Below are 115,343 nucleotides of genomic sequence, written 5' to 3' on the forward strand. Positions count from 1 at the left end.
GGCCAACGCCCGCTGTGATGGGTAGGGGAGCGTCGTGTGCCGGGTGAAGCAGCAGCGGAAGCTAGTTGTGGACGGTTCACGAGTGAGAATGCAGGCATGAGTAGCGATACACACGTGAGAAACGTGTGCGCCGATTGACTAAGGGTTCCTGGGTCAAGCTGATCTGCCCAGGGTAAGTCGGGACCTAAGGCGAGGCCGACAGGCGTAGTCGATGGACAACCGGTTGATATTCCGGTACCCGCTTTGAAACGCCCAATATCGAATCAGGCGATGCTAAGTCCGTGAAGCCGTTCCGGACCCTTCGGGGAAAGGAAAGTGGTGGAGCCGACGAACCAGACTTGTAGTAGGTAAGCGATGGGGTGACGCAGGAAGGTAGTCCAGCCCGGGCGGTGGTTGTCCCGGGGTAAGGGTGTAGGCCGAGGGGTAGGCAAATCCGTCCCTCATATAAGGCTGAGACCTGATGCCGAGCCGATTGTGGTGAAGTGGATGATCCTATGCTGTCGAGAAAAGCCTCTAGCGAGTTTCATGGCGGCCCGTACCCTAAACCGACTCAGGTGGTCAGGTAGAGAATACCGAGGCGTTCGGGTGAACTATGGTTAAGGAACTCGGCAAAATGCCCCCGTAACTTCGGGAGAAGGGGGGCCATCACTGGTGAAGGAACTTGCTTCCTGAGCTGGGGATGGCCGCAGAGACCAGCGAGAAGCGACTGTTTACTAAAAACACAGGTCCGTGCGAAGCCGTAAGGCGATGTATACGGACTGACGCCTGCCCGGTGCTGGAACGTTAAGGGGACCGGTTAGTGCGCTTTCGGGCGTGCGAAGCTGAGAACTTAAGCGCCAGTAAACGGCGGTGGTAACTATAACCATCCTAAGGTAGCGAAATTCCTTGTCGGGTAAGTTCCGACCTGCACGAATGGCGTAACGACTTCTCGACTGTCTCAACCATAGGCCCGGTGAAATTGCACTACGAGTAAAGATGCTCGTTTCGCGCAGCAGGACGGAAAGACCCCGGGACCTTTACTACAGTTTGATATTGGTGTTCGGTTCGGCTTGTGTAGGATAGGTGGGAGACTGTGAAACCCCAACGCCAGTTGGGGTGGAGTCATCGTTGAAATACCACTCTGGTCGTGCTGGATGTCTAACCTCGGTCCGTGATCCGGATCAGGGACAGTGTCTGATGGGTAGTTTAACTGGGGCGGTTGCCTCCCAAAGGGTAACGGAGGCGCCCAAAGGTTCCCTCAGCCTGGTTGGCAATCAGGTGTTGAGTGTAAGTGCACAAGGGAGCTTGACTGTGAGACCGACGGGTCGAGCAGGGACGAAAGTCGGGACTAGTGATCCGGCGGTGGCTTGTGGAAGCGCCGTCGCTCAACGGATAAAAGGTACCCCGGGGATAACAGGCTGATCTTCCCCAAGAGTCCATATCGACGGGATGGTTTGGCACCTCGATGTCGGCTCGTCGCATCCTGGGGCTGGAGTCGGTCCCAAGGGTTGGGCTGTTCGCCCATTAAAGCGGTACGCGAGCTGGGTTTAGAACGTCGTGAGACAGTTCGGTCCCTATCCGCTGTGCGCGTAGGAATATTGAGAAGGGCTGTCCCTAGTACGAGAGGACCGGGACGGACGAACCTCTGGTGTGCCAGTTGTCCTGCCAAGGGCATGGCTGGTTGGCTACGTTCGGGAGGGATAACCGCTGAAAGCATCTAAGCGGGAAGCCTGCTTCAAGATGAGTATTCCCACCTCCTTGAGAGGGTAAGGCTCCCAGTAGACGACTGGGTTGATAGGCCAGATGTGGAAGCCCGGTAACGGGTGAAGCTGACTGGTACTAATAGGCCGAGGGCTTGTCCTCAGTTGCTCGCGTCCACTGTGTTAGTTCTGAAATAACGAACAGCTGTGTTCATGCCAGCGTTCAAATTTCATAGTGTTTCGGTGGTCATAGCGTTAGGGAAACGCCCGGTTACATTCCGAACCCGGAAGCTAAGCCTTTCAGCGCCGATGGTACTGCAGGGGGGACCCTGTGGGAGAGTAGGACGCCGCCGAACAACCCGCCCTTTTAGCTCAGTCGGTAGAGCGTCTCCATGGTAAGGAGAAGGTCAACGGTTCGATTCCGTTAAAGGGCTCCAAGAAGAAAGGCCCCCGCCTTGTGGCGGGGGCCTTTTTTGTTTTTCAGGGCAACCGTGAGGCGGCCGCGTCCAGGAAGGCGCCGACCGCTTCTTCGAACTGCCTCTCGATGGCTATGAGCCCCTGGCGGTCGTCCGCACGGTTGATCTCTCCCAGCTTGGCGGATATCGCCTCCATGAGAGGGCGCAGGCTCGGATCGTCCGCGACGAGCCTGAGGCGGAAGGCGGCGGTTTCGGCGGCGGCGCCGTGACGGTCGCTCTCCAGCTGGGCCTCGAGCAGCCTTTCCTCGTCACGGGGGTCGAGGCGGCGGCGGAACCACAGGGTGATCTTGGCGCGTTTGAGGTCCGTGACGGCGCCCGCGTAACCGCTGTACGCGGCCAGGCGTTCCTGGCGGATGCGTTCCTCCCGGGCCCGGGCTTCCGTGCGCTCGGTGGTGCGTCGCTGGAACAGGTACGTGCTGAATGAGCCGATCAAGGTGCCGGCGACGGCCACCAGGCTGGCGAAGACTGTGTCCACGGCCGCGAGTTGACCACACGCCGAGGCCCTCTCGCCATGGGCGGGCGGCTACTCGCCTTCGCGCTGTTCCGGGACGCGGAAGGCCAGGATGGCCATGTCGTCCGAGGCCGGCTCGGCCGCGAAGCGTTCCACCGCGCGCAGCACGCGGGAGGCGACCGCGCCCGCGGTGAGGCCCGTACAGGTGGTGAGGACCTCTGCGAGGCCGTCGTCGCCGAGCATGCGGGTTCCCTCGCGGCGCTCGGTCACGCCGTCGGTGACGCAGAGCAGGACATCGCCGGGATCGAGGGTGAGGGTCTGCTCGTACAGGTCCAGGTCCTCGATCACGCCCAGCAGGGGCTGCGGGTCCGCGGCCGCGTCGACCTGGCCGTTCGGGCGCAGGCGGAGGGGGAGCGGGTGGCCCGCGCAGACGACCTTCATGAGGGCGCCGCCGTCGGGCTGGGGGTGGAGCTCTCCGTAGAGGAGGGTGAGGAAGCGGCTGCGGGCGCCCTCGTCGAGGATGGCCGCGTTGAGACGTTCCAGGACGGCCGGGCCGCCGAGGCCCTCGCGGGCCAGCAGGCGCAGTGCGTGCCGGGCGAGGCCGGTGACGGCGGCCGCCTCGGGACCCGTACCGCAGACGTCGCCGATGGCGAAGCCGTACGCGCCGTCGCGGATCGGGAAGACGTCGTAGAAGTCGCCGCCCACCTCGTTGCCCTCGCCGGCGGCGCGGTAGATGACCTCGACCTCCATGCCGGGGATGGCGGGCGAGCCGGGCGGCAGCAGGCTGCGCTGGAGGGAGCGGCTGATCGCGGTGCGCTCGGAGTAGAGGCGGGCGTTGTCGAGGGCGAGGGCGGCCCGGCGGGAGAGGTCCTCGGCGAGTTCGAGGATCTCCTGGCGGAAGTGCTCCTCGCGCGGCTTGCCGAGCGTGAGCATGCCGATCACTCGGTTGCGGGCGAGGAGGGGCAGGACCACCGTCTCCCCGCCGACCGCGAGGGTCGCCTCGGACCACGGGCGGGCGCCGGCCTCGCGGACCGGCTCGGGCGGGCTGACCCGGGAGAGCAGGGCCTTGAGGCCGTCGATGCGCTCCTCGTCCTCGTGGAGGACATAGGAGAGGTATGGATCGGAGGACTGGTCGGCGATGGTGTAGACGGCGCACCAGGTGGCGAGGGTCGGGACGGTCATCTGGGCCATGAGCGCCAGGGTCTGGTCCCGGTCGAGGGTGCCGGCCAGCAGGTCGGAGGCCTCGACGAGGAAGGAGAGGGAGCCGCGGCGCAGCCGTTCCAGTTCGCCCAGGCGGGCCGATTCCACGGCGAGGGCGATGCGGTCGGCCGCGAACTGGAGGTGGAGCGCCTCTTCGTTGGAGTAGCGGCCGGGGGTTTCGGCGGCGACGCCGAGGGAGCCGGTGAGCCGGCCCTCCACCTTGAGGGGGACGGTGACCGCGGAGCGCATGCCGGTGGCCTCCAGCAGCGGGACGGCTCCGGGGACCGCGGTGAGGTCGTCGTGGACGGCGGGCATGCGGGCGGAGCCGTAGCGGTTGGTGCCGGCCTCCACGGGGACGCGGGCGAAGCGCTGGCGGGTGGAGGGCAGGCCCGTGGTGGCGCGGACCTCCAGCTCGGTCTCGTCGTCGGTGGCGAGCAGCAGGAAGGCGGCGTCGGCGTCGAGGAGGTCCCGGGCCCGTTCGACGGTGCGCTGGAGGAGCCCGTCGAGGTCGTCGGGGGCGGGGGAGCCGATGAAGACCTCGAAGGGGTCCGCGGGGCGCGGCTCGGTGAAGTGGCCGCTGTCGGTGGCCGGGACCCTTACGGGGGTCTGGAGCAGGGCGCGCTCGTCGTCGTGGACGAGGAGGCAGACGGTGGACGGCTCGCCGTGGGCGTCGCGGACGCGCAGGTGGGAGGCGTAGACGGGGATGACGCGGCCGTCCGAGCCGCGGACTCCGTAGCTGCCCTCCCAGCGGGACAGGCGCAGGGCCTCGGCGATGCCGGTTCCGGTGCCGGGGGTCTGCGGCCAGGCGGCGAGTTCGGCGAGGGGGCGCCCGAGGGCCTTCCCGGCGGGGTAGCCGAAGATGTGCTCGGCGTCCTCGTTCCAGGCGGAAATGGCGTCGGAGGCGTCGATCTGGAGGACGGCGACGCGGACCCGGCTGTCGGCGAGGGGGAGCATGCGGTCGGGGACGACCGGGCCGGCGGAGCGGGTACCGACCGGCCGGTCTGGCAGGTCGAGGCGGAACCACACGTGCTTGTGCGTGGCCGTGTACTCGACGCCCCAGCGGGTGGCGAGGGCGGCGCAGAGCATGAGGCCGCGGCCGTTCTCGCGGTCGGGGTCGGCGTACGGGCGCTCGTCGGGGTGCCGGAGCGGGAGCTCGCGCTCCGGGTACCGGTCGGCGACCTCGACGCGTACGCCGCCCTCGGCGCGCAGGCACAGGACCTCGGCCCGGGTTCCGGCGTGGACCACGGCATTGGTGACGAGCTCGCTGGTGAGCACCACCGCGTCGTCGACGATGTCCGCGAAACCCCAGCCCTGCAGGGTGTCGCGGACGAACGCGCGAGCGGCGGCGACCGAGCGCCCGAGGGGGTCGAAGCTGGCAGCCGCCCGTGCCGTGATCACGAATCTCCTTCGACGCGGTTGGACATCGGTTGCCAGGTTACTTACCTTCACGGTCGGCATGGTGCCGTCGTCCGGGAATCCACCCGCAGGGTACGGCGGGTGTGCGATGGTGCCGAAGTGTTATGGCCGGGTTCGGCCAGGGTGAAACACTGGGCAGGCTTGAAGAGCCGGGCAGCAGCACTCGTAGCCCGGCGGAACAGCGGTCGACCCTTTCGGGAGGGACACGGTGGAGTCTGGCGCAGCGGTGCGGCGTACGGGAACGCGGCCGAAGGGCGGACGTCCCCGGCGCAGTGGCACGACGGAGGTCGATACCGCCGCTCTGAACAGGCTGCTCACGGCCCTGGTGTCGATGCGGGACGGGAACTTCCGCAAGCGGCTGACCGTGTCCGGCGAGGGCGTGATGGCGGAGATCGCCGCCGTCTACAACGAGGTCGCCGACCGCAACCTCCACCTGACCGGTGAGCTGTCCCGGGTGCGGCGGATGGTGGGCCGCGAGGGCAAGCTGAGCGAACGGCTGGAAACGGGTGCCTGCGAGGGTTCCTGGGCGGCCGCGATCGACGCCTCGAACCAGTTGGTGGACGACCTGGCCCGGCCGGTGTCCGAGGTGGGCCGGGTGCTGTCGGCGGTGGCCGAGGGTGATCTGGACCAGCGGATGGACCTGCGGACGCAGGCCGCCGACGGGGTGGGGCATCCGCTGCGCGGCGAGTTCCTGAAGGTCGGGCGCACGGTGAACAACCTGGTCGACCAGCTGTCCGCGTTCACCGACGAGGTGACGCGCGTGGCGCTGGAGGTGGGCACCGAGGGCAAGCTCGGAGGCCAGGCCCAGGTGCGCGGAATGTCCGGGTCCTGGAAGGACCTGACCGACTCCGTCAACACCATGGCGTACCGGCTCACCGCTCAGGTGCGTGATATCGCTCTCGTCACGACGGCCGTCGCGAAGGGCGATCTGTCGCGCAAGGTCACGGTGCACGTGGCCGGCGAGATGCTCCAGCTGAAGAACACCGTGAACACGATGGTGGACCAGCTGTCGTCCTTCTCCTCCGAGGTGACCCGCGTCGCCCGCGAGGTGGGTACGGAGGGCGAGCTGGGCGGCCAGGCGAAGGTGCCCGGGGTCGCGGGTGTGTGGAAGGACCTGACGGACTCCGTCAACACCATGGCCGGGAACCTGACGGCCCAGGTGCGCGGGATCGCGCAGGTGACGACGGCGGTCGCGAACGGCGACCTGTCGCAGAAGGTGCGGGTCAGCGCGCGCGGCGAGGTGGCGCAGCTGGCCGAAACGATCAATCAGATGACGGAGACCCTGCGGACCTTCGCGGACGAGGTCACGCGCGTGGCCAGCGAGGTCGGCGCCAAGGGTCTGCTGGGCGGCCAGGCGCAGGTGCCGGGTGCCGCGGGGACGTGGAAGGACCTCACCGATTCGGTGAACACGGTCTTCCGCAACCTCACCACGCAGGTGCGGGACATCGCGCAGGTGACCACCGCGGTGGCCAACGGCGATCTGTCGCAGAAGGTCACCGTCGACGTGGCCGGCGAGATGCTGGAGTTGAAGAACACCGTCAACACGATGGTGGACCAGCTCCAGTCCTTCGGTGCCGAAGTGACGCGTGTGGCCCGTGAGGTCGGTGTCGAGGGCGAGCTGGGCGGTCAGGCGCAGGTGCCGGGTGCCGCGGGGACCTGGAAGGACCTCACCGATTCGGTGAACACCGCCTTCCGCAACCTCACCGGGCAGGTGCGCAACATCGCGCAGGTGACGACGGCGGTGGCCAACGGCGATCTGTCGCAGAAGGTCACGGTCGACGTCTCCGGCGAGATGCTCCAGCTGAAGAACACCGTGAACACCATGGTGGACCAGCTGTCCTCCTTCGCCGACCAGGTGACGCGGATGGCGCGGGACGTGGGTACGGAGGGCAGGCTCGGCGGCCAGGCCCGGGTGGAGGGGGTGTCCGGCACCTGGAAGGAGCTCACCGACTCCGTCAACTTCATGGCCGGGAACCTGACCTCGCAGGTGCGCCAGATCGCGCAGGTGACGACGGCGGTGGCGCGGGGCGACCTGTCGCAGAAGATCGACGTGGACGCCCGGGGCGAGATCCTGGAGCTGAAGAACACCATCAACACGATGGTCGACCAGCTCTCCGCCTTCGCGGAGCAGGTGACCCGGGTGGCCCGGGACGTGGGCACGGAGGGCCGGCTCGGCGGCCAGGCGCAGGTGCCCGGGGTGGCCGGCGTATGGCGTGACCTGACGGACTCGGTGAACGGCATGGCCGGGAACCTGACCTCGCAGGTGCGCAACATCGCGCAGGTGGCCACGGCGGTGGCGCGGGGCGACCTGTCGCAGAAGATCGACGTGGACGCCCGGGGCGAGATCCTGGAGCTGAAGAACACCCTCAACACGATGGTCGACCAGCTCTCGAACTTCGCCGAGCAGGTGACGCGGGTGGCCCGTGAGGTGGGCACCGAGGGCATCCTCGGCGGTCAGGCGGAGGTCAAGGGTGTCTCCGGCACCTGGAAGGACCTCACGCAGTCCGTCAACTTCATGGCGAACAACCTGACGTCGCAGGTGCGCAACATCGCCGAGGTGACCACGGCCGTGGCCATGGGCGACCTCTCCAAGAAGATCACCGTCGACGCGAAGGGCGAGATCCTCGAACTCGTCACCACCGTCAACACGATGGTGGACCAGCTGTCCTCGTTCGCGGAGCAGGTGACGCGGGTGGCCCGCGAGGTGGGCTCCGAGGGCATCCTGGGCGGTCAGGCCCGGGTGCGCGGGGTCACGGGCATCTGGAAGGACCTGACCGACAACGTCAACCTGATGGCCAACAACCTGACCTCGCAGGTGCGCAACATCTCCCAGGTCTCGGCGGCGGTCGCCAACGGCGACCTGACGAAGAAGGTCACGGTCGAGGCGCGCGGCGAGGTCGCGCAGCTCGCCGACACGGTCAACACGATGGTGAAGACCCTGTCCTCCTTCGCCGACGAGGTCACGCGCGTGGCCCGCGAGGTCGGTACGGAGGGACGCCTGGGCGGCCAGGCACACGTGCCCGGGGTCTCGGGGACGTGGAAGGACCTCACCGATTCGGTGAACTTCATGGCCTCCAACCTCACCGGCCAGGTGCGGCAGATCGCCATGGTCACGACCGCCATCGCCAAGGGCGACATGACCAAGAAGATCGACATCGATGCCCGGGGCGAGATCCTGGAGCTCAAGACCACCATCAACACGATGGTCGACCAGCTGTCCTCCTTCGCGGACCAGGTGACGCGGGTGGCCCGCGAGGTGGGCACCGAGGGCATCCTGGGCGGTCAGGCCCGGGTCCGGGACGTCGACGGCACCTGGCGGGACCTGACGGAGTCCGTGAACGAGATGGCCGGGAACCTCACCCGGCAGGTGCGCGCGATCGCGGCCGTGGCCACGGCGGTGACCCGGGGCGACCTGAGCCTGAAGGTCGACGTGGACGCGGCGGGCGAGATCCAGGTCCTCCAGGACAACATCAACACGATGATCGTCAACCTGCGCGACACCACCTTGGCCAACAAGGAGCAGGACTGGCTCAAGGGCAACCTCGCCCGGATCTCCGCCCTGATGCAGGGCCGCCGGGAGCTCGACGACGTGGCCTCGCTGATCATGAGCGAGCTCACGCCGGTGGTCTCCGCGCAGCACGGCGCCTTCTTCCTGGCGCTGCCGACCGGCGGTACCACCGAGATCGGGACGGACGGGGGCGCGGACGGCTCGTACGAGCTGCGGATGCGCGGGAGTTACGCCTACGCGGGCGGCCAGATGCCCACCGCCTTCCGGCCGGGGGAGGGGCTGATCGGGACCGTCGCGGAGGAGAAGCGGACGATCCTCGTCGAGAACACCCCGCCCGGCTACCTGAAGATCTCCTCGGGACTGGGCGAGGCGCCGCCGGCGCATGTGATCGTGCTGCCGGTGCTCTTCGAGGGGAAGGTGCTCGGCGTCATCGAGCTGGCCTCGTTCACGCCGTTCACGCAGATCCAGAAGGATTTCCTCAGCCAGATCGCCGAGATGATCGGTACGAGCGTCAACACCATCAGCGTCAACTCCAAGACGGAGATGCTGCTGAAGCAGTCGCAGGAGATGACCGAGCAGCTGCGCGAGCGCTCGGACGAGCTGGAGAACCGGCAGAAGGCCCTGCAGGCCGCCAACGCGGAGCTGGAGGAGAAGGCCGAGCTGCTGGCCCAGCAGAACCGGGACATCGAGGTGAAGAACACCGAGATCGAGGAGGCCCGGCAGGTCCTGGAGGAGCGCGCCGAGCAGCTCGCGGTGTCGATGCGCTACAAGTCGGAGTTCCTGGCGAACATGTCGCACGAGCTGCGCACGCCGCTCAACTCGCTGCTGATCCTGGCCAAGCTGCTCGCCGACAACGCGGACGAGAACCTGTCGCCGAAGCAGGTGGAGTTCGCCGAGACCATCCACGGCGCGGGCTCGGACCTGCTGCAGCTGATCAACGACATCCTCGACCTGTCGAAGGTCGAGGCCGGGAAGATGGACGTCTCACCGACCCGGATCGCGCTGGTCCAGCTCGTCGACTACGTGGAGGCCACCTTCCGGCCGCTGACGGCGGAGAAGGGCCTGGACTTCTCGGTACGGGTCTCGCCGGAGCTGCCCGCCACGCTGCACACCGACGAGCAGCGGCTCCTCCAGGTGCTGCGCAACCTGCTGTCGAACGCGGTGAAGTTCACCGACACCGGGGCGGTGGAGCTGGTGATCCGGCCGGCCGGGGCCGATGTGCCGACGGCGATCCGCGAGCAGCTGCTGGAGGCCGGTTCGCTGCGGGAGGCGGACGCGGATCTGATCGCGTTCTCCGTGACGGACACGGGCATCGGGATCGCGGCGAGCAAGATGCTGGTGATCTTCGAGGCGTTCAAACAGGCCGACGGGACGACGAGCCGCAAGTACGGCGGCACCGGACTGGGCCTGTCCATCAGCCGGGAGATCGCCCGGCTGCTGGGCGGGGAGATCCACGCGGCGAGCGAGCCCGGCCGCGGATCCACCTTCACGCTGTACCTGCCGCTGCACCCGAGCGAGCTGCCTCCGCAGGGGTACGCGCCGCCCACGCCCGGCGGCGGCCGCGGCGAGCTGTACCGCAGGTCCCTGGACGGGGCGCGGCCGGTGCTGCCGGCGGCCCCGGCCGGGCCCGCTTCCGTACCGTCGGGTCCGCCCCAGCCGGCGCGGCCGGCGCTCTCGGCCGCCGAGCAGGGCGGGCCGGGGCAGGGCGGCGGGGCCGCGCTGTTCCGGCGGCGGCGCAAGGCGCTGAGCGACCTGGAGCCGCGTACTGCGGTGCCGGGGCAGCCGAACGCGGTGGCGGCCGAGGACGGCTGGGGCAGCGCGGAGGACGAACTTCCGGTGGTGCCCCGGACGTACGACTTCCACGGCGAGAAGGTGCTCATCGTGGACGACGACGTACGCAACGTCTTCGCGCTCACCAGCGTGCTGGAGCAGCACGGGCTGGCCGTGCTGTACGCGGAGAACGGGCGGGAGGGCATCGAAGTCCTCGAACAGCACGACGATGTGACGGTCGTACTGATGGACATCATGATGCCCGAGATGGACGGATACGCCACGACCTCGGCGATCCGGCGGATGCCGCAGTTCGCGGGGCTGCCGATCATCGCGCTGACGGCAAAGGCGATGAAGGGCGACCGGGAGAAGGCGATCGACTCCGGTGCTTCCGACTATGTCACCAAGCCGGTCGACCCCGACTACCTTCTGTCGGTGATGGAGCAGTGGATGCGGGGAAAGTGATCGCAGGGAGAGCGCTGCGTACCAATTGCTGACTCACTGTGGCCGGAGCGGTGTGGGACCCCGGTATACGGGGAACCTTCTGCTCTCCCACCACGTTTCTGCTTCGTGCACAGTGACATCTTGGTGACAGGGTGTGGCGATCTCGGGACTGGGGCTACGATGACCGGCACAAGGACGGACGGCGCAAGGATGCCGTCCTCTGGGGCGGGGCCCGGCGCACAGGCCGGAGCCAGGAGCCGGGGAGGCCCCATGCCGGGGCGAGGAGGACAGGGCATGGTGCAGAAGGCCAAGATCCTCCTGGTCGACGACCGGCCGGAGAATCTGCTGGCGCTGGAGGCCATCCTCTCCGCGCTCGATCAGACACTGGTCCGGGCGTCGTCTGGAGAGGAAGCGCTCAAGGCGCTGCTGACGGACGATTTCGCGGTCATCCTGCTGGATGTCCAGATGCCGGGGATGGACGGATTCGAGACGGCCGCGCACATCAAGCGGCGCGAGCGGACCCGGGACATCCCGATCATCTTCCTCACAGCGATCAACCACGGTCCGCACCACACGTTCCGCGGTTACGCGGCGGGTGCGGTCGACTACATCTCGAAGCCCTTCGACCCGTGGGTGCTGCGGGCCAAGGTGTCGGTCTTCGTGGAGCTGTACACGAAGAACTGCCAACTGCGTGAGCAGGCGGCCCTGCTGCGGCTCCAGCTGGAGGGCGGCAGCTCGAACGGCGTGGACGCCAGCAAGGAGACGGCCGGACTGCTGGCCGAGCTCTCCGCGCGGCTCGCGGCGGTCGAGGAGCAGGCGGAGGCGCTGACCAAGCAGCTCGGCGAGGACTCGGCCGACGCCGGCGTGGTGGCGACCGCGGCCCACCTGGAGCGCAAGCTCACGGGGCTGCGGCGGGCGCTCGACGCGCTGGAACCCGGCACCGCCGGAGGGGCTCCGGTCCTGCCCTCGCAGAACTGACCACTCGGACGTCGGCTCTGGCGGTGCGTCAAAGCACCTGTGGAGCCGACGACACGAACGGGTGAAGGGGTGGGCACGCGTGTCCACCGGCGCGCGCACCGGTAACCTCGGGCCCATGGCCTCAAGTACGTCCGGCAAGGGTTCCCAGAGCACTGCGGGCACCGCGAAGGGCCGCACCGGCCGTACGACGGCGCCGGCCAAGAAGGCGGCTCCCGCGCGCAAGCCCCCCGCCAAGAAGGCCGCGGCCGCCAAGCGTGCCCCGGCCAAGAAGGCCGCGGCCAAGCCCGCGCCGTCCCCGACGGGGGGCGTGGTGCGGCTGGTGCGCGCCGTGTGGCTCGGCTGCGCGCACGCCGTCGGCGCCGTCTTCCGCGGGATCGGCCAGGGCGCCAAGAACCTCGACCCCGCCCACCGCAAGGACGGCATCGCGCTGCTGCTGCTCGCCCTCGCGCTGATCGTGGCCGCCGGCACCTGGTCGAATCTGAGCGGTCCGGTCGGGGACCTGGTGACCATGCTGGTCACCGGTGCCTTCGGACGGCTGGACCTGCTCGTGCCGATCCTGCTCGGCGTCATGGCGGTACGTTTCATCCGCCATCCCGAACAGACCGACGCCAACGGCCGCATCGGCATCGGGCTCTCCGCCCTCGTCATCGGGGTCCTGGGCCTGGTCCACATCGCCTGCGGGGCGCCCGGCCGGGACGAGGGCACCACCGCGATGCAGAACGCGGGCGGGCTCGTCGGCTGGGGCGCCTCCAAGCCGCTGATCTTCACCATGGGCGCGCCGCTGGCCGTGCCCATGCTGGTGCTGCTCACGATCTTCGGGCTGCTGGTGGTCACCGCGACCCCGGTCAACGCGATCCCGCAGCGGCTGCGCCGGCTCGGCATCCGGCTCGGGATCATCGCCCCGAACGAGTACGACGAGGGGTACGGGGAGACCGAGGGCGGCGCCGCCGACCGGCGGGACCGTCACGACGCGGAGCAGTGGCGGGCCCGTACGGGCCCGTCCGCCGGCTCCGGCGACCCGGCGGACGCCGCCGAGGAGGAGGCGCTCGCCCGGCGGCGCCGGCCGCGCAGGAGCTCCGCCCGGCCGGCCATGGACCGGGAGATGGACGCCGTCGACGTGGCGGCGGCGGCCGCCGCCGCGCTGGACGGGGTGGTGTACGGCGGTCTGCCGCCCTCCCCGCTCGTCGCCGACCTCACCCACGGCATCACCGTCGGGCGGGAGGGCGCGGAGACCACCGCGCCCGTGCCGACCGCCCGCGGGGAGCGCACCGCGGCACCCGCCGCTCCCGCGACCGCTCCCGCGCCCCCCGCCGTTCCCGAAACCCCTGCCGAGCAGCCGCACGCCACCACGGCCGCGGCCTCCGGGACGCTGTCGGTGCCCGACCTGACCAAGGCCCCGCCGCAGACCCAGGCGCTGCCGCCGCGCGCCGAGCAGCTCCAGCTGCGCGGGGACATCACGTACGCCCTGCCCTCGCTGGACCTGCTGGAGAAGGGCGGGCCCGGCAAGACCCGCAGCGCCGCCAACGACGCGGTGGTCGCCTCGCTGCGCAACGTGTTCACCGAGTTCAAGGTCGACGCGGACGTCACCGGCTTCACCCGGGGGCCGACGGTCACCCGGTACGAGGTCACGCTGGGCGCCGCGGTCAAGGTCGAGCGGATCACCGCGCTGACCAAGAACATCGCGTACGCCGTGGCCTCGCCGGACGTGCGGATCATCAGCCCGATCCCGGGCAAGTCGGCGGTCGGCATCGAGATCCCGAACACCGACCGCGAGATGGTCAACCTGGGTGACGTACTGCGCCTGGCGGACGCGGCCGAGGACGACCACCCGATGCTCGTCGCGCTCGGCAAGGATGTCGAGGGCGGCTACGTCATGGCCAATCTGGCCAAGATGCCGCACGTGCTCGTGGCCGGCGCCACCGGTTCCGGAAAGTCCTCCTGTATCAACTGCCTGATCACCTCCGTCATGGTCCGGGCGACCCCGGACGACGTCCGGATGGTGCTCGTCGACCCCAAGCGGGTGGAACTGACGGCGTACGAGGGCATCCCGCACCTGATCACGCCGATCATCACCAACCCCAAGCGGGCCGCCGAGGCCCTGCAGTGGGTCGTGCGCGAGATGGACCTGCGCTACGACGACCTGGCCGCCTTCGGCTACCGGCACATCGACGACTTCAACCAGGCCATCCGGGACGGCAAGATCAAACTGCCGCCGGGCAGCGAGCGGGAGCTCAGCCCCTACCCGTACCTGCTCGTGATCGTCGACGAGCTGGCCGACCTGATGATGGTGGCCCCGCGCGACGTCGAGGACTCGATCGTCCGGATCACCCAGCTGGCCCGCGCGGCCGGCATCCACCTGGTGCTCGCCACCCAGCGGCCCTCGGTGGACGTGGTCACCGGCCTGATCAAGGCGAACGTGCCCTCGCGCCTCGCCTTCGCCACCTCCTCCCTCGCCGACAGTCGGGTCATCCTCGACCAGCCGGGCGCCGAGAAGCTCATCGGCAAGGGCGACGGGCTGTTCCTGCCGATGGGGGCGAACAAGCCGGTCCGCCTCCAGGGGGCCTTCGTCACCGAGGACGAGATCGCCGGGATCGTCCAGCACTGCAAGGACCAGATGGCGCCCGTCTTCCGGGACGACGTCACCGTCGGGCAGAAGCAGAAGAAGGAGATCGACGAGGACATCGGCGACGACCTGGACCTGCTGTGCCAGGCGGCGGAGCTGGTGGTCACCACGCAGTTCGGCTCCACCTCGATGCTCCAGCGCAAGCTGCGGGTGGGCTTCGCCAAGGCCGGGCGGCTGATGGACCTCATGGAGTCGCGGGGGATCGTGGGCCCGAGCGAGGGTTCGAAGGCGCGCGACGTCCTGCTGAAGGCCGACGAGCTGGACGACCAGCTCGCCGTCATCCGCGGCGAGGCCCATCCGTAACCAAATCCCGAGCAACCGTTTCCCTTGGGCCCACGTCCAGTTGAAGGGAGGTAGTGGCACCCCGCACGACCTCGCGTACGGCGTCGGTCCGCCACGCCGGAGCGGGCCTCCCTTCGCCATTCATATGGCGTATGAAGTGCACCCTCCGGTTGCTCCACCCTTTCGTCACCCCCCTAGACTGGACTTCCAGCAGGTGGCTACACGCTCGAAAGGCGCCCACGTGTCCATCGGCAACGCCAACTCCCCCGAAGAAGAGCGGCCTTCGACCGACGACCGGTCCGAGGACCGCATCGTCGAACGACCCGTCGAGACCCCGTCCATCGGGACCGCCCTCAAGAAGGCCCGCATCGCCGCCGGGCTCACCGTCGACGAGGTCAGTTCCATCACCCGCGTGCGCATTCCGATCGTGCACGCGATCGAAGAGGACGACTTCACGCGGTGCGGCGGCGACGTGTACGCCCGCGGTCACATCCGTACGCTCGCCCGCGCCGTCCACCTCGACCCGGTACCCCTGGTCGAGAGCTACGACGCGGCCCACGGAGGCCGGCCGGCACCCACGCCCGCCGCGCCGATGTTCGATGCCGAGCGCATCCGTCCCGAACGGCAGCGGCCCAACTGGACCGCGGCCATGGTCGCCGCCATCGTCGCCGTGATCGGCTTCGTGGGCTTCACCGCCTTCAGCGGCGGCGACGAGAAGGACAAGCGGCCGGTGGCGGAAGGTTCCGCCGCCCCGAAGCCCGCGGCTCCCCAGCAGACCGGGGGCAAGCCGGCCGCGCAGCCCCAGCAGACCCCTGCCGCGCCCAAGCCGGAACCCTCGGACAGCGCGATCGCCGCCGCGCCCAAGGACCTCGTCACCGTCGTCCTGACGGCCGACACGGGCGAGAGCTGGATCTCCGCCAAGGACTCCACCGGGCGGCTGCTCTTCGACGGCACCCTCACGCAGGGTGAGTCCAAGACCTTCACGGACAAGGAGTCCGTCGACCTCGTGCTCGGCGACGCCGGGGCCGTGAAGCTCTTCGTGAACGGCAAGGAGATCAAGGACGACTTCCAGCCGGGTCAGGTGGAACGTCTCACATACACCAAGGCGGACCCTCTTCAGGATCAGCCCCAGGCGGGCTGAGCAGAGGCCGCCCATGGGCGGAACAGGGAAATCCGGATCCCCGGGGTGCTGCGCCGCACCCCGGGGATCTTGCTGTACGGGGACTTGCGGCTGGGGCCGACGCCGGGACGAAGTAGTCTTGAGTCCATGCCCGAACGCCGTACCGTCGCCCTTGTCACTCTTGGCTGCGCCCGTAACGAGGTGGACTCGGAGGAGCTCGCAGGCCGCTTGGCGGCGGATGGCTGGGAGCTCGTCGAGGACGCCGCCGATGCGGACGTAGCCGTCGTCAACACCTGTGGCTTCGTCGAAGCCGCCAAGAAGGACTCCGTAGACGCCCTCCTGGAAGCCAACGATCTCAAGGATCACGGCAAGACCCAGGCCGTCGTCGCCGTCGGCTGCATGGCCGAGCGCTACGGCAAGGAGCTCGCCGAAGCCCTGCCGGAAGCCGACGGAGTCCTCGGTTTCGACGACTACGCCGACATCTCCAACCGCCTCCAGACCATCCTGAACGGTGGCAGCGTGGAGGCCCACACCCCGCGCGACCGGCGCAAGCTGCTGCCGATCAGCCCCGCGGAGCGCCAGAGCGCCGAGGTCGCCCTCCCCGGCCACGCCCAGGAACCGGCCGAGGCCCCCGCCGACCTGCCCACCGGAATCGCACCCGCCTCCGGGCCCCGCGCGCCCCTGCGCCGCCGCCTGGACAAGAGCCCCGTGGCCTCGGTCAAGCTGGCCTCCGGCTGCGACCGGCGCTGCTCGTTCTGCGCCATCCCCTCCTTCCGCGGCTCCTTCATCTCCCGCCGCCCCAGCGACGTGCTGGGCGAGACCCGCTGGCTCGCCGAGCAGGGCGTCAAGGAGGTCATGCTGGTCTCCGAGAACAACACCTCGTACGGCAAGGACCTCGGCGACATCCGGCTGCTGGAGAGCCTGCTGCCGGAGCTGGCCGCGGTGGACGGCATCGAGCGCGTGCGCGTGAGCTACCTGCAGCCCGCCGAGATGCGGCCGGGCCTGATCGACGTACTCACCTCGACCCCCAAGGTCGTGCCGTACTTCGACCTGTCCTTCCAGCACTCGGCCCCCGACGTGCTGCGCGCCATGCGCCGCTTCGGTGACACCGACCGCTTCCTGGAGCTGCTGGACACCATCCGCAGCAAGGCCCCGCAGGCCGGTGTGCGGTCCAACTTCATCGTCGGCTTCCCCGGCGAGAAGGAGTCGGACTTCGCCGAGCTGGAGCGTTTCCTCACCCACGCGCGCCTCGACGCCATCGGCGTCTTCGGCTACTCGGACGAGGACGGCACCGAGGCGGTCACCTACGACCACAAGCTGGACGAGGACACCATCGCCGAGCGGCTCGCGCACATGCAGCGGCTCGCCGAGGAGCTCACCTCGCAGCGCGCGGAAGAGCGGATCGGAGAGACCCTGGAGGTGCTCGTCGAGTCCGTGGAGGCGGTCGACGAGGACAGCGACGGTGCCTACGGGCGCGCCGCCCACCAGGCCCCCGAGACCGACGGCCAGGTCGTCTTCACGGACAGCACGGGACTGGTCCCCGGGCGTATCGTCACGGCCAAGGTGGTCGGCACCCTGGGTGTGGACCTGGTGGCGGAGCCCCTGGGCATTGATCTTGAGGAGGCGGCCGGATGACCGGAGTCCCGGCATCTGCGGCGGGCGGGACCGATCGCCGGCCCGTACCCGGCGCGAAGCTGGGGGCCGCGGCGGTCAATCAGGCCAGCCTGTGGAACATCGCCAACATCCTGACGATGATCCGGCTCGTCCTGGTGCCGGGATTCGTCTTCCTGCTGCTCGCCGAGGGCGGCTACGACCCGGCCTGGCGCGCCTGGGCCTGGGCGGCGTTCGCCGTCGCCATGATCACGGACATCTTCGACGGGCACCTGGCCCGGACGTACAACCTGGTCACGGACTTCGGCAAGATCGCCGACCCCATCGCCGACAAGGCGATCATGGGGTCGGCGCTGATCTGTCTCTCCTGGCTCGGTGACCTCCCCTGGTGGGTGACCGGGGTGATCCTCGGGCGGGAGCTCGGGATCACGCTCCTGCGCTTCTGGGTCATCCGCTACGGAGTGATTCCGGCCAGCCGCGGCGGCAAGCTGAAGACCCTGGCCCAGGGGACGGCCGTGGGCATGTACGTACTCGCGCTGACCGGGGCGCTGGCGACCATGCGCTTCTGGGTGATGGCGATCGCCGTCGTGCTGACCGTCGTCACCGGTTTGGACTACATCCGGCAGGCGGTCGTGCTGCGCCGGCAGGGGATCGCGGCGGAACGGGCCGCGCAGTGACCGGCGGCGTGGGGGAATCCTTCCGGTGACCGGAGGCGGGGCGGGGGCTTCCGGCGGGGTCGGAGCGGGCGAAGTGGTCGATCATGTGTTCGATGCGGCTGCGGAGGTGCTGCGGCTGCTCACGGAAAGTGACCAGTCGCTCGCCGTGGCCGAATCGCTCACCGGCGGCATGGTGGCCGCCGGGCTCACGGCGGTTCCCGGCGCCTCGGTGTCCTTCCGCGGATCGGTCACGGCCTACGCCACGGAGATCAAGCACCGGGTCCTCGGGGTGGACGCGGGACTGCTCGCGGCCGAAGGCGCGGTGAACGCGCAGGTCGCGGCGGAGATGGCGGCCGGGGTGCGGCGGGTCATGGGCGCTTCATGGGGAATTGCGACCACCGGGGTGGCCGGTCCGCAGCCGCAGGACGGGCAGCCCGTGGGCACCGTTTTCGTCGCGGTGGACGGTCCGGGGAGCAGGAAAACGGTCCGGCTGAGGTTGAACGGCTCCCGTGCGGAAATTCGTAGGGAGAGTGCACGCACAGTGCTCGAGCTTCTCTCAGGCCAACTCCGTGAGAATGCGCGGAGGCAGGATACGGAACAGAACGGGGGGATTTGATGTTTGCAGCCCTGAGTGAACACGACATCGCTCCCCGCACGGCCGCGGCGCGAGGCGGTACGGTGGGGCGTGAAGGATGCGGCTACACGGTCAGAGGAGGGAGCCACCGATGATTCTGCTCCGTCGCCTGCTGGGTGACGTGCTGCGTCGGCAGCGCCAGCGCCAGGGCCGTACTCTGCGCGAAGTCTCCTCGTCGGCCCGAGTTTCGCTCGGCTATCTCTCCGAGGTGGAGCGGGGGCAGAAGGAGGCATCCTCCGAGCTGCTCTCCGCGATCTGCGACGCGTTGGACGTACGGATGTCCGAGCTGATGCGCGAAGTCAGTGACGAACTGTCGCTGGCCGAGCTGGCACAGTCGGCCGCGGCAAGCGAACCGGTGAGTGTGCCGGTCCGCCCGATGCTCAATTCGGTCTCCATGGCTTCGGTCACGGGTGGACCGGAGCGGGTGACCATCAAGGCGCCTGCGGAAGCGGTGAATGTCGTAGCCGCGTGAGCGAGCACGTGAGCGTTTGAGCGTGGCCGGAGCCCCGGCCGGTGCGTGAAGCACCGGCCGGGGCTCCGGGCCGTTCTGGGTGCGGTGCCGGGGGTGGTGCGGGAGGATGGGGCCGTCCGGGTCCCGGCCCCACCCCCGGGCTCCGTCCGGGGACCCCCAGGGAGGTAGCCGTGCGGCGGTTACTGCACATACCTGCGGCGTCGGCCCTCGCGCTGACGGTGGGGGTCCTGTGGTGGTGGGCCGTGCTGCGGCTCGTGCTGGCGCCCGAGGAGTCCGGGGCCGTGGAGGGCGCGGTGGCGGTGGGCGGCTGGGGGCTGGGGCTGCTGCCGGTGCACTGTGTACCGGGCCCGGTGCGGAAGGCGCGGCGATCGGCGGGTGCCGGCGTCGGCGGCGGCGGTGCTGAGGGTCCCGGAGGCGCCGGGACCGCCGCAGGTTCCGGGGTCACCAGGGCATCGACACTCCGCCGTTCGGGCGAAGGATCTGACCCGTCATGAAGGACGAGGCGTCCGAGGCCAGGTAGAGCACCGCCTGGGCGATGTCCTCGGGCTCGCCCACCCGGCGCAGGGGCGACATGCGGACCATCGCCGCCTCGGTCTGTTCCTGGACCTCGGGGCTGTGGCGGCCGGTCATCGGGGTGCGGATCCAGCCGGGGGCGACGGCGTTGACCCGTATGCCGTGCGGGCCGGCCTCGGTGGCGAGGGTCTTGGTCAGCTGCACCACGGCGGCCTTGGCGGCGCTGTAGCAGAGCAGACCGGGCTGGGCGGCGTCCACGGCTCCTGAGGCCATGGTGACGATGGAGCCGGGACGGCCCGCCGCGATCATGCTGCGGGCGGCTTCCTGGCAGGTGCGCAGCACCCCCTTGAAATTGACGTCCAGGACCCGGTCGAGGTCCTCGTCGGTCGTCTCCAGGACGCTGCTGGTGTGCATGACCCCGGCGATGGCGGCCGTGATGTCGAGCGGGCCCGCCGCGGTGACGGCCGCCCGGAGCGCCGCCCGGTCGGTGACGTCGAGGGGATGGACGGTGGCGCAGCCGCCGGCCTTGGTGACGAGGGCGGCCGTCTCGGCGAGGCCCTGCTCGTCGCGGTCCGCGCAGTGGACGTGCGCGCCCGCCTCGGCGAGGAGGACGGCGGTGGCGCGGCCGATGCCGCTGGCCGCGCCGGTGACCAGGGCGGTGCGGCCGGTGAGGTCGTACGAGGCTGTGGGTGTGGGCATGCCGGGACGGTACGACCGGATCTGACGGAGCGTCAACCGGTGTGTCAGTCAGCGGGTCGACCAGTGCGTCGGCCAGTGGGACGGCCGGTGAGACAGCCGGTGCGTCCCGTCGCCTGGACATCGCCCGGACGGGGCCTACGGCGTCGGGCCCGGCTGGCAGCGGGGGCACCAGTACGTGGGGCGGTCGTCCTGGGGGGCTTCGCGTACGGGGGTGCCGCAGCGCAGGCACGGCCGGTGGGAGCGGCCGTAGACGAAGAGGTTCTGGCCCGGGAGGCGGCTGCCGGTGGTGTTGCGGGGACCCGGCCGTTCGCCGGTGTTCGCGGACAGCAGCCGGTGGGCGGCGGCGGCCAGGCGGGGCAGGGTCGCCTCGGGGAGCGCGCCGACCCGTGTCCACGGGGTGACCCCGGCCAGGAAGCAGAGCTCGGCCTTGTAGATGTTGCCGATGCCGGCGAGGTTGCGCTGGTCGAGCAGGGCCTCGCCGAGGGGGCGCTCGGGGGCGGCGAGCAGGTTGGCGGCGGCTCGCGCGGGATCCCAGTCCGGGCCGAGGAGATCGGGGCCGAGATGACCCACGGCCCGGTCTTCGTCGGCGGTGCGGAGCAGCTCCAGGACGGGGAGGCGGTAGCCGACGGCGGTGTGCTCGGCGGTGCCGAGGACGGCCCGGATCTCGTGGGCGGGGCCGCCGCGCCACTTCTCGCCGGCGGCGAAGACGTGCCAGGCGCCGTCCATGCGGAGGTGGCTGTGCAGGGTGAGGCCGCCCTCGAAGCGGGTGAGGAGGTGCTTGCCGCGGGGGGTCACGTCGAGGGTGAGGCGGCCGGTGAGGTCGGCGGTGGCGAAGCGGGGGACGCGCAGGTCGCTGCGAGTGATTTCGCGGCCTGCCAGGGCGGCGTGGAGACGGGTCGCCGCGCGCCGGATGCTGTCGCCTTCGGGCATGGGGCCATTGTCGCCCCCGGCGGCCTGCGGGGCCCGGGTGCCGGGAGGTGGGGGCCCGTGGGCCGGGCGAACGGCGAGAGCCCCTGCGGCGAGGTGCAGTCGCACGCAGGGGCTCTGTGGGTCAGGAGGGGTCCGAGGGGACGGACGGACCGGATGGACCGGACAGACCAGACGGGCCGCTCATCACTTCCAGACGAGACCCTTGTTCGGGTAGCCGTAGGGGTTGCCCCAGTACTCGGCCGCGGAGACCTTCGTCTGGGCCGACGGGGCGAGGGCCACCGCGCAGCTGGTCTGCGTCTGGCCGTTGACGAAGCCCTTCGGCAGCGACTCGTTCGGGCACTTCTCGAACTTGCCTATGATCGACACGCGCTGTGCCTCGGTGCCGTCCCCGAGCAGGCCCTTGACCTGGGTCACGGACGAGTGCGACAGGTCCGTGGTGCCGGTGTTCTTGACCGAGTAGCGGATGTAGTACGGGATCATCCCCTTCACTTTGTCGCCGAGCTTGAGCGCGTCCAGGTCGGCGGGGTTGCCCTGCTCGATCGCGGTGACCGTGAGGGCGATCCGGCCGTCCTTGATGCTTCCGTAGGTGAACGGGATCTCCGCGGCCTCGCCGATCTTGAAGGTCTGGCCGGACTTCGCCGTGCCGTTCGCCCCGGGGGCCTCGCTGCCGCCCGTGGTGGGGCCGTCGGCGCTGGGGCTGGCCGATCCGGACGGGGCGGCGGGCGAGGCGGGCGAGGCGCCGGCCGAGGCGGAACCGCTCGGCTGCGCGGGGGCCAGCTCCTCGTTGCCGTTCTTGCAGCCGGTCAGGGCCAGGGTGCCGGCGACCGCCAGGACGACCGCGCCGAGGGTGGTCTTGCGCATGCTGATGCTCACTCTTCTACTCCCCCATGACTGTGCATCGCCAATGCAATGCCTGTGATCATCTTGATAAGGGATGAGTAAGCGGCTGTGCCAGCCCAGAGGGCTGGCCACAACGGTTCTGTGACATGTCCAGGACGTGAGCGGAACACTCGGCGCCGATTTGCAGTCGTCAGGACCGCAAGCGCAAACCCCTCGGGGTGGCGTGGAATCCGGCCGCCTCCAGGGCCCGGCCCAGGGGGGAGGTCAGGGCGGCGGCCGCGTTGATGCGTTCCACCGTGAGGGCCGGGAGGGTGCCCGCGCGCGAGGCCGCGGCCAGGGCGGCCGTGGCGGCCGCGAGGCGGGGATCCTCCGGCGGGGGCCAGGCCAGCAGGGTCTTTCCGCCGCGCTCCAGGTACAGGGTGAGCTCGCCGTCCACCAGGACCACCAGGGAGCCCGCCTTGCGGCCCGGTTTGTGGGTGGCCCCGGCCGGAGGCTCGGGCCAGGGCAGGGCCGCGCCGTACGCGTTCGCCGGGTCGGCGGCCGCCAGGACCACCGCAGCCAGCGGCGGCGGGGTCCGCTCCGCGGCCCTGAGCCGGTCCACCGCGCCGTCCATCGCGAACTGGGCCGCGCCCAGCCCCTCGACCACATAGCCCCGACGGGCCTGGCCGCTGTCCTCGAAGGCCGACAGGACGCGGTACACCGCGCTGAAGCCCCCTTCGACGCCCTCCGCCGCCACCGCGCCCCTGGTGACCACGCCGTGCCGGTCCAGCAGGGTGCGGGCCAGGGCGTGGGCCCGGTGGGTGGGGTCGGGTGCCTGGGACGGCAGCAGCGACCAGCGCCCGGAGACCGTGGGTGGGCCGGTCCGGGACACGGTCGCACTCAGCGTGCCGTACCGGCCGCGGGGGACCGTGCGCCGGGCCCGGTGGGCCGTCGAGCCCGCGGTGCGGCCCGACCCCAGCAGCGAGCGCAGCGGGGCCAGGGTGTCGTTGGTGAGCCGGCCCGACCAGGCGAGGTCCCACACCGCCTCGGAGAGGGCGACGTCGGAGACCTCGGGGAACTCGGCGCGGATCGACTGGGCGATCTGGCGGAAGAACAGGCCGTACCCACCGGTCAGGGCGGCCAGGACCGCCTGGTGGAGCGGGCTGGGATCCAGCGGGTGTGGCGGCGGCAGGAGCAGCGGGGCCGCGTCCGCCAGGTACAGGGAGATCCAGCCGTCCTTGCCCGGGAGGGCTCCCGCGCCCGCCCAGACCACCTCTCCGGCAGTGGTCAGCTCGTCCAGGAGGCCGGGGGAGTAGCCCGCCACCCGCGACGGGAGGATCAGCCGTTCCAGCGCCGAGGCCGGGACCGGGGCGCCCTGGAGCTGCTCGACCGCCCGGGCCAGTCCGTCGAGGCCGCGCAGGGCTCCGCTCAGGTGCTGCCACTGGGGCAGGAACGTGGCCAGCGAGGTCGGCGGCACGGGCTCCAGCTCATGGCGGAGCGCGGCGAGGGAGCGGCGGCGCAGCCGGCGCAGCACCGTCGCGTCGCACCATTCCTGGCCGATGCCCGCCGGGTGGAACTCGCCCTGGACGACCCGGCCGGCCGCCGCGAGCCGGTGCAGCGCGCCCTCGGTCACCGCGGTGCCCAGGCCGAAGCGGGCGGCGACGGCGGCCGTGGTGAACGGCCCGTGGGTGCGGGCGTACCGGGCCAGCAGGTCCCCGAGCGGGTCCTTGACCGGCTCGGTGAAGGCCTCCGGAACGCCGACGGGAAGGGCCGTGCCCAGCGCGTCCCGCAGCCGGCCCGCGTCCTCGATCGCCGCCCAGTGGTCCGCGCCGCCGATCCGGACCCGGATGGCGCGGCGGGCCGCCTCGAGCTCCTGTGCCCAGGCCGGCTCCGCTCCGCGCTCGGTCAGCTGGTCCTGCGTCAGCGGGCCGAGCATGCGCAGCAGGTCGGCCACCGACTCGGGATCCTTGGCCCGCCGGTCCTCGGTGAGCCACTGGAGCTCCCGCTCCAGCTCCTCCAGCACCTGCGCGTCGAGGAGCTCGCGCAGCTCCGCCTGGCCGAGCAGCTCGGCCAGCAGCCGGGAGTCCAGCGACAGCGCGGCCGCCCTGCGCTCGGCGAGCGGGGAGTCGCCCTCGTAGAGGAACTGGGCGACGTACCCGAAGAGGAGGGAACGGGCGAAGGGGGAGGGCTCCGGGGTGGTGACCTCGACCAGCCGCACGCGGCGCGCCTCGATGTCCCCCATCAGCTCGGTCAGGCCGGGCACGTCGAAGACGTCCTGGAGGCATTCGCGTACGGCCTCCAGCACGATCGGGAAGGAACCGAACTCCGAGGCCACCTGGAGCAGTTGTGAGGCGCGCTGGCGCTGCTGCCACAGCGGGGTGCGCTTGCCCGGACTGCGCCGCGGCAGCAGCAGGGCGCGGGCGGCGCACTCGCGGAAGCGGGAGGCGAAGAGCGCGGAGCCGCCGACCTGGTCGGTGACGATCTGGTTGACGTCGCCGTGGTCGAAGGCGACGTCGGCGGCGCCCAGCGGGGCCTGTTCGTCGTCGAACTCGAACGGCTGCGGAGCCGCGGGGTCGTGGTCCAGCAGGTCCATGGACAGCAGGTCCGCGTCGGGGAGGCGGAGCACGATGCCGTCGTCGGCGTGCATCACCTGCGCGTCCATGCCGTACTTCTCGGCGAGGCGGGCGCTCAGCGCGAGCGCCCAAGGGGCGTGCACCTGGGCGCCGAAGGGGGAATGGACCACGACCCGCCAGTCGCCCAGCTCGTCGCGGAAGCGCTCCACCACGATGGTCCGGTCGTCCGGGACGTGACCGCAGGCCTCCCGCTGTTCCGCGAGGTAGGCCAGCACGTTCTCCGCGGCCCAGGCGTCCAGGCCGGCGGCCAGCAGCCGCAGCCGGGCGTCCTCGTCGGTGAGGCCGCCGAGCTCGCGGAGGAACGCGCCGACCGCACGGCCCAGTTCGAGCGGGCGGCCGAGCTGGTCGCCCTTCCAGAACGGCAGCCGGCCCGGCACCCCGGGGGCCGGGGTGACCAGAACGCGGTCGCGGGTGATGTCCTCGATCCGCCAGGAGGTCGTGCCCAGCGTGAAGACGTCTCCGATGCGGGACTCGTAGACCATCTCCTCGTCGAGCTCGCCGACCCGGCCGCCGCCCTTCTTCGGGTCCGAACCGGCCAGGAAGACGCCGAAGAGACCGCGGTCCGGGATGGTGCCGCCGGAGGTCACCGCGAGGCGCTGGGCCCCCGGCCGCCCGGTGACCGTCCCCGCCACCCGGTCCCAGACCACGCGCGGCCTCAGCTCGGCGAACGCGTCCGATGGATAGCGGCCCGCCAGCATGTCCAGCACCGCCGTGAACGCCGACTCCGGCAGCGCGGCGAAGGGCGCCGCCCGCCGCACCAGGGCGAGCAGGTCGTCCAGCTGCCAGGTGTCCATCGCGGCCATCGCGACCAGCTGCTGCGCCAGTACGTCCAGGGGGTTGGAGGGGACGCGGAGGGACTCGATCGCCCCCGTGCGCATCCGCTCGGTGACCACGGCCGCCTGCACCAGGTCGCCGCGGTACTTGGGGAAGACCACCCCGGTGGAGACCGCGCCCACCTGGTGGCCGGCCCGGCCCACCCGCTGCAGCCCGGACGCCACCGACGGCGGGGACTCCACCTGCACCACCAGGTCCACCGCGCCCATGTCGATGCCCAGCTCCAGGCTGGAGGTGGCGACGACGGCCGGCAGCCGGCCCGCCTTCAGGTCCTCCTCCACGATCGCCCGCTGCTCCTTGGAGACCGAGCCGTGGTGTGCGCGGGCCAGCAGGGGCGGGGCGCCCAGAGCGGCGCCGGACTGGGCCATGATCTCGGCCGGGGGCGAACCCTCCGGCAGCCGCTCGCCCATGGCGCGCTCGTACGCGATCTCGTTGAGCCGGTTGCAGAGACGCTCGGCGAGACGGCGGGAGTTGGCGAAGACGATCGTCGAGCGGTGGGCCTGCACCAGGTCCGCGATCCGCTCCTCCACGTGGGGCCAGATCGACGGCTTGTCCCCGCCCTCCCTGCCCTCGGTCGCCGGAGAGCCCCCCAACTCGCCCATGTCCTGCACCGGGACGACCACCGACAGGTCGAACTCCTTGGTGGAGGGCGGCTGGACGATCTCCACCTTGCCGCGCGGCGCGAGGTACCGGGCCACCTCGTCCACCGGCCGGACCGTCGCCGACAGCCCGATCCGGCGCGCCGGGCGCGGCAGCAGCTCGTCCAGCCGCTCCAGCGAGAGGGCGAGGTGGGCGCCGCGCTTGGTCCCGGCGACCGCGTGCACCTCGTCCAGGATCACGGTCTCGATCCCGGCGAGGGCGTCCCGGGCGGCCGAGGTCAGCATCAGGAACAGCGACTCGGGGGTGGTGATCAGGATGTCCGGCGGGCGGGTGGCCAGCGCCCGCCGCTCGGCGGGCGGGGTGTCGCCCGAGCGGATCCCGACCCGGATGTCCGGCTCGGGCAGGCCGAGGCGGACGGACTCCTGGCGGATCCCGGTCAGCGGGCTGCGGAGATTGCGCTCCACGTCGACGGCCAGGGCCTTCAGGGGCGACACGTACAGGACGCGGCAGCGCTTCTTCGACTCGGCGGGCGGCGGGGTCGAGGCGAGCCGGTCGAGGGCGGCGAGGAACGCGGCCAGCGTCTTGCCGGAGCCGGTCGGCGCCACGACCAGCACGTCCGAACCCTCCCCGATAGCCCGCCAGGCACCCTCCTGAGCGGTGGTGGGCGTACGGAAGGCCCCCGTGAACCACGAGCGGGTCGCGGGGGAGAACGAGTCGAGCGCAGCGCCTGCCATGCCCCCATCGTGCACCCGACCACTGACAACGTCCCGGACCTGGGGAAACGTCCGTCGCGGGCGCAGCGCAGAATGGGGGGATGGGGACGCAAGAGGGCAGCCGGGAGTGGGCACGGCACTGGCAGTACGCGGAACTGCCCGGGCTGGACCTGCTGCGCGCCCACTACGTACGCCACACCTTCCCGCGCCACGCGCACGACGGGTACGTCATCGCGGCCGTCACCGGCGGCATCGAGGAGGTCGGCCTGCCCGGCCACGTCGTGCGCGCCGGACCGGGCAGTGTGGTGCTGATCAACCCCGAGGTGCCGCACACCGCGCGCGCCGGGGTCCCCGAGGGCTGGGCGTACGCCACCCTCTACCCCTCCCGCGAGCTGATCACCGAGGTCGCCGACGAGATCGGCACCCTGCGCGGCACCCTCGCCTTCACGGCCGACATGGTCACCGACCCGCACGGATCGCGGACCATCACCGAGGTGCACCGGGCCGCCGAGGCCGGGAACGCGCTGGCCGCCGACACGCTGCTGCGGGGAGTCGTGGCACGGATGCTGACCCGGCACGCGGGCCCGATGCCGGCCCGCACGGTACGGCGGGCCGGCGCCGCCGACGCCGAACGGGCCCGGGCGGTGCTGGCGGAGCGGATGGCAGACCCGCCGTCGCTGGAGCAGCTGGCGGCGGACCTCGGAACCAGCCCCTTCGCGCTGCTGCGGGCCTTCCGCGAGCAATACGGGATGCCGCCGCACACCTGGCTGACCGACGCCCGGGTCCGGCAGGCCCGCCGGCTGCTCGACGCGGGCACCGCGCCGGCGGAGGCGGCCGTCACCGTCGGCTTCACCGACCAGCCGCACCTGAACCGGCACTTCACCCGCATCGTGGGGGTCCCCCCGGGCGCGTACCGGCGCGGACGGGCCGTCTAGCCTTCCGATCCTGTCGCGCCGGGGCCGGCCAGGGCCGACGGGTGCGCGCAAGAACGTACAAGACCATCCGCCCGGGCTCCGCGTAGTTTCGGGGCGTGGGAGAGAAGCAGCTGGTCACAGAGCCAGAGATACGAGAGACAACACGGCCCGAGGGGCGGCCGCGGGCCGCCGTCATCCGCGACGCTCTCGGGGTCGGTGTGGCCGTCGGGCTGTCCGGGTTCGCCTTCGGGGTGACCGCCGCCGGTGCCGGCATCAGCACCCTGCAGGCCTGTGTGCTGAGCCTGCTCGTCTTCACCGGGGCTTCGCAGTTCGCCCTGGTCGGAGCGCTCGCGGCAGGCGGCAATCCGTTCACCGCCGCCGCCGGGGCCTTCTTCCTCGGGACCCGCAACGCCTTCTACGGGCTGCGGCTGTCCCAGCTGCTCAAGCTGCCCCGCGCGGTACGCCCGCTCGCCGCGCACTGGGTGATCGACGAGACCACCGCCGTGGCGCTGGCCCAGCCCGACCGGAAGTCGGCCCGGCTCGGCTTCACCGTCACCGGGCTCACCCTCTACGCGCTGTGGAACCTGACCACCCTGCTCGGCGCCCTCGGCGCCGAGGCCATCGGGGACACCCGGGCGTGGGGGCTGGACGCCGCCGGGCCCGCCGTGTTCCTGGCCCTGCTCGCGCCGATGCTGAAGACCGGCACCGAGCGGGCCGTGGCCGCCCTCGCGCTCGTCCTCGGGCTCGGATTCCTGCCCGTGCTGCCCGCCGGGGTGCCCGTGCTGATCGCGGCCCTGGCCGCCCCCGTCGTGCTGTGGATGAAGGGACGCCGTCCGTGAACGTCTGGATCGCCATCGGACTGACCGTCGTCGGCTGCTACGCCGTCAAGCTCGCCGGGCTGCTCGTCCCCGCCGGGGCCCTGGAGCGGCCGCTGGTACGCCGGCTGGCCGCCCTGCTGCCCGTCGCGCTGCTCGCCGCGCTCACCGCGCAGCAGACCTTCAGCACCGGCTCCGCCCTCGTCGTCGACGCCCGCGCCGCCGGGCTCGCCGCCGCCGGACTGGCGCTGCTGCTGCGGGCCCCGTTCCTCGTCGTGGTCGCGGCCGCCGTCGTCGTCACCGCGGGGGTACGGGCCCTGGGCGGCTGATCCCGGCCGGCAGGCGCCCGTACGCCCGCAGGGTCAGCAGGGCCTCCAGCGTCGCGATCGGCCGCCGCTCCAGCGAGCTCCCCGGCGCCCAGGCCTCGCGGCGGACCGGCCAGCCGCCGTCCCCCTGCTGCGCGGCGGCCAGGTGGTCCAGCGAGCGGCGCATCTCGTCGTCCGTGAACCAGCCGCGGGCCAGCGATGCGGGCCGCCGCGCGAAGTCGTGCGGGAAGAGGAGCTCGCCCGGGGCGTACCCCGGGGCGGGCTGGTACTCCCCGCGCCGCCCCGGATCGAGCACCGCGAGCTTCTGCGCGCGCACCAGGCGGCCCAGCCGGTCCGCGGCCGCCGCCGCGCGCCCCCGGTCCGGGACGCCGTCGAGGAAGGCCACCGCGCTCTGGACCTCGTACGGATGCGTGTGGCGCAGGTTCTCGACCCGGTCCCAGCAGAAGTCGGTGGCCCGGAACAGCCAGGCGTGCCAGACCCGGTTGCGGTGCAGCAGGCCGACGACCGGGCCCGTGGTCAGCAGCTCGCCGGGCGGGGCGTCGTACATCGGGTGGTACGGGGCCGCCGGGTAGGCCCGGGGGGCCGGGGAGAGCACCGGAAGCGCACCGTCCGCGGTGGAGACCGAGGTCAGGTGGCGGCAGAGCCGCTCGATGCGCTGCCCGGCGCAGCGGCCCAGGCTGTCCAGCACGCGCAGCGCGTGAGCGGTGTGCAGGGGCTGGCTCAGCGGACCGCGCAGATCCGGATCGAGGGCGTGACCGTAGCCGCCGTCGCCGTTGAGGTACGAACCGAGGGCGGTGTCCACCGGGTCGGCGTCCCCGCCGAGGAAGTGGAACGCGAACCGCCGCTGCTCCAGCACGCGGGCCGTGAGCCAGATGAACTGCTCCGCGCGGGCCAGCGGGGCCGGCGAGGGCCGCGGGGGCGGCACGGCATGCGGGGCGTGCGGGGCGTGCGGGGGCTGCGACGTCTGCGGGGAAGCTTCGTCTCCGGGCATGCGTGCAACCTAGGACGCGGCGGTGCGGCCAGGAGGGGCGAACGCGGCCGGTGCACTCTCCCGGGGCGGGATACTGGAGGCATGCGGTTGACGATTTTCTGGGAGCGGATGGCCGAGCACTTCGGCGCGGGCTACGCCGACTCCTTCGCGCGGGACCACGTCATGACGGAGCTGGGCGGCCGGACCGTCCACCAGGCGCTGGACGCGGGCTGGGAGGCCAAGGACGTGTGGCGCGCCGTGTGTTCGGCGATGGACGTGCCGACCTCGCTGCGCTGACGCCGCCGGGCACCGCTTCGTCGTTCGGGCGGCCGGTGGGACAGACTTGGCGGCGTGGCAGCCAGTGATGAGACGACGACCGACGACCAGACCGCCGACGTCCGGGGCGAGCGGCCGGACAGCCGGTCGACGGCCCCCGGTCCGGACTCCGATCCGGCCTCCGGCCCGGGCGCCGAAGAGCCCGTAGGCCCGCGCCGCCCGGTGGCACCCGGCGGCCCCGTCCCGCAGGCCGGCTCCGGCGGCGCAGGGAACCCACCGGCCGGTGCGGCCCCCGTGGGCCCCGGCGGGGCGGAGGCGCGGATGCCGCGCTGGCTGCCGCGAGCCGTGATCCTCGTACTGGCGCTCGTCGCCTGCTTCCAGCTCGGCAGCTGGGCCTTCCACCAGCTCATCGGGCTGCTCGTCAACATCCTGATCGCGTTCTTCCTCGCGCTCGCGATCGAGCCGGCGGTGTCCGGGATGGCGGCCCGCGGGGTGCGCCGCGGGCTCGCCACCTTCGTGGTGTTCCTCGCGGTGCTCATCGTGACCGCGGGATTCCTCGCGCTGCTCGGCTCGCTGCTCGCCGGGCAGATCGTCGCCATGGTCGAGGGCTTCCCGGGCTATCTCGACTCGGTGATCAAAGCGATCAACTCCACCTTCCACACCGAACTGTCGCGGCTGGAGATCCAGCAGAGCGTGCTGCGCTCCGACTGGCTGCGCAAGTACGTGCAGAACAGCGCGTCCGGCGTGCTCGACGTGTCCGCCACCGTGCTCGGGGGACTCTTCAAGCTGCTGACGATCGGGCTGTTCTCCTTCTACTTCGCCGCCGACGGACCGCGGCTGCGGCGCGCGCTGTGCTCCGTACTGCCGCCCGCCAAGCAGGCCGAGGTGCTGCGCGCCTGGGAGATCGCCGTCAGCAAGACGGGCGGCTACCTCTACTCGCGCGGGCTGATGGCGCTGATCTCCGGGATCGCCACCTACATCCTGCTGGCGGTCCTCGGCGTGCCGTACGCGCCGGCCCTCGCGATGTGGGTGGGGCTCGTCTCGCAGTTCGTCCCCACCATCGGCACCTACCTCGCGGGCGCGCTGCCGGTTCTGATCGCCTTCACCGTCGACCCCTGGTACGCGTTGTACGTCCTCGGTTTCGTGGTGGTCTACCAGCAGTTCGAGAACTACGTCCTGCAGCCCAAGCTGACCTCGAAGACCGTGGACATCCATCCGGCGGTCGCCTTCGGATCGGTCATCGCGGGCACCGCCCTGCTCGGCGCGGTCGGGGCGCTCATCGCGATCCCGGCCGTCGCCACGCTGCAGGCCTTCCTCGGCGCGTACGTGAAGCGCTACGCGCTGACGCAGGAGGCGGATTCCTCTACGGCGCGTCCCCTGCGCCGCCGAGTACGTTTGCCATGGCTTCGGTGACGGTCGCCTCGGCGGCGGCCTTGGTCACGCCGAGGCCGCTCAGCGGGCCCTCGCCGTTCTCCAGCTCCAGGAGCGCGAGCAGGACGTGCTCGGTGCCGACGTAGTCGTGCCCCAGGCGCAGGGCCTCGCGGAAGGTGAGCTCCAGGGCCTTCTTCGCGGACGCGTCGAAGGGGATGAGGTCGGGGACCTCCGCATGGGGCGGGGGCAGTACGGCGGCCACGGCGGCGCGCACGTCGTCCGCCGTGACCCCCTGCGCGCCCAGGGCGAGTCCCGCGAAGCTCTCGGGCTCGGCCAGCAGGCCCAGGACCAGGTGGTCCGTGCGGATCTCGGTGCCGCCGGCGGCGCGGGCCTCGTTCTGCGCGGTCACGACGACGTTGCGGGCGCGGGGGGTGAACCGGCCGAAGCCCGCGTTCGGGTCGAGCGCGGCGGCACCCTCCTTGTCCGCCTTGGGGACGAAGCGCTTCTGGGCCGCCTGGCGGGTGACGCCCATGCTGCGGCCGATGTCGGTCCAGGAGGCGCCGGAGCGGCGGGCCTGGTCGACGAAGTGGCCGATGAGGTGGTCCGCGACGTCCCCGAGGGCCTCGGCGGCGACGACGGCGCCGCTGAGCTGCTCCAGGGGGTCGGTGTGAACCTTGTTGATGGCCTCGATCAGGTCGTCGAGGCGTACCGGATTGGTCATGCGAACGGGTTCCACGGACGGGTTCGTCATGAGTGCAACCGTAGGTTGACAGTCACGCGAGTGTCAACCTTGGGTTGTCAGTCAATGGGGGGGCCGGTCGCGACCCGTCACGTGTCCGTTGCGTGGGCACGTCCTCGCGCCGGCCGCCGGCTGCCGCAACTGGGCCTTGGGTGAACGCCGTTGTGTGATCCCTGCTTGTGGCGCCTAGGCAGGGGCCGTGTCGGCGGGGCGGGGTTAAGGTCCCTCTCAAGGCGCGCGCATCGAGAACCTCACGGAGGAGATCCGGCATGAGCAGGAACGGCGGCGGCACGCACGAGGGATTCACGGCCGAAGAGCGGGCCGCGATGAAGGATCACGCCCAGGAGCTGAAGACGGCCGCGCGCCGCAGCTCGCGCGCGGACAAGGCGGCGGAGGCGGAGCGGGAGGTCCTCGCGAAGATCGCCGAGATGCAGGACTCGGACCGGACCATGGCCGAGCGCGTGCACGCCGTCATCACGGCCACCGCACCGGTCCTCGCGCCGAAGCTCTGGTACGGGATGCCCTCCTACGCCCTGGACGGCAAGGTCGTCTGTTTCTTCCAGAGCGCCGAGAAGTTCAAGGCGCGCTACGCGACCCTCGGCTTCAGCGACCTGGCCAGGCTGGACGAGGGCACGATGTGGGCGGCCGGCTTCGCCCTGACCGAGGTGACGGCCGAGGTGGAGGAGCGGATCGCCGCGCTCGTGAAGCAGGCCGTGAGCTGACATCCGCCCCGATGGATCTCGGGCTCCCGAAGCCCCCGCCCGGCGACCGGGCGGGGGCTTCGGTCCGCCCGCGGGTCCGGTGGGCGTGGCGCGCTTGACAGGAAAATCGAACATCCATTCTGATGAGTTATCCACAGCCGAACCGGTCGTGGAGGCGCATTGTCAGTGGCAGGCATTAGCGTCAATGGCGTGAAGCGATCGACTCAAGCAAACCGGGTGGAACCCATGGCAGGCACCGACCGCGAGAAGGCTCTCGACGCCGCTCTCGCACAGATTGAACGGCAATTCGGCAAGGGTGCGGTCATGCGCCTCGGCGACAAGCCGAACGACCCCATCGAGGTCATCCCCACCGGGTCGACCGCGCTGGACATCGCGCTCGGCGTCGGCGGGCTGCCCCGCGGCCGCGTGATCGAGGTGTACGGGCCGGAGTCCTCCGGTAAGACGACCCTGACCCTGCACGCCGTGGCCAATGCGCAGAAGGCCGGCGGCACCGTCGCCTTCGTGGACGCCGAGCACGCGCTCGACCCCGAGTACGCGAAGGCCCTCGGCGTGGACACCGACAACCTCATCCTGTCGCAGCCGGACACCGGCGAGCAGGCGCTGGAGATCGTGGACATGCTCGTCCGCTCCGGTGCCCTCGACCTGATCGTCATCGACTCCGTGGCGGCGCTCGTGCCGCGCGCGGAGATCGAGGGTGAGATGGGCGACTCGCACGTGGGTCTCCAGGCCCGCCTGATGAGCCAGGCGCTCCGGAAGATCACCGGTGCGCTCAACCAGTCCAAGACCACCGCGATCTTCATCAACCAGCTCCGCGAGAAGATCGGTGTGATGTTCGGCTCGCCGGAGACCACCACCGGTGGCCGCGCGCTGAAGTTCTACGCCTCCGTACGCCTCGACATCCGCCGCATCGAGACCCTGAAGGACGGCACGGACGCGGTCGGCAACCGCACCCGCGTCAAGGTGGTCAAGAACAAGGTCGCGCCCCCGTTCAAGCAGGCCGAGTTCGACATCCTCTACGGCCAGGGCATCAGCCGCGAGGGCGGACTGATCGACATGGGCGTGGAGCACGGCTTCGTGCGCAAGGCCGGTGCCTGGTACACGTACGAGGGTGACCAGCTCGGCCAGGGCAAGGAGAACGCCCGCAACTTCCTGAAGGACAACCCGGATCTCGCCAACGAGATCGAGCGGAAGATCAAGGAGAAGCTGGGCGTGGGTGTCCGCAAGGACGCCGCCGCCGATGGCGCCGCCGCTGCCACGCCTGCGGAGGCCACGGCCGTGCCCGCGCCCGCGCCCGCGTCGAAGGCCAAGACGACGGCCAAGGCCGCCGTGGCCAAGAGCTGACCCGTGCGGGAGCAGGAAGGGGGCGGCAGGAGCAGGCGCGGTCGTGAGGACCGCCAGGAACTGCCGCCCCAGAGCCCCGAGGAGCAGGCGCGGGCGATCTGCCTGCGCCTGCTCACGGGGAGCCCGCGCACCCGGCGCCAGCTCGCGGACGCCCTGCACAAGCGGGGCATCCCCGAGGAGGTGTCGCAGCAGGTCCTCTCCCGGTACGAGGAGGTGGGCCTGATCGACGACGCCGCCTTCGCCGGAGCCTGGGTCGAGTCCCGGCACCGCGGCCGGGGCCTGGCCCGCCGGGCGCTCGCCCAAGAGCTCCGGACCAAGGGGGTGCACGCGACCCTCGTGGAGGAGGCCCTGGAGCGGCTCGACTCCGAGCAGGAGGAGCAGACCGCCCGGGAGCTCGTGGAGCGCAAGCTCCGCGCCACCCGGGGTCTGGAGCGCGACAAGCGGATCCGGCGCCTCGCCGGGATGCTCGCGCGCAAGGGATACCCGGAGGGCATGGCCCTGCGGGTGGTCCGCCGTGCGCTGGAGGCGGAGGGCGAGGACGCCGACGAGCTCGGGTACCCGGGGGAGTGAGCCGCCGGGCCCGGGGTGGGGGTAGCCCCCGGGTACGGATGCCGGGGCACGCCAGTGTCAGGAGGCGCGCCCGCCAGCAGATTTGACCGCATGATGCTGCGCTACGCCCTTCAGACCCTCCGGGACCGCAAAGCCGGTTTCCTCGGCGCCTTCGTCGCACTGCTGTGCGCGGCCGCCCTCGTCACCGCCTGCGGAACCCTCCTGGAAACGGGACTCCGCGGAAAGATCGGCACCGAGCGCTACGCATCCGCGCCGGTCCTCGTCTCCGCCGACCAGAACGTCCACGAGACCACGGTCAAGAAGAAGGGCGACGGGGAGAAGGCCAAGACCAAGACCAAACACAAGGCCAAGCCCGTCGCCGAGCGGGCCTGGCTCCCCGCCGCCACCCTGGACGCGGTCCGCGCCGTGCCCGGCGTCGAGCGGGCCGTGCCCGAGCTCACGTTCCAGGCGGTCCCGCTGGTCAAGGCCTCCGGCGAGCCCAAGCCCTCGTACGGACACGCCTGGGCCTCCGCCGCGCTGACCCCCTTCGCGATCGCCGAGGGCCGTGAGCCCCGGAGCGGCGGCGAGATCGTCCTCGACCGGGCGCTGGCCGCCCGCGCGGGGCTGAAGCCCGGCTCCGAGCTCACCGTCCAGTCCACCGGCGAGCCCAGGACGTACCAGGTCAGCGGGATCGCGACCACGCCCCGCGGCGACCTCGCCCAGCAGAGCGCGCTGTTCTTCAGCGACGACGAGGCGCGGCGCCTCGCAGCCCGCGACGGGCAGGTCAGCGCCATCGGGGTGCTGCCCGCGCCGGGTGTCGACGCCGGTGAGCTCGCCGACCGGGTCGCGCAGGCGCTGAAGGGCACCACGGCGCAGGTCGGCACGGGGGACGAGCGCGGGCCGGTGGAGTTCCTCGACGCCGCCGGCGCCCGGATCAAGCTGGTCTCCATGGGCGGCGCGATGGGCGGCACCTCGCTCCTCGTCGCGATCCTCGTGGTCGTCGGCACCTTCGCGCTCTCCGTCCAGCAGCGCCACCGCGAACTCGCCCTGCTGCGGGCCATCGCCGCCACCCCCGGGCAACTGCGGCGGATGATCGGGCGGGAAGCGCTGCTCGTCGGCCTGGCCGCCGGCATCACCGGGGCGCTCGCCGGGCTGCCGCTCGCCGCCTGGCTGCACGGCCGGTTCGTCGACGCCGGCGTCGTCCCCGTCACCCTGGAACGCACCGCCGGCATCTTCCCGATGTGCGCGGCCGTCGGGGCCAGCCTGCTCGGGGCCTGGGCCGCCGCACGGATCACCGGGCGGCGGATCGCCCGGATCCGCCCGGCCGAGGCGCTCGCCGAAGCCGCCGTCGAGCGGCGCCGGCCCGGCTGGATCCGCAGCGTGCTCGGGGTGCTGCTGCTGGCCGGCGGGGCGGTGCTGGTCGTCGTACTCGGCTCGCTGCGCACCGAGCCGGCGTCGACCCCCGTCACCTTCCTGGCCGTGGTGGTACTGGCCGCAGCGGTCTCGCTGCTCGGACCGCTCCTCGTACGGGGCGCCACCGCGCTGCTCGCCGGACCGCTGCGGCTGGCCGGTCCGGGCGGCCACCTGGCCACCGCCAACCTGCGCGGGAACGCCACCCGGATGGCCTCCGCCGTCACCCCGCTCGCCCTGCTGGTCGGCATGACCTGCACCGTCCTCTTCGTCACCCCGACCCTCGGCAACGCCGCCCGGGCGCAGGCCCGTGACGGGATCCGGGCCGACTGGGTGCTGGCCGCGCAGGGCCCCGGCATCACGCGGGAGGCCGCCGAGCGGATCCGGCGGACGCCGGGGGTCACGGCGGCCACCGAGATCGTGCACACCTCGGTACGGGTGGGGCTGGCGAAGTACGCCGCGCAGGGCGTGACCCCGGCCGGCCTGACCCGGACCTGGGACCCCGACGTCACCGGCGGGAGCCTGGAAGGGTTCGGGGAAGGCGCCGTGGCGGTGAGCGAACTCGCCGCGGACCAGCTGGGGTTGAAGCCGGGGAGCCCGCTGAGCCTGACGCTGGGGGACGGGACCCCGGTCACGCTGACGGTCTCGGCCGTGTACGCGCGGGGGCTGGGCTTCGGGGATCTGACGCTGCCGCACGGGCTGGTGGCCGCCCACGCGGACAATCCGCTGGCGAGCAGTGTGCTGGTGGCGGCGGAGCCGGGGGCGCCGGTCGGGCGGGAGCTCCTGGCCGCGGCGGTGAAGGGCTTCCCCGGGGTGGCGGTGCTGTCCGCGGCGCAGGCCGACGCGGCATGGGAACAGCACCAGGATGCCGGGGCGGAGATCAACCTGCTGGCCATGGGACTGGTCCTGGCCTTCACCGCGATCGCCGTGGTGAACACGCTCGCGATGTCGACCGCCGAGCGGTTCCGGGAGTTCGCGATGCTGCGGCTGGCCGGGGCGAAGCGGCGGCAGGTGCTGCGGATGCTGCGGGCGGAGGCGCTGGCGGTGGTCCTGATCGGGGTGGTGCTCGGGTCGGGGATCGCGCTGGCCGTACTGACCGCGTTCAGCGTGGGCATGACGGGGATGGCGGCGCCGGCGGTCCTGCCGGTGGCGTACGCGGTGGTGGTGGGGGTGGCCGGGCTGTTGGCCCTGACGGCCACTGCCCTCCCGGGCCGGGTGGCGTTGAGGGTGGCTCCGGTGGAGGTGGCCACGGCCAAGGCCTAGTACTGCAACGGTGTTTGCCGTGACGGTTGGGCAGGTCCGTCGTTGTTCAGGTCATGGGTGGGGAACTTGCAGATGCCCGGTTGTGGGCTGGTGAACTGAAGGCTTTGCATGAGCGGTTCCTGCATCGTTTCTCCAGGTCGGAGCCACGTGAGTCGGCTCTTGCCTATATGCGGGGGCTGATAGCTCCGCTGGAGCGGAAGAACGGCTGGACGCTTGCCGAGGAAGCCGGCCATGGCGGTCCGGACCGGATCCATCGGTTGCTGAACCGGATCGACTGGGACGCCGATGAGGTCTTGGACGACGTGCGGGACTACGTCATCGAGCATCTCGGCGACCCGGAAGCGGTGCTGATCGTGGACGACACCGGGTTCCTGAAGAAGGGCGTCCGTTCGGCCGGGGTCCAGCGCCAGTACTCCGGAACCGCCGGCCGGACAGAAAACTCCCAGATCGGAGTGTTCCTCGCCTATGCCGGCGGCCGGGGCCGCACATTGATCGACCGCCGCCTGTATCTGCCCACCTCATGGACGGATGACCGGGAACGGTGCCGGGCTGCCGGCATTGAGGACACGGTCGCCTTCGAGACGAAGGTGGTGATGGCCAAGGCCATGGTCCGCCGGGCGATCACAGGCCGGATCCCGTTCCGCTGGGTGACCGCGGACGCCGCTTACGGCTTCTCCAAGGGCTGGCGCACGGAGCTCGAGCGGGCCGACGTCTTCCATGTCATGGCCACCACCCGGCACGACACCGTCGTCACCCGCTAGGCGATCGACCACCCCGTCCACGACCTCTTCCCCGGGCTGCCAAGGCAGAAATGGAAACGCCGTTCCTGCGGCAACGGCGCCCACGGCCCGAGAGTCTACGACTGGGCCAGGGTCGAGGTCCGGCCCTGGCACCGCGAGGACCGCCGGCACTGGGTCATCGCCCGCCGCAGCGTCCGCCGGCCCGAAGAGATCTCCTACTACATCGCCTACTGCCCTGCCGAGACCACACTGGACGAGCTGATCCGCATCGCCGGCAGCCGGTGGGCGGTCGAGGAATGCTTCCAGACCGCGAAGCAGGAGTGCGGCCTGGACGACTACCAGGTCCGCCGCTACGACGGCTGGCACCGCCACATGACCCTGGCTATGGCCGCACACGCCTGCCTCACCGTCCTGCGGGCCCGCGAACTCGACACCGGGAAAGCAGAAACGGATCCTCCCAGCTCATACCCCTCACCCTGCCCGAAGTCCGACGCCTGATCGGCCGACTCACCCGACCCCGCCCGAGCATCGACCACATCCTGCACTGGTCACACTGGCGCCGGCGACGACAGTTCCAGGCCCGCGTCAGCCACTACAAACGACGCGGCCACACCCCGCCAGAAACTACCCAACCGTCACGGCAAACACCGTTGCAGTACTAGCCCTTGGCCCGGCCCTTCCCGGGGCCCGGGGCTGCGCCGGTCGAGCGGTGCGGTCCCGGGGCGTTCGGCCGTGCGGCGCCGTTGCGGGGGCTCCGCCCCCGGGCCCCCGCGCCTCAAACGCCGGCGGGGCTGAAAGATCGGGGCGGAGCCCGGAGAACGGCGGGTCAGGCGGGCGTGACCGGGAGGCCGGCCGATTTCCAGGCCTGGAAGCCGCCGGTCAGGTCCGTCGCGCGGTGGAGGCCCAGGGCGTGGAGGGAGGCCGCGGCGAGGCTGGAGGCGTAGCCCTCGTTGCAGATCACCACCACCTGGAGGTCGTGGCTCGTGGCCTCGGGGGCGCGGTGGCTGCCGCGGGGGTCCAGGCGCCATTCCAGTTCGTTGCGCTCGACCACCAGCGCCCCCGGGATCAGGCCGTCGCGCTCGCGCAGGGCCTGGTAGCGGATGTCCACCAGCAATGCGTCGCCGGCGCGGGAGGCCGCGTGCGCCTCTTCCGGGCCGACGCGGGTGTAGCCCGCGCGGACCTGCTCCAGCAGCTCGTCGATGCCGACCGGGGCGCTCACTGCCAGTCCGCCGGGCGCTCGACGTGCTCGAGGTGGAGCACCGGGCCGCTGCGGCTGTAGCGGCGGATCAGCGGGAGCGGCGGGTAGTACGCGTGCACCGAGACCGCGTGCTCGGTCGGGGACTCGTTGAGGACCTCGTGGACGTGGTGCTCCAGGAAGGCCCGTCCGGTGCCCGCGTCCAGCGTGCGGCTGCGGTCGACGTCGGGGGCCAGCTCCAGCGACCGCCAGCCCTCGGAGGGCAGTCGTACGGTCAGCGAGTGTTCGGTGAGCCGACCACGCGCGGTGGCGAACGCGCCCCGCGATTCGGCGTGGTCGTGCCAGCCGGTGCCGGTGCCCGGCGGCCAGCCGATCAGCCAGGCCTCGCTGCCGCCGGGCCCGTCCAGCCGGATCCAGGTGCGGCCCTCGGGATCGAGCGGCAGCGAAGCCACCACGGCGGGGTCGGCGGCGGTGCGCAGGGCGAAGGCGAGGAGTTCGGCGGCCGGGGGGCCCCCGGCCGTCACGGGCTCAGGGGCGTACGGGCGTGCGGTGGACGCAGGTGCAGACATGAAGGGGGACCGTTCCTGGGTTCGCGGAGGTGCGCGCAGGCCGGTGGACGGCACGGGGCGCGCGGAGGTTAGGGGCGAATCAACAGGAAGGGCGACACACGCAGCCCGCGTAGCGGAGCAGGTCCATATGGACCCTCCGCCACAGGCGTACGTCGTTGCCGGTCATTCGGCGAGTGAACCACGAGTCCGGGAGGACGGTCAATCGATCACCACGATCGGTGTGGCCGAGGGCGCGGTCCGCCGGGTCGCGGGCGCGCCCGCCCTGACCGTGTCCGCCGCCTCGTACAGTTCGGCCGGGCGGACCCCCGCGAAGGTCGCCGCCAGATGCCCGTCCGGCCGTACGAGCAGCACGGTGTGGGCGGGCGCCCCCGGGTAGGAGTCCGCGACCAGCAGGTCGGTGCGGACCGGCAGGGCGCTGACCGCCGCGGCGAGCCGGGGCATCAGCCCGGCGCCGAGCCAGTGGCGCCGGTCCCATACCCCGGTGCCCGGGGCGACCAGGACCACCAGCAGCCGGCCCTGCCCCAGCAGGTCCCGCAGCGGCACGGTCGACCCGTCGGGCGCGGTCACCGGCACGTTCGCCACCGGACCGCCCGGTTCGGTGGCCGTCGGCACCTCGCGTACGGCGACCGGCGGGGCGTACGTCGGCTCCGCGCCCAGCGGCCCGCGCCCCAGGTGGCCGTCGGTGAGGAGGGATTCGGCGGAGCGCGAGGCTCCGGGCAGGTAGGTGCGCAGGCCGCCGCCGGCCCGCAGCGTCGGCATCGACTGGTCGGCCACGCGCAGCCGGGAGGCGACCGCGGTGCGCCGCTCGCCCTCGTAACTGTCGAGCAGGGCCTCGGACGCTCCCTGGTGCCAGGCCAGGGACAGCTTCCATGCGAGGTTCTCCGCGTCCCGGAGCCCCTCCTCGACCCCCTGGGTGCCGAGGGCGCCCAGCAGGTGCGCGGCGTCCCCGGCGAGGAAGGCGCGGCCGTCGCGCCAGCGCCGGGCGAGGCGGTGGTGCAGGGTGTGGACCCCGGTGTCGATGAGGTCGTACGGGGGAGTGCTGCCCCCGCACCACACCGCGAGGGTGTCCCGGATCAGGGTCACCAGCAGGTCGGGGGTCACCAGCTCCCCGCGGGCCGGGAGCAGCCAGTCCAGCCGCCACACCCCGTCGGGCAGCGGCCGGGAGGTGACCTCCTGCGGCGGGCTGCGGTGCAGCAAGGCCTCGCCCGGCCAGGGGAGTTCGGTGCGCAGCGCGGCCACGGCGTGCCGTTCGACGGCGGTGCGGCCCGGGAAGCGGATGCCGAGCAGCTTGCGCACGGTGGAGCGGGCGCCGTCGCAGCCGACCAGGTAACTCCCGCGCCACCACGTGGTCTCGGCGCCCCGGGTGTGGGCGGTGACCCCGTGGTCGTCCTGTTCCAGGGAGTCCACACGGCTCTCGGTGACCAGCTGGACCAGCGGGTGCGCCGCGGCGGCGTCGCGCAGCCCGCGCGTCAGCGCGTGCTGCGGCACGTGCAGGGGGGCCGGGTGGTCCTCGAAGGTGATCCGCTGGGCGTCCCGGCCGCGCCGCATGGTGCGCCAGGCGGCGAAGTACGCCCCTTCGTCGCGCAGCGTCCTACAGCCCAGCCGGTGGGCCATGGCCGCCGTGTCGGCGTGCAGGACGACCGTACGGGCCGGGCGCGGTTCCTCCTTGCCGGGCCCTTCGTCGAGCACGACGGAGGGCACGCCCTGGCCGGCCAGGGCGAGGGCAAGCGACAGCCCGACGGGTCCCGCGCCGACGACGATCACCGGGTCCATGATGTGGCTCCCGATGTCCGGTATGTGATCACAGAACGTATGCAACCCACTGGAGGTGCCTGCGTCAAGTGCCCCCCGTCGGGACAACGCAGTGTGGTGCGGCGGATGAGCTCCGCCGCACCACACAGGCTACGCACTCTGACTGACCGTATGTCAGACCGGGGGGTCGTCCGAAGGGGTCTCCGGCGTCAGGCTCCGGCCGCCGTGTTCGCGCCGGGGACCGCGTCGTCGATCTCCTCCGCGCCGAGCACGGCGCCGGTGCCCTTCTTCGACTTCCGCAGCCGGCCTTCCAGCTGGGAGGCGAAGGTGGTGAGGGCGAAGTTCACCACGATGTAGATCAGCGCGATCACGACGAGGGTCGCGATGGTGTTGCTGTAGTTGGCCGAGATCTGCCGGTTCGTGGAGAGCAGTTCCGCGAAGCCCAGCAGGGCGCCGCCGAGCGCGGTGTCCTTGAGGATCACCACGAGCTGGCTGACCAGGGCCGGCAGCATCGCCGTGACGGCCTGCGGGATCAGCACGTAGGTCATGGTCTGACCCTTGCGCATGCCGATCGCCTTGGCCGCGTCGGTCTGGCCGCGGGGCAGGGAGAGCACGCCGGCGCGGACGATCTCGGCGATGACGGCCGAGTTGTACAGGACCAGGCCCATGACCACGGCCCAGAAGGGTCGGGTGTCGGAGGGGACGTCCAGGAACCGCGGCGCCATCAGCGCGTTACCGAACAGCATCAGCATCAGGACCGGGATGGCGCGGAAGAACTCCACCCACGCACCGACCGCCGCCCGCACCCAGGCGTGGTCGGACAGCCGGCCGATGCCCAGCACCGCGCCGAGCGGGAGGGCGATCACCATGGAGAGCGCGCCGGCCTTGAGGGTCTCCATCAGGCCGGGGATCAGATACGTGGTCCAGACCCGGCCGTCGGTGACGAAGGGCGACCACTTGTCGGCGTCGAGCTGGCCCTTCTCGCCCATGAGGGACAGAGCCCACCACATGACGAGACCGAACAGGACGACGAAGATCCCGCTGTAGATCCAGTTGCGCGCCTTGGCCTTGGGGCCCGGGCTGTCGTACAGCACGGAGGTCATCGCTTCACCGCCACTCGCTTGGCGACCCAGCCCAGCAGAAGACCGGTGGGCAGGGTCAGCAGGACGAAACCGAGGGCGAAGACCGCGAAGACCGCGAAGGTCGCCTGCGCCTCGTTCTCGAGCATTTCCTTCATCAGCAGGGCCGCTTCGGCCACGCCGATGGTCGCCGCCACCGTGGTGTTCTTGGTGAGCGCGATCAGTACGTTGGCGAGCGGTGCGATGACCGCCCGGAAGGCCTGGGGGAGCACGATCAGGGTGAGCACCTGGAAGAAGCTCAGTCCCAGTGCGCGTGCCGCCTCGGCCTGGCCGACGGGCACGGTGTTGATGCCGGAGCGCAGGGCCTCGCAGACGAAGGTGCCGGTGTAGGCGATCAGTCCGAGGACCGCGAGCCGGAAGCCGGTCTCCTTGAACGTTTCGCCGCCCAGGGCGATGCCGAGGGTCTGGTTGAGTCCCAGCGAGCAGCCGATGATCAGCAACGTCAGCGGGGTGTTGCGCACCAGGTTGACGTACGCGGTGCCGAAGCCCCGCAGCAGCGGGACCGGGCTGACCCGCATTCCGGCCAGGACGGTGCCCCAGATCAGTGATCCGGCCGCCGAGTAGAGGGTGAGCTGAACCGTCACCCAGAAGGCTCCGAGCACGTCGTACTGCCCGGAATCAAGAAAATCGAACACGATGCCCTGCGCTCTCCCCAGGATGGCCGGTGAGGTGCGCCGCCGCCCGCGGCAGGCGGGCGGCGACGCTCCTCACCGATGAATCAGCTGCCTTCGGTGATCTGCGGGGCAGGCTCGTTCTTGTAGTTGGCCGGGCCGAGGTTCTTGTCCACGGCCTTCTGCCAGCTGCCGTCCTCGACCATCTTCTTGAGCGCGGCGTTGATCTTGGTCTGGAGCTCCTTGTCGCCCTTCTTCAGACCGATGCCGTAGTTCTCGTTGCTCATGCTCAGGCCGACGAGCTTGAACTTGCCCTTGTTCTTCTCCTGCGCGGCGTAGCCGGCCAGGATCGAGTTGTCCGTGGTCAGGGCGTCGACGGCCTTGTTCTCCAGGCCGGTCAGGCACTCGGAGTAGCCACCCTGCTCCAGCAGGTCGGCCTCGGGGGCCAGGGTCTTCTTGATGTTCTGCGCCGAGGTGGAGCCGGTGACCGAGCAGAGCTTCTTCTTGTTCAGGTCCTCGACCTTGGTGATGCTCGTGTCGTCGGCGCGGACCAGCAGGTCCTGGTGCGCGAGGAAGTACGGGCCGGCGAAGTCGACCTTCTCCTTGCGCTTGTCGTTGATCGAGTACGTCGCCACGACGAACTTCACGTCGCCGTTCGAGATCAGGTTCTCGCGCTCGGCGCTGGGGGCCTGCTTGAACTCGATCTGGTTCGGCTCGTAGCCGAGCTCCTTGGCCACGTACGTGGCGACGTCGACGTCGAAGCCCGCGAACTTGCCGTCCGGGGTCTTCAGGCCCAGACCGGGCTGGTCGTACTTGATGCCGACGACGATCTTGTCCTTCGCGCCACCGGACGCACCGCCGTCAGTGGCGGCGTCCTGCTTGCTGCCGCCACAGGCGGTCGCGGTCAGGGAAAGGGCGACGGCGACGGCCGCGGCCGCAGCGGCCTTGGAGATCTTCATGGTGAACTTCCCTCGGATGAGACGTTGTTGAACGACGAGCGACGCTTACGGCGTACGCGCGGCCGACAGGAATCGTTCCGGCGGCGATCCGCATACGGATGACTACCAGACGAGACCCTCAGTGGTGCAGGATCTTCGACAGGAAGTCCTTGGCGCGGTCACTGCGCGGGTTGCTGAAGAACTGCTCGGGGGTGGCCTCTTCGACGATCTTTCCGTCGGCCATGAAGACGACCCGGTTGGCCGCAGAGCGGGCGAAGCCCATCTCGTGCGTGACGACCACCATGGTCATCCCCTCGCGGGCGAGCTGCTGCATGACCTCCAGCACCTCGTTGATCATCTCCGGGTCGAGGGCCGAGGTCGGCTCGTCGAACAGCATGACCTTCGGCTCCATGGCCAGCGCCCGGGCGATCGCCACGCGCTGCTGCTGGCCGCCGGAGAGCTGCGCCGGGTACTTGTCGGCCTGCGTGCCGACGCCCACCCGGTCCAGCAGGGCCACCGCCTTCTCGCGCGCCGCGGCCCCGTCCGTCTTGCGGACCTTGACCTGGCCCAGCATGACGTTCTCCAGCACCGTCTTGTGCGCGAAGAGATTGAACGACTGGAAGACCATGCCGACGTCGGCGCGCAGCCGGGCCAGTTCCCTGCCCTCCGAGGGCAGTTCCTTGCCGTCGAGCGTGATGGTGCCCGAGTCGATGGTCTCCAGACGGTTGATCGTCCGGCACAGCGTGGACTTGCCCGATCCCGAGGGACCGATCACGACGACTACCTCACCGCGGGCAATGCTCAGATCGATGTCCTGAAGCACGTGCAGCGCGCCGAAGTGCTTGTTGACGTTGCTCAGTACGACCAGGTCGTCCGCGGCACCGGCCGCGTCCTGCACGTCCTTGGTCACTGATACTCCGCTCATCGGCTTCTTGCTCCGTCCTCCTCGGTTGGGAGGACAGTAGTGAGGTCGCGTCCACAACGTCATCACATCTGAGGGAGAATTGAGCATAACGATCCGGCTTCCCCCGGATACGCTCCGTGCGCGCCGTCGGCGCGGCCGGACGCGGCGCGTACCGGGTGCATAACGGAAGGCGCGCCGCGGCGGAACCCCCTTGACGTGGGACTCCGCATCGGCGTGTATGCATGATGGCCACCCTTTGGCCATCCGTGTGACCATGCCCGGGGAAGCCCGCGAGCGAGAAGAGAAAAGGAGAGGGGGACGACATGAGACTGCTGCTCGTCGAGGACGACGATCACGTCGCCGCCGCCCTGTCCGCGATCCTCGCCCGGCACGGCTTCCAGGTCACCCATGCCCGCAGCGGCGAGGAGGCCCTGCAGGCGCTGCTGCCCGCCGGGGCCCTGCCCGGCGCGTCTCCCTACGGGGTGATCCTGCTCGACCTCGGCCTGCCCGACCAGGACGGCTACGAGGTGTGCGGCAAGATCCGCAAGCGCACCGCCACCCCCGTCATCATGGTGACCGCGCGCGCCGACGTACGCTCCCGCATCCACGGCCTGAACATGGGCGCCGACGACTACGTCGTCAAGCCCTACGACACCGGCGAGCTCCTCGCCCGCATCCACGCCGTCGCCCGGCGCACGGGTGCCTCCGAGGAGGCCGCGGCCACCGGGACCGGTACGCCCGCCACGGTCCGGCTCGGCCCCGTCAGCATCGAGCTGCCCAACCGCCGGGTCAGTGTGGACGGCACCGACGTACCGCTCACCCGCAAGGAGTTCGACCTGCTGGCCCTGCTCGCGCAGCGGCCCGGCGTCGTCTTCCGCCGCGAGCAGATCATCAGCGAGGTGTGGCGGACCAGCTGGGAGGGGACCGGGCGCACCCTGGAGGTCCACGTCGCCTCCCTGCGCTCCAAGCTGCGCATGCCCGCCCTCATCGAGACCGTCCGCGGGGTGGGCTACCGCCTCGTCACCCCGACCGCCCCCTAGGGGTCCTCTGCCGTGCGCGCCCGATTGCTCCCGCTGCTCGTCATCCTGATGGCGGGCACGCTGCTCGCGCTGGGCTTCCCGCTCGCGGTGAGCCTGGCCGCCGGACAGCAGCAGCGGGTGGTGGTCGACCGCATCGACGACAGCGCCCGGTTCGCCGCCCTCGCCCAGCTCGTCATCGACGCCCAGGGCTCCGGATCCACCGCCGCCGAATCCCGCCGCGAGACCCTCCAGGTCGAACTCGCCCGCTACCAGGAGCTGTACGGCATCCGCGTCGGCATCTTCTACCGCGACGACAACGACATGGCCCGCTCGCCCAGCTGGTGGCAGATCCCCGAGTCCGGCGAGGGCCGACGTGCCTTCGAGGAGGCCCTCGCCGGCCGGCGCAGCCACGATCCGCCGCAGGTGTGGCCCTGGCAGACCCACGGCCGACTGCTCGTCGTCTCCCCGGTCGTCCTCGACGGCGACGTGGTCGCGGTCGTCGCCACCGACTCGCCGACCGACCTGATGCGCGGCCGGATCCTGCAGGGATGGCTGCTCATCGCGGGCGGCCTCGCCGCCGCCATGCTGGTCGCCTTCGGCGCCGCCCTGAGGCTCACCAGCTGGGTGCTCAAGCCCGTGCAGACCCTGGACGCGGCCGCCCACGGCATCGCCACCGGAAAGATGAACTCTCGGGTCGCGGCCGCCGGCGGGCCGCCGGAACTCCAACGCCTGGCCCGTTCGTTCAACGAGATGGCCGACAACGTGGAAGAGGTACTGGAGCAGCAGCGGGCGTTCGTCGCCGACGCCTCCCACCAGCTGCGCAACCCGCTCGCGGCGCTGCTCCTGCGGATCGAGCTGCTCGCCCTCGAACTGCCCGAGGGGAACGAGGAGATCGCCTCCGTACGCACCGAGGGCAAACGCCTGACCCAGGTGCTGGACGACCTCCTCGACCTGGCGCTGGCCGAGCACGCCTCCGCCGAGATCAGCCTCACCGACATCGGTGCGCTGACCGCCGAGCGGGTCGCCGCGTGGCGCCCGTACGCGCAGGAGAAGGGCGTACGGCTCACCGAGACGGGCCGGACCGCCGTCACCGGCTGGGCCGACCCCATCGCCCTGTCCAGCGCGCTCGACGCCGTCATCGACAACGCCCTCAAGTTCACTCCTGAGGGTGAGCAGGTCGAGGTGTCGGTCGCCGCCGAGGGGCGCGTCGTCCGCGTGGTCGTCGCCGACCGCGGCCCCGGCCTCACCGAGGAGGAGCTGCTCCGCGTGGGCGACCGCTTCTGGCGCAGCGGCCGCCACCAGAACATCAAGGGCTCCGGACTCGGCCTGTCGATCTCCCGCGTGCTGCTCGCCGCGGGCGGCGGGTCCCTCGCGTACGAGACGAACCCGCCGCACGGGCTGCGGGTGACCGTGTCGGTGCCGCGCACCGGTCCCCACGGCGCCTGAGCCGCTACCAGACGAGGGTGGTGCTGGCCGCGGCCGAGGTCGCGTACAGCTCGTCCACGGCCCGGACCTCGAAGGCGGCCGCCCGCTCCCGCCCGGCCCGCGGGACGGCCGGGAGGTAGAGGGCGGTGCCGCAGGTGCCGCCGAGGAAACGACGGGTGCCGTCGGGCAGGACGCGCGACACCTCGTAGTGGCGCGGCTGCCGGTGCCGGCCGGCCGCGCCGCGCCAGGACAGGCGCAGCCAGGCCTTGCCGTCCTGCCGGGCCGAGGCGGCGACGGCCGGCGCGGTCGGCGGGGCCGGGCGCCCGGGGCGGGGGGTGTCGTGGACCGACAGGGCGCCGAGCCGCCACACCACCGGCTCCTTCCCGAGCGCGGTGATCCGTACGGCCAGGCCGTACGCGGTCCTCCCCGCCAGCGGCGCGAGCCCGGCCCGCGCCGTGCGCCAGCCCCGCCCGCCGTCCGTGCTTCCGGCAGGCAGCCACGTGTACGGGACCGGCTCGCCGGGGGCGGCGGGCTCGCGGACGGCCACGCCGACCTCCACCGCGACCGGTCCCGGTCCGCCGGCGTGCACCAGCTCCAGGACGCTCCCGCGGGTCAGCGCCAGCCGCGTGGAGTGCAGCCCGATGACCGCCGGAGCGTTCAGGGCGCCCGCGACGAGCAGGCTGGAGCCGCCGCGCCAGGCGTCCGCGAAGTCCAGGGTGACGGAGGGCCGTTCGCCGGCCGTGTCCACCACCCAGCGGCGGCCCGGGAGCCGGTCCTGGAGCCCGAGGTGGTTCCAGGGCGTGTCGGAGACGGCCTTGCCGTTCTCGTACCAGCGCAGCCCGTGCCCGGTGTTGAAGGAGCAGGCGAAGGGGAGCCCGGTGACCGTGGACCGGTCGGCGACGGCCGTGGCCGGGGCCCGCCAGCCGGACGCGGACCCGGACGAGGCCCCGGATGCGGATGCGGAGGCGGCTTCGGGTGCGGGCCGCGCGGGGTCCAGGGACTCGCCCGTCCAGAACCGGTCGTCGGCGCGGTGGAACGCGCCGGGGGAGCGGTCGGCGAGGTGGTTGCGGGTCCACTCGGGCCGGTAGAAGCCGTAACTGACGACGTGCTCGCGGTCGCGCGGGATGATCGCGTCCCAGGGGACGGCGGAGTCCCAGCCGCGGGACTCGGTGTCCACGGCCGCCCACAGCTCGTGGCGGGAACGCCCCAGCCGGTCCGCGAGCGCGCCCGACGCGGCCAGGGTCTGCGCGGTCCAGCGGAAGTCCACGAACATCGTGTCCGCGACCTTCCCGGCCCGGTCCTCGAAGAACTCCTGGTTGAGCGGGTTGAGGGCGCCCTGCCAGCCCACCCGGCCGGTGGTGTTCATGGCGTCGTACCAGGTGATGCGCAACCCGTGCGGGGTGCCCGCGGCCCGCAGGGCGCGCAGGAACTCCCGCATCCGGGCGGCCAGCGCGCTGTCGCCGCCGTCCGTCTCGGCGTTCACGAACCAGCCGTCGAAGCCGTACGTCCGCGCCACCTGGACGAGCTTGTCCGCGAGCGGGAACCGGCCGAGGGCGTCCCGCTGCACCAGGTCGCGGGTCCACTGCAGGTCGCCGCCGTAGGCGACGGGCGGCAGGAACACGTTGCCCAGCACCCGGACCCCGTTGCGGTGGGCGGCGTCGATCACGGGCGCGTTCGGGGCGAGCACGATGCCCTCGCCGGCGGAGCCGCCCCAGAAGACCAGCTCGTCGATGTACGCCCAGTGCGTGAGCGCGTAGTAGTCGGCGGTCGGGGAGCCCTGGGAGGGGTTCTGTGCGGTGGGCCCGAAGGAGACGAGGGAGGCGATGCGGGCCTGGCCGGCCCGGGCGTCCCGGTGCACCGGGACCGGGGTGAACCGCTGCGCCAGGGGCACGGTCGCGGTGTTGTGGGCCAGGTCGGGGTCCCGCTCCGGGGTCCACTGGAGGAGCGAGCGCCACACGATCCCGGGGCCGGGGGTCCCCGCCGGGAAGGAGTCCGGGAACCAGTACGAGGCGTACGGGGCCAGGTCGGCCGGGGTGGGCGGGGCGGAGGACGGCGTCGGGGCGTCCGGCGCGGCGGGTGCCGGCGCGGCGTAGGCGTACGGGGCCTGGCCCGCCGCGCCGAGCAGCGCGGCGGCCCCGGCTCCGGCGGCCAGCACCGCGCGCCGGGACGGCCGTAAGGGCGCGGCGGTCCGTCTGCGCGAGGCGATGCCGCTGCCCGTGTCGCCGGTCCTGCCGGTCCTGCCGGTCTTGCAGGTCTTGCCGGACTCGTCGGTCTCGTCGGTCTCGGCCATGCGGGGCTCCTCACGAGGGGATCGGTCAGGTCACGTCGTGCACGCGCAGCACCTCGGTGATGCCGCGCGCCGCCAGGTGGGCCGGGTCCTCGGCCTGCTCCGCCAGGACCACCGCGGGTCGCACCCCCTGGGCCGTCAGCGCGGCCCACGCTTCGAAGAACGTGCCGCCGGGGGCGCACACCGACCGGCCCGGGGCCTCCTGCGCCCCGCCGACGTCCACGGCGAGCGCGGTGGAGCGCACGGCCGGGCGGTGCGCACGGCCCCGCCACTCCTCGGCGATCCGGGCCACGGCGGCGCCGGCCGGCTTGGTCCGGCGGTCGTTGGTGAGCAGGCCGAGGCCGTACTCCAGCTCCGGGAAGTCCGCGAGCTCCCGGGACACGTCGTGCGAGCACCACCAGGTCACGCCCCACAGGTCCGGGCAGTCCAGCGCGTTCGTGACGGTGGCCTCGGTGAACCGCGCCGCGTGCTCGGGCCGGATCAGCGGCGCCGGGGCGCCGACCTCCTGGAGCCACACCGGGCGGTGCGGGTCGAGGGCCCAGGCCTTGGAGAGCTCGATGAGGTACGCGGCGTGGTGCTCGGTCGCGGTCCCGCGCCCGCCGTGGCGCTGTGCGGTGCCGTTGAACACCCAGGAGTGCACGGCGGTGGCCGCGCCCAGCCGGGCCGCCTGGGCCGGCGTGAAGGGGTGCCCGTCCCGGTACCAGGCGGCGTCGTACTCGGCGTGCAGGTGCAGCCTCCCCGGCGCGCCCTGCTCGCAGGCGGCGAGCATCCGCTCCAGCCAGCGGGAGGCCTGGTCCCGGGTGATCCGGTCGGGGTCGGGGTGCGGGGCGCCGGAGAACTGGTTGATCTCGTTGCCCACGGTCATGCCCAGGAAGTTCGGCCGGTCGGCGAGCGCGGCGGCCAGCGTGCGCAGGTACTCCTGCTGCCCGTCGACCACCTCCGGGTCGGTGAAGAGGTTGCGCCGGTGCCAGGTCCGGGTCCAGGCGGGCAGGAAGTCGAAGCTCGACAAGTGGCCCTGCAGCCCGTCCACGTTGACGTCGAGCCCGCGCTCGGCGGCCGCGTCCGCGAGCGCGACGAGCTGTTCCACGGCGCGCGGCCGGATCAGCGTCCGGTTCGGCTGGAAGACCGGCCACAGCGGGAACACGCGGACGTGGTCCAGCCCGAGCGCGGCGATCGAGTCGAGGTCGGCCCTGACCTCGTCGAGGTCGAAGTCCAGCCAGTGGTGGAACCATCCGCGGGCCGGCGTGTAGTTGGCGCCGAAGCGGAGCGCGTCATCGTGCACAGGGCGTCCTGGAGTTCTGGGGGAATTCACCGGATGGGCCACAACCTGCCGGTGTGGATGAGGAAAGTCAACAGGGCCTCAGATCCGACTACTTATGCGCTTCAGTCCAGTTGACACAAGGCTTCTTTTCGCTGGAACCTGAGGGGACTAATGCGGTTTAGCTATGGCTGGCCACAGGGGGCACGTGGAAATGGACAGCGGTATTTCGGTCACGGCGGTCACCACCCCGGCCCTCTTCACCGGGCCGCCGGAAACGCCCTCGCAGGTGGTCCGCGTACGGATCTGCAGGGAGCGTCCGGCGGGCCCGCTGTACGTCACCGTGCACGGCGAGGGCCTCACCACCCCGCACCCGCGCATCCTGCGCGCGGACGCGGACGGGGACGGGACGGAGCGCGAAGCCACCGTCGAGGTCGCCGTCCGTACCGGGGCCGCCGCCCCCGGGGAGCTGCTCGCCGCCACCGCCCGGGTCGCCACCCCCGACGGGCGCCCCCTCGCCGAGCTGCCGTTCGGGCTGACCGTCGCCGAGCCCGGCTGGACCGTCCGGCTCGTCCCGCACTTCCACTACGACCCGATGTGGTGGAACACCCAGGCCGCCTACACCGCCCTGTGGGACGCCCCGCCGCGGCCCGGCGAGGCGGAGCGGGGCTGGGAGTACGCGGGCGTGCCCGCCTTCACCCTGGTCCCGCTCCACCTCCAACAGGCCCGCGAGGACCCGGCGTACCGGTTCGTGCTCTCCGAGGTCGACTACCTCAAGCCGTACTGGGACACCCATCCCGCCGACCGCGCCGAGCTGCGCGCGCTGATCGCCGAGGGCCGCGTCGAGATCGTCGGCGGCACCTACAACGAGCCGTCCACCACGCTCACTTCCGCCGAGACCACCGTCCGCGGCGCCCTCCACGGCCTCGCCCTGCACCGCGGCACCCTCGGCGCCGATCCCCGCACCGCATGGCAGCTCGACGTCTTCGGCCACGACCCGTCCTTCCCCGCGCTGATGTCCGGCTGCGGACTCGACTCCGCCGTCCTCGCCCGCGGCCCGCACCACCAGTGGGGCCCGATGACGGACCGGTGGGGCGATCCGCTGCGGGCACCCACGGCCATGCAGCTGCCCGCCGAGTTCGAGTGGATCGCGCCCGGCGACGACGGCGGTCAGGGGCTGCTGCTCCACTACCTGCCCGCGCACTACTCGGCCGGCTGGCCCTCCCACCGCGCCCCCGACGCCGAGAGCGCCGCCGAGCAGCTGCTGGACCTGTACGAACTGCTGCGCACCCGCGCCGCCACCCGCAACGTCCTGATCCCCATGGGCACGGACTTCTCCTGGCCCCACCGCTGGGGCCTGGACGTGCAGCACGCCTGGAACCGCCGCTACTGCTGGCCGCGCATGGAGCACTCCGGCCCGCGTGCCCACTTCGACGCCGTCCGGGCCGAGTTCGCCGCGCGCGGGGAGCGGCCGTTGCCGGTGACCCGCGAGATGGGCCCGGTCTACACCGGCAAGGACGTCACCTACATCGACGTGAAGCAGGCCCACCGGGCCGCCGAGAACCTCCTCGAACAGGCCGAGACCTTCGCCGCACTGGCCTGCGCCGAGGGACTGCTCGACTATCCGGCACAGACGCTGGCCAAGGCCTGGCGGCACCTGCTCCACGCCGCCCACCACGACGCCGTGACCGGGACCTTCTCCGACCAGGTGTACCTGGACCTGCTCCCGACCTGGCGGGAGGCACACGAACTGGCCGCCGCCGTACGGGAGGAGGCGCTCGCCGTGCTCACCGGCGCGGCCGACACCCGCGGGCCGTCCCCCCTCGCCGTGACCGTCCACAACCCGGTGTCCTGGACGCGGACCGACCTGGTCCGCACGTCGGTCGACCTGGCCGCGCTGGGGCTGACGGCCGCCGAGGCGCACCGGATCGCCGTCCGTGACGCCGAGGGCCGGTACGCGCCCGTCCACATCGAGGCGGCGGCCGGAGCCGTGGCCGAGGTGGCGTTCCTCGCGGTGGCGGTGCCCTCGCTCGGGCACCGGACCTGGTGGCTGGAGGCAGCAGGGCCGAGGCTCCCGCAGTCGGCTGCCCCGGGCGGCTGGCAGCCGGCGGACGGCCTCGTCGTGGAGAACGAGTTCTTCCGCGCCGAGGCCGATCCGGCGCGCGGCGGCGGTCTCGCCCGGCTGCTGGACCGGCGCACCGGGCGGGAACTCCTGCGCGCCGGGGAGGTGGACGAGCTGGTCGTGCAGGACGAGTACCCCCAGCATCCCTACTTCGAGGAGGGCCCCTGGCACCTGCTGCCGAAGGGGCCGGGCACCGGTTCGGGCTCCGCGCCCGCCGCGTCCTGCCGGGTGGAGCGGGGGCCGCTCGGGGCGCGGATCGTGGCGACCGGGCGCACCGGGCCGGTGCGCTGGACCCGGACCACCACCCTGTGGGACGGCCTCGACCGGGTGGAACTGACCACGCGGATCGACGAGTTCGACGGCTCCGACCAGCTGGTGCGGCTGCGGATCCCGGCGGACGTGCCCGGGGCGGTGCCGGTCGCGGAGACGGCCGCCGCCGCCGTGGGGCGCGGCTTCGCCTTCCCGGAGGCGGATGCGGGGGCCGACCACGTCCGGGCCCCGTGGACCCTGGACAGTCCGTGCCTGAACTGGTTCGCACTCTCGGCGCCGCTCGCGGGGCCGGACCGGGCGCTGGCCGCGGCGGAGATCGTCCTGCCGGACGCCGGAACTCCGGACGGCCTGCGGGAGTTGGTCACCGCGCTCGGCCGGTACGGGGTCACCGCCGCCCCGACCCGGGCCGCCGGCCCGCGCTGGGGCGACCTGGCGGTGGACAGCAGCCTCCCGGACTTCCGGATCGCCCTCGGCGGCCCCGGGGCCAATGCCTTCACGGCGGCGGTGCTGGAAGGGTCCGACCCCGCGTACGCACAGGAGGTACGGGAGCAGGCGCGGGCGTGGATCCCGGCCCGGGCCCCGCTCCGCGCACTGTGGAGCCCCGGCTGCGACCTGACCGGCATCCGGGACCTGCCGGTCCTGGTCCACACCGGGTCACCGGCGGAACTCGCCCGGACCGTCGCCGCCTCGGGCCGCCTGCCCGGCGCCGGGCAGGCGGCCGGGGAGGCCGCGCACGAGGTCCCGTACGCGAACCGGACCGTCGGGATCCTGGTCAGGGGCACGCCCGGCTTCGCCGTGGACACGGCGGGCCGGCTGCACAGCAGCCTGATGCGTTCGTGCACCGGCCGCCCCAGCGGCGCATGGATGGACCCGCCCCGGCGCACCGCCCCGGACGGCAGCTCCTTCCAGCTCCAGCACTGGACGCACGTCTTCGAGCACGCCCTGGTGGCGGGCGAGGGGGACTGGCGGGAGGTGGACCTGGCGCGCCGGGGGCGGGAGTTCAACAAGCCCCTCACCGCGGTGACGGGGGCGCCGGCGGGCGGTCCGCGCCCGCCGGCCCGTTCCCTCCTCGGCGTGGAACCGGCCGGCCGGGTGCTGATCGAGGCCGTGAAACGCGGCGAGGAGGGCGGCCTGGCGGTCCGGCTCCGCGAGACGCACGGCAGCCCGGCGGCGCCCGAAGTGCTCTGGCCCGCCGGGGTGGGCGCCGAAGCGGACCTGCTGGACCGCCCGCTCGGCCCTTTCGGGGCGGGCATCGGCGGCGCGGCCACCACCACCGCGCTGCTGCGCACCCCCTCCGGCATGCCCGTGCGGGAGGGCGAACGGGAGCCGCACCAGCCGGTGTTCAGCCGGTACTGGCTGCACAACACGGGGACGGCACCGCTCGGGGACGCGCCGTACACGGTGACGTGTGACGGCCCGGCGTCCGCCGCGACCGTGACAGTCGCCTCCCACGCCGCTGCGGGCGGCCCGGTCGCGCTGGAGGTCCGCGCCCCCGACGGCTGGCACACCTCCTGGACCCGGCGGATTGTGGACCTCGTACCCGGCGGGTACGAGCGGATCCCGCTGGGCGTGAGGCCCGCCACCGCGGCCGAGCCCGGCGAACACCTGGTGCGGATCCTCGCCGCCACCCCCGCGGGCGAGTTCGAGGACGTGCTGACCGTGACCGTCCCCGGCGGCCCCGTCCCGGCCGGGCTGTGGGTGGAGGCGCCCGACCGGCAGGTTGTCGTGGCCCCCGGCGCGCGGGGCCTCGTACGGGCCCGGATCGGCAGCACCGGCGTCCGGAGCGCGCTGACGGGCCGTGCCTACGCCGTCTCCCCGTACGGGACATGGCAGTTGACGGCACCCGCCGCCCTGCCCCTGCACGTACCGGCGGACGGGCCGGCCGGGGTGGAGTTCGAGGTGCGGCCGCCGCTCGGCACCCCTCCCGGGGAGTACTGGATCGCGATCAAGGCCGCCTGCCAGGGCAGGATCGCGTACGGTCCGGCCATTGCCCTCCGTATTCCGCCACGCGTGACGCACCCGAAGGACGAATGAGACAGGCCATGGCCCGCAGACCCACGATCAAGGACATCGCCCGGCAGGCCGGGGTGTCGGAGAGCGCCGTGTCGTTCGCGCTCAACGACCGGCCCGGCGTCTCGCAGGACACCCGGGCCCGGATCCGCCGCGTCGCCGAGGAACTCGGCTGGCAGCCCAACAGTGCCGCCCGCGCCCTCTCCGGCGAACGGTCCGGAGCCGTCGGACTGGTCCTCGCCCGGCCCGCGCACACGCTCGGCGTCGAGTCCTTCTTCCTCCAGCTCGTCTCCGGCATCCAGGAGGTCCTCTCCGCGGCCCGGACCGCGCTGCTGTTCCAGGTCGTCGAGGACATCGACGCCGAATGCGCGGTCTACCGGCGCTGGTGGGCCGAACGGCGGGTCGACGGGGTCCTCGTCGTCGACCCGCGCATGCGGGACCCGCGCCCGGCACTCCTCGGGGAGCTGGGCCTGCCCGCGGTCACCATCGGCGAGCCCGAGCCCGAGCCCGCCGGCGGCGGCTCCTCACCGGCCCCGGGGGTCCCCGCGGCAGCAGTGCTCCCCGGGTCTGCGGTGGTCTCCTCGGTACGGGCCGACGACGCCGGGGCCATGGCCCAGGTCCTGGACCACCTCCACGGGCTGGGCCACCGCCGGATCGTCCACATCGCCGGGCTCCCCGGCCTGGCCCACACGGTCCGCCGGATGGACTCCCTGCGCACCGAGGCCGCGCGGCGCGGACTCGGCCCGGACCAGGTGCGCTCGGTGGTCACCGACTACTCCGACGCCGAGGGCGCGGCGGCCACCCGCCGGGTGCTCGCCGAGCCGCAGCCGCCCACCGCACTCGTCTACGACAACGACGTGATGGCCGTCGCCGGCAGTGCGGTCGCCGCCGAGCTGGGCATCCCCGTACCGGGCCGCCTCTCGGTCGTGGCCTGGGACGACTCCGCGCTCTGCCGGGTCACCCACCCCCGGCTCACCGCCCTCGTACGTGACACCGCCGGCTTCGGCCGGCTCGCCGCCGAGGAGCTCCTCGCCGTCCTCGCGGGCGGGCCGCCCGGGGTCCGGATCAGCGAGCAGCCGCGACTGGAGCCTCGCGAGAGCACGGCGCCGCCCCCGGCGCATACTGAATCCTGAACCCTTCCTGGAGCCGCCACCGTGATCACGCCCACCGCCCCCTTCCCCGCACCGCGCGCCGCCGGCGCGGCCGACGGCCTGACGGTGGCGATCGACATCGGCGGTACGAAGATCGCCGGTGCGCTGGTGCACCCCGACGGCACGATGACCGCCACCACCCGCCGGGCGACGCCGCGCGGAGTGGACGCGGAGGGTGTCATGGCGGCGGTGACCGAGGTCGTCGCCGATCTGTCCGACTCCCCGCTGTGGGCCTCGGCGGTCCGCTGCGGGATCGGCAGCGCCGGCCCGGTGGACACCTCCCGGGGCACGGTCAGCCCGGTGAACATCGGGGCGTGGCGGGAGTTCCCGGTCCAGGCCCGGGTGGCGGCGCAGCTCGCGGCGCGCGGGGCCGAGCTGCCGACCGTACTGGCCGGGGACGGCGTGGCGATGACCGCCGCCGAGCACTGGCTGGGCGCGGCCCGGGGGCACGCGAACGCGCTCTGCATGGTCGTCTCCACGGGTGTGGGCGGCGGCCTCATCCTGAACAACCAGCTGCACCCCGGCCCCACGGGCAACGCGGGCCACATCGGCCACATCAGCGTGGCCTTCGACGGCGAACCGTGCGTCTGCGGCAGCCGCGGCTGCGTCGAGTCGATCGCCTCCGGCACGGCGATCGCCCGCTGGGCCCGGGACCAGGGCTGGACCCCGGCGGCCGGCGCGAGCAGCGGGAACGGCGCGGGCAGCGGGAACGGCGCGGGGAGCACGCGGGACGCCTCGGCCGCCGGCGTGGCCGCGGCCGCCGCCGCGGGCGATCCGATCGCCGTGGCCGCCTTCGACCGCGCGGGCCGTGCGCTGGCCGCCGCGATCGCCGCCACCGCGACCCTCGTCGAAACGGACATCGCCGTCATCGGCGGCGGGGTCGCCGCCTCCGGCGACATCCTCTGCGCCCCGATCCGCACCCATCTCGCGGCCTACGCCACGCTCTCCTTCGTCAAGGAGCTCCAGGTGGTCCCGGCGACCCTGGGCACCCACGCGGGCCTGATCGGCGCGGCCGCCGCGGCGACGATGCTGCTGCCGTCGCCCCCGTCCCCGTAGGGTCCCGGCCGCCTCGCTCCCGCCCCCGTGGAGGACGTCAGGGCTTGACCGACCGGTAGTACCGGCCCGCGCCCTCGTGCAGCTTCAGGGGATCGGTGTAGATCGCCGTCCGCAGGTCCACCAGCTGCGCCGCGTGGACCTCGCGCCCGACCAGGTCGCGGCTGAGGATCACCGTCCGCGTCAGCTGCTCCGTCAGGGCGGGGTCCGTCTCCGCCGTGGTCACCAGCAGGTTCGGGACGGCCAGGGTCGTCACCGCGCTGGTGTTGCGTGCCCGCGCGTACGCGTCCTGCGGCATGACCGCCGTCCGGTAGTAGCGTGCCGGGGTGCCGCTGCCCTGCAACTGCTCCACCAGGTCGCCGAGCTGCACGAGCCGGATCTGGAACCGCTCGGACAGCTCGCGCACCGCGTTCGTCGGCAGGCCGCCGGACCAGAAGAAGGCGTCGATCCGGCCGGCCTCCAGCTCGCCCGGCATGGTGTCGATGCCGATGGACACCGGCGTGACGTCCAGCACCGGGTCCAGTTCGGCCGCCTTGAGCAGCCGCTCCGAGACGAGCCGCACCCCGGACCCCGGCTGGCCGATCGCGACCCGCTTGCCCCGCAGGTCCCGGGCCGACTGCACCGGGGAGTCGGCCGGCACCACCAGCTGCACGTAGTCGTCGTAGAGCCGGGCGACCCCGCGCAGCAGGTCCGCGCGCGGCTTCCCGTCGAGCTGGTACTTGGCGACCGCGTCCGCCGTCGCCACCGTGAAGTCCGCCTCACCCGAGGCCACCCGCTTGAGGTTCTCCTGCGAGCCCTCGCTGGTCTCCAGCCGCACGTCCAGCCCGGGTACGTCCTTCGCGAGCGCCTGCTGCAGCAGCTGCCCGTACCGGTGGTAGACCCCGGTCCGGGCGCCCGTGCTGAAGGTCAGATCGCCCTGCAGTTCCGGCTCCCCGAAGGGCTTGAGCCACCAGGTCAGGACGCCGAGCACGGCCAGTACGGCCACCAGGACCCGCAGGGCGTGGCGCCTGCTGATCCGGGGCGGTACGAGAGGCATGTCCGCGATCCTGCCACCCGTCCGCCGTCCTGTCACGGCGCGGGCCGCCCGGGCACCCGCCCCGGTCCCCCCGGCCGCCTCCCCGCGGCCGGTCGCACGCGGGAGCGGAGGGCTCCCGCGCACCGCCTACCCTTGTTCCATGACCAGCAGCGACCGGAGCCAGGCAGTGGACGAGAAGCGAAGCTACGAGGTGCGCACCTACGGGTGCCAGATGAACGTGCACGACTCCGAGCGGCTCTCCGGTCTGCTGGAGGACGCCGGCTACGTCCGGGCACCCGAGGGCTCCGACGGCGACGCCGACGTCGTGGTCTTCAACACCTGCGCGGTCCGCGAGAACGCCGACAACAAGCTGTACGGCAACCTGGGCCGGCTGGCCCCGATGAAGACGAAGCGCCCCGGCATGCAGATCGCCGTCGGCGGCTGCCTCGCCCAGAAGGACCGCGACACGATCGTCAAGCGGGCCCCCTGGGTCGACGTCGTCTTCGGTACGCACAACATCGGCAAGCTCCCCGTGCTGCTGGAGCGCGCCCGCATCCAGGAAGAGGCGCAGGTCGAGATCGCCGAGTCGCTGGAGGCGTTCCCCTCCACGCTCCCGACCCGCCGCGAGTCCGCGTACGCCGCCTGGGTCTCGATCTCCGTCGGCTGCAACAACACCTGCACCTTCTGCATCGTCCCGGCGCTGCGCGGCAAGGAGGAGGACCGCCGCCCCGGCGACATCCTCGCCGAGGTGGAGGCCCTGGTCGCCGAGGGCGTCTCGGAGATCACCCTGCTCGGCCAGAACGTGAACGCGTACGGCTCCGACCTGGGCGACCGCGAGGCCTTCAGCAAGCTGCTGCGCGCCTGCGGCCAGATCGAGGGCCTGGAGCGGGTCCGCTTCACCTCTCCGCACCCGCGCGACTTCACGGACGACGTGATCGCGGCGATGGCCGAGACCCCGAACGTGATGCCGCAGCTGCACATGCCGATGCAGTCCGGATCGGACACGATCCTGAAGGCGATGCGCCGCTCGTACCGCCAGGAGCGCTTCCTCGGCATCATCGAGAAGGTCCGCGCCGCCATCCCGCACGCGGCGATCTCCACCGACATCATCGTGGGCTTCCCCGGTGAGACGGAGGAGGACTTCCAGCAGACGATGCACGCGGTGCGCGAGGCCCGCTTCGCGAACGCGTTCACCTTCCAGTACTCCAAGCGCCCCGGGACCCCGGCGGCCGACATGGAGGGGCAGATCCCCAAGGAGGTCGTCCAGGAGCGGTACATGCGCCTGGTCGCCCTGCAGGAGGAGATCTCCTGGGACGAGAACAAGAAGCAGGTCGGCCGCACGCTGGAGGTCATGGTCGCGGAGGGCGAGGGCCGCAAGGACGGCGCCACGCACCGCCTGTCGGGCCGCGCCCCCGACAACCGCCTGGTCCACTTCACGAAGCCGGAGGCGGAGGTCCGCCCGGGTGACGTGGTCACCGTCGACATCACCTACGCGGCCCCGCACCACCTCCTGGCCGAGGGCCCGACGCTGACCGTGCGCCGCACCCGCGCCGGCGACGCCTGGGAGAAGCGCAACGCCGCCCCGGCCCAGCCCGCGGGCGTCATGCTCGGCATCCCGACGCTGGGCGTCCCGGCGCCCCTGCCGGTCGCCACCTCCGGCTGCGCGGCGCCGCAGGGCTGAGCCGGATCCGGCCCCGCCGGCGCTGATTCAGCCCCGCCGGCGTTTGAGGCGCGGGGTCCGGGGCGGAGCCCCAGGGCTTGAAGCCGCGGGGCCGCGGGTACCCGAGCCGCGCTGGCGTTAGGCTGCGGATCATGCTCGTAGCCGCTGCCGTCTGTCCCGCCCCGCCCCTGCTCGTGCCGGAGGTCGCCGCGGGGGCCGCCGCCGAACTCGGCGACGCCCGCACCGCCTGCTCCGACGCGCTGGCGGTGCTCGCCGCCTCCCGGCCCGACCTGCTGGTCGTGGTCGGCGCGGCCGACCAGGACCACCGCGGCCCCTACCCGCAGGGCGCCCGCGGCACCTTCCGCGGCTTCGGCGTCGAGAGCGACGTACAGCTCGGGGAGGGCGACGAGGGGCCGCGCCTGCTGCCCCCGTCGCTCGCCGTCGGCGCCTGGCTGCTGCGGCACGCGCGGTGGGGCGCAGCCCCCGTCGAGGGGCTGGGCATCGGGGAACCGACGGACACCGCGCGCTGCCTGGAGACCGGCCGGGAGCTCGCCGCTCGCGACGCCCGGGTCGCACTGCTCGTCATGGGTGACGGCAGCGCGCGACGGACCCTGAAGGCCCCCGGATACCTCGACGAGCGCGCCGCCGGCTTCGACGCGGCCGCCGCCCGCGCCCTGGGCGCCGCCGACACGGCCGCCCTCGCCGCGCTCGACCCCGAGCTCGCGGCCGAACTCCAGGCCGCCGGCCGGGCCCCCTGGCAGGTGCTGGCGGGCGCCGCCGAGGGCGCGGGCCTCGAAGGCCGCCTGCTGTACGAGGACGCGCCGTACGGGGTCGGCTACTTCGTGGCCGCCTGGTCGTAGCCGGTAACCGGGAGGCCTCCCGGAGACGCCGAAGGGGCGCGGGACCGGCGGCAGCCGTTGGTCCCGCGCCCCTTCCGGAAGCGCGTCAGGAGGTGGTCGGCGGCGTCGTACCGCCGGGGGCGTCCTTGTGCGCGATCTTGCCCAGGGCGTCCTTCGCCTTGCCCGTACCGCTCGTGATCCGGTCGCTGTACTTGCCGTGGGTCTTGGAGTCCACCGCCTTGGCGACCTTGTCCAGACCCTCGCCGATCTTGCCCTCGTGCTGTTGCGCGAGGCCCTCGACCTTCTCCTTCGCCGGAGCGAGCTTGGCCTTCAGATTGTCCAGCAGGCCCATGGGTCACCTTCCGTTGGCGGTCGCTACGTGCGGGCGCCCTCGCCGGCTTCGCTGTCCGCGGCCACCTCGGCCGACTGCTGCTTGGGGATCTCCACGGCTTCCGCCGCCGGGGCCTCCGCAACAGCCGGCCCGGCCTCGGCCTCTTCGGCCGCACCGGACTCCGCCGTCAGGGCCTCGGCAGCGACCTCCTCGGTCGCAGCCTCTTCCTTACGACGAAAAAACCGATCAAAAACGCCCATGTCTACTCCCATTAACGCTACTCGTGTGAGTGAAGTTCCGCTGTGGCCGGACCGGCCTCCGCCGGGCGTACGCAGGGCGCATGCCGGGCCGGAACCCCGCCAGGGCAACGACCCCGCCCGCGCCCCGTCACGTAACTCGATCGGGTACATGGCCGTGTCTTGACCAGGGGCTGCGAGACTGGGGCAGTGAGGAAAGCAGCCCCCGCCCCGCGGGTCATCGCCGTCGTCGGTCCCACCGCGGCAGGAAAGTCCGACCTGGGCGTCGCCCTGGCCCGCCGATTCGACGGCGAGGTCGTCAACGCCGACTCCATGCAGCTGTACCGGGGGATGGACATCGGCACCGCCAAGCTGACGACCGAGGAGCGCGGCGGAGTCCCGCACCACCTCCTCGACATCTGGGACGTCACCGACACCGCCAACGTGGCCGAATACCAGCGCCTGGCCCGCCTGGAGATCGACAAACTGCTCGCCGAGGGCCGCACGCCCGTCCTCGTCGGCGGATCCGGCCTGTACGTCCGGGGCGCCCTGGACGTCATGGAGTTCCCCGGCACCGACCCGGAGGTCCGCGCCCGCCTGGAGGACGAGCTCACGCTGCGCGGCTCCGGCGCCCTGCACGCCCGCCTCGCCGCCGCCGACCCGGCCGCGGCCCGGGCCATCCTGCCCAGCAACGGCCGCCGCATCGTCCGCGCGCTGGAGGTCATCGAGATCACCGGACGCCCCTTCACGGCCAATCTGCCCGGCCACGAGTCCGTCTACGACACCCTGCAGATCGGCGTCGACGTCGCCCGGCCGGAGCTGGACGAGCGGATCGCGCTGCGCGTGGACCGGATGTGGGAAGCCGGGCTGGTGGACGAGGTCCGCGCGCTGGAGGCCCGCGGGCTGCGAGACGGAATCACCGCTTCCAGAGCACTCGGCTACCAGCAGGTGCTCGCCGCGCTCGCCGGGGAGTGCACCGAGGACGAGGCCAGGGCGGAGACCGTCCGGGCGACCAAGCGGTTCGCCCGCCGCCAGGACTCCTGGTTCCGCCGCGACCCGCGCGTGCACTGGCTCAGCGGAGCCGCCGCCGACCGGGGGGAACTCCCCGGACTCGCGCAGTCGTTGGTCGAACGAGCGGTCACAGCCTGATCACGTGATGGCATCGGGACGCCCCGGGCGCCGGTTGCGGGGCCGGGAGCGTGCCATCATCAAACTTCTGCGGGTGCGGTCACCTGCGGTGAATGGCGGCGCACTGAGTCCGAGTGGGGAGGGCGCGTGGCGATGGAGGCCGGCCCTCGTGACACCGGGCGGGACGACGCACGGCGGGAAGCGGATCCGACGCTTCTCGACGGTACGGACGGGCCCGCAGGCCTCGGGCTGCCCGCGGACCCCGCGCGGCTGACCCCCGACGGCCCGGACGCCCCGGACACCGCCGAGGCCGAGGCGGCCGCAGGCCCCGCGTTCGAGGTGGAGCTGCGTCCGCAGCGCCGCCTGCGCCTGTGGCAGATCGCCCCCATCGTCATGCTGGCCGCCGCCGGCTCCCTGATGTTCGCCTTCCCGCTCGCCTTCGAGTTCGGCGACGGCGGGGCCGTGGTCGCCATGCTCGGCTTCCTGATCAGCTGCTGCGCCGGAGGCTGGGGCATGATGGCGGCCCGGCGGGTCGGCTACACGTGGCCCGGGCTCCCGGCCCGGGGGAGCGGCCGCCGCCCGGACTGGCGCATGGCCGCGCTGTACGCCGTGATCGCGCTGGCCGTCGTGAGCCTGGCCGTGTACCGGGTCGCCCGGCTGCGCTGACCGGGCCCTCCCGCAGGGGTCCGCGTACTGGACCGCGCGGCGCCGCCGAGCCGGCCCTCGTTACCATGGGCGGGTGACGCAGCGCACCCTCTCCTTCCTCAAGGGCCACGGCACCGAGAACGACTTCGTGATCGTCCCGGACCCGGACAACGCCATCGAACTGCCCGCGCCCGCGGTCGCGAAGCTCTGCGACCGGCGGGCCGGCATCGGCGCGGACGGCGTCCTGCACGTCGTCCGGTCCGCCGCGCACCCGGAGGCGGCACACCTCGCCGGCGAGGCGGAGTGGTTCATGGACTACCGCAACAGCGACGGCTCCATCGCCGAGATGTGCGGCAACGGCGTGCGCGTGTTCGCCCGCTACCTGCAGTACGCCGGCCACGTCGAGCCCGGGGACCTGGCCGTCGCCACCCGCGGCGGGATCAAGCGGGTCCACCTGGACAAGACCGGCGACGTCACCGTCTCCATGGGCCGCGCCGAACTTCCCGAGGGCGAGGTCACCGTCAGCGTGGGGTCCCGGAGCTGGCCCGCGCGCAACGTGAACATGGGGAACCCGCACGCCGTGGCCTTCGTTGAAAGCCTCGACGACGCCGGGAACCTCTTCACCGCCCCGCCCTTCAGCCCGGCGTCCGCCTACCCGACGGGTGTCAATGTCGAGTTCGTCGTCGACCGCGGCCCCCGGCACGTCGCCATGCGCGTCCACGAGCGCGGCTCCGGCGAGACCCGCTCCTGCGGCACCGGCGCCTGCGCCGTCGCCGTGGCCACCATCCGCCGCGACGGCGTGGACCCGGCCGTCACCGGCGCACCGGTCACGTACACCGTCGACCTCCCGGGCGGAACCCTGCACATCACGGAACACCCCGACGGGCAGATCGACATGACCGGACCGGCCGTGATCGTGGCCGCGGGCGAGTTCGACGAGGCCTGGCTCACCGAAACGGCTTTCGCCTGAAGCTTCCCTCTAATGGGTGATCCGTTTCACGCTGAGCGAGAGGTGGACTGCGCCACGTGGTGGGGTCGGTAACATCAGGCACCGGCCCTGAGGGCTCACCCCATGCCCGCCACCGCCGGTCGAAGCCGCCGGAGGTGCCCATGAGTGCAGAGGCCACGAACCCCGAAGCACACCCCGAAGCGCGCCCTGAGCTCCGCAGACGCGGCCGGACCAGGCTCGATCTGCGCCGGCTCGGCCGCGCGGCCCTGCTCGGGCCCACGTCCCGGGACCGGCTCCCGGACGCCATCGGCCACGTCGCCGAGGCCCACCGCGCCCACCATCCGGACGCCGATCTGTCCCTTCTGCGCCGGGCTTACCTCCTCGCGGAGACCTCGCACCGCGGTCAGATGCGAAAAAGTGGTGAGCCGTACATCACACATCCGCTCGCCGTCACCCTGATCCTCGCCGAACTCGGCGCCGAGACCACCACCTTGACGGCCTCTCTGCTCCACGACACCGTCGAGGACACCGAGGTGACCCTCGATCAGGTCCGCGCGGAGTTCGGCGACGAGGTCTGCTTCATCGTCGACGGGGTCACCAAGGTCGAGAAGATCGACTACGGCGCCGCCGCCGAACCCGAGACCTTCCGCAAGATGCTCGTCGCCACCGGCAACGACGTCCGCGTCATGTCCATCAAACTCGCCGACCGGCTGCACAACATGCGCACCCTCGGCGTGATGCGCCCCGAGAAACAGGCCCGCATCGCCAAGGTCACCCGCGACGTCCTCATCCCGCTGGCCGAACGGCTCGGCGTCCAGGCCCTGAAGACCGAGCTGGAAGACCTCGTCTTCGCGATCCTGCACCCCGAGGAGTACGAGAGCACCCGCGCGCTCATCGCCGCCCACGCCGGGGAACGCGACCCGCTGCCCGGCATCGCCGACTCCGTACGGGCCGTCCTGCGCGACGCCGGCATCGCCGCCGAGGTACAGGTCCGGCCGCGGCACTTCGTATCCGTGCACCGCATCGCCCGGACGCGCGGCGAGCTGCGCGGCTCCGACTTCGGCCGCATCCTCGTCCTCGTCGGCGAGAACGCCGACTGCTACGGGGTGCTCGGGGAGCTGCACACCTGCTTCACCCCGGTCGTCTCGGAGTTCAAGGACTTCATCGCCACCCCGAAGTTCAACCTCTACCAGTCGCTGCACACCGCCGTCGCCACCCCCGAGGGCTACGTGGCCGAGGTCATCGTGCGGACCCGGCAGATGCACCGCGTCGCGGAGGCCGGCGTGGTGGCGCTCGGCAACCCGTACGCCACCGCGACGCCCGAAGCCGCCGCCGACCCCGACGAGGAGCGGGTGGACCCCACACGCCCCGGCTGGCTGTCCCGGCTGCTCGACTGGCAGCAGTCCGCGCCCGACCCCGACACCTTCTGGAGCGTGCTCCGCGCGGAGCTGGCCCAGGACCGGGAGATCACCGTGTTCCGGGCCGACGGGGGCACGCTGGGCCTGCCCGCCGGGGCCAGCTGTATCGACGCCGCCTACGCCCAGCACGGCGAGGCGGCCCACGGCTGCATCGGCGCCCGGGTCAACGGGCGCCTCACCTCCCTGTCCTCCCCGCTGTCCGACGGCGACACCGTGCAGCTGCTGCTCGCGCAGGACGCCTCCTCGGGACCGGCCGCCGAATGGCTGGACCACGCGCGGACCCCGGCCGCCCGGATCGCCATCAGCAGCTGGCTCGAATCCCATCCCGACCGGGCGCTGTCCACCACCTCCGCCGCGCGGGCGCCGCTCTCGGTGATCGGCGCCCGGGGCGGCGGGGGCAACGCGGTCGCCGACCTGCCGGACGCCACCGTGCGGCTCGCCGGCTGCTGCACCCCGGTGCCGCCCGACGCCGTCGCCGGCTTCCTGGTCCGCGGCGGGGCCGTCACCGTCCACCGCATCCAGTGCGCGGCGGTGGCGCAGATGCGCGCCGTGGGGCGGACCTCCGTCGCCGTGCACTGGCGGGCCACGGCCGACTGCCGGGTCACCCTGCTCGCCGAATCGTTCGGCCGCCCGCACCTGCTGGCAGACCTCACCGAGGCCATCGCCCGCGAGGGGGTCGAAGTGGTCTCCGCGACCGTGGAACCTCCGGTCGAGCAGCGGGTCCGGCACAGCTACACCCTGCAGCTGCCGGACGCGGCCGGACTGCCCGCGCTGATGCGTGCCATGCGGGACGTACCGGGCGTGTACGACGTGCGCCGGGCGTAGGGCCCCGCCGGCCGCGGGAGCGCGGAGGTCCGCCCGGACGTCGCTCGGGCGTCGCCCCGGACGTCCTCAGGCGTCCGCCGCAACCTCGCTCAGGTGTCGGCCCGCCCTTGCCCGGGCATCGGACCGGCCTCGCCCCGGCGTCAGCGCGGAGTAGGCCGGGACGGCCCCGTAAGGCCCCGTTCGGGTGGAAACGTCGCGCGCCGTACGCGGCCGTGCCGCGGGCGCTGGTAAGCGGTGGTGGATGCAGCTCTCCTCCCCCCGCCTGCGCGCCGCTCTGCTCGCCGCGGCCTCCCTGACCCTCGTCGCCGCCGTACTGCCCCCGCCGAAGGCGCTGGGCATCGGCGACCCGCTGTTCCCCGAGCTCGGAAACCCCGGGTACGACGTGCTCTCGTACGACCTGTCCTTCGCGTACAAGGACAACCGGAGCCCGCTGGACGCGGTCACCGTCATCGACGCCCGTGCGCTGGAGCCGCTGGAGCGGATCAACCTGGACTTCACCCATGGCAAGGTGGCGTCCGCCGAGGTCAACGGGGAGCCGGCCCGGTTCGAGAGCGTGGGGGAGGACCTCGTGCTGACCCCCGCGCGGGCGGTGCCGGACCACGGGCCGCTGCACATCACAGTCCGCCACACCAGCGACCCGCGCGGCCGCGGGGACGGCGGCTGGGTGCCCACCGAGGACGGCCTGGCCATGGCCAACCAGGCGGACGCCGCCCACCGCGTGTTCCCCTGCAACGACCACCCCGCCGACAAGGCCTTCTTCACCTTCCGGATCACCGCCCCGCCCGGCCTCACGGCCGTCGCCAACGGAGTGCAGGTGATCCCCGCGATGCGCCTCGGCTCCTCGCAGACGTGGACGTACCGGACCCGGCACCCCATGGCCACCGAACTGGCCCAGGTCTCGGTGGGCAAGTCCGCCGTCGTGCACGGCACCGGCCCGCACGGGCTGCCGCTGCGCGACGTGGTCCCCGCGGCGGACCGCGAGCGGCTGGACCCCTGGCTGAAGAAGACCGCGGGGCACATCGCGTGGATGGAGGAGCGGGTCGGCCGCTACCCCTTCGAGAACTACGGGGTTCTGATCGCGCGGGCGACGACCGGCTTCGAGCTGGAGACCCAGACCCTCTCGCTCTTCGAGCACAGCCTGTTCGCGGGCGAGGGGTACCCCGAGTGGTACGTCGAGTCCGTGATGGTCCACGAGCTCGCCCACCAGTGGTTCGGCGACAGCGTCACCCCGCTGGCCTGGTCCGACCTGTGGCTCAACGAGGGACACGCCACCTGGTACGAGGCCCTGTACGCGGACGGGCTCGGCAAGTACTCCCTGGAGCGGCGCATGCGCGAGGCGTACCAGCGCTCCGACCAGTGGCGGGCGGCGGGCGGCCCCCCGGCCGCCCCGAAGCCCGCCGCACCCGGCGAGAAGATCGGCCTCTTCCGGCCGGTGGTCTACGACGGGGCCGCGCTGATCCTCTACGCGCTGAGGCAGGAGATCGGCACCGAGGCCTTCGACCGGCTGGAGCGGCGCTGGGTGTCGCAGTACCGGGACGGGGTCGCGGGCACGGCCGACTTCGTACGCCTGGCCTCCGAGGAGGCCGGCCGGGACCTCGGAGCCTTCCTGGAGCCCTGGCTGTACGGCAAGACCACCCCGGCGATGCCCGGGCACCCGGAGTGGAGCGCCCCGGCCACGTCCCGTAAATAAAGGGTGTGACCGGTGAGGAACGGGCATGTCACCATCGACGAGGCCGTTCGGGGAATCCCCCGGCGGTGTGACACGTTGGACGTGACAGCTAACGTGCCTGTTCACGTGCCAGTGCTATTCGAATCGACGTAAGGATCCAATGACCTCCTCTTCTTCCCCTTCCCAGGACGCGCGGGACGCACAGGACGTGCGGGACTCGCAGAGCTTCACCGAGAGCCTTCGGGCCGATGCCCTGATGGAAGAGGACGTCGCCTGGAGCCACGAGATCGACGGAGACCGGGACGGCGAGCAGCTCGAACGCTCGGAGCGTGCGGCCCTGCGCCGCGTGGCCGGCCTCTCCACCGAGCTCGAAGACGTCACCGAGGTCGAGTACCGGCAGCTGCGCCTGGAGCGCGTCGTTCTCGTCGGTGTCTGGACCTCCGGCACGGTGATCGACGCGGAGAACTCCCTCGCGGAGCTCGCCGCCCTCGCCGAGACCGCGGGTGCTCTTGTACTCGACGGTGTCATCCAGCGCCGCGACAAGCCGGACCCGGCCACCTTCATCGGTTCGGGCAAGGCGCGCGAGCTGCGTGACATCGTCATGGAGAGCGGCGCCGACACCGTCGTCTGCGACGGCGAGCTCAGCCCCGGCCAGCTCATCGCCCTCGAGGACGTCGTCAAGGTGAAGGTGGTCGACCGGACCGCCCTCATCCTCGACATCTTCGCCCAGCACGCCAAGTCCCGAGAGGGCAAGGCACAGGTCGCCCTCGCGCAGATGCAGTACATGCTGCCGCGACTGCGCGGCTGGGGTGCCTCGCTGTCCCGGCAGATGGGTGGCGGCGGCGGTGGCGGCATGGCCACCCGAGGCCCCGGTGAGACCAAGATCGAGACCGACCGGCGGCGGATTCGCGAGAAGATGGCGAAGATGCGCCGGGAGATCGCGGAGATGAAGACCGGCCGCGACATCAAGCGGCAGGAACGGCGCCGCAACAAGGTGCCCTCGGTCGCCATCGCCGGCTACACCAATGCGGGCAAGTCCTCGCTGCTCAACCGCCTCACGGGCGCGGGCGTCCTGGTGGAGAACGCACTGTTCGCCACCCTCGACCCGACCGTGCGCCGGGCCGAGACGCCCAGCGGCCGGGTCTACACCCTGGCCGACACGGTCGGCTTCGTCCGGCACCTGCCCCACCACCTCGTCGAGGCGTTCCGCTCCACGATGGAGGAGGTCGGCGACTCCGACCTCATCCTGCACATCGTGGACGGCTCGCACCCGGCGCCGGAGGAGCAGCTGGCGGCGGTGCGCGAGGTGATCCGTGAGGTTGGCGCGGTCAACGTGCCCGAGATCGTGGTGATCAACAAGGCGGACGCCGCGGATCCGCTCGTCCTGCAGCGGCTGCTGCGGATCGAGCGGCACTCGATCGCCGTATCGGCGCGGACGGGGCTGGGCATCGAGGAACTCCTCGCGCTCATCGACTCCGAGCTGCCGCGGCCCGAGGTCGAGGTGGAGGCCATGGTGCCGTACACCCGCGGCTCGCTGGTCGCCAAGGCGCACGCCGAGGGCGAGGTCATCTCCGAGGAGCACACCCCGGACGGCACCCTGCTCAAGGCGCGGGTCCACCAGGAGCTGGCGGCGGACCTGGCGCCGTACGCGCTCGCGAAGCAGTGAGCGGGCCGGACGGCTTGCCGAAGTGACGGCATGACCGCATGACGGCTGGATGGTTTGACGGGCGAGGGCCCCCTGCAATGTGCAGGGGGCCCTCGGTCGTTCGGTCCCGCCCGGCAGTGTGGCAGGTGCCGGAGCAGGAGCAGGAACTACTTGAACTTGCGGCTGACGGCCTCGAAGACGCCCTTCGCCTCCGGACCCAGCCGGGGTCCGGCCAGCCAGCCCGCCTTGGCCGGGCCGATCGAGGTGTTCGACACCAGCGCCGGCTTGCCGTCGGCGCCCGCCGCGACCCAGCCGCCACCGGAGGAACCGCCGGTCATGGTGCAGCCGATGCGGTACATCGCCGGGTCGGTCGCGTTCAGGGACAGCCGGCCCGGCTTGTCCGTGCACTGGAAGGCCTTCTGGCCGTCGAACGGAGCCGCCGCCGGGTAGCCGGTCGCCGTGATGCTCGCGACCTTCGGCACGGCCGGCGCGGCGAACTCCACCGGGAGCGCCGAACCGACCGTCTCCTCCAGGGACTTGCCGCTGCCCTTCTCGGGCGTCACGTGCAGCACCGCGAAGTCGAACGGCGCACCCGCGCCGCCGGTCGGGCCGCCGGTCGCGATCCACTGGTCCGAGGTCTGCGCCCAGTCGCTCCACCAGACGCCGTACGGGGCCACCTGCTCGCGGGGCGCGCCCTTGAGCTGCGCCGAGGGCTTGCCCGTGTTGTTGTAGGACGGGACGAAGGCGATGTTGCGGTACCAGCCGCCGGACTTGCCCGCGTGCACGCAGTGGCCCGCGGTCCAGACCATGTTCGACTTGCCGGGGTGAGCCGGGTCCTTGACCACGGTCGCGGAGCAGACCATCGAGCCCTCGGGCCCGTCGAAGAAGACCTTGCCGGACTCCGGAACGCTCTGGTGGTAGGGCGGGTTCGCCGGCTTGGCCGTCACGGGGGCCGGCGTCGGGTCGGTGACGCCCTGGTCCTTGCCCGCGTCCGGGTCGACGGACGGGCGCTGCGGCTGCTCGGCGTCACGCATGCGGTCCGGGTCCCACAGGCCCTCGATGATCGGGTTGATGTAGTCGCCCGCCTCGCGGAGCCAGTCCTCCTTCTTCCAGTTCTTCCACTCACCCCCCTTCCACTTCTCCAGGTCGATGCCGCGCTCTTTGAGCTTCTCCTTGAGCTGGTCCGGGATCTTGATCCCGTCCGGGCCCGGGAGGCTCGCCGCCACGGTCGGCTTGGCGTCGCCGCCGGCCTCCTCGTCGCCGGGGCCGCAGGCAGCTGCGGTCAGCGCGAGCGCGGCCGCGCACAGGATCGCGGTGACCGGTCGGTTCGGTCGCATGTAGTTCGTCCCCCTGGTGGTTTCGAGGCGTGGAGTGCAGCCCCCCACTATGCCGCTGTCGCCCAGGACGACACAGCCCGGGGCTGTGGTTCCTGTCGCTCGCCCCTTGCACGGCAAGGATCTTGGGGACACCCGTGATCCGTCGCCGCCACCGTCGTTGGTACGTACGGGGGATGGGGGAGCAGCGTTGGTGTTCGAGGCGCAATCCGGAAGAGCGTTCAGTGCGGGAGGACCGACACTCGTGGCTTTGACCGAGCCGGCCGCGGCGGCGGCCGCGACACAGATCCCGCCGCAGGACGCACCCCAAGTGCCGCCACAGGGCGGCCGGGTACCGGGCCGCGGCGAACGCGGCGGCTCCGGCGCCGCCGACGGAATCCTGCGCAGGCAGGCGCAGCGGGAGTCCGCAGCCCGGACGTACGCGCGCTCCCTGCCCATCGTCCCCGTGCGGGCCCGGGGACTGACCATCGAGGGCGCCGACGGCCGGCGCTACCTCGACTGTCTCTCCGGCGCCGGCACCCTCGCCCTCGGGCACAACCACCCGGTGGTGCTCGAAGCAGTCCGGGGAGTCCTCGACTCGGGGGCCCCGCTGCAGGTCCTCGACCTCGCGACCCCCGTCAAGGACGCTTTCACCACCGAGCTGTTCACCAACCTGCCACCGGCGCTGGCAGCCGACGCGCGCATCCAGTTCTGCGGCCCGGCCGGTACGGACGCCGTGGAGGCCGCCCTCAAACTGGTGCGCACCGCGACCGGGCGGGCCGGGCTCCTCGCCTTCACCGGGGCCTACCACGGCATGACCGCAGGGGCGCTGGACGCCTCGGGCGGCGCCCAGGACGTACGGGTGACCCGGCTGCCGTACCCGCAGGACTTCCGCTGCCCGTTCGGTGTCGGCGGCGCCGCGGGCGCCGAACTCGCCGCGCGCTGGACGGAGAACCTGCTCGACGACCCCAAGGGCGGGGTGCCCGCCCCGGCCGGCCTGATCGTCGAACCCGTGCAGGGCGAGGGCGGGGTCATTCCCGCCCCGGACGCCTGGCTGCGCCGGATGCGCGAGATCACCACGGCGAGGGGGATCCCGCTGATCGCCGACGAGGTGCAGACGGGCGTCGGCCGCACCGGTGCCTTCTGGGGCGTCGACCACGCCGGGGTGGTGCCGGACGTGATGGTCCTGTCCAAGGCGATCGGCGGCAGCCTGCCGCTCGCGGTGATCGTGTACCGGTCCGGCCTGGACGTCTGGGCCCCCGGAGCCCACGCCGGAACCTTTCGCGGCAACCAGCTCGCCATGGCCGCCGGAACCGCCACGCTCGCCTTCGTCCGCGAGAACCGCCTCGCCGAGCGGGCCGCCGTCCTCGGCGAGCGGATGCTGACGGCCCTGCGCGGTCTGGCCGGCGGCCATGCCTGCATGGGGGACGTCCGGGGCCGGGGCCTGATGATCGGCGTCGAACTCGTCGATCCCGAGACCGGGGCCGCCGCGCCGGCCCTCGCCGCGGCCGTCCGCCAGGAGTGCCTGGACCGCGGTCTGATCGTCGAACTCGGCGGCCGCCACGGCGCCGTAGTCCGCCTGCTCCCCCCGCTGACCCTGACCGACGAGCAGGCCGCGGCGGTCCTGGACCGCTTGGCCGACGCCATCCCGGCCGCCGCCCGCCGAACCCACTGACCCGCGAGGACCCGCGATGCCAGAGCCGCACCAGTCCACCCCCACCACCCCGAACCCCCTCGCGGAGCCCGCGCCCGCCCACCAGCCACCACTGGCGTCGACTCCCGCCCACCAGCCGTCACCGCCACCGGCCCTCGCCCCGGTACGCGACACCGCCGGTTCCCCGCCCCCAGCGCCGACGCCGGCGGATCCCGCACCGACCCCCCAGCCTCACCCACCCACCCCGGACTCCGCGGCGAGCCCGTCGCCCCGCCCGATCGAGGACCGCCACCCGCACCCGACCTCGACCGCGTCTCCCGACACTGCCGCTCCGGCCCCCGTGGCGGGTCAGTCGGTCAGCCCGATGGAAGACCGGCGCCCGTGGCCCACTTCGGCGGTGTCTCCCGACACTGCCGCCCCCGCCTCCGCCCCCGCGGCGAGCCCGTCGCCCCGCCCGATCGAGGACCGCCACCCGCAGCCGACCTCGACCGCGTCTCCCGACATGGCCGTTTCGAGCCCTGTGGTGGGTCAGCCGGCCTTCCCCGTGGAGGACCGATACCTGCGACCGACCCCGTCCGTGTCCCCCGACACCGCGCCGATCCCCGCCGTGAGCCCGTCAGCCCGCCCGACGGAGGACCGGCCGCTGCCGCCGGCTTCAGTGGTGTCTCCCGACACCGCTGCCCCGAGCCCCACGGAGAGCCCGTCGGCCCGCTGGATGGGAGACCGGCCGCAGTTGCCGGCTTCTGAGGTGTCTCCCGACACCGCGGCCCCGGGCCTGGCCGTGAGCCCGTCGGCCCGCCCGGCGGAAGGCCGGGAGCAGTGGCCGACCCCTGCAGCGTCTCCCGACGCCGCCACCGTCCCGGGTCCGGCCGCGGCGCTGCCCGCTCCCGCCGACGACATCCCGGCAACGCCCCCCGCCGCCCCGCGAGGCGCCGACGGCGGGCAGGCCTCCATCGCCGCCAGAGCGCACGGGACCTCCGCAGACCCGGTCGCGGGCTTCCGACCCGGTACGTCGGCCAACCCTGGCGGCGCCACCCCGGAGCACGAGGCCGAGAACGCGGCGGGCACCTCCGCCGCCCCGCGAGGCGGCGAGGCCGGGCAGCTCGCCGCCACCGGCACCGGCGCACCGGTCACCGTGCCGCGCCAGAAGGACGGCACGCCCAGAGCCCGTCCCGGGTGGTCTGGCCCCGTCTGGCCCGAGCCGGCCGCGCTGCCCGACCTCCTGGACCACCCGGACCCGGCCGTCGCCGCCGACGCCGCGGCAGTGGAGAACCTGCTCCGGTGCTGGGTCCGCGAAGCCGGTATCGGCCGCCCCGACGGCCCCGCCGGAACCCCCCTTCGCATCCCCCTCCCCGCATCAGGCACCGCCGCACTCGTCGCCGTCCGCTACTGGTCCCAGGCGGGCTGGCACCGCTTCGGCCCGGCCCGGCTCGAAGGTTCCCCCGCCGGCGCGCCATCCCTGGACGCCGTCACCATCGCCTCCCTCATCGCCCGTGAAGGCACCAGAGGAGGCCGAGGCGGCGCCGACCTCGTCGGCCGGGTTGCCGACTCGGTGCGCCGTACCACCGAGTTCATCGCCGACCGACGGGAACGTCCCACCGCCCCGGTCCCCGTGGGCGGGGACCACTTCCTCACGGCCGAACAGTCCCTCCTCCTCGGTCACCCCCTCCAACCTGACCCGAAGAGCCGCGAAGGACTCTCCGAAGCCGAGGCGCGTCACTACTCGCCCGAACTCCACGGCTCCTTCCCCCTGCACTGGTTCGCGGTAGACCCCTCCCTCCTGGCCACCGAATCGGCCTGGACCGAGCGCGGACGCCCCGTCTCCGCGCCCCAGCTCCTCGGCCGGCTCGCCCCCGGGCTCCCGCTGCCCGACGGCGCCACCCCCCTTCCTCTGCACCCCTGGCAGGCCCGCGACCTGCTCCAGCGCCCCGCCGTCACCGCCCTCCGCGACGCAGGGCTCCTGCACGACCTGGGCCCGCACGGCGAACCCTGGTACCCCACCTCCTCCGTCCGCACCGTCCACCGTCCTGGCGCCCCCGCGATGCTCAAGCTCTCCCTGGGCCTGCGCATCACCAACTCCCGCCGTGAGAACCTCCGCAAGGAACTGCACCGGGGCGTCGAGGTCCACCGGTTGCTCCGCACCGGCCTGGCCGAGCAGTGGCAGGCGGTCCACCCCGGCTTCGACATCGTCCGCGACCCCGCCTGGGTCGCCGTGGACGCCCCGGACGGCACCCCCGTACCCGGACTCGACGCCCTGCTGCGCCACAACCCCTTCCGCTCGGGCGACGACGCCGTCTGCATCGCCGCGCTCACCGCTCCCCGCCCGTGGCCCGGCCGGACCACCATGAACTCCCGCCTCGCCGAACTCGTCTCCCGCCTCGCCGCCGCCACCGGACGCAGTACGTCCGCAGTCGCCGCCGAGTGGTTCCTGCGCTACCTCGACCACGTCGTCCTGCCGGTCCTGGCCTTCGACGCGCTCGCCGGTATCGCCCTCGAAGCGCACCAGCAGAACACCCTGGTCCTCCTCGACCCGGCCGGCTGGCCGAGGGGCGGCCGCTACCGCGACAACCAGGGCTACTACTTCCGCGCATCCCGCCGCGCGGAACTGGAGCACCGGCTCCCCGGCATCGGCCGTGCCAGCGACACCTTCGTCTCCGACGCCGTCACCGACGAACGCTTCGCCTACTACCTGGGCATCAACAACGTGCTCGGCCTCATCGGCGCCTTCGGGTCCCAGCGGCTCGCCGACGAGCGCGTGCTCCTCGCCGCCTTCCGCCGCTTCCTCGCCAAGGCCGCGGGCCTCGGCCCGCTCCCCACGCGGCTGCTCGACTCGCCCACCCTGCGCTGCAAGGCGAATCTGCTCACCCGCCTGGGCGGTCTCGACGAGCTGGTCGGCCCCGTCGACACTCAGTCCGTCTACGTCACCATCACCAACCCCCTTCACGATTGACGCGTCGGCGCCGACGCGGAGAAGAGCCCCCGATGCGCTCCACCGACACACCCGCCCACTCCGCCGGCTCCGCCACCGACGCCCTCGGCGCCATCGAGGTGGTGGAGCACACCGTCGAACCGCGGCTCAACGCCGACCTGTTGCCGCTGCTCGCCGAAGCCGACCTGCTCGACTCCCCGGCCATCTGGGGCAGCGCCGCGACACCCGCCGGAGCCTTCCGCCTCGAACCAGTACGGCCGGGCCGGGACCTCGAGCTCCTCACCGGCTGGATGAACGATCCCGAGGTGGCCGCCTACTGGGAACTCGCCGGCCCCGCCGCGGTCACCGCGGCCCACCTACGGGCACAGCTCGACGGCGACGGCAGCAGCATCCCCTGCCTCGGCCTCCTCGACGGCACGCCGATGAGCTACTGGGAGATCTACCGGGCCGACCTCGACCCGATCGCCCGCCACTACCCGGCGCGCCCCCACGACACGGGTATCCACCTGCTCATCGGAGACGGCACGAACCGCGGCCGCGGCCTGGGCACGACCCTGCTGCGCGCCGTCGCCGACCTCGTCCTCGGCAACCGCCCCCGCTGCACTCGTGTCATCGCGGAACCGGACATCCGCAACACCCCCTCCGTGTCTGCCTTCCTGAGCTCCGGTTTCCGCTGTTCCGCGGAAATCGACCTTCCCGAGAAGCGTGCCGCCCTGATGATCCGGGAGCGGGCGCTGCGCAATCTCCTCTGAGTGCCGCCCCACAAGCCCTGACCGTCGTCGCCGCTTCGCACCTCTCCCTTAGAAAACTCTGCGTCGCGCAGCAAAGTTCCCGATCTTCGAGGAGTCCCGTGCCGAACTTCCACGCAGCCCCCGACCCGACGGAACCCGCCGTGCCGCCGTCGCCCCAGCACCCCTGCACTCCGCCCGAACTCAACCGCCCGACCTGGGACTTCGCCGCCCGTCGGCTGCTCGCCAAGATGATCGCCGAGTTCGCCTACGAGGAGGTCATCAGCCCCGTCCCCATCCCGGCCGCCGCCGGCGACGCGTGGACCCTGACCCTCGACGACGGCAGCAGCCTCGGCTTCCGGGCCCGCCGCCGCTCCTACGGCAGCTGGCACGTCGTCCCCGACAGCATCACCCTCACGCCGCCGCCGGCCACCCCCCAGGCACCCGCGGCCTCCGGCGGCCCGACCGTCTCCGGCAGCTCGGCCGCCTCCCGCAACCCGACCGCCTTCGGGGACCCGTACGCCTTCCTCATCCGGGCCCGCACCCTCCTCGGACTCGACGGACCCACCCTCGGCCACCTCGTCCGCGAGCTCAGCGCCACCCTCACCGCCGACGCCCGGATCGACCACACCGCCCTCACCGCCGACGTCCTCGCCGACCTCGACTACGCCGCACTCGAAGGGCACCAGACCGGCCACCCCTGGCTCGTCCTCAACAAGGGCCGCATCGGACTCTCCGCCTCCGACACCGCAGCCTGGGCCCCCGAGGCCCGCACCCGCCAGCGTCTGCCGTGGCTTGCCGCCCACACCTCGCTCGCCGCCTACCGCGGCACCGCCGGACTGGAGGACCCCGCCCGCCTCTACTCCGCCGAGCTCGACCCCGTCACCCGCGCGGCCTTCGACCAGACCCTCCGCGACCGCGGCCTCGACCCGCTCCACTACCTCTACCTACCGGTCCACCCCTGGCAGTGGGACGAGGTCGTCCTCCCCCTCTTCGCCCCGGCGCTCTCCTCCGGCACGCTCGTGCCGCTCCCCGCCGATCCCGACCTGCGCCTGCCCCAGCAGTCGATCCGCACCTTCCTCAACCTCAGCCGCCCCGACCGGCACAGCGTCAAACTCCCGCTCTCCGTCTTCAACACCATGGTCTGGCGGGGCCTGCCCTCCGACCTGGCCCTCGCCGCCCCCGCCGTCACCGCCTGGATCCACTCCATCCGCGACGCCGACCCCTTCCTGCGTGACGAGTGCCAGGTCGTCCTGCTCGGCGAGGTCGCCTCCGTGACCGTCCGCCACCCGGTCTACGAGGAGCTCCCCGAGGTCCCCTACCAGTACAAAGAGCTCCTCGGCGCGATCTGGCGCGAGCCCCTCCCCGGACTCCTCGCCCCCGGCGAGCGCGCCCGCACCCTCGCTTCCCTCCTCCACACCGACCCGCGCGGCCGGTCCTTCACCGCCGAGCTCGTGGCCCGGTCCGGGCTGACCCCCTCCGTCTGGCTGCAGTGCCTCTTCGCCGCGCTCCTGCCGCCGCTGCTCCACTTCCTCTACCGCTACGGCACGGTCTTCTCCCCGCACGGCGAGAACGCCATCGTGATCTTCGACGAGCGCGACGTCCCGGTCCGGCTCGGGGTCAAGGACTTCGTGGACGACATCAACATCAGCGACGAACCGCTGCCCGAGCTGGCCTCCCTGCCCGACGAGGTCCGGGCGGCCCTGCTCACCGAGCCCGCCGACTTCCTGCCGCAGTTCATCCACTCCGGGCTCTTCGTCGGCGTCTTCCGCTACCTCTCGGCCCTGTGCGAAGACCGCCTCGGAGTCCCGGAGGACGAGTTCTGGTCCCTCGTAAGGGCGGAGATCCTGCGCCACCAGGCCCGCTTCCCGGAGCTCAAGGACCGCTACGAGCTCTTCGACCTGCTGGGCGAGCGCATCGGGCGCCTCTGCCTCAACCGGAACCGGCTCTACGAGGACGGCTACCGCGACCGCCCCGACCGCCCCCACGCCGTGCAGCACGGCACCGTACCCAACCCCTTGTACCGGCCATGATTCCTCGTCGGTGCACTCGCTGTCGGTGGGGCCCCGTAGGGTTGTCAGTGCTATGACGAAGCCCTCCCTCCCCGACCTGCTGCACGCCGCCGTCTCTGCCGTCGGCGGCACGGAGCGCCCCGGCCAGGTGGCCATGGCCGAAGCCGTCGCCGAAGCGATCGACGACAACTCTCATCGGCTCATCCAGGCCGGCACCGGTACTGGCAAGTCCCTGGGCTACCTGGTGCCGGCCCTCGCCCACGGCGAGCGCGTGGTCGTGGCGACCGCGACCCTCGCCCTCCAGCGGCAGCTCGTCGAGCGCGATCTGCCCCGGACGGTGGAGGCACTGCATCCGCAGCTGCGCCGCCGCCCGCAGTTCGCCATGCTCAAGGGCCGGTCGAACTATCTGTGCCTGCACCGCCTGCACGAAGGTGCTCCGCAGGACGAGGAGGAGGGCCTCTTCGACCAGTTCGAAGCGGCCACCCCCACCAGCAAGCTCGGCAAGGACCTGCTGCGCCTGCGCGACTGGGCGGACGAGACCGAGACCGGCGACCGCGACGACCTGACCCCGGGCGTCTCGGACAAGGCGTGGGCGCAGATCTCCGTCTCCTCGCGCGAGTGCCTGGGCGCAACGAAGTGCGCGTACGGGGCCGAGTGCTTCGCGGAGGCCGCCCGGGAGCGGGCCAAGCTCGCGGACGTGGTCGTCACCAACCACGCGCTGCTCGCCATCGACGCCATCGAAGGTGCCCCGGTGCTGCCGCAGCACGAGGTGCTGATCGTGGACGAGGCCCACGAGCTGGTCTCCCGGGTCACCGGCGTCGCCACCGGCGAGCTCACGCCCGGGCAGGTCAACCGGGCCGTGAAGCGTGCGGCCAAGCTGGTCGACGAGAAGACCGCCGACTCCCTGCAGACCGCGTCCGAGTCCTTCGAGCGGGTCATGGAGCTGGCGCTCCCGGGCCGCCTGGAGCAGCTCCCCGAAGACCTCGGCTACGCGCTGATGTCGCTGCGCGACGCCGCGCGCAACGTGATCTCGGCGATCGGCTCGACCCGCGACAAGTCCGTCCAAGACGAGGACGCGGTGCGCAAGCAGGCCCTGGCCGCGGTCGAGAGCGTCCACGGGGTGGCGGAGCGGATCACCAACGGCTCCGAGTACGACGTCGTCTGGTACGAGCGCCACGACCGCTTCGGCGCCACCCTCCGGGTCGCCCCGCTGTCGGTGTCCGGCCTTCTCCGGGAGAAGCTGTTCGAGGACCGCTCGGTGGTCCTGACCTCGGCCACCCTCAAGCTGGGCGGCGACTTCAACGGCGTCGCGGCCTCCATGGGGCTGTCTCCCGAGGGGGTCGAGGGGGACGACGTCCCCGTCTGGCGCGGCCTCGACGTCGGCTCGCCCTTCGACTACCCGAAGCAGGGCATCCTCTACGTCGCCAAGCACCTGGCCACGCCGGGCCGCGAAGGGACCCGCGGCGACATGATGGACGAGCTCGCCGAGCTGATCGAGGCGGCCGGCGGCCGGACCCTCGGCCTCTTCTCCTCCATGCGCGGTGCCAAGGCGGCCGCCGAGGAGCTGCGCGGCCGGCTCGACAACCCGATCCTGCTCCAGGGCGAGGAGACGCTAGGCGAGCTGATCAAGGCCTTCGCCGCGGACCCGAAGACCTGCCTGTTCGGGACGCTGTCGCTCTGGCAGGGCGTGGACGTGCCAGGCCCCAGCTGCCAGCTCGTGGTCATGGACCGAATCCCGTTCCCGCGCCCCGACGACCCGCTGATGAGCGCTCGCCAGAAATCGGTGGAGGAGCACGGTGGCAACGGCTTCATGGCCGTCGCGGCCACCCATGCCGCCCTGCTGATGGCGCAGGGCGCGGGTCGTCTCGTACGGGCCACGGGCGACCGGGGTGTCGTCGCGGTGCTGGACCCGCGGCTGGCCACAGCCCGGTACGGGAGCTTCCTGCGGGCCACGCTGCCCGATTTCTGGTACACCACGGACCGCAACCAGGCCCGCCGCTCCTTGGCGGCGATCGACGCCAAGGCCAAGGCCGACGGTACGTAGCAGTCCGCCGGTCCCCGAGCGCAACAGTTCCCGGGCGAACCCGGGACGAACGAGTTCCGGGGGCACGTGAAAGCCCCCGGGACCGGCGCAGTGGATCCCGGGGGCCGGATGGAGGCGGCGGGCGTCAGACTCGACGCAGCACCGCGACGACCTTGCCGAGGATGGTCGCGTCATCGCCGGGAATCGGCTGGTAGGCGGCGTTGTGCGGGAGGAGCCAGACGTGGCCGTCCTCGCGCTTGAAGCGCTTGACGGTGGCCTCCCCGTCAAGCATCGCGGCGACGATGTCGCCGTTCTCCGCGACGGGCTGGCGGCGGACCGTGACCCAGTCGCCGTCACAGATGGCGGCCTCGATCATCGAGTCGCCGACGACCTTGAGGACGAAGAGCTCGCCGTCGCCGACCAGCTGGCGGGGGAGCGGGAACACGTCCTCGACCGACTCCTCGGCGAGGATCGGGCCGCCGGCCGCGATCCGGCCGACCAGGGGAACGTAGGAGGCGGCGGGCTTGCCGGTGGTGTCCGTGGGCTGCGAGCTGGGCTGGTCGGAGCCGCGTACCTCGTAGGCGCGGGGGCGGTGCGGGTCGCGGCGCAGGAAGCCCTTCCGCTCGAGGGCCATCAGCTGGTGGGCCACCGACGAGGTGCTGGACAGGCCGACCGCCTGGCCGATCTCCCGCATGGACGGCGGGTAACCCCGACGCTGCACGGAGTCACGAATGACCTCGATGACCCTCCGCTGCCGGTCCGTGAGCCCGGAGCTGTCGGCGCGGATGCCTGGAGGTCGACCTGGCAGCGAGCGTGCGGGGCGTACTACGGGCTCCGCATCCGGGTTCAGGTTTGCGTCGTTCATGGCATGCACCGGCTCGAGTCGGCTCTGGGAGCGGTTCTGGGCAGTGATGGTGGCACTGTCTGCGGTGGTGGTCACGTCGGCCCCTCTCGAAATGTTCTCCCTAGCTGGACAACGGTAGTAGCTTTCGAAAGGTTGCGCCAAACACACGTTCGAGTGAAAAATCGCGGATCGTCCGGCGTGGGCATATCAAGGGGTGTATGGACGATCGGCTCACCGAATGCGGGTTCGATCCGACGTTCGCTGCTTACGCTACCCTTCCCGCTCGGGTCGCCGCCGTCCGGGCCTGCGCCGGCCTGTGTCACCGGTGTCGGCATGTGCCCAGTGTGGCATCGAGGGGCCTCGTAACCGGCTGACGGACGCCGCGACACGCAGAGCCACGAAAATCCACTCCAACCCAAGATCTAGTGGTTGGATGGGCGCTGCCACCCAGAAGTAGTGGTCCTCGGGTCTGTTGAGGCTCCTGGGATCGCATATGCTGGTGGCTGCTCCACGAGCCCCCGACAGAGTCCGTCTCTGTTGTTCAGGGGCCTGTGGGGTGATTCTGTCGTGCCAAGAGGGAGGGTGAGGGAACGTGCACTGCCCTTTCTGCAGGCACCCCGACAGCCGTGTCGTCGACAGCCGCACCACGGACGACGGTACGTCGATCCGCAGGCGCCGTCAGTGCCCCGACTGCTCCCGTCGCTTCACGACGGTGGAGACGGCCTCGCTGATGGTGATCAAGCGCAGCGGGGTGACGGAACCCTTCAGCCGTACCAAGGTCATCTCCGGCGTGCGCAAGGCGTGCCAGGGGCGGCCGGTCACCGAGGACGCCCTCGCCAAGCTCGGCCAGCGGGTCGAGGAGGCGGTGCGCGCCACCGGGAGTGCCGAGCTGACCACCCACGACGTGGGTCTGGCGATTCTCGGCCCGTTGCAGGAGCTCGACCTGGTCGCCTACCTGCGCTTCGCGTCCGTCTACAAAGCGTTCGACACCCTTGAAGACTTCGAGACCGCCATCGCGGAACTGCGCGAGCCGCGGCCTCATCCCCATGAGTGCGAGCCCGGAGGGACCGTTTCGGTCCCCGTGCCCGCCTCCGCCTCCGACTGACCGGACGGCCCGCGCCACGATGCGCACGCACCGTGACGCGGCCGGTCGGCCCGGAGGCCCCTCCCGGCGGGAGCCGGGGGGAGAAAAGCGTAGAAACAGACACACAGCACCGTGCCGCGGAATAGCGCTGGCACTTTAGGGCGTTTTTGCCCGCATATGGGAGGAAGCGGCATGACAGAGACGGCGAGCAGCTCGGCACGTGGTTCCCGCGCCAAGGGGACCAAGGCTGCCAAGGGCGGCCTGCGTATCGAGCGCATCCACACCACCCCGGGCGTGCACCCCTACGACGAGGTGAGCTGGGAGCGCCGTGACGTCGTCATGACCAACTGGCGCGACGGCTCGGTCAACTTCGAGCAGCGTGGCGTCGAGTTCCCCGACTTCTGGTCGGTGAACGCGGTCAACATCGTCACCAGCAAGTACTTCCGCGGCGCGGTCGGCACCCCGCAGCGCGAGACCGGTCTGAAGCAGCTGATCGACCGGATCGTGAAGACCTACACGAAGGCCGGCGAGGACTTCGACTACTTCTCGTCGCCCGCCGACGTGGAGATCTTCGAGCACGAGCTGACCTACGCCCTCCTGCACCAGATCTTCAGCTTCAACTCCCCGGTGTGGTTCAACGTCGGCACGCCCCAGCCGCAGCAGGTCTCCGCCTGCTTCATCCTGGCCGTCGACGACTCCATGGAGTCGATCCTCGACTGGTACAAGGAAGAGGGCATGATCTTCAAGGGCGGCTCCGGCGCCGGCCTGAACCTCTCCCGCATCCGCTCCTCCAAGGAGCTCCTCTCCTCCGGCGGCAACGCCTCCGGTCCGGTCTCCTTCATGCGCGGCGCCGACGCGTCCGCTGGAACGATCAAGTCGGGCGGCGCCACCCGCCGCGCGGCCAAGATGGTCGTCCTGGACGTCGACCACCCGGACGTCGAGGCCTTCATCGAGACCAAGGTGAAGGAGGAGGAGAAGATCCGCGCCCTGCGCGACGCGGGCTTCGACATGGACCTGGGCGGCGACGACATCACGTCCGTCCAGTACCAGAACGCCAACAACTCCGTCCGCGTGAACGACGAGTTCATGACGGCCGTCGAGAACGGCACCGAGTTCGGCCTGCGTGCCCGCATGACCGGTGAGGTCATCGAGAAGGTCGACGCCAAGGCGCTCTTCCGCAAGCTCGCCGAGGCCGCGTGGGCCTGTGCCGACCCGGGCATCCAGTACGACGGTGTGATCAACAACTGGCACACCTGCCCCGAGTCCGGCCGCATCACCGCGTCGAACCCGTGCAGCGAGTACATGCACCTGGACAACACGTCCTGCAACCTCGCCTCGCTGAACCTCATGAAGTTCCTCAACGACGACGGCAAGGGCAACCAGTCCTTCGACGCCGAGCGCTTCGCCAAGGTCGTCGAGCTCGTCATCACCGCGATGGACATCTCCATCTGCTTCGCGGACTTCCCGACGCAGAAGATCGGCGAGAACACCCGCGCCTTCCGCCAGCTGGGCATCGGCTACGCCAACCTCGGCGCCCTGCTGATGGCCACCGGCCACGCGTACGACTCCGACGGCGGCCGCACCCTCGCCGCGTCGATCACCTCGCTGATGACCGGTACCGCGTACAAGCGCTCCGCCGAGCTGGCCGCCATCGTCGGCCCGTACGACGGCTACGCCCGCAACGCCGAGTCCCACAAGCGCGTCATGAAGCAGCACGCCGACGCCAACGCAGTCGCGCCGCGCACCGAGGACCTGGACAACAGCATCTGGGCCGCAGCCACCGAGGCCTGGCAGGACGTTCTGCGCCTCGGCGAGAAGAACGGCTTCCGCAACTCCCAGGCCTCCGTCCTCGCGCCGACCGGCACCATCGGTCTCGCGATGTCCTGCGACACCACGGGCGTCGAGCCGGACCTGGCCCTGGTCAAGTTCAAGAAGCTCGTCGGCGGCGGCTCGATGCAGATCGTCAACGGCACCGTCCCGCAGGCCCTGCGTCGCATGGGCTACCAGGAGGAGCAGATCGAGGCGATCGTCTCCCACATCGCCGAGCACGGTGTCGTGGTCGACGCCCCGTTCCTGAAGCCCGAGCACTACTCGGTGTTCGACTGCGCCATGGGCGAGCGCTCCATCTCCGCGATGGGCCACGTCCGCATGATGGCCGCGATCCAGCCCTGGATCTCCGGCGCGATCTCGAAGACGGTCAACATGCCGGAGACGGCGACCGTCGAGGAGATCGAGGAGATCTACTTCGAGGCGTGGAAGATGGGCGTCAAGGCGCTCGCGATCTACCGCGACAACTGCAAGGTCGGCCAGCCCCTCTCCGCGAAGAAGAAGGAAGAGGAGAAGGAGGAGGTCACCGCCAAGGCGGAGGAGACCATCCGCGCGACCGTCGAGAAGGTCATCGAGTACCGGCCGGTCCGCAAGCGCCTCCCGAAGGGCCGCCCGGGCATCACCACCTCCTTCACGGTCGGTGGCGCCGAGGGCTACATGACCGCGAACTCCTACCCGGACGACGGTCTGGGCGAGGTCTTCCTCAAGATGTCCAAGCAGGGCTCGACCCTCGCGGGCATGATGGACGCCTTCTCGATCGCCGTCTCGGTCGGCCTCCAGTACGGCGTGCCGCTGGAGACCTACGTCTCGAAGTTCACCAACATGCGCTTCGAGCCGGCCGGCATGACGGACGACCCGGACGTGCGGATGGCGCAGTCGATCGTCGACTACATCTTCCGCCGCCTGGCGCTCGACTTCCTGCCCTTCGAGACCCGCTCGGCCCTCGGCATCCACACCGCCGAGGAGCGCCAGCGCCACCTCGACACCGGCTCCTACGAGCCCCTCGAGGACGAGCTGGACACCGAGTCCCTGACCCAGTCGGTCCCGCTGGCCGCGGTGCCGTCGGCGCCGAAGCCGGCCGTGACCGTCCCGGTCCCGGCCCCGAAGACGGCGCACAGCAACGCCGAACTGGTCGAGATGCAGCTCGGCGTCTCCGCGGACGCCCCGCTCTGCTTCTCCTGCGGTACGAAGATGCAGCGCGCCGGCTCCTGCTACATCTGCGAGGGCTGCGGCTCCACCAGCGGCTGCAGCTGAAACTAGGTGCCCACCAGGCGTAAAGCGCCTGGGCAGAGCGGGGAGTCGGGGAATTCCGACTCCCCGCTCTCGCTGTGCCCGGTGTATTCGGCGAACCTGATCAGGGGGCTTTCCCAGCCTCCGACGTGGCCCGGGCCCGGGCCCGTTCGATCTCGTTGATATGGGTTTCCGTCCACTGGCGGAGCGCGGTGATCGGCTCTGCGAGGCTGCGGCCGAGCCCCGTCAGGTCGTATTCGACCCGGGGCGGAACGGTGGGGTACACGGTGCGGGTGATGAACCCGTCGGCTTCGAGGCCGCGCAGAGTCTGAGTGAGCATCTTCTGCGACACGCCCTCGATGCGCCGGCTCAATTCGGTGTACCGCAGGGTGCCTTCGAGGAGGGCGTCGACGACCAGAATGGTCCACTTGCCGGAGATGTGATCGAGGACCTGGCGGGTCGGGCACTTCGCGGAGTAGACATCGGCCGGCAGCCCGGACGATTCCACAGTGGTCTTCATGCGGGGAGAGTAACGCACAAAATAGTGCCCTCTTCCCGATGGAGAGTGGCTCTCCAATAGTGAGTGGCATGACGAGTCACACGATGTCTGTCGCAGAAGCGATCCGCACCCGCCGCACTGTCCGCCACTACCTGCCCGACCCGATCCCGGAGACCGCGCTCGACGCGCTCCTCGGTCTCGCCGTTGAGGCCCCCACCAGCTGGAACCTGCAGGACCGGTCGATCGTTGCGGTCTCCGGAGCCGAGGGCCGTGCGGGACTGGCATGGGCCACGGGGGGCCAGCCCCAGCCCCAAGAGGCTCCGGTCGTACTGGTCTTCGTCGCCGAGCCCCAGTCCTGGCGTGGTGACCACAGCGACGTCTACGAGCAGGCGCGGCGCAGCGGAGCGTGGAACGACGAGTTCATCGCGATGTTCTCCGCCGCGTCACGGGAGTTCCAGGAGGATCTCGACCGGCGGGGTCTGCTCCGGGAGTACGCGGTCAAGGACGCCATGATCGCGGCATCCTTCGTGATGCTTGCCGCTACGGAGATGGGCCTGGCGACTTCGCCCATGAACGGCTGGGACGAGGCGAAGGTGAAGAAGGTGATCGGGATCGACGGCCGTGACGACCTGGCCATCGCCCTGCTGGTGTCGGTCGGCTATCCGGCAGAGGACCGGCGCCATCCAGGTCGGCGTGCCAGGGGGCGCACCGTCTTCCGCGAATCGTACGGAGCCGGCGGGGCGGGGAACGCGGCACACCGGGAGTAGGTGCCCTGCAGCAGTACACCGGGCGACATCCCCGGGCTCCCGCTCACGGCGTTCTCAGTGGGGGATGCGGCGGGGCGGGCGGGTGACGAGGTCCTCGCGGAATTCCGCGATCCGGGAATGCACCTGGCGTATCAGATGGGTGTCCTCGATGCGGTCCAGATAGAGGCAGCGCGCGGCCAGGCCCGGCAGGTCGAAGGCGAAGCACAGCGACATCAGCGGGTTCACGAAGAGCTCGCTGCCCTGGGTGCGGGTGGTGAACTGCACGTCGCCGAAGGAGCCCCGGACGGCCGCGGCGATCGAGCCGTTGACGATGCTGGGGCGGTCGGGCGTGTGGTCCTGGGCATGGGCCACGGCGTCCAGGAAGAGCGCGCCCTCGCGGGTGGCGCGCGGCACGGAGAACGCGCCGAGGTACGCTCCCGCGCGCTCCAGCGCCGCGATGTTCTCCAGCACCAGGGCGTGGCTGACCCCGTGGTAGGCGTCCACGCCGAAGCCGACCGACACGACGAGCCGCTCCGGTACGTCGTCCAGCGCGGCCAGCGCCGCCACGCTGGTCAGGTCCTCCTCGGGGGTGCCGAGGCCCGCTTCGTCGCCCCGCATCAGGATGTCCGTGCCGCCGTCGACCAGGACGATCGCGTCGATGCGGTGGAGGTCCACCAGCTCGCGGTAGGCGGCGCGCAGCGGCTGCACGCCGATCTGCGGGAAGGCGTACACGCGTGCCGGGTAGCCGTGCAGCCGGAGCCACTGGGCCAGCGTCCGCTCGGGGAAGTAGGCCTGGTGCGGCGCGGAGTCGGGGGTGATGACGGCGAGGTCGGGGGCGGCCCATTCCTCGGCGGGCAGTCCGGCGAGGGAGCTGAAGGAGAGGTTCGCCAGGTGGACCTCCTTGCCCTGGTGGAGGAGGGAAAGGGCGATCGGCAGGCCGGCGTAGATGTCGAAACCGCCGCCCGCGCCGGCGACCAGGATGCGTTCGGCGCCGGCGAGGCGGGCGAAAAGCGGGTTGGTGTGCAGGGCCGTCATGGCGATCATTGTGCGGGGTGTGGGGAACCGGTGCCCCGGGATTTTCACGGCGGCGCGATGCCGGCGGCACGGGGGAACGGGGAAGCGGGGAGCCATGTGGAGCGGTGACGAGCTGGACCTGGACGCGTATCTGGCGCGGATCGGATATCAGGAGGATGCGGGGGAGAGCCGGGAACTCCGGCCGGACCTCGCCACGTTGTACGCAGTGCACCGGGCCCACACTGCGGCCATCCCCTTCGAGAGCCTGGACGTCCTGCTCGGCCGCCCCGTCGCGCTGGACGTCAAGTCGATCGAGGACAAGCTCGTGCACGCCCGCCGAGGCGGCTACTGCTACGAGCAGAACTCCCTGCTGGCCGCTGCCCTGGAGCGGATCGGCTTCGAGGTCTCCGGGCGCGGTGCCCGCAACCGCACCCGTGGGGACTCCCTGCTGGCCGTGACGCACGCCGTCCTCGTCGTCACGGTCGAGGGCGAACAGTGGCTGTGCGACGTGGGGTTCGGTCACCAGGGCCCTCGCGAGCCGGTGCCGCTGGCGCGCCCCGGCGTGGCGGTGGAGCAGGGGGAGTGGACGTACCGCGTCCGCGAGGAGGAGGACGGCATCCTCGTGCTGTGCCTCCTGCGCGGTGGGACCTGGCGGGACCTGTACGCCTTCTCCCCGCAGCGCTACCACCCCGTCGACTACGTCCTGCTGAACCACTACAGCTCTACCCACGCCCACTCCTCCTTTGTGGGGCGGCTCGTCGTCCACTACCCGGGCGATTCCGTCCGCCGGGCGCTCGTCGGGCGGGAGCTCACCTTGCTGCATCCCGACGGTCGGGCCGAGCGGAGGGCCGTCGGCGCGGACGAGCTGCTCGCCGTGCTCGACCGGGAGTTCGGGCTTCGCCTGACCGAGCGGGATGCGGCGGAACTGGTGCGGATCCACCGCGCCGGGGACTGACCCGGGCCGCGCCTGGCCCGTACGATGGCGCAGTGCTGGTCAAGTGGATTCGCTGCACGGTGACGGACCGACGCGGGTTCGAGCGCGGGCAGCGAAAATGGGCGGGGCTGCCGGGCGAGCCGGGATTCCGGGGGCAGGGCGGCGGCTGGAGCCGGGGCCGGCAGGGGGTCGCGCATGTCTTCGCGTTCTGGGAGAGCCGGTCCTTCTACGACTCCTTCATGGCCCGCTCGCACGACCGGCTGGCCGCCGCGCAGAACGGCACCTACACCGATCTGCGGGTCACCCTCTTCGACCACCGCTTCGACGTGAAGACCGGCTTCGAGCCGCGCTTCACCGACGCCGACGTGGTGCGGGTCGCGCACACCCGCGTCCGGGAGGGCCGGGTCGACCACTTCGCCCTGATGCAGGAGAAGGTGTGGAATCCGGCGATGGCGGGCTCGCCCGGAATGATCCGCGGCCTCTTCGGGGAGGCCCCTGGCCGGGAGTTCCTGGTGCTGTCGATGTGGCACGCGGCCGCCGAGCACGGCAAGTACCGGCAGGAGCGGGTCGAGCGGCTCTCCCTGCGCGCCCAGATCCAGGCCGATGTCGAGGCCCTCACCGGTGATGTGGTCGACCTCGAACCGTCCTGGACGGTATGACCGTACGACTACCGTCAGGCCGTTCGGCGTGCCCGGTGCACCGGTCGGCCGGTGGCCGAATAGGGTCGTGGGATGGCTCGACCACGGCGCATCGTCCTTGTCCGGCACGGGGAATCGGAGGGGAACGCCGACGACTCGGTGTACGAACGCGAGCCCGACCACGCCCTGCGGCTCACCGGGAACGGGCGCGAGCAGGCTGCGGCCGCCGGGGTACGGCTGCGTGAGCTCTTCGGCGAGGAGACCATCAGCGCGTACGTCTCCCCCTACCGCCGGACCCTGCAGACCTTCCGCGAGCTCCGGCTGGACCCGGCGAGGGTCCGGATGCGCGAGGAGCCGAGGCTGCGCGAGCAGGACTGGGGGAACTGGCAGGACCGTAACGACGTACGGCTGCAGAAGGCGTACCGGGACGCGTACGGGCACTTCTTCTACCGGTTCGCGCAGGGCGAGTCCGGGGCCGACGTGTACGACCGGGTCGGTTCCTTCCTGGAAAGCCTCTACCGCAGCTTCGAGGCCCCGGACCACCCCGAGAACGTCCTGCTGGTGACGCACGGGCTGACGATGCGGCTGTTCTGCATGCGCTGGTTCCACTGGTCGGTGGCCGAATTCGAGGCCCTGTCCAATCCCGGCAACGGCGAATTCCGGGTGCTCCTGCGGGGCCCGGACGGCCGGTACCGGATGGACCGCCCGTTTGAGCGGTGGACCACACCCGAGCCTTATGACCTGGACGGCTAGAGTGACCCGCGATGACGCCTGACTCCACTCCCGAACGGCGCTACGCGCGCGCCATGTCCAGCCTTCGCGGGCTGGCTCTGGGTGACGCCCTGGGTTCCCAGTACTTCGTCCCCGTGAACTACCCGCTGCTCAAGCGGCGCGAGCTACCCGCCGGCACCGAGACGTGGCAGTGGACCGACGACACCGAAATGGCCTGCTCGGTGGTGGCCGTGCTGGCCGAGCACGGACGGATCGACCAGGACGCGCTCGCGCGTTCCTTCGCCCACCACCACGACTTCGACCGGGGCTACGGGCCCGCGGTCAACCGGATGCTGCGGCTGGTGCGTGAGGGCGAGGACTGGCGCACCCTGGCCGCGGAACTGTTCAACGGGCAGGGCTCGTGGGGCAACGGCGCCGCCATGCGGATCGCGCCGCTGGGCGCCTGGTACGCCGACGACCCGGAGCAGGCCACCCACCAGGCGGAGATTTCCGCCTACACCACCCACCAGCACCGCGAGGCCGTGTGCGGGGCGATGGCCGTCGCCGCGGCGGCCGCGCTGGCCGCCGCTCCGGACGGTCCGCCGAAGGCCTCCGACCTGCTGGACGGAGTGATCGCGCTGGTGCCGCGCAGCGCCGTGGGCGCCGGGCTGCGGCGGGCGCGGGACATGCTGGACTACGGCGACGCGACCACGGTCGCGGCGGTTCTGGGCTGTGGACGGCGCACGAGCGCCCATGACACCGTGCCGTTCGCCCTGTGGTCCGCGGCCCGTGCATTGGACGACTACGAGCGGGCGTTCTGGACCACCGCGCAGGTGGGCGGCGACGTCGACACGACCTGCGCGATCGTCGGCGGTGTGCTGGGGTCCCGCGGGGACGCGGTGCTGCCGTCCGCGTGGCTGGCGCGTACCGAGGCCCTGCCGGCCTGGCTGCCGGAGTCGGCGGCGCGCTGAAGGATCGCCGCCCCGGACGCCCGGGGAGCGGGGTGAAATGAGTCCTTCCGATTGTCACGGTCCTGCCACAGGGCTCTTTTGATCCTGTTCAAAACCACCTGCCACCGGCCTACTCTGTCCGCTGCGCCGCCCTCAAGGAACGATCGGGCGGCCGACAGGGGAGGGAACCCGATGGCAGAGAACACCGGCAGGGCGGAAGACGCCCGGTCCAAGGACCCGAAGGACTCGAAGGCCCTCGACGACACAGTCAACGCAGGGGCCCCGGCCGGCGATTCGTCCGCGAGCACGGCTCAGGCAGCACCTGCCGCTCCGGCAGCTCAGGCCGCTCCGGCGGCCCCCGCTGCTCCGGCCGGCGGCACACCCGCCGGCCCGGCCGGTCCACCGGCGGCGGCGCCCGCCGCCGCCGCATGGCAGGCATGGCAGGCCCACCAGCACCAGCTCCAGCAGCGCCAATGGCCCGGCGCACACGCGCCGTCCGCGGCGCCCTCGTGGGTCACGCTCGTGCGCCCCGCCGAGGCGGCCCCCATCGCGACCGCCACCCTCCTCGCCGCCCTCGCCGCCGGCCTCGCCGCCGCACTGCTCCTCGGCGACGGCATGGGCCCCGGCCTGCTGCTCGCGGTGCTGCCCGCCGTCGTCGCCGCGTACGTCGCCGCCCGTACGGCCCGGCGTACGGCCCGGCCCTGGACCGTGGTCTGGGCGATAGGCTGCCTCGCCCTCCTCGCCGTACCCGCCCTGCGCGACTCCGCCTGGCCGTCCACGCTCGCGATCCTGTCCGCCGTCCTGCTGGGCGCGCTGGCCCTGCACGGCAGTCGTACCTGGCCCGGCGTCCTGCTCAGCCCGCTCGGCTTCTTCGACTCCGCCGTGTCCGGGCTCGCCTGGGCCCTGGTCGGACTGCGGTCGCGCGGCGGGGTCAGCAAGGACCGCTGGCTGCCCATCGCCAAGGCGACCGCCGTCGCCGTGGCCCTCCTGGTGGTCTTCGGCGCGCTGTTCGCCTCTGCCGATGCCGCCTTCGCCGGCCTCCTGGGCGGCCTGATGCCCGACCTGTCGACCGAGAACGGGCCCATCCGGTTCCTGCTCTTCCTCCTCGGCACGCTCATCGCGCTCGCCGCCGCCCGCACCGCCGCAGCCCCGCTGCGCTGGGACCGGATCAAGGTGGCCCCGGGCAAGCCGCGCTCCCGGGTCGAATGGGCGCTTCCACTCGTCGTTCTCAACCTGCTCTTCGCCGGCTTCAACGCCGTCCAGCTCGCCGTGCTGTTCGGCGGCTACGACAAGGTCCTGGAGAGCACCGGTCTCAACCACGCCGAGTACGCCCGCCAGGGCTTCTGGCAGCTGCTGTGGGCCACCCTGTTCACCCTCGTCGTGATCGCGCTCGCCCTGCGCTGGGCCCCGCGCTCCGGAGCGGGCGACCGTCGCTTCGTCCGTATCGTCCTCGGCGTGCTGTGCACGCTGACCCTGGTCGTCGTCGCCGCCGCGCTGCGCCGGATGGACCTCTACGTGGACGCGTACGGGCTGACCCGGCTGCGCGTGTCGGTGGCCGCGATGGAGCTGTGGCTCGGGCTGGTCATCGTATTGATCATGGCGGCCGGGGTGTTCGGTGCACGCTGGCTGCCGCGCGCGGTCGCGGGCAGTGCGGCCGCCGCCGTCCTGGCCTTCGGCCTGCTGTCCCCGGACGGGATGGTCGCCGGGAGCAACGTCGCCCGCTTTGAGACCACTCAGAAGATCGACCTGGCCTACTTCCAGTCCCTGTCGTCCGACGCCGCACCCGCCCTGGACCGGCTGCCCGAGCCCCAGAGGTCCTGCGCCCTGCGCGGGATCAACGACGAGATGTCCAGGGCCGGAGACGTCCCCTGGTACGCCATGAGCCTGGGCGAGTACCGGGCCCGGCAGATCCTGCGCGAGCGCCCGCTGACGGCTTCGTACGAGGTCTGCTCGCGCCTGGGTACCTTCGGAAGCCGCCTGGAGTACTAGGGCACGCGGCGCCGGGAGAGTTCGCAGGAGAGCCCGGGTGCGGGGAACGGTCCCCGCACCCGGGCTCCCGTACGGCAGGAGTTCAGGCGGCAGGGCCGGCCTGTGCGGCCGCGCCGGCCAGGGCGTCCAGGTCGCTCTTGCGCACCCGGATCACCAGCAGGGCGGTGGCCAGGGCCACGCCCGCCATCGCCACGGCGGCGAAGAACGCGGTGGAGATGCCCTGGGCGAGGACCAGGTCCCCCCAGGGGTCGGGCAGCAGCCGGGTCTCCTTGAAGGCGGCCAGCTGGTCGGGATTCGCCTGCGCCATGAAGGCCGGGACCTGCTTCGCGGCCTCGTCGCGGCTGGCCGTGCCGAAGACGGTGACCAGGATGGACAGGCCCAGCGAGCCGCCCACCTGCTGGCTGGCGTTGAGCAGCCCGGAGGCCGCGCCGGCCTCCTTCGGCGCCACCCCGGAGACGGCGGTGAGGGTGAGGGTCACGAAGTTGAGGCCCATGCCGAACCCGAAGAGCAGCATCGGTCCGAGCACTCCGGAGAGGTACGAGCTGTCGGTCCGCAGGAAGGTCAGCCAGGCCAGCCCGGTTCCGGTGAGCGCGGACCCGATGACCATGAAGGGCTTGGGACCGAAGCGCGGCAGGAACCGCTGCGAGAGACCGGCGGCGGTGACGATGGCGACGGTCACGGGCAGGAAGCCGAGCCCGGACTGGATCGGGGAGAAGCCCAGCACGTTCTGCACGAACTGGACGATGAAGAAGAACATGCCGAACATCGCCGCCGCGAGGCCGAGCATGATCACGTACGTGCCGGTGCGGTTGCGGTCGGCGAACATGCGCAGCGGGATGATCGGCTCCCGGGCCCGGGACTCGATGACGACGAAGAGCGCGAGCAGGACGAGGGCCGCGGCGAAGGATCCGATGGTGAGCGAGTCGCGCCAGCCGTCCTCCGAGGCGCGGATGAACCCGTAGACGAGCGAGGCCATGCCGCCGGTGGAGGTGAGGGCTCCGGCGATGTCGAAGCGGCCGGGGTGGCGCTCGGACTCGGTGATGTAGAGCGGGGTGAGCACCGCGATCAGCACGCCGATCGGGACGTTGACGAAGAGCACCCAGCGCCAGTCGAGCCACTCGGTCAGCATGCCGCCGGCCAGCAGGCCGATCGCGCCGCCGCCCGCGGAGACGGCCGCGAACACCCCGAACGCCCGGTTTCGTTCCGGACCTTCGGGAAAAGTCGTGGTGATCAGGGCGAGAGAGGTCGGGGAGGCGATCGCGCCGCCCACCCCTTGCAGGGCGCGGGCCGCGAGTAGTTGCCAAGGCTCCTGGGCGAATCCGCCGAGGAGGGAGGCCAGGGTGAAGAGCAGGATTCCGGACAGGAACACGCGGCGCCGGCCCAGGATGTCACCGGCCCGGCCACCGAGCAGCAGCAGGCCGCCGAAGGTGAGGGTGTAGGCGCTGAGCACCCAGGAGAGGTCGGTGGTGCTGAAGCTGAGCGCGTCCTGGATGTGCGGGAGTGCGATGTTCACGATCGTCGCGTCGAGGACGACCATGAGCTGGCACGCGGCGATGACCGCGAGCGCCACTCCGGGACGCCCCTCGCGGCGGGCCGCCCCTGGTATCCGGGGCGTGGCGAGTTGAGAGCTTGTCACTGAGGATCCCCCCCCAAAGTGAAATAGTGAACGTATCCGTTCACTACTGGGCTACGGTAGGAGCCGGTCCTTAGGGAACGCAAGCGTTCTCTAAGGCTGAAAATGTGTACGCCGGGCACGGGGGCCGGCCGGGAGGTGGGGAGATGGCGGGTTCGCGCTGGTCGGTGGCGTCGTCGGGGCGCAGGCGGGGTCCCGAACTCGAACGGGCGATTCTGGACGCTGCGTTGGAGCAGCTGAGCACGGTCGGCTGGAACGCGCTCACCATGGAGGGCGTCGCGGCCGGCGCGCACACCGGCAAGGCCTCCCTCTATCGGCGCTGGCCGTCCAAGGTCGACCTCGTGGCCGATGCGCTGCGGACCGGCCTGTCGCAGATAGGAGAGATTCCCGACGGCGGGTCGATCCGTGAGGACCTCCATCTGTTGTGCGTGCGCACGCGGGACGTCATGCACTCCCGTGCCGGACAGGCGCTGCGGTCGGTGCTTCACGAATGCGATCACAAGCATGTCGATCGGTTCCGCGGGGTCATCTGGTCGGGTCTGCACGAGCCGGCCCAGCGGCTGATCAGGGAGCTTGTGCTGCGGGGAATCGCTCGGGGTGACGTGCGACCGGATGCGACTGGTCCGTTTGTCGTGGATGTCATTCCGGCCATGCTGATGTACCGCGCCAAGGTGTGCGGTAGCGAATGGGGGGACGCGGAGATCGCGGAGCTGATCGACGAGGTGATGGTGCCGCTGCTCAGGGCGTGAGGCGCGGAGGGCGCGGCGCGGGGCGTGCGGAGCACGATCCGTGCCGGATCGGGCGGGGGTCTGACCCGGGCGGGGGTGTGCAGTCGGCTCGGGGCGGCGTAACCTTGCTGGCGCCATGCCGTACGAAGCACCCACCCACACCGTCGAACGCTCCCTCCGTGCAACCACCGGCGCCAAGGTCATCGCCGGGGTCGACGAAGTCGGACGAGGGGCCTGGGCCGGTCCCGTCACCGTGTGCGCGGCGATCACCGGCCTGCGCCGGCCGCCCGCCGGGCTCACCGACTCCAAACTGCTCACCGCCAAGCGACGCGATGCCCTGCTCGAGGTCCTGGAGGGCTGGGTCACCGCGTACGCCCTCGGGCACGCCTCGCCCGAGGAGATCGACGAGCTCGGCATGACCGCCGCCCTGAGACTGGCGGCGGAGCGCGCCCTGGTGGCCCTGCCGGTGCGGCCCGACGCGGTGATCCTCGACGGCAAGCACGACTACCTCGGCGAACCCTGGCGGGTCCGAACGGTGATCAAGGGCGACCAGTCCTGCATCGCCGTCGCCGCGGCCTCGGTCATCGCGAAGGTCACGCGCGACCGGATGATGGCCGAACTGGGCGAACAGGGCGGCGGAATCGAGGACTTCGCCTTCGCCGCCAACGCCGGATACCCCTCGCCCGTGCACCGGGCGGCGCTGGAGGAACTGGGGCCCACCCCCTACCACCGGCTCTCGTGGTCGTACCTCGACGGGCTGCCCCGGTGGCGCCACCTGAAGAAGGTGCGCCGCAGCGAGGAATCGATGGAGCTGGAAAACGGAGGCCAACTCGGCTTCGATTTCTGATCGCACCCATGTGCCACCGGCCGGTACGTTTCGTACCGGTGTTTGATAGACATCAACTCATGCCTCTCACCCCCGCCATCGAGGAGCCTCAGATTCACGAGAGTGCCCAGGGTCCCCGCGTCACGCCGGCCGCGAGCCGCACCGCGCAGACCCCCCGCCCTGTACCTGGTCCGCGTCCCGCCGCCGTACCGCGGCCCGGACGCCCCGGTCCCTCCCCCGTAGCGGCAAGCCGCACGGGTGGTGCCCCCCGGCCCGCAGCGCCCGCGCAGCGTGCGCCGCAGGCCGCCTCCGGACCCGTTCCCGCAGCGCCCGCCGCTGCTCCCACCGCACCGTCCGTCTCCGCGGCGGTGCCGCAGATCCAGCTGATCCCGGCTTCTGCCGAGGGTGCGCTGGACGCGGCCGAAGAGGCCGTCGACCTGCTGCTCGACACCGGGCGCGCGCCCGGCGACATCCTGGTGCTCACCACCGGCGACCCGCACCCGTGGGCCGCGCACGAGCTGTCCTTCGGCGAGGACGCGTACTGGGCCCTGCACGACGCCGGGGACGACGTCTTCTACGCGGACGCGGCGCAGGTCCAGCGCGCCGCGGGCCGTCCGGTCGTGGTCTTCGCGGTCAACGGCGGAGCGGTCGAGAGCGTTGCCGGCGCCCTGCCGGTCGCGCTCACCCGGGCCGGTGCGCTGCTGGTCGTGTGCGGTGATGCGCAGCAGATCAACTCCGTGCTGGGTGCGGGCGTCTGACGCCCTGTACCCCGGCACGGGCGAGGGGCGGGGCGGGCTTCGAGCCGGCCCCGCTGAAGCCCGGGCCGAAGCCCGAGCCGCATCCGATGTGAGGCCCGAGCCGAAGTTCGGGCGGCAGTCCGAGGCCTGATCCGCCGTACGCCCGGTTCCGGGTGTACGGCCGTGAGGCCTGCCCGCGGACGTCCGGTCCGTGTAAGCCGGTAGACCGGTACGTCGTTTGCCCTTCGCCGTCACGCGTCCTGCGTACGTCCGCCCGGGGCACCCCTGCGGCTGGACCGGCCGTACGAGGGTCAGCGCGCGGCGGTCCGGCGCAGGGCCTCGGCCGCGCCACCGCCGGTGTGCAGGGCGAGCGGAGCGAACTCGGCCACGGTGTCGCCGAGGCGCTGGGGCCGCGAGTCCGAACCGGGCTGACGGCCGCCACGGCCCTCACCCAGCACCTGCCAGCCGCCGCGGGTCAGCGTGATGTAGGCGCCGCAGCGCAGCCCGTGCAGGGTGCAGGCGTCCCGCAGCCCCCACATCCACGCCCCGTCCTCCTCGGTCCACTGCTCGTCGCCCTCGCGGCAGTAGAGCAGGACCGCCGTGCGCACCGGGGTCCGTCGCCGCAGATCGTGCGGGAGGACCCGGCGCAGCCGGGACAGCAGGGCGTTGCGGTACTCCCAGCCGTCCGCCGAGGCCGACCGCTGTACGAAGGAGGCGCTCGCCACGAGCCGCTCCTCCGGGCCCAGGACGGCGATCACCGCGGTCGACGGCACCGGGCTGTGGCGTGAGTGCAGGCCGCTGACGACCTCGCGGGGATTGCGGAGGAGGGGAATGCCCGCCGCCGTCCATTCGGCCGGTTCCAGCAGCCTGCCGTGCCGGCTGGCGGCGCCGGTGGCCGATGTCAGGGACGAGGTCGAAGGCGGCGCGAATCCGAAGGTCACGGTCCTCCCTTCGGGTACACGCCCGCGGACGGGCACGGCTGGAGTCAGGGCGCGCCGCGGCGCGGCCCAGGAGAGTGCCGAGGAGCCGAGCGGGAGCACTCCAATTCTCGCGTGGCTCCTGAGCATGCGGCAACGAGCAATTGACGCCGCCGACCGGAATTCGCCGGTATGCCGTTCATATCCTTGCCCCGCCACGCCGAGGATGACGCATTCGGCTACCCCTGGAGCGCCAGCACCAGCGGGAACACCTCTTTCGCGCCTGCCCGCCGAAGCAGCCGGGCGGCCACCGCGAGGGTCCACCCGCTCTCCGAGCGGTCGTCCACGAGGAGCACCGGACCCGCCGCCTGCGCCAGCGCGTCGGCCAGCTCCGGGGGCACGGTCAGGGCCTGGTGGAGCACCCGCACCCGCTGGGCGCTGTTCGAGGCGGCCGCTCCGAACTCCGGTGCCTGATCGGTGTAGGCGACCGTGCCGAGCAGGGGCATCCGGCCGACCTCCGCGATCCGAGCGGCCAGCGAACCGACCAGCCGAGGACGGCTGCGCGAGGGCAGGGCGACCACACCCACCGGCCGGGCCGGTGCGTCCGGCGCCCCCGAGGCCCAGCCGCCGGGGCCCCGGGCCCAGTCGGCGAGCACGGCGACCACGGCCTGGGCGACGTCGTCCGGAATCGGCTGGTCCGGAGCCTGCGGGGCGAGCATGGGGCGCAGCCGGTTGCCCCAGCCGATGTCGGACAGCCGGCCCAGCGCCCGGCCCGTCGAGGCCTGCTCCCGGGCGGGGATGCGGCCCTTGAGGTCGACGCCGACCGCCGCGAGCCCGGTCGGCCACATCTTGCGCGGATCCAGCTCCACGCCCGGGCGGCCGAGCTCGCCGCGGGCGGTGTCCAGTGCGGTGGTGGAGACCTCGGCGGTGAACCGGGCCCCGGCGCAGTTGTCGCAGCGGCCGCAGGGTGCGGCCTCCTCGTCGTCGAGCTGGCGGCGCAGGAACTCCATCCGGCACTCGGTGGCAGCCGCGTAGTCGCGCATGGCCTGCTGCTCGGCGGCCCGCTGCCGGGCCACCCAGGCGTAGCGCTCGGCGTCGTAGGCCCACGGCTCGCCCGTCGAAGTCCAGCCGCCCTTGACGCGGTGCACGGCGCCGTCGACGTCGAGGACCTTGAGCATGGTCTCCAGCCGGGTGCGCCGCAGGTCCACCAGCGGTTCCAGGGCGGGCAGCGACAGTGGCCGGCCGGCCTGGGCCAGGACGTCGAGCGTGCGGCGCACCTGCTCCTCCGGGGGGAAGGCCACGGAAGCGAAGTACTGCCAGATCGCCTCGTCCTCGCGGCCGGGCAGCAGCAGCACCTCCGCGTGCTCCACGCCACGGCCGGCGCGGCCGACCTGCTGGTAGTAGGCGATGGGGGAGGAGGGCGAGCCGAGGTGCACCACGAAGCCCAGGTCCGGCTTGTCGAAGCCCATCCCGAGGGCGGAGGTGGCCACCAGCGCCTTGACCCGGTTCGCCTGGAGGTCGTCCTCGGCCTGCTGGCGGTCGGCGTTCTCCGTCTTGCCGGTGTACGAGGCCACCGTGTGCCCGCGGTGGCGCAGGTACGTGGTGACCTCCTCGGCCGCGGCCACGGTCAGCGTGTAGATGATCCCGGAGCCGGGCAGATCGCCGAGGCGGTCGGCGAGCCAGGCCAGCCGGTGAGCCGCGTCGGGCAGGGTCAGTACGGCCAGGCTCAGGCTCTCGCGGTCCAGAGGGCCGCGCAGCACCAGGGCGTCGGTGCCGGCGCCGGTGCCCAGCTGTTCGGCGACGTCGGCGGTCACGCGGGCGTTGGCCGTGGCGGTCGTGGCGAGCACGGGGACGTTGGGCGGCAGGTCGGCCAGCATGGTGCGCAGCCGGCGGTAGTCGGGGCGGAAGTCGTGTCCCCAGTCGGAGATGCAGTGTGCCTCGTCCACCACGAGCAGACCCGTCGCGGCGGAGAGCTTGGGGAGGACCTGGTCGCGGAAGTCGGGGTTGTTCAGCCGCTCCGGGCTTACGAGCAGGACGTCGACCTCGCCGGCGGCGACCTCGGCCTGGATGCCCTCCCATTCCTCGGGGTTGGCGGAATTGATGGTGCGGGCGCGGATCCCGGCCCTTGCCGCGGCTTCGACCTGATTGCGCATCAGCGCGAGGAGCGGGGAGACGATCACGGTGGGGCCGGCGCCGCTCGCCCGCAGCAGCGAGGTGGCCACGAAGTACACCGCGGACTTGCCCCAGCCCGTGCGCTGGACCACCAGCGCCCGCCGCTTGTGCGCGACGAGGGCCTCGATCGCACGCCACTGGTCCTCGCGCAGCCGGGCGGTGCCCGTGGGGTCGCCCACGAGACGGGCTAGTACGGAGTCGGCCGAGGACCTCAGGTCTGCGTTCATGCCCCCATGCAACCCGATGCCTGTGACATCGCGCCAATGCCGCTCTGAGCCTGTGGACATTGAAGCGTCAACAGTTATCCACAGGGCTTTCCGGATCGGATCATGCGCGGGACCTTCGTGCCATGACGAACAACAACGAATCACGCAGCCCGTCCGACCGGCCCTCCATCAGCCCGGCCGGAGCCGCCACCGGCCCCCAGATCACCCTGCGCAGCCCGGCCGAACTGGCCGACGCGCTGCCCTACATGCTCGGCTTCCACCCGAGCGACTCCCTCGTCCTGGTCGCCGTGCACGGCGAGGGCGGGCGCTTCGGCGGCCGGCTCCGGGTCGGCATCCCCACCGCGCCCGCGGAATGGGAGGACACCGCCCGGCAGGTCGCCGACTGCCTGATCCGGGGGAGCGAACGCCGTGGCGGCAAGCCCGACGGCATCGTCGTGTACCTCTGTCAGGAGCCGCGGGAGGAGGAGAGCGGCCAGCGGGTGATGACCCGGCTGCGGCCGCTCGCCCAGCGGATCCGGCTGGCCTGCGGGGCGCTGGACGTGCCGGTTCTGGAGGCACTGTGCCTCTCCGAGGGTCGATTCTGGTCCTACGTCTGCCCCGACGAGCGGTGCTGTCCGGCGGAGGGCACCCGGCTGGCCGCGGTCGGCACCTCGGTGATGGCCGCGACGGCCACCTTCGCCGGGCTCCAGGTCCGGGGCTCCCTCAAGGAGATCGAGGGCAGGCTCGCACCGCTGCGCGGAGCCGTGGCCGCCGAGGCCGAACGGGCCCTGGACCGGGCGGCCGCGGCCTTGATGCCGAGGATCCTCGACGGGGCCACCCGGGAGGAGGTCGGGGCCGAGACCATCTCGCTCGCGCAGGCCCTGATGCGGCGCATGACCCTGGCCCCGCCGGTCGAGGGCGGCTCACATGCCGACGACTGGGACGACGCCCTGCTGGGTCACGACGAGGCCGCCTCGTTGATCCTGGGTCTCCAAGACCGCGAGATCCGGGACATCGCGGCGGAGTGGATGGAAGACGAGGAGGCTGCCCCGGCCCTGCGGCTGTGGCGGGCCCTCGCCCGGCGCTGCGTCGGGGCCTACGGCGAACACGCCGCGGCCCCCCTCACCCTCGCAGGCTGGGTCTCCTGGTCCACCGGGGACGAGCCGACCGCCCGGATCGCCTTCGGCCTGGCCCTGCGGGCGGACGCCGAATACCGCTTCGCCCAGCTGCTCCACCACGCGTGCAACGAGGGGATCGACCCCGAGGGTCTGCGGGAGTGCCTGCGGGAGGAGCGCCGCCGCCGCGAGCCCCGGCGGAGCCGCTCCTCGGCGGGCACCCGTCCTCCCGGGCGGCGGGGGCGGACGGCGCCCCGCCGCGGGTCCCGCCGCACCGCGGGGAGCGAGCAGTGAAGGCGCGCCAGCCTTGGAGCCGTGGTCCGGTACGGCTGCTCCGGAGCGCCCTGGGCCGGACCCTGAAGCGCAGACTCCGGCCCCGGCATCCGCGGCCGGGGCCCGTGACCGGCACACGGTCGGGGCTCGTGACCCGGACGGGAGCGGCGCTCGTTACCCGGGCGGGGCAGGAGACCGTGACCCGGGCGGGGGTGGGGGCGTTCAGGTGTGGGGTGGTGGGGGCCCGGCCACGCCGCCGCCCAGCTGAACCGACCGGAGCGCAGACAAGGCGACACATGTCTCACCCCGCACCTCCCCGCCCATCCGGCGTGCCCGCCGCCCGCAGGTCCGAACTGCCGCCCGTGCACGGCGCCGTGATCTGCGTCGCCGCGCCCTGTCTGGTCATCTCGCCGGAGCACGGCCAGCTGACCGGGCGGGGGATCGACGGGATCTACCGGGCAGGCCGCAGGCTGCTCTCCCGTTGCGTGCTGCGCGTCGGCGGCCGGGACCCGGTCGCCGTCCAAGGACGCAGCCTCGGCTCCGACAGGGCCGCCTTCACCGCGACCGTGCGCACCGGTGCCGAGCCGGGCCCCGACCCGGACATCGGTGTGGAACGGGTCAGGCACGCCGACGGCACCGAGCGGATCACCCTGCGCAGCTTCTCGGCCCGGCCGCTGCGCCTGCCCGTGGAGGTCCTGCTCGGGACCGACCTGGCGGAGCTGGCCGCCGTGGCCGCCGGCCGGGCCGGACCGGAGCTGCCCGCCGGGGTGCACGCCGCCGGGCTGCGCTGGAGCACCGGCGAGGCGCAGACGGTCACCGCCGCGGAGCCGCCGCCGGACGACGCGCTGGCCTCGGCGGGGCTGCTGCGCTGGCAGCTCGATCTCGGCCCCGGCGAATCCCGCACCATCGAACTGCGGACCACCCAGGACCGGGTCGTGAGGGCCTCCGCCGGGCAGGTGGCGAACCCACTGGCCGACGCCCGGGCCGAAGGGGACGATCCGAGGGTCGAGGCGTGGTTCCGCAGCAGCGTCGAGGACCTGGGCGCGCTGCTCCTGAGGGATCCCGAAGCGCCGGGCGACGCCTTCGTGGCCGCAGGGGCGCCCTGGAGGCTGGGTCTGGCCCCGGCCGAGTCGTTGTGGGCCGCGCGGATGGCGCTGCCCCTCGGGACCGGTCTCGCCGCGGCCACCCTGCGCATCCTGGCCCGGACCCAGACCGACGGGCACGGGCCCGACGCCGGGAAGATCCCGGGACCGCTGCGCGGAGCAGGTCCGCAACTGCCGCCGGGGTGCACCGGTACGGAGGCGACCCTGGCCTTCCCCGCGGTGCTCGCCGAAGCCCGGCTCTGGGGCATGCCGGAAGAGGAGGTGGCCCGGCTGCTCCCGGCCGCCGAGCGGTGCCTCGACTGGATGCGCGGCGCCCTGGGGGAGGACGGCCTCCTGGCCGATCCCGACCCGGGTCCGCGGCGCTGCGAGACCCAGGCCCACGCCCACCGGGCCGCCGAGCTCGGCGCGGACCTCCTCGCCGGATGCGGGCGGCCCGGCGCCGAGGAGTGGCGGGAGCGGGCCGCCGCACTGCGGGAGCGGTTCCGGGCCGGGTTCTGGATCGACGGTCCGGACGGCGGGCGGCCCGCTTCGGCCCTGCATCCCGACGGGCGGCCACTTCCCCGGCTGACGGGTGCCGCCGCCCACCTGCTCGACACCGGACTGATCAGTGGCGGCCGCACGGCCCCCGGGCTCCTGGACCGCGCACGGTCGGAGCAGCTGGCCCGGCTGCTCGGAGCCCCCGCCATGGATTCCGGATGGGGGCTGCGGAGCATGGCCACCAGGGAGCCGGGGCACAACCCGTTCGGCCACCGCTCGGGCGCGGTCCGGGCGTACGAGAGTGCCGTGGCGGTGGCGGGCCTGGCCCAGGCGGGCTTCGAAAAGGAGGCCGCGGGCCTGCTGAGGGGGCTGCTGGACGCGGCCGAGGCCTTCGGGTACCGGCTGCCGGAGATGTTCGCGGCCGAGCAGCGCACCGCCGGCAGCGCCCCCGTCCCGCACCCGGCGGCCTGCCGCCCGGCCGCCGTGGCCGCGGCGGCCGGTGTCCACGTACTGACCGCCCTCGCCGGGATCCGCCCCGACGCCCCCTCGGGCACGGTCGCCCTCGCCCCGCTCCCCGGAGCCCCCCTCGGCGCGCTCCGGCTCGCGGGCCTGCGGGTGTCGGGGGAGCCCTTCGCCGTCCGGATCAGCCGGCTCGGCCTCGGCATGGTGGAGGAGGCCGCCGATGCGCTCCAACTGGGTGGCTAGTGCCGTGGCCGGTCGTGCCGGTCTGTCTGCCGGGCCGACGGCCTCCCGGCTCCGGAACCGTGTCTTCAAGGTCACCAAAGAGCTGTTTATCGTCAGGCAGACGACTATGATCGCGGCATGTCGCCCTACGACCCGTCGGCCTTTCCGCCCTTCGCCGTCACCGTCGACCTGGTCGTGCTCACCGTGCGGCGCCACGCGCTCTGCGCGCTGGTCGTCCGACGGGGTGAGCAGCCGTTCCAGGGGCGCTGGGCGCTGCCCGGCGGATTCGTCCGCGGAGACGAGGACCTGGCCGGTGCCGCCGCGCGGGAGCTCTCCGAGGAGACCGGCCTGTGCGCCCACGATCCCGCCCTGCCCGGCGCGGGCAACGGGGCACACCTCGAACAGCTGGCCACTTACGGCGATCCGAAGCGGGATCCGCGGATGCGTGTCGTCAGCGTGGCGCACCTGGTGCTGGCTCCGGACCTGCCGGCGCCGCGGGCCGGAGGCGACGCCAACAGCGCGCGCTGGGCCCCCGTGGACGAGCTGCTGGCCGCCCCCGACGAAGCCGCGACCGCGCTCGCCTTCGACCACGCCCGGATTCTCGCCGACGGCGTGGAGCGGGCCCGCTCGAAGATCGAGTACTCCTCGCTGGCCACCGCCTTCTGCCCGCCCGAGTTCACCGTCGGCGAGCTGCGCCGGGTCTACGAGGCCGTCTGGGGCGTGGCCCTCGACCCGCGCAACTTCCACCGCAAGGTCACCGGGACCCCCGGATTCCTGGTGCCGGCCGGAGGGACGACGACCCGTCAGGGCGGGCGCCCGGCCCAGCTGTTCCGCGCGGGAGGGGCCACCCTGCTCAACCCGCCGATGCTGCGTCCGGAAGTCTGACGCCGCGTCGCATGGGCCGGCCGGGGTGTGGCCGACGGCGCGGGGACCGGGCCCGGCGGGCACGCCGACTCTGACGGCAATATCGGCATCCCAGCGGACCGGTTACGCAGAAAATCGGACATATCGCGCTATCTTGCTTGGGGTACTCACCCTGCCGCAGAGCGGTCTCACCCCCCGCGAGGGAAGCGATGCTCCAGGCCATCGGACTCACCAGCAAACACCGAACCGACGCCCCGCCCCTCGTGGACGACCTCACCTTCGAGGCCCGCCCGGGGCACGTGACCGCCCTGCTCGGCGAGCCGGGATCGGGCAAGACGACCGCTCTGCGGCTCATGCTCGAACTCGAACCGGGCCGCGGCGTCACCTACTTCCGCGGCCGCCCGCTGCACCGGCTCCCGTATCCCGGCCGTGAGGTCGGCGTGGTGCTCGGGGACGTCCCCGGCAACCCCTCGCGGACCGTCCGCAACCAGCTGCGGATGCTCTGCGCCGCCGCCGGGGTGCCGGCGTCCCGGGCCGACACCATGCTGGAGGTCGTCGGCATCGCCGGCCTTCGGGACGAGCGGCTCGGTTCGCTCTCGCTCGGCATGGAGCGTCGGGTCGCACTGGCCTCGGCGCTGCTCGCCGATCCGTGCACCCTGCTCCTGGACGAGCCCGGCGCGGGACTCTCCCCCCGCGAGCGCGGCTGGCTGCACGGGCTGCTGCGCGGGCACGCCTCCCTCGGCGGGGCCGTGCTCTTCACCACCGACGACGCGAAGGAAGCCGCGCGCAGCGCCGACCGGGTCGTCAGCATCGAGGCGGGCCGGCTCGTCGCAGACCAGGACGCAGCCGATTTCGCCCGCACCCGGCTGCGGCCGCGGGTGGCCGTGCGCACCCCGCACGCCGCCCGGCTGGCCGACGTGCTGGGCCGGGAGGCCCGGGCGGCCCAGCGCTCGGTGGAGATCGTCGAGGAGAGCGGCAGCCGCCTGTCGGTGTACGGCAGCAACTGCGCCGAAGTCGGCGAGGCGGCGTTCCGGAACGGCGTGCTGGTCCATCAGCTCGCCGACGAGACGGGTGACGCCGGTTCGCCGACGGCGCCGGTCCCGCACGCCCGGGCCTCCGGCGCGGCGAGCCCGCCGGAGCCCGCAGAGGCCCGTGCCGAGGACTCCGGTCGCCGCCCCCGGCGGGACCGGGACCGCTCCCGGCGGCCGGCCTCGGCCGTGCGCCGCGTGGGCGGACCGCTGAGGCCGCTGCGCTACGAGTTGCTGCGGGTCTTCGGCACCGCCACGCCCGTCCTCACCGCCGCCCTCGTCGTCGTCGTCTCCGTCGTCACCGCTCTGGTCCTGGCCCGGGCCGGCCAGACCCCGCAGAACCGGCTGCTCGCCGCCTGGCCCGAGCTGCTGCCGCTGCCGCCCGCCGCTCTGGGGGCGGGCCTGCTCGGCGCGCTGGCCTTCGGCGAGGAGTACCGCTACCCCGCGCTCGCCGCCGACCGCGGCACCGTGCCCCGCAGGATGGGGCTGCTCACCGCCAAGCTCGGCGTCTGTGCCGTCCTCGCCCTGCTGCTGGGCGCCCTCGCCGTGGCGGCCGACGCCGCCGCCCTCGCGCTCGTCTTCGACAGCGGCCCGCTGCGCACCCCGGTGGAGTGGCTGTCCCCGGCGGTGAATTGGGCCGGGCTGCTGATCGGCTGCGCCTGGGCCGGCGTACTGGCCTCGGGCGTCTTCCGGTCGGCCACCGCCGGGCTGGCCGCGGTGCTCGCCGTACCGGTGATGGTGGTGCCGCTGGTGCGCAAGGCCCTGGAGGGCCCGTCCGCATACCCGGTGACCGGGCTCGGGCCCCGGCTGCGGGGCCTGACCTGGGTGCAGTGGCCGCCGGAGGCGGACCGCCTGCTCGTGGGGGCCCTGCGGGTGATGGCCCAACCCGTCGGGACCGCGCTGGTGTTGTCGCTGATGGTCCTGTTGTGCGCCTATGGGTTCACCGGACTGCGCAGCCGGGTCCGTTGGTGATCGTTCCGGTACCGGAGAAGGCACGGACGGGACCGTTGCCGTCCGTGTCGCGTCAAGCAGACAACAACTCCCCGCAAAAGGCCCGGTTCTTTACGATAAGTCGTCAATTGCGTAGGTGGCACCGATCACCCTTTCGTGTGCTTTTCACCAAAGACCTCAAGGCTCATGGAGGCACGGCCGACAAAGGATTCGTGAGTACCCTTGCGCACACCATGATGACCGCCGCCCGCCACGCCGACTCCGGCCTCGCCGGCCCGGGCGAGCTCGACCGCTACCCCTACGCGGAGACCCCCGGGTCCGACCGCGTCGGAGCGCCCCACTGGGACGGCGCCGACGTCGAGTTGAGCCGGGTCGGCCGCCGCGCGGCAGGCAGCCGCGGCCGCGGGCTCCACGGCCAACTCGTCCAGCAGCTCGGCCAGATGATCGTTTCCGGCGACCTCGGAGCGGACCGCCCCCTGGTCCCCGAGGAGATCGGCCAGCGCTTCGAGGTCTCCCGTACCGTCGTCCGCGAATCGCTGCGGGTCCTGGAGGCCAAGGGCCTCGTCAGCGCCCGCCCCAACGTCGGCACCCGGGTCCGCCCCGTCGCCGACTGGAACCTGCTCGACCCCGACATCATCGAATGGCGCGCCTTCGGACCCCAGCGCGACGACCAGCGCCGCGAGCTGGGCGAGCTCCGCTGGACCATCGAACCGCTCGCCGCCCGCCTCGCCGCCGGCCACGGCCGCCCGGACATCCAGCAGCGCCTCGCCGACATGGTCGAGATCATGGGCCACGCCCTCGGGCAGGGTGACTCGATCACCTTCGCGCGCGCGGACAACGAGTTCCACGCGCTCCTCATCCAGGTCGCCGGCAACCGCATGCTGGAGCACCTCTCCGGCATCGTCTCCGCCGCCCTCCAGGTCTCCGGCAGCCCGATCACCGCATGCGACCGGCCGAGCGAGACCTGCGTGGCCCACCACGCTCGGATGGTCGAGGCCCTCGCCGCGGGTGACGCGACCGCCGCCGAGAACGCCATGCGTCAGCTCCTGACGGTTCATCCGGAGGTAGAGCGCGTGGTTCCCGCCCCGCGCGAGCACTGAGGGCGGACGCGCGGGGGCGCGGGGGTTTGCAGGACGTGTCGCCGGGCCCGGTCGGGTCCGGCGACACCGGCGTGGAGCCCTCTGCCACGGGCGTCCGGCCACGTCCGGACCGCCGGTACGACCGCCGGACCGGCGTCGGTGCGTACGGGGTGTGACTCGGGCCACGAAGATTGGGCGTAACACTCTGCGAGGTCAAGCGATGACCTAAGAGGTGATGGCCGACGGAGGGAAGACAGCAGCCCTTGGGGGTGCTGTGCAGCTCCCCGGCCCCTGCCCGCGCCGCCGGCCCAACCCCGGTCGGTGGTCGTCGGCTCCGGTCCAGCACCACCAGGCCCGGCGTCGGAAGCCGTTCCCATCGTTCCGAGAGGTTGTTCGTGTCGGCCAGCACATCCCGTACGCTCCCGCCGGAGATCGCCGATTCCGAGTCTGTGATGGCGCTCATCGAGCGGGGCAAGGCCGAGGGGCAGATCGCCGGCGATGACGTGCGTCGGGCCTTCGAGGCTGACCAGATTCCTGCGACCCAGTGGAAGAATGTTCTGCGCAGCCTCAACCAGATCCTCGAGGAAGAGGGTGTGACGCTGATGGTCAGTGCCGCGGAGTCGCCCAAGCGCACCACCCGCAAGAGCGTCGCAGCGAAGAGCCCGGCCAAGAGGACGGCCACCGAGCCCGTCAGGAAGACGGCGGCCAGGACGACGGCAGCGCAGCCCGCAGCCACCGCGCCCGCCGCGGCACCGGCAGCCGAAACGGCGGACCCGGAGACCGCGGACGCCCTCGCGGAGGAGCCCGGAACCGAGCCGGCCGCCAAGAAGACCGCGGCGAAGAAGACCGCCGCCAAGAAGGCCGCGCCCGCCAAGAAGACCGCCGCCAAGAAGACGGCGGCGAAGAAGACCGCCGCCAAGAAGGACGCCGACGAGGCCGGCGAGGACGACTCCTCCGACGAGGGCCCCGACGCCGCCAAGGCCGAGGCCGACGAAGAGGAGGAGGGCGGCGAGAACAAGGGCTTCGTCATCTCCGACGACGAGGACGACGCCCCCGCCCAGCAGGTCGTGGTCGCCGGCGCCACCGCCGACCCGGTCAAGGACTACCTCAAGCAGATCGGCAAGGTCCCCCTCCTCAACGCCGAGCAGGAGGTGGAGCTCGCCAAGCGCATCGAGGCCGGGCTGTTCGCCGAGGACAAGCTGGCGAACTCCGACAAGCTGGCGCCCAAGCTCAAGCGCGAGCTGGAGATCATCGCCGAGGACGGCCGCCGCGCCAAGAACCACCTGCTGGAGGCCAACCTCCGCCTCGTGGTCTCCCTCGCGAAGCGCTACACCGGCCGCGGCATGCTCTTCCTGGACCTGATCCAGGAGGGCAACCTGGGTCTCATCCGCGCAGTCGAGAAGTTCGACTACACCAAGGGCTACAAGTTCTCGACCTACGCCACGTGGTGGATCCGGCAGGCGATCACGCGCGCCATGGCCGACCAGGCCCGCACCATCCGCATCCCGGTGCACATGGTCGAGGTCATCAACAAGCTCGCCCGCGTGCAGCGCCAGATGCTCCAGGACCTGGGGCGCGAGCCCACCCCGGAGGAGCTGGCCAAGGAACTCGACATGACCCCCGAGAAGGTCATCGAGGTCCAGAAGTACGGCCGCGAGCCGATCTCCCTGCACACGCCGCTCGGCGAGGACGGCGACAGCGAGTTCGGCGACCTGATCGAGGACTCCGAGGCCGTGGTCCCGGCCGACGCCGTGAGCTTCACGCTCCTGCAGGAGCAGCTGCACTCGGTGCTCGACACCCTGAGCGAGCGCGAGGCCGGCGTGGTCTCGATGCGCTTCGGCCTCACGGACGGCCAGCCCAAGACCCTCGACGAGATCGGCAAGGTCTACGGGGTCACGCGCGAGCGGATCCGCCAGATCGAGTCGAAGACGATGTCGAAGCTGCGGCACCCGTCCCGCTCCCAGGTGCTCCGCGACTACCTGGACTGACCGGGCACGGGCACGGCCGGCGGACGGCAGCGACGGTGGCCGCGCGGGTGCGCTCGGCCACCGGGCATCCCACTCTGGGTGGAGTCATGCACACTCGGAGTCAGGAGGCCTCATGCGTCGTCCCTTTGCCCGTGCTCTGGCGGGCGCGCTGACCCTGGCGGCGGGAGCGGCCGCGGTGCCGCTCGCCCAGATGCCGCAGGCGGCCGCGGACAGCGTGGTGATCGGCGGCAAGCCGGTCAAGGTGGCCGACAGCCCCTGGGTCGTGGCCCTGGCCAGCCGTGACCGGTTCGGAGGTACGCGGGGCGGGCAGTTCTGCGGGGGAGTCGTCGTCGCCCCGACCCGGGTGGTGACCGCGGCGCACTGCCTGGGCAGCCAGGTGCTGGGCGGCCCGGTCGAATCCGTGCCCGACTTCCGGGTGATCATCGGGCGTACGGAGCTCCAGGCGAGCGACGGCCGGGAGATCCCGGTGCGCGGGGCCCGGGTGAACCCGGCCTACGACCCGCAGAGCAACGCGGGGGACCTCGCCGTCCTGGACCTGGCCGAGGCCGTGCCGGCCCACCAGGTCCTTCCCATGGCGCAGGCGGGGCATCCCGCCTACGAGGCGGGGACCGAGGCGGCCGTCTACGGCTGGGGCGACACGAGCGGTTTCGGTGACTACGCGTACGCGCTCCGGGCCGCGCAGGTGACGGTGCTGGAGGACGAGGTGTGCGGGCGCGCCTACCCGGGCGACGCCGACGGGCAGTACCGCGCCGAGTCCATGGTGTGCGCGGGGGACGGCGGGGGCGGCAAGGACGCCTGCCAGGGCGACAGCGGCGGACCGCTGGTGGCGCAGGGGCGGCTCATCGGGCTGGTCTCGTGGGGCCGCGGCTGCGGGCGCGCCGACAGCCCGGGGGTCTACACGCGCATCGCCCCGCTGGCCGGCTTCGTGACGGCCCCGGAGACGGGCGCGCAGCCCGCCGGGGTGCAGGACGGTGCGTGGGAGGCCCGGAGGCGCTCCGTGCCGGGTGCAGGGCCCGCGCAGGGGCATCGCACGCGCTAGGGACCGTACGGCCGCCCGCCCCCGAGCGCGGGCGGCCGTGGATGTGAGGACGGGCGGCACCCCTGGGTCTCAGGGGTGCCGCCCGTCGACCGGCATCGCCGGTCCTGGCTCGTCGGATGCGAGGTGTAGGCCTGTGTCAGCGGTCCTCGGGTTCGGCATTGGCAGCCGGAGCGGACGTAAGCCGCTCGGTCTCATCCTGTATTTCCGCGGCGATCTTCTTGAGTTCCGGCTCGAACTTGCGACCGTGGTGGGCGCAGAAGAGCAGTTCACCGCCGCTCAGCAGGACGACGCGCAGATATGCCTGGGCGCCGCAACGGTCGCATCGGTCAGCGGCCGTCAGCGGGGTCGCGGGTGTCAGAACAGTAGTCACGTCGCCTCTTCTCTAGCTCGACGAGCTGTCGTACCAGGGTCAACATCCAACCAGGCCGAAAACGTTCCCGCTCGCGGCTTTTCCTCGAAACTTCCTTCCGAAGCTGGCCGGCTGTTGCCGGTTGGCGGCGAAGGAGCCGTATTGCGTTGCTTTACGGTTTCGCGTTGTCAGTCGTGCGCTTGTTGCAGTTCCATCCTCCCCCGGCGTGAGTGCCAGGTTGTTCATGAGGACGTGCCCGAACCCTAAATGGTTCATGCGCGGAAGGGAACGTGATGTTTCCTTCACCCGCCCGGGGGATCGAACATCCGTGCGGATCTGGACTAGGGTGAGGAACGCACGAGGGTGGCGTTGCATCGGCTCTACCTGGCCTCGGTACCCTTCGACCGGCAGCCGAGCCACCCCTGCGCCCCACCGGGCCAGAAAAGAAATTCAGCGAGGAGCGAACTGCGTGACCGCCGACACGTCCGTGCCTTCCAGCGCGCTGCTGTCCGGAGCAGACCGGGACGGTTCCAACTACACCGCGCGGCACCTGCTCGTCCTCGAAGGGCTGGAGGCCGTCCGCAAGCGCCCCGGCATGTATATCGGCTCGACCGACAGCCGGGGCCTGATGCACTGCCTGTGGGAGATCATCGACAATTCCGTCGACGAGGCCCTGGGCGGCTACTGCGACCACATCGAGGTGATCCTCCACGAGGACGCCTCCGTGGAGGTCCGGGACAACGGCCGCGGCATCCCCGTGGACGTCGAGCCCAAGACCGGCCTGTCCGGCGTCGAGGTCGTCATGACCAAGCTCCACGCCGGCGGCAAGTTCGGCGGAGGCTCGTACGCGGCCTCCGGCGGCCTGCACGGCGTCGGCGCCTCCGTGGTCAACGCCCTCTCCGCCCGGCTGGACGTCGAGGTCGACCGGGGCAGCTCCACCCACGCCATCAGCTTCCGGCGCGGCGTCCCCGGCATGTTCATCGAGCAGGGCCCCGACAGCCCCTTCGACCCCGCCAACGGCCTGCGCAAGGTCAAGCGGATCGCCAAGGGCAAGACCGGCACCCGGGTCCGCTACTGGGCCGACCGCCAGATCTTTCTCAAGGACGCCCGGCTCAATCTGGAGACGCTCTACCAGCGCGCCCGCCAGACCGCCTTCCTCGTCCCGGGCCTGACCCTGGTCGTGCGCGACGAGCGCGGCATCGACGGCGCCGGCAAGACCGAGGAGACGTTCCGCTTCGACGGCGGAATCAGCGAATTCTGCGAGTACCTCGCCCAGGACAAGGCCGTCTGCGACGTGCTGCGCCTGCACGGCACGGGCACCTTCAAGGAGACCGTCCCGGTCCTCGACGACCGCGGCCACATGACGCCCACCGAGGTCACGCGTGAGCTCGGCGTGGACATCGCCCTGCGCTGGGGCACGGGCTACGAGACCAACGTCAAGTCCTTCGTGAACATCATCGCCACCCCCAAGGGCGGCACGCACGTCTCCGGCTTCGAGCGCTCGGTCGCCAAGACCGTGAACGAGGTGCTGCGCTCGGCCAAGCTGCTGCGCGTGGCCGAGGACGACGTGGTCAAGGACGACGCGATGGAGGGCATGACGGCCGTCGTCACCGTCCGCCTCGCGGAGCCGCAGTTCGAGGGCCAGACCAAGGAGGTGCTCGGCACCTCGGCGGCCACCCGGATCGTCGCCGCCGTGGTCGCCAAGGAGCTCAAGGCCTTCCTGACCTCCACCAAGCGCGACGACAAGCAGCAGGCCCGCGCCGTGATGGAGAAGATCGTCGCGGCCGCCCGGACCCGGATCGCGGCCCGTCAGCACAAGGAGGCGCAGCGTCGCAAGACCGCGCTGGAGACCTCCTCGCTCCCCGCCAAGCTGGCCGACTGCCGCAGCGACGACGTGGACCGCAGCGAGCTCTTCATCGTCGAGGGCGACTCGGCTCTCGGTACGGCGAAGCTCGCCCGGAATTCGGAGTTCCAGGCGCTCCTGCCCATCCGCGGCAAGATCCTCAACGTCCAGAAGTCCTCGATCTCGGACATGCTCAAGAACGCCGAGTGCGGGGCGATCATCCAGGTCATAGGAGCCGGCTCGGGCCGGACCTTCGACATCGACGCCGCCCGCTACGGCAAGATCGTGCTGCTCGTCGACGCCGACGTGGACGGCGCGCACATCCGCTGCCTGCTGCTCACGCTCTTCCAGCGGTACATGCGGCCGATGGTCGAGGCCGGCCGGGTCTTCGCGGCCGTGCCGCCTCTGCACCGGATCGAGCTGGTCCAGCCGAAGAAGGGCCAGGACAAGTACGTCTACACGTATTCGGACAACGAGCTGCGCCAGACCCTTCTGGAGTACCAGCGCAAGAACATCCGGTACAAGGACTCGATCCAGCGCTACAAGGGCCTCGGCGAGATGGACGCGGACCAGCTGGCGGAGACCACCATGGACCCCCGCTTCCGCACCCTGCGCCGGATCAACATCGGCGACCTGGACTCGGCCGAGCAGGTCTTCGACCTGCTCATGGGCAATGAGGTGGCGCCGCGCAAGGAGTTCATCACGAGCTCCGCGGCGACCCTGGACCGCTCGCGCATCGACGCCTGACCCGCTCGGAGCCCGCACCGGCCGGCCCGGACGGCGCAGAAGGGCTTCACGGCACACCGGCGCTCTTCCCTCCATCACCTGTTGGAGTGAAGAGCGCCGGTACACCAGTCCGGAAAGCGACTATTGAGCACATCCTTGTGGGCACGCGGCCAATGCGGCGGCGGACAAGGAGAGTTCGGTGGACAAGCACGAAGGTCGTGATGCCGGAACGATCCGGCTGGACGACCCCTGGTACGACGCGCTGGCCGTCGGCTGGGGCGAGGGCGAGGAAACGTCCCCACCGCGCCCGGCCCCGGGCGGCAGCCCCGCGCACGGCGCATCCGACATCTACCTCGAAGTGCAGCGCAGCGCCGCCTTCCAGGAGGTCCGCAGCCGCTACCGCAGGTTCGTCGTCCCCGCGACCGCCGGCTTCTTCCTCTGGTACGTCGCCTATGTGGTCGCAGCCACCGCGGCGCCCGGCGTGATGGCCCGGCCCGTGGTGGGCGCGGTCAACGTGGCCATGCTGGCGGGACTCGGCCAGTTCCTCACCACCTTCCTGCTGACCTGGGCCTACGCCCGGCACGCGCGGGTGCGCCGGGACCGGGCCGCCCTCGATCTGCGCTGGACCGTCTTCGAGCAGGAACGCGACCAGGAGCGGACCCGGGCGAGGGGAGCCGGCCGGTGACCACCGAACACCAGACCCTCGCGCTGATCCTGTTCAGCGTCTTCATCGCGGTGACCCTGGGCATCACCACCTGGGTGAGCCGGAACCGGCACGGGTCGGCCGAGGAGTTCTACGCGGGCGGTCGGTTGTTCTCCCCGATGGAGAACGGTTTCGCCATCGCCGGCGACTACATGTCCGCCGCCTCCTTCCTCGGCATCTCCGGTCTGATCGCCCTCTTCGGCTACGACGGCATGCT

The 115,343-nt window shown here is 72.1% G+C and carries 86 protein-coding genes, 1 tRNA gene, 2 rRNA genes and 1 pseudogene (2 of these 90 running past the window's edge); 61 read left to right on the top strand and 29 right to left on the bottom strand.

Annotation, left to right across the window (positions count from 1 at the left end):
* From OG472_RS31440 to OG472_RS31450, 3 genes are all read left to right on the top strand, one after another.
* Positions 1-1,842, top strand: a 23S ribosomal RNA gene (locus OG472_RS31440); it begins 1,282 nt to the left of the window's first position.
* 76 nt (positions 1,843-1,918) lie between these two features.
* Positions 1,919-2,035 (top strand): 5S ribosomal RNA (gene rrf, locus OG472_RS31445).
* Between the two features lie 5 nt (positions 2,036-2,040).
* A tRNA-Thr gene (locus OG472_RS31450) sits at positions 2,041-2,116 on the top strand.
* Positions 2,117-2,159: 43 nt separating this feature from the next.
* Here the strand turns inward: OG472_RS31450 and OG472_RS31455 are convergent.
* On the bottom strand, positions 2,160-2,630 hold the full coding sequence (locus tag OG472_RS31455; protein WP_405832221.1) for a hypothetical protein: 471 nt from the start codon (positions 2,628-2,630) through the stop codon (positions 2,160-2,162).
* A gap of 48 nt (positions 2,631-2,678) precedes the next feature.
* Positions 2,679-5,264, bottom strand: coding sequence for a SpoIIE family protein phosphatase (locus tag OG472_RS31460; RefSeq protein WP_383568989.1), 2,586 nt, complete (start codon positions 5,262-5,264; stop codon positions 2,679-2,681).
* Between the two features lie 166 nt (positions 5,265-5,430).
* Here OG472_RS31460 and OG472_RS31465 point away from each other — a divergent pair, with 166 nt between their 5' ends.
* From OG472_RS31465 to OG472_RS31505, 9 genes are all read left to right on the top strand, one after another.
* Positions 5,431-10,965 carry a HAMP domain-containing protein gene (locus OG472_RS31465; RefSeq protein ID WP_405832223.1) on the top strand — a complete coding sequence of 1,845 codons (5,535 nt, stop codon included), beginning with the start codon at positions 5,431-5,433 and terminating at the stop codon, positions 10,963-10,965.
* Positions 10,966-11,238: 273 nt separating this feature from the next.
* Positions 11,239-11,922, top strand: coding sequence for a response regulator (locus OG472_RS31470; protein ID WP_362240119.1), 684 nt, complete (start codon positions 11,239-11,241; stop codon positions 11,920-11,922).
* A 115-nt stretch (positions 11,923-12,037) separates the two neighbouring features.
* On the top strand, positions 12,038-14,848 hold the full coding sequence (locus OG472_RS31475) for a DNA translocase FtsK (RefSeq protein WP_405832225.1): 2,811 nt from the start codon (positions 12,038-12,040) through the stop codon (positions 14,846-14,848).
* 220 nt (positions 14,849-15,068) lie between these two features.
* Positions 15,069-15,968, top strand: a complete 900-nt coding sequence (locus tag OG472_RS31480; RefSeq protein WP_383568980.1) for a helix-turn-helix domain-containing protein — start codon at positions 15,069-15,071, stop codon at positions 15,966-15,968.
* 126 nt (positions 15,969-16,094) lie between these two features.
* Positions 16,095-17,582, top strand: coding sequence for a 30S ribosomal protein S12 methylthiotransferase RimO (gene rimO, locus OG472_RS31485; RefSeq protein ID WP_405832227.1), 1,488 nt, complete (start codon positions 16,095-16,097; stop codon positions 17,580-17,582).
* Positions 17,579-18,235 (top strand): CDP-diacylglycerol--glycerol-3-phosphate 3-phosphatidyltransferase, encoded by a 657-nt coding sequence (gene pgsA, locus OG472_RS31490; RefSeq protein ID WP_361765463.1) that lies wholly within the window; start codon positions 17,579-17,581, stop codon positions 18,233-18,235. Before rimO ends, pgsA begins: the two co-directional genes overlap by 4 nt.
* Before the next feature lie 73 nt (positions 18,236-18,308).
* The gene (locus OG472_RS31495; protein ID WP_405942298.1) at positions 18,309-18,830 is read left to right on the top strand and encodes a CinA family protein; all 522 of its coding nucleotides are present in this window, start codon (positions 18,309-18,311) and stop codon (positions 18,828-18,830) included.
* A 109-nt stretch (positions 18,831-18,939) separates the two neighbouring features.
* The gene (locus OG472_RS31500) at positions 18,940-19,320 is read left to right on the top strand and encodes a helix-turn-helix domain-containing protein (RefSeq protein ID WP_030012484.1); all 381 of its coding nucleotides are present in this window, start codon (positions 18,940-18,942) and stop codon (positions 19,318-19,320) included.
* 170 nt (positions 19,321-19,490) lie between these two features.
* Positions 19,491-19,814, top strand: a complete 324-nt coding sequence (locus tag OG472_RS31505; protein WP_401611175.1) for a hypothetical protein — start codon at positions 19,491-19,493, stop codon at positions 19,812-19,814.
* Here OG472_RS31505 and OG472_RS31510 read toward each other — a convergent pair.
* From OG472_RS31510 to OG472_RS31525, 4 genes are all read right to left on the bottom strand, one after another.
* Entirely contained in the window at positions 19,762-20,532 is a 771-nt protein-coding gene (locus OG472_RS31510; RefSeq protein WP_405832230.1) for an SDR family NAD(P)-dependent oxidoreductase, read from the bottom strand. The two genes, OG472_RS31505 and OG472_RS31510, sit on opposite strands and share 53 nt — an antisense overlap.
* Positions 20,533-20,667: 135 nt before the next feature.
* Complete coding sequence (locus OG472_RS31515) at positions 20,668-21,462, bottom strand: Fpg/Nei family DNA glycosylase (RefSeq protein WP_405832231.1); 795 nt, start codon at positions 21,460-21,462, stop codon at positions 20,668-20,670.
* Between the two features lie 183 nt (positions 21,463-21,645).
* Positions 21,646-22,335 (bottom strand): hypothetical protein, encoded by a 690-nt coding sequence (locus tag OG472_RS31520; RefSeq protein WP_405832233.1) that lies wholly within the window; start codon positions 22,333-22,335, stop codon positions 21,646-21,648.
* A gap of 157 nt (positions 22,336-22,492) precedes the next feature.
* Positions 22,493-27,082: an ATP-dependent helicase gene (locus OG472_RS31525; RefSeq protein ID WP_405942299.1), complete on the bottom strand. Its 4,590-nt coding sequence runs from the start codon at positions 27,080-27,082 to the stop codon at positions 22,493-22,495.
* An 80-nt stretch (positions 27,083-27,162) separates the two neighbouring features.
* Here OG472_RS31525 and OG472_RS31530 point away from each other — a divergent pair, with 80 nt between their 5' ends.
* The 3 genes from OG472_RS31530 (at position 27,163) to OG472_RS31540 (ending at position 29,119) form a co-directional block, all read left to right on the top strand.
* Positions 27,163-27,996: an AraC family transcriptional regulator gene (locus OG472_RS31530; protein WP_401611181.1), complete on the top strand. Its 834-nt coding sequence runs from the start codon at positions 27,163-27,165 to the stop codon at positions 27,994-27,996.
* Between the two features lie 110 nt (positions 27,997-28,106).
* Positions 28,107-28,814 carry an AzlC family ABC transporter permease gene (locus OG472_RS31535; protein ID WP_401611354.1) on the top strand — a complete coding sequence of 236 codons (708 nt, stop codon included), beginning with the start codon at positions 28,107-28,109 and terminating at the stop codon, positions 28,812-28,814.
* Positions 28,811-29,119, top strand: a complete 309-nt coding sequence (locus tag OG472_RS31540; RefSeq protein ID WP_030010743.1) for an AzlD domain-containing protein — start codon at positions 28,811-28,813, stop codon at positions 29,117-29,119. Before OG472_RS31535 ends, OG472_RS31540 begins: the two co-directional genes overlap by 4 nt.
* On the opposite strand, the gene OG472_RS31545 is transcribed toward OG472_RS31540, so the two are convergent.
* Entirely contained in the window at positions 29,088-30,107 is a 1,020-nt protein-coding gene (locus OG472_RS31545; protein WP_405942300.1) for a hypothetical protein, read from the bottom strand. The two genes, OG472_RS31540 and OG472_RS31545, sit on opposite strands and share 32 nt — an antisense overlap.
* Positions 30,108-30,188: 81 nt before the next feature.
* On the opposite strand from OG472_RS31545, the gene OG472_RS31550 reads away from it, so the two are divergent.
* Positions 30,189-30,383 (top strand): DUF3046 domain-containing protein, encoded by a 195-nt coding sequence (locus OG472_RS31550; protein WP_405832238.1) that lies wholly within the window; start codon positions 30,189-30,191, stop codon positions 30,381-30,383.
* A gap of 201 nt (positions 30,384-30,584) precedes the next feature.
* On the top strand, positions 30,585-31,775 hold the full coding sequence (locus tag OG472_RS31555) for an AI-2E family transporter (RefSeq protein ID WP_405943223.1): 1,191 nt from the start codon (positions 30,585-30,587) through the stop codon (positions 31,773-31,775).
* Here OG472_RS31555 and OG472_RS31560 read toward each other — a convergent pair.
* The gene (locus tag OG472_RS31560) at positions 31,726-32,484 is read right to left on the bottom strand and encodes a Clp protease N-terminal domain-containing protein (protein ID WP_405832240.1); all 759 of its coding nucleotides are present in this window, start codon (positions 32,482-32,484) and stop codon (positions 31,726-31,728) included. The two genes, OG472_RS31555 and OG472_RS31560, sit on opposite strands and share 50 nt — an antisense overlap.
* 257 nt (positions 32,485-32,741) lie before the next feature.
* On the opposite strand from OG472_RS31560, the gene OG472_RS31565 reads away from it, so the two are divergent.
* The 5 genes and pseudogenes from OG472_RS31565 (at position 32,742) to OG472_RS31585 (ending at position 38,995) form a co-directional block, all read left to right on the top strand.
* Entirely contained in the window at positions 32,742-33,194 is a 453-nt protein-coding gene (locus OG472_RS31565) for an iron chaperone (RefSeq protein WP_405832242.1), read from the top strand.
* 225 nt (positions 33,195-33,419) lie between these two features.
* Positions 33,420-34,535 carry a recombinase RecA gene (gene recA / locus OG472_RS31570; protein ID WP_401611187.1) on the top strand — a complete coding sequence of 372 codons (1,116 nt, stop codon included), beginning with the start codon at positions 33,420-33,422 and terminating at the stop codon, positions 34,533-34,535.
* A gap of 3 nt (positions 34,536-34,538) precedes the next feature.
* Positions 34,539-35,105 carry a recombination regulator RecX gene (recX, locus tag OG472_RS31575; RefSeq protein WP_405942301.1) on the top strand — a complete coding sequence of 189 codons (567 nt, stop codon included), beginning with the start codon at positions 34,539-34,541 and terminating at the stop codon, positions 35,103-35,105.
* Positions 35,106-35,195: 90 nt separating this feature from the next.
* On the top strand, positions 35,196-37,757 hold the full coding sequence (locus OG472_RS31580; RefSeq protein ID WP_405942302.1) for an FtsX-like permease family protein: 2,562 nt from the start codon (positions 35,196-35,198) through the stop codon (positions 37,755-37,757).
* A gap of 53 nt (positions 37,758-37,810) precedes the next feature.
* A pseudogene (locus tag OG472_RS31585) lies at positions 37,811-38,995 on the top strand (IS701 family transposase).
* 328 nt (positions 38,996-39,323) lie between these two features.
* On the opposite strand, the gene OG472_RS31590 reads toward OG472_RS31585, so the two are convergent.
* The 8 genes from OG472_RS31590 to OG472_RS31625 form a co-directional block, all read right to left on the bottom strand.
* Positions 39,324-39,722, bottom strand: a complete 399-nt coding sequence (locus OG472_RS31590) for a rhodanese-like domain-containing protein (RefSeq protein WP_405834967.1) — start codon at positions 39,720-39,722, stop codon at positions 39,324-39,326.
* The gene (locus OG472_RS31595) at positions 39,713-40,261 is read right to left on the bottom strand and encodes a cysteine dioxygenase (RefSeq protein WP_401611192.1); all 549 of its coding nucleotides are present in this window, start codon (positions 40,259-40,261) and stop codon (positions 39,713-39,715) included. The genes OG472_RS31590 and OG472_RS31595 overlap by 10 nt, the downstream gene beginning before the upstream one ends.
* Before the next feature lie 79 nt (positions 40,262-40,340).
* On the bottom strand, positions 40,341-40,427 hold the full coding sequence (locus OG472_RS31600) for a putative leader peptide (RefSeq protein WP_311318651.1): 87 nt from the start codon (positions 40,425-40,427) through the stop codon (positions 40,341-40,343).
* A gap of 32 nt (positions 40,428-40,459) precedes the next feature.
* A complete protein-coding gene (locus OG472_RS31605) occupies positions 40,460-42,034 on the bottom strand; it encodes an FAD-dependent monooxygenase (protein WP_405942303.1) in 1,575 nt (524 codons plus the stop codon).
* A 188-nt stretch (positions 42,035-42,222) separates the two neighbouring features.
* Positions 42,223-43,116: an amino acid ABC transporter permease gene (locus tag OG472_RS31610; protein ID WP_405832249.1), complete on the bottom strand. Its 894-nt coding sequence runs from the start codon at positions 43,114-43,116 to the stop codon at positions 42,223-42,225.
* A complete protein-coding gene (locus OG472_RS31615) occupies positions 43,113-43,787 on the bottom strand; it encodes an amino acid ABC transporter permease (RefSeq protein WP_405832250.1) in 675 nt (224 codons plus the stop codon). Before OG472_RS31615 ends, OG472_RS31610 begins: the two co-directional genes overlap by 4 nt.
* 83 nt (positions 43,788-43,870) lie before the next feature.
* The gene (locus tag OG472_RS31620) at positions 43,871-44,722 is read right to left on the bottom strand and encodes a glutamate ABC transporter substrate-binding protein (protein WP_405942304.1); all 852 of its coding nucleotides are present in this window, start codon (positions 44,720-44,722) and stop codon (positions 43,871-43,873) included.
* Between the two features lie 118 nt (positions 44,723-44,840).
* Positions 44,841-45,626 (bottom strand): amino acid ABC transporter ATP-binding protein, encoded by a 786-nt coding sequence (locus tag OG472_RS31625; protein ID WP_361761206.1) that lies wholly within the window; start codon positions 45,624-45,626, stop codon positions 44,841-44,843.
* 302 nt (positions 45,627-45,928) lie between these two features.
* Here OG472_RS31625 and OG472_RS31630 point away from each other — a divergent pair, with 302 nt between their 5' ends.
* Together OG472_RS31630 and OG472_RS31635 are read left to right on the top strand one after the other, a co-directional pair.
* Positions 45,929-46,645 carry a response regulator transcription factor gene (locus OG472_RS31630; protein WP_405832254.1) on the top strand — a complete coding sequence of 239 codons (717 nt, stop codon included), beginning with the start codon at positions 45,929-45,931 and terminating at the stop codon, positions 46,643-46,645.
* Between the two features lie 12 nt (positions 46,646-46,657).
* A complete protein-coding gene (locus OG472_RS31635) occupies positions 46,658-48,070 on the top strand; it encodes an ATP-binding protein (protein ID WP_405942305.1) in 1,413 nt (470 codons plus the stop codon).
* Positions 48,071-48,074: 4 nt separating this feature from the next.
* Here the strand turns inward: OG472_RS31635 and OG472_RS31640 are convergent, their stop codons facing one another.
* The gene (locus tag OG472_RS31640; RefSeq protein ID WP_405942306.1) at positions 48,075-50,339 is read right to left on the bottom strand and encodes an endo-beta-N-acetylglucosaminidase; all 2,265 of its coding nucleotides are present in this window, start codon (positions 50,337-50,339) and stop codon (positions 48,075-48,077) included.
* Between the two features lie 25 nt (positions 50,340-50,364).
* Positions 50,365-51,618 (bottom strand): glycosyl hydrolase, encoded by a 1,254-nt coding sequence (locus tag OG472_RS31645; RefSeq protein WP_401611203.1) that lies wholly within the window; start codon positions 51,616-51,618, stop codon positions 50,365-50,367.
* Positions 51,619-51,808: 190 nt separating this feature from the next.
* On the opposite strand from OG472_RS31645, the gene OG472_RS31650 reads away from it, so the two are divergent.
* From OG472_RS31650 to OG472_RS31660, 3 genes are read left to right on the top strand one after another with little or no spacing between them, the layout of a single operon-like run.
* Complete coding sequence (locus tag OG472_RS31650; RefSeq protein ID WP_405942307.1) at positions 51,809-56,020, top strand: glycoside hydrolase; 4,212 nt, start codon at positions 51,809-51,811, stop codon at positions 56,018-56,020.
* An 8-nt stretch (positions 56,021-56,028) separates the two neighbouring features.
* Positions 56,029-57,129: a LacI family DNA-binding transcriptional regulator gene (locus tag OG472_RS31655; RefSeq protein ID WP_405942308.1), complete on the top strand. Its 1,101-nt coding sequence runs from the start codon at positions 56,029-56,031 to the stop codon at positions 57,127-57,129.
* Positions 57,130-57,150: 21 nt separating this feature from the next.
* The gene (locus OG472_RS31660) at positions 57,151-58,203 is read left to right on the top strand and encodes an ROK family protein (RefSeq protein WP_405942309.1); all 1,053 of its coding nucleotides are present in this window, start codon (positions 57,151-57,153) and stop codon (positions 58,201-58,203) included.
* Positions 58,204-58,240: 37 nt separating this feature from the next.
* On the opposite strand, the gene OG472_RS31665 is transcribed toward OG472_RS31660, so the two are convergent.
* On the bottom strand, positions 58,241-59,236 hold the full coding sequence (locus tag OG472_RS31665; RefSeq protein WP_401611210.1) for a TAXI family TRAP transporter solute-binding subunit: 996 nt from the start codon (positions 59,234-59,236) through the stop codon (positions 58,241-58,243).
* 139 nt (positions 59,237-59,375) lie between these two features.
* Between OG472_RS31665 and miaB the strand changes: the two genes are divergently transcribed.
* Together miaB and OG472_RS31675 are read left to right on the top strand one after the other, a co-directional pair.
* A complete protein-coding gene (miaB, locus tag OG472_RS31670) occupies positions 59,376-60,896 on the top strand; it encodes a tRNA (N6-isopentenyl adenosine(37)-C2)-methylthiotransferase MiaB (protein WP_383568896.1) in 1,521 nt (506 codons plus the stop codon).
* Between the two features lie 131 nt (positions 60,897-61,027).
* Positions 61,028-61,735, top strand: a complete 708-nt coding sequence (locus tag OG472_RS31675) for a class III extradiol dioxygenase subunit B-like domain-containing protein (protein ID WP_401611213.1) — start codon at positions 61,028-61,030, stop codon at positions 61,733-61,735.
* Between the two features lie 85 nt (positions 61,736-61,820).
* Here OG472_RS31675 and OG472_RS31680 read toward each other — a convergent pair whose 3' ends face one another.
* Together OG472_RS31680 and OG472_RS31685 are read right to left on the bottom strand one after the other, a co-directional pair.
* Positions 61,821-62,066 carry an antitoxin gene (locus OG472_RS31680; RefSeq protein WP_327416787.1) on the bottom strand — a complete coding sequence of 82 codons (246 nt, stop codon included), beginning with the start codon at positions 62,064-62,066 and terminating at the stop codon, positions 61,821-61,823.
* 23 nt (positions 62,067-62,089) lie between these two features.
* Positions 62,090-62,305: a gliding motility protein gene (locus tag OG472_RS31685; protein ID WP_362234990.1), complete on the bottom strand. Its 216-nt coding sequence runs from the start codon at positions 62,303-62,305 to the stop codon at positions 62,090-62,092.
* Positions 62,306-62,491: 186 nt separating this feature from the next.
* Between OG472_RS31685 and miaA the strand changes: the two genes are divergently transcribed.
* The 6 genes from miaA (at position 62,492) to hflX (ending at position 70,581) form a co-directional block, all read left to right on the top strand.
* Complete coding sequence (miaA, locus tag OG472_RS31690; protein ID WP_401611215.1) at positions 62,492-63,430, top strand: tRNA (adenosine(37)-N6)-dimethylallyltransferase MiaA; 939 nt, start codon at positions 62,492-62,494, stop codon at positions 63,428-63,430.
* Positions 63,431-63,562: 132 nt separating this feature from the next.
* A complete protein-coding gene (locus tag OG472_RS31695) occupies positions 63,563-64,075 on the top strand; it encodes a hypothetical protein (protein WP_401611359.1) in 513 nt (170 codons plus the stop codon).
* 73 nt (positions 64,076-64,148) lie between these two features.
* Positions 64,149-65,024 (top strand): diaminopimelate epimerase, encoded by an 876-nt coding sequence (dapF, locus tag OG472_RS31700; protein ID WP_405832264.1) that lies wholly within the window; start codon positions 64,149-64,151, stop codon positions 65,022-65,024.
* A 140-nt stretch (positions 65,025-65,164) separates the two neighbouring features.
* On the top strand, positions 65,165-67,246 hold the full coding sequence (locus OG472_RS31705) for a RelA/SpoT family protein (RefSeq protein ID WP_401611219.1): 2,082 nt from the start codon (positions 65,165-65,167) through the stop codon (positions 67,244-67,246).
* Positions 67,247-67,487: 241 nt separating this feature from the next.
* Entirely contained in the window at positions 67,488-68,936 is a 1,449-nt protein-coding gene (locus tag OG472_RS31710; protein ID WP_405832266.1) for a M1 family metallopeptidase, read from the top strand.
* Positions 68,937-69,075: 139 nt separating this feature from the next.
* On the top strand, positions 69,076-70,581 hold the full coding sequence (gene hflX, locus OG472_RS31715; RefSeq protein WP_383568871.1) for a GTPase HflX: 1,506 nt from the start codon (positions 69,076-69,078) through the stop codon (positions 70,579-70,581).
* Between the two features lie 146 nt (positions 70,582-70,727).
* Here hflX and OG472_RS31720 read toward each other — a convergent pair whose 3' ends face one another.
* On the bottom strand, positions 70,728-71,897 hold the full coding sequence (locus OG472_RS31720; protein WP_383568868.1) for a trypsin-like serine peptidase: 1,170 nt from the start codon (positions 71,895-71,897) through the stop codon (positions 70,728-70,730).
* Between the two features lie 307 nt (positions 71,898-72,204).
* Here OG472_RS31720 and OG472_RS31725 point away from each other — a divergent pair, with 307 nt between their 5' ends.
* From OG472_RS31725 to OG472_RS31745, 5 genes are all read left to right on the top strand, one after another.
* Positions 72,205-73,548 carry a diaminobutyrate--2-oxoglutarate transaminase family protein gene (locus tag OG472_RS31725; protein WP_401611360.1) on the top strand — a complete coding sequence of 448 codons (1,344 nt, stop codon included), beginning with the start codon at positions 72,205-72,207 and terminating at the stop codon, positions 73,546-73,548.
* Positions 73,549-74,275: 727 nt separating this feature from the next.
* Positions 74,276-76,477, top strand: coding sequence for an IucA/IucC family protein (locus OG472_RS31730; protein ID WP_405832268.1), 2,202 nt, complete (start codon positions 74,276-74,278; stop codon positions 76,475-76,477).
* Between the two features lie 32 nt (positions 76,478-76,509).
* Positions 76,510-77,208: a GNAT family N-acetyltransferase gene (locus tag OG472_RS31735; protein WP_405832269.1), complete on the top strand. Its 699-nt coding sequence runs from the start codon at positions 76,510-76,512 to the stop codon at positions 77,206-77,208.
* Positions 77,209-77,306: 98 nt separating this feature from the next.
* Positions 77,307-79,217: an IucA/IucC family protein gene (locus tag OG472_RS31740; RefSeq protein ID WP_405832271.1), complete on the top strand. Its 1,911-nt coding sequence runs from the start codon at positions 77,307-77,309 to the stop codon at positions 79,215-79,217.
* 52 nt (positions 79,218-79,269) lie between these two features.
* On the top strand, positions 79,270-81,240 hold the full coding sequence (locus OG472_RS31745) for an ATP-dependent DNA helicase (protein WP_405832272.1): 1,971 nt from the start codon (positions 79,270-79,272) through the stop codon (positions 81,238-81,240).
* Positions 81,241-81,364: 124 nt separating this feature from the next.
* Here OG472_RS31745 and lexA read toward each other — a convergent pair whose 3' ends face one another.
* Entirely contained in the window at positions 81,365-82,159 is a 795-nt protein-coding gene (lexA, locus tag OG472_RS31750) for a transcriptional repressor LexA (RefSeq protein ID WP_030709636.1), read from the bottom strand.
* A gap of 496 nt (positions 82,160-82,655) precedes the next feature.
* Here lexA and nrdR point away from each other — a divergent pair, with 496 nt between their 5' ends.
* Positions 82,656-83,168 (top strand): transcriptional regulator NrdR, encoded by a 513-nt coding sequence (gene nrdR / locus OG472_RS31755; protein WP_401611233.1) that lies wholly within the window; start codon positions 82,656-82,658, stop codon positions 83,166-83,168.
* A gap of 171 nt (positions 83,169-83,339) precedes the next feature.
* Positions 83,340-86,228 (top strand): vitamin B12-dependent ribonucleotide reductase, encoded by a 2,889-nt coding sequence (locus OG472_RS31760; protein WP_401611235.1) that lies wholly within the window; start codon positions 83,340-83,342, stop codon positions 86,226-86,228.
* Positions 86,229-86,328: 100 nt separating this feature from the next.
* On the opposite strand, the gene OG472_RS31765 is transcribed toward OG472_RS31760, so the two are convergent.
* Positions 86,329-86,724, bottom strand: coding sequence for a winged helix-turn-helix transcriptional regulator (locus OG472_RS31765; RefSeq protein WP_401611237.1), 396 nt, complete (start codon positions 86,722-86,724; stop codon positions 86,329-86,331).
* A gap of 83 nt (positions 86,725-86,807) precedes the next feature.
* On the opposite strand from OG472_RS31765, the gene OG472_RS31770 reads away from it, so the two are divergent.
* Positions 86,808-87,470, top strand: a complete 663-nt coding sequence (locus tag OG472_RS31770; protein WP_401611239.1) for a nitroreductase family protein — start codon at positions 86,808-86,810, stop codon at positions 87,468-87,470.
* 54 nt (positions 87,471-87,524) lie between these two features.
* Here OG472_RS31770 and OG472_RS31775 read toward each other — a convergent pair whose 3' ends face one another.
* The gene (locus OG472_RS31775; RefSeq protein ID WP_405832275.1) at positions 87,525-88,484 is read right to left on the bottom strand and encodes a DUF1152 domain-containing protein; all 960 of its coding nucleotides are present in this window, start codon (positions 88,482-88,484) and stop codon (positions 87,525-87,527) included.
* Positions 88,485-88,578: 94 nt separating this feature from the next.
* Between OG472_RS31775 and OG472_RS31780 the strand changes: the two genes are divergently transcribed.
* From OG472_RS31780 to OG472_RS31800, 5 genes are all read left to right on the top strand, one after another.
* Complete coding sequence (locus OG472_RS31780; RefSeq protein WP_405832276.1) at positions 88,579-89,418, top strand: arylamine N-acetyltransferase; 840 nt, start codon at positions 88,579-88,581, stop codon at positions 89,416-89,418.
* 32 nt (positions 89,419-89,450) lie between these two features.
* Positions 89,451-90,056, top strand: coding sequence for a YdbC family protein (locus OG472_RS31785; protein WP_319728923.1), 606 nt, complete (start codon positions 89,451-89,453; stop codon positions 90,054-90,056).
* Positions 90,057-90,128: 72 nt separating this feature from the next.
* Complete coding sequence (locus OG472_RS31790) at positions 90,129-90,788, top strand: histidine phosphatase family protein (RefSeq protein WP_401611244.1); 660 nt, start codon at positions 90,129-90,131, stop codon at positions 90,786-90,788.
* An 11-nt stretch (positions 90,789-90,799) separates the two neighbouring features.
* Positions 90,800-91,717 carry an ADP-ribosylglycohydrolase family protein gene (locus tag OG472_RS31795; RefSeq protein WP_401611246.1) on the top strand — a complete coding sequence of 306 codons (918 nt, stop codon included), beginning with the start codon at positions 90,800-90,802 and terminating at the stop codon, positions 91,715-91,717.
* Positions 91,718-91,888: 171 nt separating this feature from the next.
* Positions 91,889-93,685 carry a DUF4153 domain-containing protein gene (locus OG472_RS31800; RefSeq protein ID WP_405832277.1) on the top strand — a complete coding sequence of 599 codons (1,797 nt, stop codon included), beginning with the start codon at positions 91,889-91,891 and terminating at the stop codon, positions 93,683-93,685.
* Positions 93,686-93,767: 82 nt separating this feature from the next.
* Here OG472_RS31800 and OG472_RS31805 read toward each other — a convergent pair whose 3' ends face one another.
* Entirely contained in the window at positions 93,768-95,321 is a 1,554-nt protein-coding gene (locus OG472_RS31805) for an MFS transporter (RefSeq protein WP_405832278.1), read from the bottom strand.
* Between the two features lie 143 nt (positions 95,322-95,464).
* Here OG472_RS31805 and OG472_RS31810 point away from each other — a divergent pair, with 143 nt between their 5' ends.
* The 3 genes from OG472_RS31810 (at position 95,465) to OG472_RS31820 (ending at position 97,630) form a co-directional block, all read left to right on the top strand.
* Entirely contained in the window at positions 95,465-96,067 is a 603-nt protein-coding gene (locus tag OG472_RS31810) for a TetR/AcrR family transcriptional regulator (protein ID WP_401611250.1), read from the top strand.
* Between the two features lie 115 nt (positions 96,068-96,182).
* Positions 96,183-96,893 carry a ribonuclease HII gene (locus tag OG472_RS31815; RefSeq protein ID WP_401611252.1) on the top strand — a complete coding sequence of 237 codons (711 nt, stop codon included), beginning with the start codon at positions 96,183-96,185 and terminating at the stop codon, positions 96,891-96,893.
* 59 nt (positions 96,894-96,952) lie between these two features.
* The gene (locus tag OG472_RS31820) at positions 96,953-97,630 is read left to right on the top strand and encodes a hypothetical protein (RefSeq protein WP_401611253.1); all 678 of its coding nucleotides are present in this window, start codon (positions 96,953-96,955) and stop codon (positions 97,628-97,630) included.
* Between the two features lie 290 nt (positions 97,631-97,920).
* Here the strand turns inward: OG472_RS31820 and OG472_RS31825 are convergent, their stop codons facing one another.
* Together OG472_RS31825 and OG472_RS31830 are read right to left on the bottom strand one after the other, a co-directional pair.
* Positions 97,921-98,550: a hypothetical protein gene (locus OG472_RS31825; protein WP_401611254.1), complete on the bottom strand. Its 630-nt coding sequence runs from the start codon at positions 98,548-98,550 to the stop codon at positions 97,921-97,923.
* 215 nt (positions 98,551-98,765) lie between these two features.
* Positions 98,766-100,925: a RecQ family ATP-dependent DNA helicase gene (locus OG472_RS31830; RefSeq protein WP_401611255.1), complete on the bottom strand. Its 2,160-nt coding sequence runs from the start codon at positions 100,923-100,925 to the stop codon at positions 98,766-98,768.
* Positions 100,926-101,047: 122 nt separating this feature from the next.
* On the opposite strand from OG472_RS31830, the gene OG472_RS31835 reads away from it, so the two are divergent.
* The 7 genes from OG472_RS31835 (at position 101,048) to OG472_RS31865 (ending at position 111,505) form a co-directional block, all read left to right on the top strand.
* On the top strand, positions 101,048-102,313 hold the full coding sequence (locus OG472_RS31835; protein WP_405832282.1) for a DUF4192 domain-containing protein: 1,266 nt from the start codon (positions 101,048-101,050) through the stop codon (positions 102,311-102,313).
* Between the two features lie 275 nt (positions 102,314-102,588).
* Positions 102,589-104,577: a glycogen debranching N-terminal domain-containing protein gene (locus tag OG472_RS31840; RefSeq protein ID WP_405832283.1), complete on the top strand. Its 1,989-nt coding sequence runs from the start codon at positions 102,589-102,591 to the stop codon at positions 104,575-104,577.
* Positions 104,578-104,694: 117 nt separating this feature from the next.
* Entirely contained in the window at positions 104,695-105,441 is a 747-nt protein-coding gene (locus OG472_RS31845) for an NUDIX domain-containing protein (RefSeq protein ID WP_327416817.1), read from the top strand.
* 188 nt (positions 105,442-105,629) lie between these two features.
* Positions 105,630-107,420, top strand: coding sequence for an ATP-binding cassette domain-containing protein (locus tag OG472_RS31850; protein WP_401611362.1), 1,791 nt, complete (start codon positions 105,630-105,632; stop codon positions 107,418-107,420).
* 191 nt (positions 107,421-107,611) lie between these two features.
* Complete coding sequence (locus tag OG472_RS31855) at positions 107,612-108,499, top strand: FadR/GntR family transcriptional regulator (protein WP_383568798.1); 888 nt, start codon at positions 107,612-107,614, stop codon at positions 108,497-108,499.
* A 374-nt stretch (positions 108,500-108,873) separates the two neighbouring features.
* Complete coding sequence (locus OG472_RS31860; RefSeq protein ID WP_401611259.1) at positions 108,874-110,466, top strand: RNA polymerase sigma factor; 1,593 nt, start codon at positions 108,874-108,876, stop codon at positions 110,464-110,466.
* A 112-nt stretch (positions 110,467-110,578) separates the two neighbouring features.
* Positions 110,579-111,505, top strand: a complete 927-nt coding sequence (locus OG472_RS31865) for a S1 family peptidase (protein WP_405832286.1) — start codon at positions 110,579-110,581, stop codon at positions 111,503-111,505.
* A gap of 136 nt (positions 111,506-111,641) precedes the next feature.
* Here OG472_RS31865 and OG472_RS31870 read toward each other — a convergent pair whose 3' ends face one another.
* Positions 111,642-111,875: a hypothetical protein gene (locus OG472_RS31870; RefSeq protein ID WP_030016583.1), complete on the bottom strand. Its 234-nt coding sequence runs from the start codon at positions 111,873-111,875 to the stop codon at positions 111,642-111,644.
* Positions 111,876-112,323: 448 nt separating this feature from the next.
* Here OG472_RS31870 and OG472_RS31875 point away from each other — a divergent pair, with 448 nt between their 5' ends.
* The 3 genes from OG472_RS31875 to OG472_RS31885 form a co-directional block, all read left to right on the top strand.
* Positions 112,324-114,444 carry a type IIA DNA topoisomerase subunit B gene (locus tag OG472_RS31875; RefSeq protein WP_401611263.1) on the top strand — a complete coding sequence of 707 codons (2,121 nt, stop codon included), beginning with the start codon at positions 112,324-112,326 and terminating at the stop codon, positions 114,442-114,444.
* A gap of 178 nt (positions 114,445-114,622) precedes the next feature.
* A complete protein-coding gene (locus OG472_RS31880) occupies positions 114,623-115,108 on the top strand; it encodes a DUF485 domain-containing protein (protein WP_405942310.1) in 486 nt (161 codons plus the stop codon).
* Positions 115,105-115,343 carry the start of a cation acetate symporter gene (locus tag OG472_RS31885; RefSeq protein WP_401611265.1) on the top strand. Its footprint extends 1,354 nt past the window's final position, so 239 of the gene's 1,593 nt are visible here — the first part of the coding sequence; its start codon is at positions 115,105-115,107; its stop codon lies off the right edge, out of view. The genes OG472_RS31880 and OG472_RS31885 overlap by 4 nt, the downstream gene beginning before the upstream one ends.

Source organism: Streptomyces sp. NBC_00207 (assembly GCF_045160965.1).
In the GTDB taxonomy this organism is placed as follows: domain Bacteria; phylum Actinomycetota; class Actinomycetes; order Streptomycetales; family Streptomycetaceae; genus Streptomyces.

Excerpts from the sequence above, each read along its gene's own strand:
- OG472_RS31460 (WP_383568989.1), bottom strand. The coding sequence starts at position 5,264 with ATGCCGACCGTGAAGGTAAGTAACCTGGCAACCGATGTCCAACCGCGT.
- OG472_RS31470 (WP_362240119.1), top strand. The coding sequence starts at position 11,239 with ATGGTGCAGAAGGCCAAGATCCTCCTGGTCGACGACCGGCCGGAGAAT.
- OG472_RS31475 (WP_405832225.1), top strand. The coding sequence starts at position 12,038 with ATGGCCTCAAGTACGTCCGGCAAGGGTTCCCAGAGCACTGCGGGCACC.
- rimO (WP_405832227.1), top strand. The coding sequence starts at position 16,095 with ATGCCCGAACGCCGTACCGTCGCCCTTGTCACTCTTGGCTGCGCCCGT.
- pgsA (WP_361765463.1), top strand. The coding sequence starts at position 17,579 with ATGACCGGAGTCCCGGCATCTGCGGCGGGCGGGACCGATCGCCGGCCC.
- OG472_RS31500 (WP_030012484.1), top strand. The coding sequence starts at position 18,940 with ATGATTCTGCTCCGTCGCCTGCTGGGTGACGTGCTGCGTCGGCAGCGC.
- OG472_RS31510 (WP_405832230.1), bottom strand. The coding sequence starts at position 20,532 with ATGCCCACACCCACAGCCTCGTACGACCTCACCGGCCGCACCGCCCTG.
- OG472_RS31515 (WP_405832231.1), bottom strand. The coding sequence starts at position 21,462 with ATGCCCGAAGGCGACAGCATCCGGCGCGCGGCGACCCGTCTCCACGCC.
- OG472_RS31525 (WP_405942299.1), bottom strand. The coding sequence starts at position 27,082 with ATGGCAGGCGCTGCGCTCGACTCGTTCTCCCCCGCGACCCGCTCGTGG.
- OG472_RS31530 (WP_401611181.1), top strand. The coding sequence starts at position 27,163 with ATGGGGACGCAAGAGGGCAGCCGGGAGTGGGCACGGCACTGGCAGTAC.
- OG472_RS31545 (WP_405942300.1), bottom strand. The coding sequence starts at position 30,107 with ATGCCCGGAGACGAAGCTTCCCCGCAGACGTCGCAGCCCCCGCACGCC.
- OG472_RS31550 (WP_405832238.1), top strand. The coding sequence starts at position 30,189 with ATGCGGTTGACGATTTTCTGGGAGCGGATGGCCGAGCACTTCGGCGCG.
- OG472_RS31560 (WP_405832240.1), bottom strand. The coding sequence starts at position 32,484 with ATGACGAACCCGTCCGTGGAACCCGTTCGCATGACCAATCCGGTACGC.
- OG472_RS31565 (WP_405832242.1), top strand. The coding sequence starts at position 32,742 with ATGAGCAGGAACGGCGGCGGCACGCACGAGGGATTCACGGCCGAAGAG.
- recA (WP_401611187.1), top strand. The coding sequence starts at position 33,420 with ATGGCAGGCACCGACCGCGAGAAGGCTCTCGACGCCGCTCTCGCACAG.
- OG472_RS31580 (WP_405942302.1), top strand. The coding sequence starts at position 35,196 with ATGATGCTGCGCTACGCCCTTCAGACCCTCCGGGACCGCAAAGCCGGT.
- OG472_RS31595 (WP_401611192.1), bottom strand. The coding sequence starts at position 40,261 with ATGTCTGCACCTGCGTCCACCGCACGCCCGTACGCCCCTGAGCCCGTG.
- OG472_RS31600 (WP_311318651.1), bottom strand. The coding sequence starts at position 40,427 with ATGACCGGCAACGACGTACGCCTGTGGCGGAGGGTCCATATGGACCTG.
- OG472_RS31605 (WP_405942303.1), bottom strand. The coding sequence starts at position 42,034 with ATGGACCCGGTGATCGTCGTCGGCGCGGGACCCGTCGGGCTGTCGCTT.
- OG472_RS31610 (WP_405832249.1), bottom strand. The coding sequence starts at position 43,116 with ATGACCTCCGTGCTGTACGACAGCCCGGGCCCCAAGGCCAAGGCGCGC.
- OG472_RS31620 (WP_405942304.1), bottom strand. The coding sequence starts at position 44,722 with ATGAAGATCTCCAAGGCCGCTGCGGCCGCGGCCGTCGCCGTCGCCCTT.
- OG472_RS31625 (WP_361761206.1), bottom strand. The coding sequence starts at position 45,626 with ATGAGCGGAGTATCAGTGACCAAGGACGTGCAGGACGCGGCCGGTGCC.
- OG472_RS31630 (WP_405832254.1), top strand. The coding sequence starts at position 45,929 with ATGAGACTGCTGCTCGTCGAGGACGACGATCACGTCGCCGCCGCCCTG.
- OG472_RS31640 (WP_405942306.1), bottom strand. The coding sequence starts at position 50,339 with ATGGCCGAGACCGACGAGACCGACGAGTCCGGCAAGACCTGCAAGACC.
- OG472_RS31650 (WP_405942307.1), top strand. The coding sequence starts at position 51,809 with ATGGACAGCGGTATTTCGGTCACGGCGGTCACCACCCCGGCCCTCTTC.
- OG472_RS31655 (WP_405942308.1), top strand. The coding sequence starts at position 56,029 with ATGGCCCGCAGACCCACGATCAAGGACATCGCCCGGCAGGCCGGGGTG.
- OG472_RS31665 (WP_401611210.1), bottom strand. The coding sequence starts at position 59,236 with ATGCCTCTCGTACCGCCCCGGATCAGCAGGCGCCACGCCCTGCGGGTC.
- miaB (WP_383568896.1), top strand. The coding sequence starts at position 59,376 with ATGACCAGCAGCGACCGGAGCCAGGCAGTGGACGAGAAGCGAAGCTAC.
- OG472_RS31675 (WP_401611213.1), top strand. The coding sequence starts at position 61,028 with ATGCTCGTAGCCGCTGCCGTCTGTCCCGCCCCGCCCCTGCTCGTGCCG.
- OG472_RS31680 (WP_327416787.1), bottom strand. The coding sequence starts at position 62,066 with ATGGGCCTGCTGGACAATCTGAAGGCCAAGCTCGCTCCGGCGAAGGAG.
- OG472_RS31685 (WP_362234990.1), bottom strand. The coding sequence starts at position 62,305 with ATGGGCGTTTTTGATCGGTTTTTTCGTCGTAAGGAAGAGGCTGCGACC.
- OG472_RS31695 (WP_401611359.1), top strand. The coding sequence starts at position 63,563 with ATGGAGGCCGGCCCTCGTGACACCGGGCGGGACGACGCACGGCGGGAA.
- OG472_RS31705 (WP_401611219.1), top strand. The coding sequence starts at position 65,165 with ATGAGTGCAGAGGCCACGAACCCCGAAGCACACCCCGAAGCGCGCCCT.
- OG472_RS31710 (WP_405832266.1), top strand. The coding sequence starts at position 67,488 with ATGCAGCTCTCCTCCCCCCGCCTGCGCGCCGCTCTGCTCGCCGCGGCC.
- hflX (WP_383568871.1), top strand. The coding sequence starts at position 69,076 with ATGACCTCCTCTTCTTCCCCTTCCCAGGACGCGCGGGACGCACAGGAC.
- OG472_RS31720 (WP_383568868.1), bottom strand. The coding sequence starts at position 71,897 with ATGCGACCGAACCGACCGGTCACCGCGATCCTGTGCGCGGCCGCGCTC.
- OG472_RS31735 (WP_405832269.1), top strand. The coding sequence starts at position 76,510 with ATGCGCTCCACCGACACACCCGCCCACTCCGCCGGCTCCGCCACCGAC.
- OG472_RS31745 (WP_405832272.1), top strand. The coding sequence starts at position 79,270 with ATGACGAAGCCCTCCCTCCCCGACCTGCTGCACGCCGCCGTCTCTGCC.
- OG472_RS31760 (WP_401611235.1), top strand. The coding sequence starts at position 83,340 with ATGACAGAGACGGCGAGCAGCTCGGCACGTGGTTCCCGCGCCAAGGGG.
- OG472_RS31765 (WP_401611237.1), bottom strand. The coding sequence starts at position 86,724 with ATGAAGACCACTGTGGAATCGTCCGGGCTGCCGGCCGATGTCTACTCC.
- OG472_RS31770 (WP_401611239.1), top strand. The coding sequence starts at position 86,808 with ATGTCTGTCGCAGAAGCGATCCGCACCCGCCGCACTGTCCGCCACTAC.
- OG472_RS31775 (WP_405832275.1), bottom strand. The coding sequence starts at position 88,484 with ATGACGGCCCTGCACACCAACCCGCTTTTCGCCCGCCTCGCCGGCGCC.
- OG472_RS31780 (WP_405832276.1), top strand. The coding sequence starts at position 88,579 with ATGTGGAGCGGTGACGAGCTGGACCTGGACGCGTATCTGGCGCGGATC.
- OG472_RS31790 (WP_401611244.1), top strand. The coding sequence starts at position 90,129 with ATGGCTCGACCACGGCGCATCGTCCTTGTCCGGCACGGGGAATCGGAG.
- OG472_RS31795 (WP_401611246.1), top strand. The coding sequence starts at position 90,800 with ATGACGCCTGACTCCACTCCCGAACGGCGCTACGCGCGCGCCATGTCC.
- OG472_RS31800 (WP_405832277.1), top strand. The coding sequence starts at position 91,889 with ATGGCAGAGAACACCGGCAGGGCGGAAGACGCCCGGTCCAAGGACCCG.
- OG472_RS31810 (WP_401611250.1), top strand. The coding sequence starts at position 95,465 with ATGGCGGGTTCGCGCTGGTCGGTGGCGTCGTCGGGGCGCAGGCGGGGT.
- OG472_RS31815 (WP_401611252.1), top strand. The coding sequence starts at position 96,183 with ATGCCGTACGAAGCACCCACCCACACCGTCGAACGCTCCCTCCGTGCA.
- OG472_RS31820 (WP_401611253.1), top strand. The coding sequence starts at position 96,953 with ATGCCTCTCACCCCCGCCATCGAGGAGCCTCAGATTCACGAGAGTGCC.
- OG472_RS31830 (WP_401611255.1), bottom strand. The coding sequence starts at position 100,925 with ATGAACGCAGACCTGAGGTCCTCGGCCGACTCCGTACTAGCCCGTCTC.
- OG472_RS31835 (WP_405832282.1), top strand. The coding sequence starts at position 101,048 with ATGACGAACAACAACGAATCACGCAGCCCGTCCGACCGGCCCTCCATC.
- OG472_RS31840 (WP_405832283.1), top strand. The coding sequence starts at position 102,589 with ATGTCTCACCCCGCACCTCCCCGCCCATCCGGCGTGCCCGCCGCCCGC.
- OG472_RS31845 (WP_327416817.1), top strand. The coding sequence starts at position 104,695 with ATGTCGCCCTACGACCCGTCGGCCTTTCCGCCCTTCGCCGTCACCGTC.
- OG472_RS31850 (WP_401611362.1), top strand. The coding sequence starts at position 105,630 with ATGCTCCAGGCCATCGGACTCACCAGCAAACACCGAACCGACGCCCCG.
- OG472_RS31865 (WP_405832286.1), top strand. The coding sequence starts at position 110,579 with ATGCGTCGTCCCTTTGCCCGTGCTCTGGCGGGCGCGCTGACCCTGGCG.